We start from the raw sequence: 115,343 nt of genomic DNA, 5'->3' as shown, positions 1-115,343 counted from the left end.
CGCAGTTCCGCCGCGGCCTCCTGAATGCGGCCGCGCTGGTCGAACATGAACCAGAGCGGCAGCGAGGCGCTGAATGTGGCCCCGTAATAGTCGTTGCCGCCGCCCTCCAGGGCCTGCCGCGACCAGGCCAGCCGGAATCCGGGCAGCAGCGATGACCAGGAAAGGCTCCGTTTGCTGTGCAGGGCGCCGACGTTGATCGCCGCCAGCCGCAATTCAGGATTCTGCCGTTGTGCGGCCGCCTCGATCCCTTCGAGGGTCAGGCTTGCCGGTGTAAAGGCCAGACTGTCGCTCAGTATCCGATCGCCGCTGCGGCCCTCCTGCCCCAGGAGTAGAAGAAGTTGCGCCAGTGCGGCGCTGCGGTCATTATGGGCCGTTTCCAGGCTATTCTGCGCCTGCGTGCGCTGCACTTCGGCGGTCATCTTTTCCAGAAGACTCCCCTCCCCGGCCTCCTGCCGAACAGCCGCCTTGCGGCTGAACTCCCCGGCCAACTCGTAATTCGCTTGTGCGATCGCCAGCTGTGCTTCGCATGCTTTGACCTCCCAATAGCGGCGCTGTACCTCGGCGAGCAGGGCCAGCGCATTGCGGCGGAGCTCCATGTCGGCGGTGGCAGTTTCCGCATGCAAGATCCGGCCGCGCAGCAAGTAGACGGCCGGAAAGTCGATCTCCTGCGCCACCTCGAAGGCACGCTCGCCGAAACTGGCCAGGGATTTGTTGCGCGGCACATATTCATAGCTGAAGGAGAGTTCGGGCTGCGGCAGTGCAATGCCGCTCCAAAAGCGTCCGGCGGCCGCATGGCGCACCTGCCGCGCCTGTTGCAGCTCGGGATTGCAGCGGAGCGCCAGGTTCATCGCCTGCTCCAGGCTGATTACCTCCTGGGCGCTGGCCACGCCAATGCAAATTAAAAGAAAACAGAGTATCTTTTTCATACCGGTTCCTGATGAAGTGGACGGTTTGCTCCCTTGACGGGATGACGCAGGGAAAGGGTATGGAGGGACGTTAGATGCGCAGCGGGTGCTCGCAGAGAGGGAGGTTCATCCCGGGGGAGGGCTGGAGTAACCCTCCACAGACGATTTCAGCGGGGCATTCGGCACCAAGGCTTGTGCAGGAAGAGAGGGTCAGGGAGAGCCCGATCCACTGAATTCGGCTGAACTTCTGCAGGGAGTCAGGCCAGGCGACGCGGGCGGCTTTAACCAGCTGGCAATAGTCATGGGCCGTGTGATGATCGGTTTGTCCGCAATGCTCCAGGTGCAGCTCGCTATGGCAAAAGAGCAAACAAAAGCCGGCGAGCAACAAGAGGGTAGGTATTTGCGGCAGCCTGGACATGGTGGACATACCTTTTCAGGGATGGGCCGGAAAGGAATTAGGGATAATGATAAGGATTCTCCTGCAAAGATGCAAGTAAAAACGCGGTGCTGTATTTTACAGCGTGGTTGGCGCTGCAAAAAATGTTTGTGATTGACAGCTAATATTGATAAATTAATGCTAATTTTAAAGATGAATTGGCGGGACCTGGGTTCCCGGCCGGGCGCAGAAGTTCTATAAAAGGGCCAAACTGCGTTATCAATCAACCATGTATAAAGGAGAGATATGAAAAGATTCACCGCATTTTTCCTCCTGCTCTTCATGCTGGTACTGTACACCCTTCCGGTCCTGGCCAGTGAGGCGGATCTGGCCATCCCCGATCTGCACAAGGGTGCACCCTATACCAAGCTGGGCGGGATCACCCCCTGGAACCTGCTATTCTATGGCGCTCTGGTGATCACCGGAACTCTCGGCATCAGTCTTTACCTGCGCCACCAGATCAAAGGCCTCCAGGTGCATTCGTCCATGGCGAGAGTAGCCGAGACCATTTTTCAGACCTGCCGCACCTACCTGATCCAGCAGGGCAAATTCCTGATGATGCTCTTCACCTTCATCGCCACGGCCATGCTCTTTTATTTCCTGGTCCTCAAAGGTGAGACGCTGACTACGCTGCTGCTGGTTCTGCTCTTTGCGGTCATCGGCATCGGCGGTTCCTATGCGGTCGCCTGGTACGGCATCCGTATCAATACCTTCGCCAACTCGCGCACCGCCTTCGCCTCACTGCGCGGCAAGCCCTGGGATGTCGTCAATATCCCGCTGCGCGCCGGCATGAGCGTCGGACTTTTCCTGATCTCCCTCGAGCTGGTGATGATGGTGGTCATCCTCCTCTTTGTGCCGCGCAATATTGTCGGATACTGCTTCCTTGGTTTCGCCATCGGCGAATCCCTCGGCGCCTCGGCCCTGCGTATCGCCGGCGGCATCTTCACCAAGATCGCCGATATTGGCTCGGACCTGATGAAGATCGTCTTCAAGGTCAAGGAAGATGACCCGCGCAATCCCGGCGTCATTGCCGACTGCACTGGCGACAATGCCGGCGACAGTGTCGGCCCGACCGCCGACGGTTTCGAGACCTACGGCGTCACCGGCGTCGCCCTGATCTCCTTTATCACCCTGGCGGTGATGAGCCCCAGCATTGAGGTCAAGGAGGCCATCCAGGGTAAACTGATCGTCTGGATCTTCGCCATGCGCTTTTTGATGGATTTCTGTTCGGGACTCTCCTATTTTGTCAATCAAGCGATCTCCACAGCCAAGTACAAAGGCAAGAAAGAGTTCGATTTTGAAGAGCCGCTGATGCGCCTGATCTGGATTGCCGCCAGCCTCTGCATCACCACCTCGTTTGTCATGAGCTACCTGCTGATCGGCGATCTCCAGGTGATCAAGGACGGTATCATGACCCCCATGCCCCATGTCTGGTGGCAGCTGGCCCTGATCATCAGCTGCGGCACCCTGGCCGCCGTGCTGATCCCCGAGTTCACCAAAATCTTCACCAGCTCCAAATCCAAGCATGTCAACGAAATCGTCACCGCCTCCCGCGAAGGAGGCGCCTCGCTGACAATTCTCTCCGGCATCGTCGCTGGCAATTTCAGCGCCTTTTACAAGGGCATGCTGATCACCGGCCTGATGGCCATCGCCACCCTCACCAGCCACTATATCCCGCTGGAGGTGATCAATTATCCCTCGATCTTCGCCTTCGGCCTGGTCGCTTTCGGCTTTCTCTGTATGGGGCCGGTCAACATCGCCGTCGACAGCTACGGCCCGGTGACCGACAACGCCCAGTCGATCTTTGAGCTGGCGCAGACCGAGAGCATCCCCGGCGTTAAGGAAGAGATCAAGAAGGAGTACGGTTTCGAGCCCAATTTTGAAGAGGGCAAGCACTATCTCGAGGCCAATGACTCCGCCGGCAATACCTTCAAGGCGACCGCCAAGCCGGTGCTGATCGGTACTGCGGTGGTGGGCGCAACGACGATGATCTTTTCGATCATCCTGCTGCTGCAGAGCAAGAACATGCTGCACGTGTCGCTGACGGATGCACCGATCCTGCTCGGCTTGATCACCGGCGGCTCGGTGATCTACTGGTTCAGCGGCGCCTCGATGCAGGCGGTCACCACCGGTGCCTACCGTGCGGTGGAGTTCATCAAGCGCAACATGGATCTGAGCAAGTCCGAGGCGGACATCGAGGATTCCAAGACGGTGGTCAAGATCTGCACCCAGTATGCTCAAAAGGGCATGTGGAACATCTTCATTGCTCTGATGTCGCTGACCTTGGCCTTCGCGTTTGTGAATCCCAACTTTTTTGTCGCCTATCTGATCTCCATCGCCTGCTTCGGTCTTTTCCAGGCCATCTATATGGCCAATACCGGCGGCGCCTGGGACAATGCCAAAAAACTGGTCGAGGTCGATCTCGGCGAGAAGAACACGCCGCTGCATGCCGCGACGGTCATCGGCGATACGGTCGGGGACCCCTTCAAAGACACCTCTTCGGTCTCGCTGAATCCGATCATCAAATTCTCGACTCTCTTCGGCCTGTTGGCCACCGAGATCGCCATCGAGATGGCCGCACACGCCAACACCACCGGCGGCACCAATTACGCGCCCTACATCGCCCTGCCGATCTTTATCATCGGCCTGGTCTTCGTCTGGCGCTCGTTCTACAAGATGCGTATTCCGCTCGAAGCCGTCTGACCGTTAGTCCAGGTAGTCCCCAAAAGGGAACGCCCGCAAGGCGTTCCCTTTTTTGTATGTTTGGCCTGTTGGGTTTTACAACGATGTGCGTATAATATTCTCATTACCGCTTGTAATTCAGCCGCCGAATGAGTATACTGCTTTGAACAGGGTCAAACCGTCCAAGCAATCAAATGGACTTTTTCAGGAGATCGCGTGTATGGTAGGAAGATGGATGCTGGTCACGGCCGGATTAGGGTTGTTGTTCGGTTTGAGGTGCGGTACTTCGCCCACTGAAGCCAACAAGGCGATCCCGGACACCGCTCAGTATGTGGTTTTCGCCTGGAACGATCTGGGCATGCACTGCCTCAATCCCCAGTATGATCAGGCGGTGATTCTACCGCCCTATAACACCGTCTGGGCTCAGGTGATCAGACGCGGCAATCCGCCGCAGATCGTCACCACCGGCCTGACCGCGCAGTACCGGATCATCGATAACACGCATTCCTATAGCAAGCGCAGCTTCGGCCAGTTCTGGGACAACGCCAAAAAGCTATTCGGCCTGGATCTACAGCAGGACAAGGGCTTGAACCTCGTCGATCCCGATTTGCACAACGGACTGGCCGGGGAGATGGTGGACCGGAACGATCATTTCGAAGTGGACGGCATCCCGCTGACCCCCGTCGATGATGGCGGCGTCTGGAATCCTTTTCAGGTGGCTGAAATAACGGTCAAGAACGCGGGTGGTACGGTGGTCGCGCAAACCCGCACCACCACGCCCACGTCCGATGAGATCAACTGTGCCAAATGTCATGGTTCTAATGCCTTTGCCGATATTCTGAAGAAGCATGACAGCTTGCATGGTACAACGCTGCAAAACAGCAAGCCGGTCCTGTGTGCTCGCTGCCATACCAGTCCCGCGCTCGGTATGGTTTCGTCCTCCGGCAATTATTTGTCAAAAACCATCCACAAGTCGCATGCCACCCGCGGCGCCGCCTGCTACGACTGCCATCCCGGAGAGAAAACCTCCTGCAACCGCAGCAAGGCGCACACCATGGCGGACGGTAACTGCACCAGTTGTCATGGTGACATGAACAATGTAGCCAACACCATCGCGACCGGCCGGATTCCCTGGGTTAATGAACCCAAATGCGCCACCTGCCATGCCGGCGTGCCGCAGGTGGATACCGGCACCACCCTCTATCGCAATGCCATGGGTCATGGTAATGTCTACTGCGCGAGCTGCCATTCAAGTCCCCATGCCATGGTGCCTTCAACCCAGGCATCGGACAATTACCAGGCCATGCAATACCAGGGCAAGGCCAAGACCATCGGCAGCTGCGGTGTTTGTCATCAGGGGTCCAAGGGAGAATCTGGCGATATCGGCGAGTTCGGCGGGAAACACGGCGGCGCGAATCCGGACCAGAAAACCGCCTGCAACATCTGCCATACTGCGACGCCATCAGAGACGACCAAGTGGCCGCATAAATATCAGTGGAAGAACCGGTAAAATAAAAAAAGGGATGTCTTTTCCAGACATCCCTCTCAGGATTCAGGCAGGGATGCTGCTGCGGAATGAACTCCGAGCAGCATCCTTTTTTATGGGTGCCAGGGCACCGGCATGCGGTTAGCTTCCCGCCTAGAAAGCAAAATCCAAAGCCAGGGCCCCGAGGTTTTCCTTCACCTTGCGCAGCTCCCCCGTCTGCCGGTGCTGGAATTCCGCATGCAGGGAGACATTGACCGCCGACCAGTCGCCGAGGTAGTAGCGCGTCAGCAGGGCGATGGTATTCACCTTGTTTGCGAGGTTGTAATCGGGCGGTTCTACCCAGTTGTAGAGCGCGGAGGCCACCAGACGATTGTTGGCCAGTCCCGCCCAATCCAGCTGCACCAGGCCGCCGCTGTATTTGAAGGCCTGGGTGTGGTCGAGCGCATTGAGCTTTTTATCATCCTGGCCGAGCATGTAGAGCGCCTGGAGATTCAGGGTCTGCCAGTTCAAGCTGGCATCCACGCCGAAGCGGTAAAAAGCCGCATTATCACTCCCAGCCGTCTCGCCTGTTGGTGCGATCAGGCTGTTGGTGATTTTGGCGGGCTGCCAGCCGTAGTAGCCGAACAGTCCGATGCGCTGGCCGGCGCTCTGGCCGTCTCCCTTGCCGAAGGTCTGCGAGAGCGCGCCGTAGAGGTCTTTGGCGGTGTTGTTATCGGGATTGGCGCCCGTCCCGTTGAGCAGGCCGAGACTGTATTTGAGGCCGCTGCGGAAATGGCCGGAAGCCTCCATGCCGATCTGGTTGTCGTCAAAATTGTAGCTCTGGAAGGGCGCAGTGAAGGCGTAAACCTCGTACGGCGTGAAGAGCTGGTACTTGCGTTTCGAGCTGAAAGGGTGGTACCCCGGCTCGAATTTCCCGACGCGGAAGTTTAGGACATCCTGGATGACATTGCTGAAAACCAGGTTGACCGCCTCGAGTGCGCCCATTTGGCCGGGATTGGCGCCATTCTCCGGACCCTGCCAGCTCCCTGCCGGCTCATCGATGCGCGGGGTGTAGATGAGCAGGAAAGAGACGTCCTTGTGCAGCATCCCGGCGGCCAGCAGATCGAAGCCAAAGATATTGAAGCCGCTGGTCGTGCCATCCGGGCCGTCATAGAGGGTCACGCCGGTCATGGCCCGTAGGGCGATGGGTGGCGGGGTTTCAAAGATGTTTTTTTCGCCGCCAACCTGCCCGGGAATTTGATAGCCGTTGTCACGGTAGCGCTGGCCGAAATCGTTCAGCTTGGCGAAAGCGGTATGGCACATGTTGCAGTTAAAGCCATACTTCTTAGCAAAGGCCGGGATGGCGCTCCCTTCGCCGGGGATCAGAAAGAGGCTCGCCAGGAGAATCAGGAACCATTTTATTCGCAGCATAGGGATCTCCTTCTATTTGGGCATTTCAGCAGCAGCCGGGGGCTTGACCGCGGCCACTTCCGGATTCGTGCTGTTCATAGCCCGGGCCATGAAGGCGACCAGGGCTTTCTTTTCATGCTGCGTCAGACCGAGGGGCACCAACAGCGGATCGAGGGTGGCAGAACGGACATCGCCGCCGCGATTGTAGAACTCGACCAGACTTTCAAGGGATTTCTCCGAGCCATCGTGCAGATAGGGCGGCCGGCGGGCGGCATCACGCACGGTCGGCGTTTTAAAGGCCCCTTTGTCCTGTTTATTTTTGGTGATCTCGTAACGGCCGAGGTCCTCCTTGCCTGAGGCGGCCGGTTTAACACCGAGATTGTGAAACCGGCCATCGGTGAAATTCCCGCCCCAATGGCAGGCGGTGCAGTGTCCCTTACCATTAAAGACCGCAAGACCCTCCTTTTCCAAAGGGGTCAGGGCGCTGTCGTCGCCGCGGACATAGCGGTCGAAAGGCGAATCGGTGGTCACAACCGTCCGCTCATAAGCGGCGATGGCCTGGGCGATCTGGTCGAGAGTGATGTGGTCGGTTCCGAAGACCGTCTTGAACTCCTCGACGTAGCCGGGGATATGATCCACGGTGCGAATCATCACCTCATGGGTATTGCCCATCTCAACGGGATTGGCGATGGGACCCTTTGCCTGCTCCTCGAGGCTGGGTGCGCGGCCATCCCAGAACTGGAGGGGAAGATAGGCGGCATTGGAAACGGGGGGCGCACGGCGGCCGCCGCGCTGCCCGTTGATGCCCAGGCTGGTTGGCCCCTCATCCGACCATCCTAGAGCGGGATTGTGGCACGTGGCGCAGCTGATGGTGTTGTCCTGCGACAGCCGGGTGTCAAAATAGAGCTGTTTACCCAACTGGATCTTCAGGGCCGTCTGGGGATTATCGGGCGGCACCACCACCGGCGGCAAGGGGGCAATTTTTTGCGGGCCGAGGACGTGAATGTTGAGGGCGGTGAGAGGCGGAACGACTTGCTCCTGGGCGAGGAGCAGCACGGGAAGGATCAGGAAGATACAGATGACAAGCCACATGCTTCGTGTCATGATTTCCTCCTTTGTTTAAGTACTTAAGTATAAGGTATATTTATTAATAATCAAAATAAATATTAAAATTAATAGGGGTTTGCCGTACCAGTCCATAGACGTTATTGTACTATCTATTCGGTCCGCGACCTTGTGGAGGCGGTTATCTATCCAGGTTCATGTCCTCAAAGGCGGCCGGATCGCTGAAAGGTTCCAGGTGGGTAAAAATATAGATACCAGGAACGGCTTCCCGAATCCTTCGATCCATCTCCTCCAGCAGCTGATGCCCCTGCTGAACGGTCCATAAGGCAGGAACCAGAATATGGACGGAGACGAACTTGCGTGCGCCCGCCTCACGCGTCCAGAGCGCATGATACTGTACCTCCTTATCAGCATAACTATCGAGGATTTGCCTGACCAGCGCCTGTTCGCTCTCCGCTAGTGCGGTGTCCATCAATCCCAGCGCCGAACGGCGCAGCAGCTGGATGCCGGTCCAGATGATATTGGCGGCCACGATCAAGGCGATAATGGGATCCAGACGTACCCAGCCGGTGAGTGCTACAGCGGTGATGGCGGCCAGCACACCCGCGGAGGTCCAGACATCGGTCAAGAGATGACGGGCATCGGCCTCGAGGGTAATGGAGTGGTGTTTTTTCCCGGCGGCCAGGAGGATGCGAGCGACTGCAAAATTGACCGTGGATGCGGCCAGGGAGACCACTAGACCAAGGCCCATTTGCTCCAGCGGCTGCGGTGCGAGGAGACGGGGCACCGCCGTCCAGCCGATCATACCCGCGGCCAGCAGGATCAGGGCCCCCTCCATGCCGCTCGCAAAGTATTCCGCCTTGGAGTGGCCAAAAGCATGCAATTCGTCCGGAGGCCGGGACGCGACGGTCAGCATGGCGAGGGCCATAAAGGCCGCCGCCAGATTGACCAGGGATTCCATGGCATCCGACAACAGACCGACCGATCCTGTCAGCAGGTAGGCGGTCACCTTGAGCGAGATCGTCAGAACGGCCGCGGCAATGGAGAGCCAGGCGTACCGGGTCAAGGATGGATTGGATTTCATTCGTTCTCCAGGATTTTTAACAACGTCGGCAGCACCGCCGGCCGTTCATGAAAACCTGCTGCAGGGTATAAGTCCTGCCATATGCGGCCTGGTATTCGGGCGGCATCTGCACCCCCTTTCTTCCCCGTTATTGCACCTCCTTGAGCGTGCTGCAGAGATCATACCGGCCAGGGGATAGAGGCCGAGCAGGAGGAACAGAATCTTTTTAGCCATGGCAATGACCGTCGTGAGGTGAGAATCAGGAGAAATAGGGCTGGGGTGCAGAGGATGTGGTATTCATAGACATTCGGTTTTTGGCTTTATGACTGAAAAAATAACGATTCGGCCGGCGATATGCAAGGGAAAACTCCTGAATACAGGTGACAATGCGGTATAGGTGCTATTCCACTTGACATTTGCTGTGCAAATGGTTATTATCATGCCATTGACTGACCATTAAAAGGAATCATCTGGTATTTATTTGCAAATCGGAGATGCGAACATGCCAAGAGATAACATGGCCCGGCGGCAGTTTCTCAGAAGTGGATCCCTCGGCCTGCTGCTGGCCGGTCTAGGGGTGCCCGCCGCAAGCTCCAGGGCGGCGGACAAGAAGAAAAAAAAGATCCCCAAGCGCGTCCTGGGGCGCACCGGCCTTAAAATCCCCATCCTCAGCTTTGGGGTGATGAATTCGGACAGCCCGGATCTGATCAAAAGGGCCCTCGACAGTGGTATCACTCATCTCGATACCGCGAACGGCTACCTCCGCGGCAACAGCGAAAAATCGATCGGCGCCGTTCTCAAGGAACGCGGGGGCCGCGACAAAGTGATCATTTCCACCAAAATCTGGCTGGCGCGCGATTTCCAGAAAGGCCTCTTCACCACGGAAAACGGCAGCTGGGCCCCTGGAGCCACGCCCGAGAACTTTGCCCGGCTGCTCGAGGCCAGCCTGGACCGTCTGCAAAGCGACTATGTCGACATCCTCTATATTCACGCCTGCGACAACGCGCAGATGGTGAACTATGAGCCCCTGATGCAGGCCGCACTCGCCGCGCAAAAAGCCGGTAAGGCGCGCTTCATCGGCGTCAGCTGTCATGCCCTGGTGCCGGAGGTGGTGCACGCCGCTGTCGATGCCAAAATCTACGACGTTGCGGAGATCGCGTTTAATGTCTGGCGCGAGGATAAAGAGGAGATCCGGAAAGCCCTGGCTTACGCCAGAGAACACAGACTGGGCATCGTCGCCATGAAAACCCAAGGCGGCAATCCACGGGAGGGTGCCGCAGCCGTCAATCACGCAGCCGCACTCAAATGGGTGCTGCAGCACAAGGAGGTTACCACCGCCATCCCCGGCATGACCACCTTTGATCAGCTGGATCTCAATCTTGCCAGCGTCACTGATCTCGACTTTACCGGGGAAGAAAAAAGTTATCTGCAGCTGGGCGCACTCGAGAGGGGACACCTTTGCCAGGGCTGCCGCTCGTGCGTGTCCGGCTGCCCGCACGGCGTCGAAATCCCCAGTCTGATGCGCGCTGGCATGTACGCCGCCGGTTACGGCAACCTCAGTCAGGCGGAATGGACGCTGGCGGCCCTGCCGGAATCCATCGGCCTGAAGAGGTGCCGGAATTGTTCGGGCTGTACCGCATCCTGCACCCACGGCCTCGATATCGGTAGGCAGGTCGCCGAGTTGAAACATCAATTCCCCTTCATAGCCTGAGCCGGCTGCGCAGGGATGAAGCTACACTTTTTATTAACGGACAGGATCAAGGAACATGGGTCTTTGTAATAACCGGCTGCACTCGGCCGTGATCACGCTGGTTCTCCTCTATGCTGCCGCCGGCGCCCAGGAGAATGCGGACTCGTCTCTCATCAGCCTGCTGCCGAGGGACGGGGATCTGCCCACCTGGCGGCAGACCTCGGCACCGCGCTTCTTCGGGCGCGACAATCTCTTCGAGTACATCGACGGCGCGGCCGATCTTTATCTGCAGTATGGCTTCCGCCGGGTGCTGACCACCGACTATGCCGTCGGCCCGGACTCCAATTCGGTAACGGTCGAGATCTATGGCATGAAGAGCCCCCTGCATGCCTTTGCCATCTATGCCGCCGAACGCTCTCCCGATGAAACGCCGGTCGCCATCGGCGTCGAAGGCTACCAGAGCGCCAATGTGCTCAACTTTTACAATGGATCCTACTACGTCAAGATCACCTCGTATACCCTCGACCAGGAGCTTTGGCCCGCCCTTAAGGAGATGGCGCAGTTTCTGGCCGGCCGGATCGGGACGGGATTTTCACCACCGGCCCTGTTTGCCGTTTTCCCGGTAGAAGATGCCGTGGCGGCATCGGACCGCTATGTACCCGGCGATTTTCTTGGACAGAGTTACTTCACTGAGGGCTACCGCCGGGAATACCGCAGCGGTGAATGCGGCCCCTATCAACTTTTTCTGGTCCCTTGTAAAGAGACCGGTGCGGCCAAGACGGTATTCGATTGCTACACCCGATTCTTGCTGCAGCGGAAGGATTCGCATCGCCCGGAGGTCATCGCTGGCCATCCCGCCCTGCTGGTACAGGGGCAGGACAGGCTGGATCTGGTTTTTTATACGGACGCCTTCGTCTGCGGAGCCCTGGGCGCGCCGTGTGAGAGTGCCATCCGGACGCGGCTGGAAGAAATGGCCGGAAAACTGGGCGGACCATACCGCGAGGCAGGAAAATGACGAGCAGGATCTTGCACCGACGCTTGCAGAATGGATGTGGAATCGCTTGGCTATTTCTGGTGCTGGTGTCCCAGGCGATCAGCCAGACCTGGACCGCCGACAACGGCAACGGCACCTATTCCAATCCCCTCTTTTATGAAGAGTTCTCCGATCCCGACATGATCCGGGTCGGGGATGACTTTTATCTGACCGGCACGACCATGCACACCATGCCGGGGCTCCCCATTCTCCATTCGCGCGACCTGGTGAACTGGGAGCTGCTCGGCTATGCCGCCGAACGCCTCGATCTCGGACCGGATCTGCGCCTGGAAGAGGGGCGCGAGGCCTACGGCCAGGGCATCTGGGCGCCCTGCTTCCGCTACCATGACGGCCGCTTTTATATCTTCGCCAATGTCAATGGCCATGGCACCCAGCTCTATACGGCCACCGATCCCGCCGGTCCCTGGCGCCACCGGACCATGCGCGCGGCACTCCATGATGTCACCGTGCTCTTCGATGATGACGGCAAGGTTTATGCCGTCTGGGGCTATGACGAGCTCCGCATGGTCCAGCTTTCGCCGGACCTGCTCGATACCGTGCCCGGGACAGAGAGGGTGATCGTCGCCCGGGGCAGCGGCGCCGGCGAGGGTAGCCATATCTACAAGATCAAGGGCCAATACTTTATCACCAACACCAACTACGATCCGGTCTGCTACCAGGTCTGCCTAAGCGCTGATGCCCCCTACGGGCCCTATGAAGTCAAGGTGATGAGTGCGGAGGAGAACCTGGGGGTTGGCACTGGCTGGCGGCTGCCGGATACCCGAAATGGGCCCCCCTTCCACTTGATTGCACCCATCGAAAATTATGTCGGCTGCATCCCCATGCACCAGGGGGGCATCATCCAGGTCCAGTCGGGTGAATGGTGGGGCTGGTCCATGCTCGACTATAACTCGGTCGGCCGCGTCACCGCCCTCTCACCAGTTACCTGGAAGGAGGGCTGGCCCTATTTCGGACTGCCCGGCAATCTGACCCGCACCCCGCGTACCTGGATCAAGCCTAACACCGGATTTTCCTCTGTACCCATGGAGCCCTTCGAGCGCAACGACGAATTCAGCGGCCCCGGGCTAAAAAATATCTGGCAGTGGAACCACGTCCCGGTCGAGGGAAAATGGTCTCTCTCTGCGCGAAAGGGCTACCTCCGCCTGCACGCCCTGCCCGCCGAAAATTTCTGGCGCGCCCGCAATACCCTCACCCAGCGCGGTATCGGACCGGAATCCTACGCGGTCGCCGAACTGGATCCCTCCGGCCTCAAGACCGGCGACCTGGCCGGACTGGCGCTGCTCAACCTGCCGTGGGCCTGGATCGGAGTCTGCCGGCTCGAGCAGGGACTGGAGTTGCAATTCTACAACCAGCAGGAACTCAAGCTCTTGCGCGTGCCGCTTACAGCCCGGACTGTCTGGCTGCGGGCCCATTGTAATTTCGACACCGACATCGGCCGCCTTAGTTATAGCCTTGATGGCACCCACTTCGAGGAGATCGGCGGCCAGATCATTATGCCCTATCAGCTCAAGACCTTCCAGGGCGTGCGCTATGCCCTCTTCAGCTATTCAACTAGGCAAATAGAGGGCGGTTATGCTGATTTCAACCGGTTCACTGTAACCGAGCCCCGCTGCAAGGGACTTACCCGCCCCATCCCTTATGATCAGTTGATCATCCTCACCAGCCTGGCTGACAACACGGTTCTGGTGAACTGGCGCAACCATCTCCGCCCGGTTGAGTGGGAGAGCCCTTTCGCAGCAGGGGATGCCGCGCTGTTCCGGGTCCTCGACCGCGGGCAGGGGCGCGTCGCCCTGCAGTCGGCTGCCAATGGCGGCTATGTGACGGTAAAGGGCGAGGCCGGGCTGGCCGAGGTCCGCATCGAGAGCAGCGAGAGGGGCGAGGCTTCGCTTTTTCAGTGGGAGGATATGCTCCGGGACGACCTGATGCTGATGTCGCTCTACAACCATTGCTATCTCTTTGCCGACCCCGGCGCGCGCAGTCTCTGTTCGGCCGATGCCCGCGGCGCCCGTCCCGACCGCAAGGACGGCTCCTGCTTTGGCTGGCAGATTGTCGCGGCAGCAAAATGAGGGAGAAGCGGGCAGGTCTTGCTTCTGCGCTTGCCGCGGAAGGCGGGGAAAAAAGCGCGCCGCATGCATCGGCGGACGACATGATCGCAAGCTTCCAGTCACAAGCCCGCCGCGCACCCCGGGCGCCCGGCGTTTATGTCATGAAAGACGGCGATGGCCGCGTCATCTACGTCGGGAAATCGGTCCATATCCGCCAACGGCTGCTACAGCATGCCGACTCAATACGCTCGGGATTTTCGGACCGCAATTACCGCTGGATCTGGCATGTCCGGTCGCTCTCCTGGTACGAGACAGGCTCGGAATTGTATGCCCTGCTGCTGGAGGACCAGCTGATCAAGCAGCATTGGCCGGTGGGCAATGTGCGGCAGAAAGAGTACCTCGAATATGCCTGGCTGGCTTTTTCCAAGGAATGGATCCCCCGGCTGCAGGTGATCGATGCCCGGCAGCGCGGACAGTATCCCGCCGTTTTCGGCCCTTTCCATGACCGCTACCATGCCCGCGACATGGCCGACCTGGTGCAAGAGCGGTTCCGCCTGCGCACCTGTGCTGCGGTACGGGATGGCGGATGCCTCCAGGGGGAGATCCGCAGATGTCTTGGGCCTTGCCGCACCCCGGAGGCTGCAGCCCGCTACCGGCGCACCATGGACCGTGCGGCGGTTTCGCTCCGTGTTCTGGATCCCTTCTTCCTCCGCTTTATCCATCAGCTGATCAAAAAACACAGCCGGAATCGAGAGTTCGAAAAAGCTGCGCGGTATCATGCCATGCTGCACCGCTACCAGGCCTTGATCCAACGGCAGGGATTTCTCGCAAACTTTCAACGCCATGGCCTGGTGATCCGGGAACATGGGCGCTGGGAGAACAGGTTCTGTTTTCTGCAGGGAAAACTGGTCTGGTGCCATGGAGGAGGCCTGCCAAATCCGGCATTACTGGAGGAGGCGCCAATGGACGAGTGGCAGATCATCGACCGCGCCCACGTCATCTGGCAATGGCTCCACCGCCGCGGCGGTAACAGCGGGGCAGCGATCATCGACGCGCGGTTTTTCCGCGAGGGCATTTTTCCGGTTTGAGAACGTTAATCCATCTGGTCCCGGCGCCAGGGGATGCTCCAGCCGATGTTCATGGTGGGCGGCGCCACCGAGCGCAGCCAGCGGTCGTTCAGGGCGCTGATCAGGGGCGCCGTGCGCGGATCGGCCAGACGGAGGCGGACGATCGCGTTTGCATCCAGCGCCGCGATTTGCCGTATAAGCGCCTCCCGGATCCGGTCGGTTGAGCCGGAGCTTCCCTCCACCAGCAAATCGATCATGGGGCGGGAGTAGAGCGGCACAAACTGGTGGCGGATCTTCCCCTTGCCCTCCACCGTCACTATGAGATAGCCCTTCTCCTCCTTCCGTTCCGCAAAAGAAGTGCGCTCGATGGCGCCCGGGTAATAGACCGGCGCGTTCATCTGGCGGCCGGCGAGGTCCCGTGTCAGCACCTGATGGCGGTGAATATGGCCGCTCAGGACGGCGTGGAATCCCGCTGGGATATCGCTGCCGCGGATCACCTCGTCACCGCCGCGAAAAGTATAATTCTGGACGCCAACCTGTGCCCCCTCCACGGCTTGGTGCATGCACAGCAGACGAATCTCCACATCGCATCTTTTCCAACCGGTCCTCTCCACCTCCTGAGTGAACGCGCCTCCCGGATTATCCCGGACATTAGGAAAGCCCGCCAGAGCGACGCGGCGGCCGCGCAGAGTTAAAACATGAGTTTTCGGCCGGTCAAAGAGGATGATCCGTGGATGGCTTTCGAGGAGCGAGCGAGGGATATTGGAGCGTTCGTGGTTGCCCGGCACGATGAAGACGGGCAGGCCGAGGTCGGCGATGCGCAGCAAAGGCGCGAATGCCGACTCGACCAGGGATGGATGCACCCGGCTGCGGAAGAACATGTCACCACCATGCACCACCAGATCGACCTGGCGATCGAATGCAGGCTGGAGCGCGGTGAGATAGTTGGCATAAAAATCATCACCCCGGCGCCGCCGCTGCACCCTGGGGCGCAGCGGTGCGTCAAGGCCGAGATGGGTGTCGGCCAGGAAGAGGATCCTCACCGCATCGGCGGCCGCTTCCGCTGCGATTGCTCCTTCTACGGAAGTGGAGTCAGTCAGACTCATGAGGGATTCACCGTCCCCGATTACTCATTGGCCGCGGGGTGTGCATCACCAGATCTGTCACCTCCTCGGGAACGGGCGGCTTGCCCTCACCCGGGGGGATATCCCTGAAGCGCATGATAGGACCGTAAAATTCTGTGCCAAAGATGGATTTGTAAAAGGTAAAGGCTTACTCGGTCTGGTTGGCGAAGTTAAGGTAAATGCTGATAGCGGCCATGATAAATACTCTTGATAATCTCGGGGTCAATAGTATTGCGATTATCCTTCCTATGTTCACTTCAACACTGTTTTAGTTTGCTCTATTCAGCGGACCGCAGCAGTAAATCTGTTTTGCATTAAAATGATTAGAGGCAAATACAGGGGTAATGTCCGGCTCATCAACTCATTTCCATTGTACTCACCTGTGGCTTTATATTCTGCCCGCATTCCCATACCTCGTATTCTGAAGAAATCTTTAGTTTTCGTTTGACATGAGCAGATGGGCTGTTTAAATTATACCAACAATAACCTGGGCACTTGCAAGATATTTTTCCTCACTGACTTTCCATTTCGTTTTCACGCCTTCTGGATACCCCTCTTTTCCCACGCTGGACCGGGGCGATTTTCAACCATTCTTCTATTGCAGCCTCATCATTCTTTTGATGCTCCGGCAGCGTGCCGCAGAGCAGTGTTTGCGGCATGCTGCAAAATCAGGAGGGCTGATTAATGAACAGGCGATTTGTCGCACTAACTGCATTGGTTTGCGTCCTCTTGTTGGTTGCTTTTAGCAGGGCCGGCATGGCGCAGGAAGTGGACACTCTGCGCCTTGGCCGCATGGTGGTACCGCTGAAGCAGGAAATCCATTTCATACTGGATCCCGCCAAAGAGAGCTATCAGGGCATTGTCGACATCTCCCTTGCTGTCCACGAGCAAACTCATTATTTCCGCCTGCACGCCAGGGAACTGAAAATAAGCAAGCTTGTCCTGCAAAGCGCGAACCGGAAAATTCCTGTCCGGTGGAGTACAATGGACTTGCTGCGCATCAGCACCGGAAACCCCCTCCTGCCGGGAAACTGCACACTGCACATCGAATTTAGCGGGCGGATGGGCAGCCTCGGAACTGGTATTTTCAAGAGCATCGAAAAGGGCGATACCTACCTGGCTACCCAGTTCGAGCCTGTCTATGCGCGCACGGCCTTCCCCTGCTGGGATGAGCCCGGATTCAAATGCCCATTCCGTCTAACACTGACGATTCCGGCGGATTTGGCTGCTTTCTCCAATACGCAAATTGAAAAGAGCAATAGCACCGGCAAAGAACAAACCCTTGTTTTCAGGGAAACCCCGCCACTGCCGGTCTATCTGGTGGCATTTGCGGTCGGTCCGTTCGACACCATACCCCTCTCCGGCATGTCGGTGCCCGGCTCGGTGGTCGTGCCCAGAGGCCAAGGCCAGCTCGCGGCCGAAGCCGTTCAGATCATACCCTTGATATTTAACGAACTAGAAAGGCGGTTCGGGCCTTATCCTTTTTCCAAACTGGACCTTGTCGCTGTACCAGGCTTCATGATGGCCATGGAGAATGCTGGACTGATCACTTTTTATCCGCCTGTCCTGCTGATGGATCCAAAGGTCTGCACAGTGGAGCAAAAACTGGGGAACTGGATCACCATCGCCCATGAGATCGCCCACATGTGGTTCGGTGACCTGGTTACCATGGCCTGGTGGGACGATACCTGGCTGAATGAAGGTTTCGCAACCTGGATCGGCCTCGATGTCGCCAACACCCTTTTCCCGCAGTATAATCCTTTCAGCTGGCAGATTGGATCCGCTCAGAGAGCCATGTCTACCGATGCCCTGCCTTCGGCAAGCGCTGTGCAACGGACGATCGGAGCAGATGATGATCCCTGGCAGGCATTCGACGAACTTTCCTACCAAAAAGCCGGCGCCGTCCTCGACATGGTCTCTGCGTGGATCGGGGCGGAGGACTTTCGCGGTGGGATTTTGGATTTTCTGGGCAAGAATAAATGGCGCGCGGCAGCGGCCGGCGATCTGTGGTCATCGCTTTCTGCGGCGGCCAGTGAGCCCCTGGACAGCGTCGTCGCTTCTTGCATCGAGCAGCCGGGCGTGCCGCTGATTGAGGTGCAAATCATTCCGGGTCCTCGGTTGCAGCTGGTTCAATCGCGCTTTATGAATAGCGGATTTCGAGCTCCGTCGCAGAGATGGAAAATTCCGGTTGTCTTTAAATACACGGACGGTGTAAAGACCTAGCAGCAGAGCTGTCTCATGCGCGATGAAGGCATGATCCTTCCGCTTGAATGCATGATCATGCCGCAATGGCTGCAGATGAACGCCGGCGAGCATGGATATTACCGCTGGGATATTCCGGACAGCATGCTGTTGGAGATGGCGGAAAATTCCCAGAGGTGTATGAATACGCGCGAGCGCCTCGGCTTTCTTCATAATGCCGGTGCCTTGTTGTATGGAGGGCGCCTCCATGGCGATACCTATCTTGAGATCATGCGCACATTCTCCACCGATCCTGACCCTGAGGTGCTGCAGCGCGCCGGCAGCCCGATCGGGGCCATTCATGATTTGTTCCTGACACCGCAAAATGCAGAACACTTCACCGCATACGTTCGCACGACCTGTCATTCGATCCTCGACCGGATCGGCCGGCAGAGGCGGCCGGATGAGAACTACAGTGTCCCCGCATTGCGCTCCATGATGATTGCCCTGCTGGCTGAAGAAGGCGAGGACTCCGGCATACAGTACTTTGCTGATTCTCTGTGCACTGCCTATTTGACGGATCCCGAAGCGGTGGATCCTGAATTGGCCGATGTTGTATTACGGGCCTCAGCAAAGCACGGAGATCGCGAATTGTATAAAACCTATCTCCAGCGTTTCGAATCGGCCACAACCCGTGATGAAAGGAGCCGTTTTGCCTTATTGTTGGGTGCTTTTCCTCAGCAGGAGAACCTCGATCAGACCCTGGGCTACTTGCTGGCCCAGCCTCTGAATCAGGACGATTTTCTGTATATTCTTGCCGGTACTGTTGACCGCGAGCACAAAGCTTACGTGCTCGATTGGCTTTTTAACCATTACTCCGCTGTGACCGCAAAGGTCGATCCACGGATGGTATCCTATTTTGTTCCTGAGCTCGTCCGGATTCCAGCCGATTCGCTTTTAGCCAAAGCCCGGACATTTTTTTCTGACCCCTCACGCAAACAGCAGCTGCTCGATATCAAATTGGCTAAGACGGCGGACCAGATCGCCACCATGTTGAGAATCCGTGAGCAGGAAGGTCCGGCGGTGGACAGGTTTTTACAATCAAAGTTTTAAAGAGTTTTTAAAAATGCTCTGCTGGAAGTGTTTCATCCAGTATCTCGGGCTGACCTATCACCCCGATGGCCGCAATACATCCGAGATCTATCCCCTGAAGCTGGATCCAAAGCGTGCCTGGTTTTTGATGTCGGCGCTGCAGCGAACCTGGACTATCGCCTGGGCCGTCATGACTTTTCCCTTTCACCACGGCACTCTGCAAGACGTGCGCCTTTGTCACAGCGGGGCGTCCGTATCTCGGAACGAGATCAGTTATTCATGAGCGGATCGGGACGCACAATTTTTTCCAAATAGAATTGCTTGAAGGCCTGGTAAATCTCATCGCGAATCGTCCTGAATGCCGTCAGTTGCTGCTCTTCACTACCGGTGACCGCCGCGGGATCGGCAAACCCGAGATGAACCTGTTCCTTGACCTCCCCCAGAAAGACCGGGCAGTTTTCCCGGGCGTTATCGCAGACGGTGATCACGTAATGGAAAGGCAGGTGGGTGAAGAGGAGAACCGGTTTGGGGCGGGCTGTGGAGATGTCGATATGTTTTTCGGCCATCACCCGGACGGCCAGAGGGTGGACCGCCGCAGCCGGATCGGTGCCTGCAGAATAGACCTCCATGGCGGGATTGAAATGTTTTAAAAAAGCCTCAGCCATCTGGCTGCGACAAGAGTTGCCGGTGCAAAGAATCAGGATGCGCATGTCGGGATACTCTCCTTTAAATTATTGTGCCGAAATTCGAACGTTCTTCGCAGCCATCCGCATTCAGTGCAATGGTGTTCCATAACCTCAAGCTGTTCCCGGTTTTGCTGTACCTCACCAGTATGAAGGTCAGGCCTAATTCAAGTTATACGTCCACAAATTCCAGCTGCTCCCGGTCCTGCACTCTCATGGCCAAAGCCGCGTTTCGGGTATACCATGTCATTTCGATATTTATCGAAATATACGAAACGCAATACTAGCAGGCAACGTTTTTTTGGGGGGAAGATAGCAGTTTACTTTTTCTTCCGCGTGCCGGTATCTTCACTTCGCACAGCCAGATAGAGTGCAGCTAAAAGAAAGAGACCCAGCCCCAGCAATGTCGGCTTGAGCGCGGCTCTGATCGAGCCCTTTTTAAGAGCTTAGAGGCAGCAGGACACTATGAAAAACAGGACCACGACAAGGATGTTTTTCTTACCCAGCTTCCTGATGGCGTTTTGCAGTAAATTCATCGGAACCCCCATTTGAAGTGGTGGTTTGAGGTGGTCGCCCATTCGGGGCAGGCTGATGGCGCGTCGGCCGCCCTTCCGGCTGGGCGCCAAAGCCGGTGACCCGGCTAAAAGCATGGATGTCCCTAGCCGTCCTATTCACTTGACCAGTAAAAGCTTCCGTGTTTGCACCTGCCTGTCCGCTTCCAGACGGCAAAAATAGACACCGCCAGCCCAGCCGCTGCCATCACAGCGGACTGCATGCCGCCCCGCAGTCAGATTGCCTGAAACCAGCACGGCGACCTCGCGGCCGAGAAGATCGCAGATTTTCAGGGTGACGAAACTGGAGCGGGCCAACTCGAAAGCGATCGTCGTTTCAGGATTGAAGGGATTGGGATAATTCGGCAGCAGCAGCAGTTTCGCTGGCTGCCCTGGCGTCTGCGCCTCCACGCCCGTGTTCCGTGCCGAGAAGGTGGCGGTCATTTTAGTGGAGCTGCCGACCAGCAGCGTAACCGCCGAATCGGTGGAGGTGACTGTGCCGCTCCAGCCGTCAAACTTGAAGCCGGGATCGGGGAGGGCGGTCAGATTGACGGGGTTTTTGCGGAAATAGAGTCCACTCCAGGGCTGCGCGATCGGCGTCAGGGTGAGGGAGTTGAGTTGGATCCGGCCGCCCGGGGTGGAACTGACCGTGATCCGGCCGTCGATGCCGCAGCTGAAATAATCGCGAACGAAGCCGCGCAGATAGCCCGGCCGTTCCTGGGCAAAAGTGGTCATGCGCTTGAGATGGTCGCTGGCGGTCTTTTCGCTGAGATTCCAGCGCTTGCGGTGGCGGACGGCCTCGTTGGCGATATGGCTGGCCATCCGGTTGATGGTATCCACGACCCGGGTGCTCTCGAAATTGGTATTGAGCAGATCGGCGATGAGATTGATGAACTGCTCGCGGATCCGCGGATGCTTGAGGAGCATACGCGGCACCAGGGTCGACCAGGGTGGATTGGAACCCGGCCTGGTCTCGATGCCCGAGAGCAGGTAGGTCAGGTGATTCTCCGACTGGCCGGTGGTTTCGTAGAGATTAAAGCCGAAATCGAGGTCAAAAAGGATCCAGCGCCATCTCCCGGCCGCGCTATGCACGCGCCAGTATTTCAGGTTGTTGGCGGGCCAGTCCTGGCTGTTGTAATAGACCTCGGCGGCGTAGTAGAGCAGACATTCGTCGAGATCGATCGTGCGGTTGACATAAGCGTAGGCGCTGTCGCTGGTCATATCCTGCGTGGAAATATAGTTGACGAATTGCTGGTAGTGGGACGCGTCGCCATGGATAACCTTCATGTTGCCTTCGAGCATATCGATGTTGTCGGGATCGACGCCATGGCGGTTGGCGACATAATGCTCGCTGATCTTTTCGCGGATGTTGTAGATACCCCAGTACTCGCCGTTGATAAAGGCAGCGGCCGGACGATACTCGAGGTAGTCGATGTCCAGATCCTTCACCAGGGTCTGCATCATGGCGTCGCGGATATGGGTGTAATAAAAATCGTTGCCCGAGTTTCTCAGGATAAAGGACTTGAAGTTGGTCAGCCAAAAACCCGGGAAGAGGGGATAGTCGATTCCGGAAACCCCATAGTCATTTTTGAATTTCACCGAGATCGATTTCTGGGGAAAGGAGCGGGTATAGGCGCCGTAGATGGCGATACCGCAGTTCTCGGAAAATGCGGGCTTTTTGTCGTCCTCAAAGAACTCAACATGCGCCGGCCGCTCCCAGTCCATCCAGAAATTGGCCCCATAGTTGGGGGCGGTGGCGGTCCATCCGGGGCCGTTGGCATAAATTCCATAATTATAGTCGAAAAGATTGAAGGGATCGCTCGAGAGGGAGATGACCGGCAGGTCGGTGGTCTCGTTGATGAAATAGGTGTGAACAGCGGTGACCGAAGGCTGGTGCCCGGTTTCGATGCTTACCGCCTTGAGGACTGAGGTTTTGGCGATGGCGACTGGCCCGGTGCAGAAGGCCGACGAGGAGTCCGGATCGCTGCCATCGAGAGTATAAAAGATCTTGCCGCCACCTGAGCTCAGGATGACAGTCACCGCCGCGGCATAGAATCCCGCCGCCGGGGCGACGGTGACCGGGCCGGAAAGGGGGAGAATGATGCGGCCGGTGTTGGGCCCCCCTGGCGAGGCCGTCTGAAAGGCCCAGGCCGTCGCGCCGTCGCTGATCCGGCCCCAGGCGATGTCGGCGCTCATCGCCGGCGCATCAACCCGGTCCACCACGGCACCGGCGGGGCTGGTCAGCACGATGCTCTCCCCTGAGGCGCTGATCTTGAAGTTGGTATGCCAGTAGCTCCCCTTTTTATTCTTGTCGGAGGCAAAGACGAGGAGGAAGCGCCCAGGTGCCAGTTCGGCAGCGCCGAACTGCCATTTGCGCACCGCCGAATCATCGCTGAGGCCATAGCCCTGAAGTTGTACCGGTGATGTGCCGCCGTTATAGAGTTCGATGTAATCCGAGGCGTTGCCATCCTCGTCGTCGATGGTGTTCTGGTTGGAGGCCATGATTTCGTTGATCACCAGGCCCTGGGACAACCCGAGGGCAGGCCACGAGATCAACAGCAACATCAACGCGAATCGGTACATCATCTATTCTCCCGCACTGGGCGTCCGGATGCTGGAACGGGCCATGCTTATTGACCATGATCTGGTCTTCAAAATACATAGAGTTTTATCTTTATGCAACCATTTTGACCGATGGCAGGCCAATGGCTACCAGCACCAGATCTGTGCGGGATCATGTAAGTCCGGGTGCTGATCCGGATCTCTCCCCGTAGGCCGATGCGGGCTCTTTTCGCTTGATATTGGCCGGGTGAATGAGTATACTGTTAACAAGCGTGAGACGGCGGTGGTATCGGTTCGTTTTGGCTTGAACACCAGAAAAGGGGATAACCTTTTACAGCGGTGCAAATCAGGAGGTGCAGTATGGTAAAAATGATCTCGGTCTGCGGGCTGGATTGTTTTGGCTGCGAATGCCGTGAGGCTACACTTTCAGGGGACATGGAGAAGAAGGCGGATATCGCGGTGCGCTGGTCCAAAAATTATAACGCTACATTGACCGCTGCCGACATTCACTGCGTCGGCTGTACCGAGGCCGGCGAGCACTTTGGCTGGTGCGAGCAGTGCCCGATCCGCACCTGCGCGATTTCCAGGAGCTACAAGACCTGTGCCGAGTGTGCCGAGTTTCCCTGCGACAAGAGCCAGTTCATCCTCAGCGCGGTGCCCGACGCCAAGGCCAATATCGAATCCCTGCGCGCCATTTGAGGCGGGTAGGGACGAGTCAAGGGTAGCGGCGATGCTGTGTCAATAGAAAGTGCCGGAACCAAGATCGAGGTTTTCATAAAAGGAAAAGGTGCCGACGCCGTCGAGGTTCTCTTCCACGCGATCTTTTCATCGCCGTTGGAGGCCGAAAGCAGATCCACATCACCGTCGCTGTCAAGGCCCGTTGGATAAAGGGATTCCGGCATATCGGTTTGTCCTTGATCGATGACCTGCCTTTCACTAAACAGGATTCGGGCAAGGAGAAAAGCGGGGCCCAACAGGAATATAAATAAATGCGATGTTATCTTCGTAATAGGGGCCCTTCAATTTGTATCTTCTCCTGAATCATTCTACACCCGCACCGGCCGGCGGCGTGGCCGAACGATGGCCGTAGAAAAAGCCTTCTGTATCTATCCAAAGATAAACGCACTCTGCTTTGAGTCGGCTGATGGCTTTCACCTTAAAGCCATATGATATTCAGTAAAGAATAATAAAAAATGGAGTCCGTACAAGGGGAAATCAAGCGTTCTCAGCATACGATGTGCCACTAACAATAGGCTGCCGGGAAGATGAAAATACTATATTCATGCCTTATATAGCTTCATCCTTGACGTTAGGCTGCGAATAAGGAATGGGGCACTGACTAGCCTAAAAAGAGGCCTATGGGCAATCCAATCCGCTGCCTCTCTTTCGCGCGGGTATTCCTGAGTAACTTCTGCTTACTTGTCATCAGGAATAAATTACTATCCTTTTCCATAAACATCAAGCAGCTGCAATCGTGTTGCCTCCAGACGGCGCTCCATGATTTGGGCGAACCGCTTGAGCATCTCGTATCCCAGGGAATGATTTTTTTCGCATTCCGCACGGATATAGCGGCCGTCCAGGGCGATGACCTCGGTATCCAGCTGGGCCCGGGCATCAAAATGCCAGAAATAGGGCGGCAGCAGCCAGGACCAGCCGAGGATGTCACCCTCTTCTACGGTTTGGAGAATGATGGGGGGATCGCCCTGCAGCGGGATCTCGATGCCCACCCGCCCTTTGCAAACCAGGAAAAAATCGTTGGCTTCCTCACCGTCCCGGAAAAGGTAGCTGTTGGCCGCATATCGGCGATTGCTCGAACAGCCGGTGAGCAGTGTGATGAATTTCGGATCGAGGTCCTTGAAAAAGGTATGCGCGCTTAGGATGGCTTCCAACGTTTCCATACTATCACTCCCTTCTGATAGGTAACTGCGAACCCATCGATGATAATATAAAGAAAAAGCAGTAAACCGGACGTAGGGATGGTCAGTATGGGGCGGGGGCGCAGGGTATACTTAAATATAATCGGCAGTGAATAAAAAGCAAGCAATAACTGCTCCAACACACGGTTCCGCGAAGTAAAACCGCCTATCGAGTTGCGCATCGGCCAGGAATTCCCCAGCGAAAATCAGCCGGGATAAGCGGAGGCAATACCGTCGGTGTATAACTTGTTCTCCGCATCCTGCCAACCCTTTGGCTAGGGACACGATAATTCTGAAAAGAAGCGGCAATGGACAAGCTTGCAGGTCGTCAGAGATTCTCCGTGGTTGCCACTATCTGCAGGCGGTATCCCACCCCTGTTTCTGTGATCAGCAGCTGAGGATGTGCAGGATCCGCTTCGATCTTGTGCCGCAGCTGCGAAATATAAACCCGCAGATACTGCATTTCTTCACTGCCCGTTCTGCCCCACAGGTCCCGCAGGATATGGGTGTGTGTCAAAACCTTGCCGGCGTGCTGTACCAAAAGGCGAAGGAGATCATATTCGGTGGCCGTCAGTTTGACCGGACGGCCGGCGACGGAGACCAGCCGGCTGGCCAGGTCGACCTGCAAATCCCCGCTGCGGAAGAGCGCCTCGCCGGCCTCAGGAGCCAAATGGCGCAGGGCAACGCGGAGACGCGCAGCCAGCTCGCCGGTGCTGAACGGCTTGGTCAGATAGTCGTCTGCTCCGGCATCCAGCAAAGCGATTTTATCTTCTTCGGTATCGCGAACCGAGAGCACAATCACAGGGATCTGCGACCATTCGCGCAAAGCCCGCAACACGTCCAGCCCATCCCGGTCCGGCAAGCCCAGATCAAGGATGATGAGATCCGGCCGGATCATGGCGGCTTGCACCACGCCCTCCTCGCCGCTAGCTGCTTCACTCACACGAAATCCTTGCGCCTCGAGCCCGATCCGCAGATATCGGCGGATCTGGATCTCGTCATCAATGACTAATATCTTGATGGGGTTCATCTCTGGATTCCCTTAGCTGGAGGCATCATGGACTCCACTGGCAGGCGGAGGGTGATCTCCAGCCCGCCTTCCGGGGCATTGGCCGCCGAGATGGTGCCGTTCATACTTTCTATCAATCCTTTGCTGATGGAGAGGCCGAGTCCGGTGCCGCCTCGCGAACTTGGAACGATGCGGCGGAATTTGTCAAAGATATGCGGCAAAGCGTCGTCAGGGATTCCGGGGCCCTGATCTCGTACCTTGAGGATCAAGGTAGCCAGCTCCATGCCGGCCCTAACTTCAATACCGGTTTTTTCCGGAGTATACCTTAAAGCATTTTCGATGAGGTGAGCCAGCGCCTGCTCGACAAGTCCGGGATCGGTCAGGATCAGAGGGAGGTGCTCAGTACTTTGAAAGACGACGTGATGCTGCATCGCTGCCGGAATGAAGCGGCGGTGCAGGGCGCTAAAGATATCTCCGATATCGCACCATTCCAATTTGGGGTGGATGTGCCCCGATTCCAGGCGCGACATGTTGAGCAAATTCTCCACCAGGGCATTGAGCCGGCTGGCCGCGCTGCGAATCTCCTCTAGAAGGGCATGGCGGTCCGGCGCTGCAAGCGGCAGGGCGGTATCCGTCAAGGTTTCAATGGCTCCGGAAATGACCGATAGCGGCGTGCGGAACTCGTGCGAGACCGAATTAAGCAGGGTCTTGAAGAGTTTTTCCGAGGCGTCCGCCAACTCGACTTGATGACGGTTCTCGATAAATCGTTCGCGCTCGATGGCGGCGGCGATTTGGCTGCAGAAATTAGCCAAGAGCGATTCCTGATCCAGGCTGAAGATCTCCTCCTGATGGAAAGCGAGGCCTGCGACCCCATGGACCTCACGCGGGGTGGCCAGCGGTTCAAACCGTCCGTATGCCTGTGGCAGATTCGCCGTGGCCTTGCCGGCGGCCTTGCGGTTTTTGGCGACCCATTGGGCCACAGAAACTTCCTTGTCATCGGGTTGCCAGCTGCCGCCGTTTTGAATGGCTAGTCCGTCGCCGTCCTGCAAAAAAAGCGCGACATCCGCATCAAAGGTGCGGGCGATTTGTTCATGGGCGATGCGGATGATAGCCGGCAGCGAACCGGCTGCGGCAAGCTGCTGCGACATGGTATAGAGCGCTACCGCGCGCTGCTCCCGCTGCCGGACGATCTCTTCCTTGCGGCGTATCTCGGCGGTCAGTGTGCCGGTGACGATTGCGATGACAAAATACAGACAGAATATAAGCACATCCTCGACTCGCGCAATGCTGAAAGTAAAGCGCGGCGGAATGAAAAGCAAATTCCACAATAGGGCGCTCAGTCCCGCTGCAGCCAGCACAGGACCGCGGCCGATTTTAAGGGAAAGCAGCGTGACGACGAAGAGCAGATAGAGCGCGACCGACAAATAGTTAATTTGCATTGGCAATGCGAAAAGCAGGGCCGTGACGCAGCTGACCGCCAGCAGCCCCAGGCCATAATCGCTGGCCGTGCTGTGAGGATGCGGTCTGGGGATGGCTGGCGCAGGCACCGCCTCATCCATTTCGCCGCGGACAATATGGATATCGATTTGGCCGCTGGTGCGGATCAGTTTGTTGACCAGGGGTTCGCCTGCAAAGAACCGGCGCACCCGGCCTCCTCCGGGCTTGCCGACGACAATCTGGGTGACATTGTTTTCGCGGGCCACCGCCAGCAAGCCCTCAACAATATCCTCATTATACACGGTAACAAGTTCTGCCCCAAGTTCCTGCGCCAACCGCATGTTCTTCATCAGCAGCTCCGTTTGCGCCGGAGTCCGTTTCGCCGAGGTCTCGACATAGACGGCCATCCATGATGCGCCCAGAGCGGCGGCCATGCGTCTGGTCCAGCGGATCAATTGCGCCGAAAAGGGGCTCCAGCTCAACCCGGCCAGCAGCCGGTGGCTGGATTTCCACGGTCCGGCGATTTTTTCATTCTCCATCCAGGTGCGCAATTGCCGGTCGACATGGTCCGCTGTGACGCGCAGTGCCATTTCACGCAGTGCGGTCAGATTGCCGGAGCGGAAAAAGCCCCGGGCTGCGCGCCGGGCTCCTTCCGGGGCATAGACCTTGCCCTCTGCAAGCCGTTTGAGCAGTTCTGGCTCGGGTATGTCAATCAGCGCAATCTCATCCGCCCGCTCGAGCACCGAATCAGGAACCGTTTCACGAACAGGCACACCGGTGATCTCCTCAACCGTGGTCGCATAACTCTCGAGGTGCTGGACGTTGAGCGTGGTAAAGACATCGATTCCGTTATCAAGGAGTTCGAGCACATCCTGGTAGCGTTTGGGGTGGCGTGCCCCGGGAATGTTGCTGTGGGCCAGTTCGTCGACGAGGATGAGACCGGGCTGCCGTTGCAAGGCGGCATCGAGATGGAATTCGTGGAAGGTGATCTCCCGGTGGGAGAGCGGGAGGAGATCGAGGCGCTCGATGCCGCTCGTCAGAGCTTCTGTCTCGGCGCGGCCATGGGTCTCGATAAGGCCGATTACGACCTCGCGGCCTTCGGCTTTGAGCTGCCGGGCTTCGCGCAGCATGGCAAAGGTCTTGCCGACCCCCGCACACATGCCGAAAAAAATCTTCAGCCGGCCCTTCCTGATACCGGACTCCGCCGCCTTGATCTTGGCCAGCAGCGCGTCAGGTTCGGACCTGCTAGGAGAATCGTCGTTCATGATCGAACCCGCTTCAAGGTGTTGCCTTCTGTAAGGTAATGAATCCGTACGTCTTGTTCAATCTATAATTGAGTTCGCTGACGTTGACGATGGGCGCACCCCAAAGCGTGGCTGAATTTTGCCGGGTGGCGCTGTCTATCAACAAGTGGAGCTGCTGGGTTTCCTCCGGTCCGCCACCGCGGCACATGACGATTCGCATCACCTGCAGATGGGCCGCGGCCGGACTGATATCCGGATCCAGCCCCGATCCGGAAGAGCAGAGCATCTCGGCCGGCACCCGGGTGGTATCGGCAAGGCGGTTCTCCCGAAGGAACCGGCTGCGCCGCACTCTCAACGAATCATGCCATGCACCACTTGAAGGGGCAAGGTTGCTGGCGGTTCCGGGCATGGTGTTCCAGCCGCAGGCCGAGGGACGAAAATGAAAGTCCACGGGGTCATCATCCCGGTAGGCTAGCAGCCGAGAAGCGCTGACCTGCCCCTCCACTCTGAGCAGAGAGCCTCCAGCCTGATGCGGAAAAAAGAGGCGAGCCAGCAGGGTCACTGCGGCGGGGTAGAGGCCGCCGCAGATCAAGGTCATGACCAGAAGCATACGCAAGCTGGCAACGGCGTCGGAACGCAGTTTCATTCGTTTCCTTTCAAATGAGCCTAAGGGCGGCAAGGAGCAAATCGATGAGTTTGATGCCGATGAAGGGAATCAACAAGCCGCCCAGGCCGTAGAGGAGTAGATTGCGTTTCAGGGTTTCGGAGGCTGGTGCCGGCTTGACAGTCACGCCGCGAAGGGCCAGCGGCACCAGGGCGATGATGATCAGGGCATTGAAAATGACGGCACTGAGGATCGCACTGGCCGGTGAGTGCAAACGCATGAGGTCCAGCGCTGCAAGCGGGCCGCGGCTGGAGACACCGGCATAGAGTGTCCCAAAGAGCGCCGGCAGAATGGCGAAATACTTGGCGACATCGTTGGTGATGCTGAAGGTGGTCAGGGCGCCGCGGGTCATCAGCAACTGCTTGCCGATTTCGACGATATCGAGCAGCTTGGTCGGATTGCTGTCGAGGTCGACCATATTACCGGCCTCGCGCGCCGCTTGGGTGCCTGAATTCATGGCGACGCCGACATCGGCCTGCGCCAGGGCCGGCGCGTCGTTGGTGCCGTCACCAATCATGGCGAGGCGATGCCCTTGCGACTGCATGACCCGGATCGCCCGAAGTTTATCTTCAGGCCGGGCGTTGGCGATGAAATCGTCGACGCCTGCCTCCACCGCGATGGCGACGGCGGTGAGGACGTTGTCGCCGGTGATCATGATGGTGCTGATGCCCATCCGCCGCATCTGGGCAAAACGCTCGTTGATCCCGCCCTTAACGACATCCTTGAGAAATACCAGCCCCAAAACCTGATTGTCTTCAGCGACAGCCAGCGGCGTGCCGCCCTGTGCTGCGATCGCATTGCCGGCAATATGCACCGCTTCCGGGAAGGTCCCCTTTTGCTCAAGAATAAAGTCTTCGACCGCGGGCACTGCGCCCTTGCGGATTTTCCGGATACGGTTGGCGGAAAGCGGAATATCGATGCCGCTCATGCGTGATTGTGCCGTGAAGGGAATGAAATGGTAACTGTCATGCGGGGTTCCGCCCATACGCAGGTCGTACTCATTTTTGGCGAGGACGACAATAGAGCGTCCCTCCGGCGTCTCGTCGGCGATGGAGGCCAGGTAGGCGGCCTCCGCCAGGCGCCTTTTTTCAAGACCCGGCACGGGGATCAAATCGGCAGCCATGCGGTTGCCCAGTGTGATGGTGCCGGTTTTATCCAGGAGCAAGACATCGATATCACCGGCCGCTTCGACCGCCCGTCCGCTGGTGGCGATGACGTTATGGCGGAGCATGCGATCCATCCCACTAATACCGATGGCGGAGAGTAGCCCGCCGATCGTGGTCGGAATCAGACAGACCAGCAGCGCGATCAGGACCGGCAGACTGAGCAGCGGAGCGCCGGTCGCACCGGAACCCGTCAGGCTGTAGGCGCCGAAAAAGTAGAGCGAGACCGTGACCAGCAGGAAAATGAGCGAGAGCACCGTCAACAGGATCGAAAGGGCGATCTCGTTGGGCGTTTTTTGCCGCCGGGCGCCTTCGATCAGGCTGATCATGCGGTCGAGAAAGGTTTGACCCCGGACCGCTGTGATGCGCACCATGATCGCATCACTGAGCACCTTGGTACCGCCCGTGACCGCGCTGCGGTCGCCGCCGCTCTCCCGGATTACCGGAGCGGACTCGCCGGTCACCGCCGATTCGTCGACCGTCGCAATGCCCTCGATCACTTCCCCATCGGAGGGAATAATTTCCCCGGCGCGGCACTGGACCACGTCGCCCGCATTCAGCGCATCGGCCGCCACCCACTCCTCTTGCCCGTTTTGGATCAAACGGGCCCGGGTCTCGCTCCGGTTGCGCCGTAGGCTGGCTGCCTGGGCTTTGCCCCGACCTTCTGCCAGAGCCTCGGCGAAATTGGCAAAGAGCACCGTGAACCAGAGCCAGCAGCAGATCTGGACATTGAAGCCATTCCATCCCCCTTTTTGCAGCAGGAGAACCGTTGTCGTCAAGGCGCCGAGCAAGACTATAAAAATCACGGGATTTTTCAGTTGCCAGCGCGGATCGAACTTGCGCATGGTGTCGATCAGCGCACGAAAGAAAATGTCGCGCGTTAAAAGTTTTCCGGAAACTGAATTTCTGTGCATAGCCGCCTTAAAAAGTAGTGCCCACTTTCACCAAAGCATGCTCGAGCAGGGGGCCCAGAGATAACGCCGGGAAAAAAGTCAGGACGCCAATGATGGCAATCACACCGATGAGCAGTCCGGCGAAAAGCAGCGTGTCGGTTTTCAGAGTACCCGCGGATTCGGCCATTTTAGGTTTGGCCGCCAACTTCCCGGCCATGGCCAGGATTGGAAAGATCGCCGCAGCTCGACCCAGAAGCATTGACAGTGCCAGTGTGCCATTGTAAAAGGGCGTGTTGGCGTTCAAACCGGCAAAGGCACTGCCATTGTTGCCCGCGGCGGAACTAAAAGCATAGAGAATCTCAGATAGGCCATGGGGGCCGGCGATGCTGCGGCTCGCCAGTCCCGCCTTGGAAGCGACCGCAAGGGCGCTGCCAACCAGAATAAGGAAAATGGGCGCTAGCATGACGATCATCGCCATCTTAATTTCGAAAGCATCGATCTTTTTTCCCAAATACTCGGGGGTCCGTCCGGTCATCAATCCTGCGATAAAAACGGTGATCAGGACAAAGATCAGCATGCCCGTCAACCCCACACCAACGCCGCCAAAGATCACCTCGCCGAGCATGATATTCAGCATCCCGATGCCGCCGGTGAGCGGTGCGCTGCTGCCTAGCATGGCGTTGACCGAGCCATTGGATGCAGAGGTCGTCAATACACTCCAGAGTACGCTGTGGCCGATGCCGAATCGCATCTCGATCCCCTCCAGCGAAGCTTGCTGATCACATGCGGCGAAAGGCTTGCCGGCATCGACCAGAGCAATGGCAAGACCAGCCAGCAGCAGGAACAGCATGACCATCCATAAGGTCCATCCTTGACGTTTCGCACCGATCATTCTGCCAAACATTAGGACCTGACTCGAAGGAATTAAAAGAATGGCCAGCATTTCGAGCAGGCTGCTCAAGAGTGTAGGATTCTCGAAGGGGTGTGCGCTGTTGGTTCCAAAAAAACCGCCGCCATTGGTTCCGAGCTGCTTGATCGCCACTTGAGAAGCGACCGGTCCAAGCGGGATGAACTGCGGATCCCCGCGCGGAGGCACAGCGGTGACTCCGGCATTCCAGCTCTGCACCACACCCTGCCCGGCCAGCAGCAGGGCGAGAAGGAGGGACAGTGGGATGAACAGATAGACGATGGTGCGAACCAGATCCTGCCAGAAGTTACCAACGGTGGTCGCTCGTTCCAGGACAAAACTCCGGATCAGAACCAGCAGCACGGTTAAACCGGTCGCGGCGCTGAGAAAATTTAGCACAGTCAGCCCGAAAGACTGGGTAAGAGGACTCAGTGTGACTTCACCCGAATAGGCCTGCCAGTTGGTGTTGGTGGCAAAACTGACCGCAGTATTCAGGGCCAGCAGAAAGGAAACGGCGGCTTGGTGCGCCGGGTTGAGGGGCAGGTAGTTTTGGACGAGCTGGAGCGCCAGCACCAGGAGCAAACCGGCACCGTTCAGGAGGGCCAAACACCAGCCGTACTCGCGGACGCTCATTTCACGCTGCGGATCGATCCCGGCAGTCCGGTAAATCGCGCGCTCCATACCGCCGAGAAACCGGTCTGCAGGATGATGGTCACTCCTGAAGACCCTGCTCATAAAATGTGCCAGCGGGGGCGTCAGCAGGAAGAGCAGTGCAAAATAGAGCACGAAATAGGGAACAAATGAACCTTCCATGACCGGTCTCAGAATTTTTCTGGAAAGAGCATAGCATAAACCAGATAGCCGATCAAAAAGATCACCATCAGCAGGGCGAATATCCAGTCGATTTTCATGAGATTCTCCTTATCTTGCCTATAATGTAGCGGAAAGATAATAAAGGATCCATGGGCAAAGAGGCGGGAGAACCTAAAGAAAAGATAAAGAGGCTGACAGGTTTTCGTCTTCGGATTGCTTCACATTTCTGGGGTATCGCGGTCCTCAAGGAAGCGCGGGTCATTCTAAACAAATTAACGAATATTAGAATGATTTTGCTTGACATTTTGCCTTGAGCCGGATATATTGAAAATGGGGAACCCCCTTCCAGCGACCGGCCAGCCGGCTCCTATCTTCTCATTACCTTCCTATGCGTCACTTCCTGATATTCTGGTGAGTTCCCGCGCCCAGGCATGCCTTTGCCGTTAGTAAAACCAAACTTGGGAGGAATGCAGACAGGGCCCCTTCGCGGGGTGTTGCCATAGTGCTCCCTTTGCGAAAGAGGGGCTGCAGTGGAATAGCTCCCTGGACGGCGGGAAAAGCGGACAGATCCGGAATTTTGATGGTCTTTACAGAATTATGATGGGATTTACACAAGTGTGGAGGCTCTATGCGTCTCATGATGCGATCTCTGATGGCCATTACCTTGCTGGTGCTGGCCTTATTCTGCGTGACACTGGGGACCCATCCCCATACGGTTTTGGCTGCTTCGCCCAAATGGCTGCATGAAATTCACCAGACATTCGATAATGCGGACTATCCGCTCTGGATCGAATGTGCCAATGGCGGTGCCGGCGAGCTGTTTCACATTTTTGGCGATGTACATACCTTTATTCAAGCCAGGGTCGACAAAGACGGCGTGATGCATATCCAGAGCCACACGACCACCCAGGGCGCATCAGCCCAAGGGCTGACAACCGGAAATCTCTATCGTTTCATCGGCATTGAACTGGACAAGAATTACGACTTGCCGCCTTCCGGTGACGCTTTCTGTTTTCATGACGACTGGGTGTATACCCTGAACTTCATTGGCAAGGGAAAGATGCCCAACATTACGGTTCATCAGACGATCCGCGTCGACCTGTGTATCGGCTACGATCCGGTCCTGGACCGGTATTATGTCTTCAGTGAATCGTACCACGTTCTCAACGATTGGGCCAAGTGCCGATAAGCCCCGGCCATCCTGCCGTTGCGGTCCTGCGCCAGGATTAGCCGATCCGGTATGAGACTGCTGCTCATACAGGGGACTCGATTTTCTTCATCAGCAGAGATAAAAAAAGCCGGTCCCGGGAGATCTCCCGGGACCGGCTTTTTACTCTGAGCAGTAAAGAGCGGACCGGTTTACTTCTCCGCTGGCAGCAGCACCTTGGTTTTCGTTTTCGTGGGCAAAAAGATACCGATCACTCCTTGAACACCGACGGTCATGACAATGTTAAGGAAGATGGCGAGGAAGGCGAGCAGCAGCAGCGCCCCGCAGAGGGCGGCGAGGATCATGTAGAGGTTGAACTCGCCGTTGAAATAGAGGGTTCTGAGCAGCATGCCATGCAGACCGGCCATACCCATGAACGCCCCCATGCCGATACCGCCGATCAGGTGCGCCCAGAAGTGGAAATTGGCGAGCTTTTGGTTCTAGAGTTTGGCGCCGTTGGTCAGTATCGGCAGCAGCAGATAGATGGCCGAGTAGGGGGTCATGGGCAGTCCGACGAGTAAGGCGACGTGGACGTGCGGGCCAACCACCCACTGGGTGTTATGGAGGATGCGGTTCAGCCCGAGGTCCGCCTGCATGATCCCCGCCGGCACGGTTAGGGCGAAACCGAGCAGACCGCCGAGCAGGAATTTGAGCGGATTGATCATCTTGAGCGGCCGTGCGCTCCAGAGGGTGATCAGCGTGATGGCGAAGGCCAGTCTCTGGGTGATCAGTTCGAAGGCCGTGACCATCTCGCCGGAGAGGATCTTGAGAATGCCCGGCTGTGCCTGATCGGACATCAGGTGGTGCGACCAGACGGTCCAAGAGACCACCATTTCGACAGAGCGGCGCGGGCGATGTTCTCCATGAAGAGCTTTTTGCCGGTGATCATCGTCGCCAGCAGATACCAGGTGGCAGCGACGAAGATCAGCACCAGGCCGTCGGCGATCAGGTCCAGTCCCCACCAGTACCAGTTCTTGTAGAGCACGGCATCGATGGCCGAGTGCTTGAGATCATAGCCGAGCAGGGCGGCGACCATATAGACAAGGATCAGCACCCCCGTAAAGGTGAGCACCAGGGCATTGAACGCCGTGTCCACCGTGCCACGGGCCACCGCCGCAACCGGCAGGGGGACCAGAAGCTCTTTTTTCTTCTTAGAGAAGAGATTGCGGAGTCCGGTGAGGCCGAGGGCCGATTTCAACAGCGGCCACGCCTGCTGTTTTTCCCATCCCGCCGGCGTGTAGGTGATCGTCTTGAAGATGTTGACCACCCAGAGCAGAGTGCCGACCATCACCAGCGCAATACCGAGGATGAAAAAGGTGCCGCCGACCACGCTGAACTGGGTGAAATCGGCGGGCAGGGGCCAATAAAGGGGATAGAGCGGCGAATAGTGCGAGACAAACCCGGCGAACCAGAAGAGGGAGGTCCCGATGATGATCAGCCAAAGTCCAAAGCCCTGTCTTGATGCTCCACAATGCTTTTTTCATCAGGAGGAGGACGAGAAAAAGAAAGGCTAGAAGTCAATCGAATAGGTGGAACCGAAGATGCCCGCTAGGGGATGGGCGGTCATGATGGTATAAAACTGGGTTTGGGTGATCGCGGGGATCTACGAGACCTCAAAGATCCGGATGATCATGCCCTCGACCACCACGAAGCGGGCCTTTTGGTCTATTTTAATGACCAGCTTCCCGGAGGGGAGGACGAACCGGTGATCGACGACATGGATGACATACTCCCGGTCGGCCTTGATCTCCGCCCGGTTGAGGTCCATGGTCTTCCAGGGGATGGTCTCATGGATGAGGATGTGCAGAGAGACACCAATGACAACCAGAAGGCCGACGAAGGCATAAAAAAGTCCGGGTTCGACAGCTGTACTGCCTTGCCGGGTTACCTTCCAGGAGAACCATGCCATCAGCGCCAGGATCGCCAGAACATAACAGGTGCAGGCGATGGTCTGGCCCAGCAATACTACGCATATGTCACCCATAGTCCTTCCTTTTGCTAAAGGGTTGGGGATTGAATCGAATGGTCGAGCACGCGTGCGCTGCAATAAACACAGTTTCCACTCTGATCAGCCAGTCGATGTACCTGATAAAGCTCTCGATCCTGGCGGCGGACTCGACAATCTTGACGGACCCGGTTGGTTCCGCTGCCGGTGGATCACGTCCCGCTCCATATCATCAGATTTTTAAAAAGAGGGGCTATTGTTTATTTTGGCTTGCATTCCTCTGGCGTTATTTCTATATTAATTTTAATTATAAATGGTTAGGTTCGGGATAGGCCAAATTCCGCGGGGCGGACGGCGCCCGGCGAAAAGTATCCAGATTGTGTTCTCAGCCGCGTAAATTACCAGAACAGAGAAATCTTTGCCCCATCATTTTCCATCCTGTTTGATGCCTAAAAATCTGTCTCACACTGAGCCCGGTTCAATTCAGCCGAGCTGAATCATCGCAGGATCAGAGAGATTGCAGAAATACCTTGCTTTACCGATTAGCCGGGTAGGAGAATTCTGCCCCGTTCAGCAAGAGATCAAATCGTATTGTACTATTCTCTTTGGATAGATCACGTGAAGAAACTGACCCCTACATCAACACTACGCTGGCTGGCTGTGGTCGCCGCCTTGCTGCTGGTTTTGCTGCTCCCATTCCGTATTCCCTGCACGCTAAAAACGGTCGGCAAGGTCCAGCCTCGCCGGGAATGGCTGGTTGTGCGCGCTCAAGATGGTCAGATTTCGACCCATCTCTGGAATCATGAGACAGCAACATTGGAGAGAGTGACCGTTACCCAGATGCTGCGTGGCGATGCGGCAGAATTCCAGTTCCTGCCGGGGGTGTTTGGCTCGGCACAGGTCACTGAAGGGGATACGATCGCCCTCCTACATTCAGCGGACCTGATGCAGGCATCTGCGGCCTTGCAGGGCTCTCTGGTGGCAGCGAGGAGTTCTCTGTTGGCCCTCTCCACGGGTGAGAAACTCCCCCTGATCGAGGAAGCTCGTCATCAGATCGAACAGGCAGCGGTGATGGCGCAAGAGAAAAAACGGATTGCGGAGCGTCTGGCGGAACTCCTTGCCAAACACCTGGTCTCGTACCAGGACTATGAACTTGCGCTGACCACCCAACAAGCTTTTGAAGCAAATCTTGCCATCGCCCGATCCCGGTTAGCCAGCCTGCAGTCCGGAGCTAAAAAGGAAGAAATTGCTGCGATGGAGGCCCAGATCCTCCGTCTGGAGAAGGAACTGGCTGCCCTGCAGAAAAAAGCTGAGGGTTATGTCGTGCGATCCCCTATCACCGGGACCAGGATCCAGCATTTTGCCTCCGATACCCTGCTCGCCATCGCGGAAACGGGCTCCTACGTTCTCACATTGCCGGTGCGTGCCCGCGATCGTTCTCTTCTTTCAGGAGGCGAGGTGGTGACTATTCGTGCTGCTGACGGCCGCATCAGCGGCAGCGGTCCTGTGGTTTTTATCAACCCCATGCTCGAGCTGCTCAATGGCGAGCAGGTCTTTTGGGTCGTGGCGCGTTTGGAGCACCCGACCGGCCTGGTTTCTGGCCTCTTCGTCCCGACCGAAATAGCGTGCAAATCTGTTTCGAAATTGGCTTTTTTACAAAGATTTATGGAATAGACAGCATGTTTCGTTACGAGTTCAAGTATATGGTGCCCTTCAGCAGGATCGATGCCTTGCGGAGGCGGATCGGACCATTTGTCCAGGAGGACAAGTTTGCCGGGCGGCGGCCGGACCATCAGTACATCGTCCGCAGTATTTATTATGAGAACACCGGCTATCGAAGCTATGAGGAAAAGCTGGCCGGGATCGAACGCCGTGTTAAGGTGCGCATCCGGGGTTATAACCAGCCGGAACCGGAGAGTAGCGTTTTTCTCGAGCTCAAACGCAAACACGGTCCTTTCATCCGCAAGAACAGGGCACCGGTGCTTTGGTCGGAGCTGTCAGACTTGCTACGCGACCGCGATGTGGAACGCCATGTCTGCGTGCGGCGCTCCTTCGAGCAGGGCAAAGAAGATGCGCGACTTTTTTTCTATCAGCTCATCGCCAAGGGCATGAGTCCTGCAATTCTGATCACCTATGAAAGGGAGGCCTATTTCGCAACCTTCGACCGCCGCATTCGCTTGACTTTCGACAAGCATATCGGTTTTCGTCTGACACAAGATCCGCGACTTCTGTTCGATGAAAAATCGCTCACGCCACTCTTCCGCAACCATTTCGTTTTCGAACTGAAATTTGATGACAGTCTGCCCGAGTGGCTGATCGATGTCATTTCGGAATTCAATCTGCAGCGTCAGGCGGTCTCAAAGTATGCCTTATCGCTGGAGCGAGCCTGGTTTCTCCGTCACGGACGGCATCGCCGCGATTATGTATCCCTTCTGCCCGCCTGGGGAGGGATCGAACCAAGGCCCCATCGGAATCAGGAGACCGGCACGATTTAGGAGGATGAACAAAAAATCATGTTGCAGGAATTCAGCACAATCTTGACCACCGGCATCACCTTTGAACAGGTGACCATCAATTTGCTCTTTGCCCTGGTGTGCGGGCTCTCAATCTCATGGATATACCGCCTCACCTACCGGGGACCGGGTTTCGCTATCAGTTTTGTGCACGCGCTGATCTACCTCGCGATGATCACTGCTGTCGTTATCATGGTCATCGGCAACAACCTCGCCCGGGCCTTCGGCCTGGTCGGAGCAATGTCGATCATCCGCTTTCGCACCGCAGTCAAGGATACTGCAGATATCGTTTTTATCTTCTTCAGCCTGGCCATCGGCATGGCGGCTGGAGTCAGCATGCATAAACTGGCCCTCGGCGCCACCATGTTAATCGGCCTGGTTATGATCATTATGGCTAAAAGCACGGCAGTCCTGCCGATGGGGCGGAAATTTCTGCTCCAGTTTTCCCTGCTCGGCGACAGGCCCGACGCGGTGCCCTACGAAGCCATCCTGAAAGAGTACTGCCGCACCTACAAATTGATCAACGTCAAAACGGAAGAGGAGGAGAGCCTCTACGAGATTTCATACTACGTTGACTTGCGCAACGAACAACAACATTATGAGCTGGTGAATAATCTGAAAAAACTGACCGGCATGCTGCGAGTCAACCTCTTTTATGATGAGGAAGCGATTTGATATCTAGCTCCGTTCTCTCTATCCAAAGCATCGTCCGGGTTTTCGAGCCGAATTCCATGATGCCATGCAGCGCTATCGCCCCCGTCCTATCCATGTCCCGGGCCTTTAGGACGACCCTTTCATAGAGCGGCTGCTTGCCGTATTTGTTGTTCTCGCCCGGAAAAATCCGCAAGATGTATCCCTCCTTAGGTGTCTGCATCGTTTGGCTCCAGAGTGACTGCGCCATCCAATGACCAGCCCGGACCGCATTGTCCCACAGAAAAGAATTGAATACCATGGGAAAAATTGCTATCATACAGAGTGGCCCACTTATACCAGCAGAGGAGAAGCAAATGGCCAATCAATTTGTGGAGACCGTATTTGCAGGGGATGACCGATTCATCAGAGGCTTCCTGCAGGGCTGGCTTGCCGGCAGCGGCAAGGTGTACCGGTTTTTTCTGCATGGCGAGGCCGGCATTACCGGCGAGTCGTTGGGGGAAAAGTTGAAAGAGCTGGCGGGGATCGGCGAAGAGCATGCGAAGGTTCTCATCGAGGTGCCCTTTTGGGAATGCCTTAAAGCCGATGCTGTCGCGGTTAGCCACCTCGGATGGTCTGGAAAATTCTCCGGAGCCAGGACGGTGAAATCGGCACAATTTTACCTCAAGATCAAGGATGCCTCACGCGAAGATGCCCAGGCTCTGAAAGAGATCATCCGCAACCGCCCCGATACCCTGCAAGTCGAAGGCTGGAAGGAAGAGGAAAAAGTGAACCAGGGTGCCAGGGGTATCGAGCTTTATGCCCCGCTCCATGAGTATCTCTATTCCGCATCGGGAAGCTTCAGCGGCCCGATCGACCTCCTGATCGATCTGCGCCAAAAGCTGCTCAGCCACTCTTCCGCCATAGCGGAGGGGATCCGGATACTATATGAATAGGGCGAGCAGACCCCTCAGCGAGTTCTTTGCAAGCGAACAGGCTTCGAGCATCATTCTGATTCTCTTCACAGCCGTTTCGATCGCCATGGCCAGTATCTCATGGGGTGGCACCTATCTGCTGTTCTGTCACACTAAAATCGGCCTGAGGGTGCCCGGCCTCGTGAACAGTTGCAAGATCGGCATCCTGGCCGGCTCGATTTGCGCTGGCCTGACCGGCCTTCTCATCCTCGGAGCAACGCGGAGAACAGCTGCACGCCCGTAACCAGATCCTGAACTGCCGTTCCCAATAGGAGGAATGCCTCATGCGTCAACGTGCAGTCGTCTGGTTCTATCCCCTTCTTATCCTTGGCTTGCTGATCGGCTGCGCCCCGGTTTTGAAAACGGGGCGGGGAGGGGCGGTCTTACCGCGGCCAACGGTCATCCTCGGCATCTTCGGGGGCATGGGACCGGAGGCCACGGCGAACCTCTATCAGCTTGTTGTCGAACGCACCCCGGCAACCAGAGACCAGGAGCATATCCCCACCCTGATCTACAGCCTACCACAGGTGCCGGACCGCACCACCGCCATCCTCAGCGGTGATCCTTCGATCCTCCCCTTCCTCAAGGAAGGCGTGACCCGGCTGGAAAAAGCGGGCGCTTCCTATATCGCGATTCCCTGCAACACCGTTCACTACTATTACGATCAGATGCAGGGATCTGTCAAAATTCCCATCATCCATATGATCCGAGAGACGGCAGAGGAGGTGAAGACGCGATATCCGCAGGCGAAAAAGGTCGGGCTGCTGGCGACCTCGGGTACTATTTCGACTGGCCTCTATGAGAAAGAGTTCGCCGCGCGGGGCATCGAGGTCGTGGTGCCAACGAAAAATATCCTGGAGAACTATGTCATGAAGGCCGTCTACCTGATCAAGGCGCACGGCGACAAACAGCAGGCCGAGGAGTGGCTCTGCCTCGCCGGCAAGGAGCTGGAGCATGACGGCGCGGAGGTGGTGGTGCTGGGGTGCACCGAGATCCCGCTGGCCTTCAATCCCAAACGCTCCGGCGTGCCGGTGGTGAGCGCCACCCGGGTCCTGGCAGACCGGGCCATCGCGCGTTATCAGGAGTTCCTGAGGATGGAGATAAAGTAGCATTGGGGGGGAACACGCCATTAGCATTGAAAAAGAACGGGGCGTATGGCGGGCGTGGGATCAGCCTCGGGATCGCCTTCAGGATCCGGAAGGCTGGCGTCTGTTGTTGCATCCTGCCAAAGGAGGATCCATGCGAAAACTGTTCATTTTGCTGATTCTGCTGTTGTTCCTGGTCATGCCGGCGGCTGCGCAATCCACCCTACCCCGCTATGATCAGCGCGCCGGTTTTCTGCTGGCCGCACCCAGCGCTTTCGATGATGGCCTGTTGGGGTTCGTCAATCCTGCAACCCTCGGTACTCTCACCCTGCCAGAACTTCGGCTCGGTTTCGGGACCGATGCCGGTGACTGGAACGCAAACCGCCACTGGGGCCTCTTGACCGGCGCCCGCAATGCCGGGTTCGGCTGGATTCGTCAGGGGGAGACGGATGAGTACCGCTTCTCCCTCGCCGGTGGGGATGAGGGCTTCTCGCTGGGGGTTGGCTATGGCTGGACCAAGGGGGCTCCGGTGAATCACACCCTGGTGACGATCGGTTCGCTGATCCGGCCTTCCCGCATGGTCTCCATCGGTCTCAGCGGCCTCTTTTCGCAAAACCACCCGGAGCGCGAAGGCCTTTTCGAACTCGCTCTCCGACCGCTGGGGACCGACCGTCTCACACTCTTCGGCGATTGTGCCGCCGACGCCAGGGAGAATCTGAAGAATTCCTCCTGGAGCGCCGGCGCCGTAGTTAAACTCCTGCCCGGCCTCCATCTCACCGCCCGCCGCTTTGACACGAAAACATGGAGCGCCGGCTTGTCCTTCAGCCTGGGTTCGGCCGGCGTCGCCGCCCAGAGCATGTCCGGCCGGGACGAGGAGTCCGGGCCTACCTACTACGGGCTCCGCCTTGGCGGAAGAAGGGAGAGCATCGTCGCGCGCAAGAATTCCTGCTATTATACCCAAACGCTGCGGGGCGGGATCCGCTACCAGAAATTCCGCTGGTTCGACGACGAATCCCGCTCGCTCAGCGGCCTGCTCGACGATCTCCAGGGCGTCATCGACGATCCCGCGGTCGCCGGCGTCGCGCTGAACCTCTCCGGCCTGGCGGCCGGACCGGAGATGGTCTGGGAACTCCGCGAAAAACTGAAAGCAGTACGGCAGGCGGAAAAGCATATTATCGTATTTCTCGAACGCGGCGGCATGACCGAGTATCACCTCGCCAGCATAGCCGACTGCGTCGTCCTTGATCCCGAGGGCATGCTGCAGCTGCCGGGCTATATCATGGGCCGGACCTTTCAGAAGGAGATGCTCGAGAAGCTGGGGCTGGGATTCGACGAATGGCGCTTCTTCAAGTACAAATCGGCGAATGAATCCCTCTCCCGCGACAGCATGTCGGATGCGGACCGCGAGCAGCGCCAAGCCCTGCTTGATGATCGCTACGCCGTAGTCCGCGAGGATATCTGCAGCGCGCGCCGCATGACCCCCGCGCAGTTTGACGCTTTGATTGACAGCACCGTGGTTTTTAATGGCAGCGATGCCCTCAAACACGGGCTGGTCGACACCCTCAGCCGCTGGATCGATGCCGACAAGATCGTGGCGGCGCTGGAAAAGGGCAAGAAGCCTTTTATTTCGGGAAGGAAGCTGGCGAAGCAGACGATGCCCCGACTGGAATGGGGCGCGCGGCCGAAAATGGCCCTGGTCTACGCTGTCGGCGTCTGCGATCTCGAGAGCGGCATCAAGGCGCGGAAACTTGAAAAGATCTTTACAGACCTCACCAAAGACCGAAGCATCAAGGCGGTAATCTTGCGCGTCGACTCGCCGGGCGGCGACGGTCTGGCCTCGGACCTGGTCGCCGAGGCGATGAAAAAATGCAGCGAGAAGAAACCGGTCATCGTCACGCAGGGCAGCGTCGCCGCTTCGGGCGGCTACTGGCTCTCGATGTACGCCGACACGGTCGTTTCCGCTCCCTTCACCGTTACCGGTTCTATCGGCGTCATCGGCGGCTGGGTCTGGAACAAGGGGCTGGGTGATAAACTTGGGCTCAGGACTGATCACGTGCAGGTGGGAGATCACGCGGATCTGGGATTTGGCATCCAGCTACCTCTGGTGGGCTTGGAGGTGCCGGATCGGAACCTCACCGCGGACGAGCGTACCCGGATGGAGCAGTTGATTCGGTCAATGTACAGCGGTTTTGTCGGTAAGGTCGCTGCGGGCCGTGCCCTGAGCGCCGATTCAGTGGGCCAGATCGCCCAGGGGAGGGTCTGGAGCGGGCTTGCTGCACAAAAGCTCGGCTTGGTGGATGTCATCGGCGGGATGGAAGAGGCGATCGCGCTGGCCAAAGAGGCAGCCGGGATCCCGGCCGGACGCGAGATTGACCTTATCGAGTATCCAAGACCCGCCCTGTTCGAATTCTCCTCTTTCTTTTCCGGTGTCCGGGCAAAGACGTCACCCTCATCTGCGGAGAATCCCGAATGGGAGTACCTCAAAACCATCGCCGGTCATCCGGGGGAGCCGCTGCCGCTGCTGCCGCCGGATTATATCATCCAGTGAGGGTGCCTTTGACCCTCTTGGTCTCGCCCTGTTGGTCGACGGCGAACCTTTTTTGATTCTTGGCGCCCTATGCCACAACTCCACTGCCTGGCCGGCTATCCTGCCGCAGGTCTGGACGGCGATGGCGGAGCTCGACGTCAACACCCTCGAAATTCCAGTCTATTGGGAGCAGTTTGAGCCTCGACCCGGCCAGTATACTTATGATGTCATTGACACTTTCATCACCGAGGCGCGCGAGCACGGTCTGAGACTCGTTCTGCTCTGGTTCGCCGTCTGGGATGTGGATATCACCTTCGGCCGTTTCAACCGGCTGGCCCGCGTCATCTGCAAGTCGAGGAGGGCCGATACCGCGAGGGTGAATTCAAGGCTGACCGCATCCTCAACGGGGATCAGACCGACTGGAGACTGGTTTTCTCGAGTCCCACTGTTTTTGCGCGTTCAGCTTTATACGCGATAGTCAGAGCTGTTGAGTACACTACTCCCTCATCCGGAAGCTCTCACAGGACGCCGCGATATTGCAATCAGCCTGTTTCACCGGATTCCGCAGGATATAAAGGAGATTCCGCGATCATCAATACCCTCCAAATAATACCTTGAAATTTCGGTTAACCTTGACGAAATATCCAGGTATGGCCCGTCGCTATCTGATCCAGGGGAGCGCTTCATGTGATTTGATCGCTCAGTGTTCCTAGACAGTGGCCGGATGTATCAGCTATCTGGAATTGGGCGGCTTTTTTCTGGGGGAGATTGCCCCTTCTGATCTCAACAAACTGTGGTTGCAGGGCGGTTTTCCCCTCTCGTTTCTGGCTGCCATCCCTGAAGATTCACCCGGGATTGACATCCAGCGACCCCGTGTCGCTGACCCACTCGATGGCGTTGCGCAGCAGCCGGCGAAACCGGGGATCTTCAAAGGCCCGATGATCATGGCCCGGCTGCAGATAAACGATACGGGAGCGGCCATAGGTGTGCGCCCAACCGATAACCGGACTGCTCTCCGGATGATTGGTGCGCAGCAGCGGATGAATATCTGGCCGGGTGATGAATCCGCCATAGACCTCATCATGTAGGATGAAATCGCCGAGGCCCCGAGTGACCGGATGACGGCGATCGGCGATCTCCACTTTGACCTCGACATCCTCTCGATAGGTGGAGGCAGGCAGCATCCGGCCCGCACGTTCCACCGCCGCCGGCAGATATTTTCCCCCTACCATCCTCTCATACTCCGGCCAACCGGGATTGGCGCACAGCGCATGATGGAGGAAAACCACACCGGTCCCCCGCTGCAGCAGCTGCGTCAACTCCTCCTGCACCGCAGCACTGATGGAATCCGGCATATCATAAAAGAGCACGACCTCAAAGGGCTGCTCGCCGGCGGAAAAGACCCCCTGTTCGAGCGGATGGATTTTTTCCTTCCAGATGATGTCACCGAATTCATCGAACATCCTGAAGAAAGCTGCGTGTTCGAAATCGTGGCCGCCGGTGATGATCAGAATTTGGCGCGGTTCGAAGTGGGCGGTGGGCGTGCAGCAAAACGATAGGAGCGCAAAGTAAAGGAGGTTCTTCATGGACGTGTTCTCCGGTTGAGTAGGGTGAACGGGACCGGCGGAGGGCCGGAGCAGAAACGGCCGGCATGAGACAATCTCCCCTCATTATGCTGATTTATATCGTGCCAGTCAAGCTTGCTTTCCCCACCCACCGGTTATCTGCCGAAATAGCGCAGCGCCACGCAGGTCATGTCGTCCGACTGCTCCTGCGCCCCGGCGAAAGCCTGCACATCCCCGATCACTCCCTCCGTCAGCCGCTGCACGGCTTCTCCCCGATGGCGCTGCAGGGATTCTTCAACCCGTTGCTCGCCGAACATCGCCTCTCCGGTGTTGGTCGCCTCGGTGATGCCGTCGGTGTAGAGAAAGAGGGTATCTCCCGGCGCCAGTGAGATCACATTGGATTCATAATCGCGGTTTTTCAGGCAGCCCAGCATAATCCCGCCGCGATTGTCGAGCGGCTGGATCCGGCCCTCCCGGGTGATGAGATAGGGGAGGGTGTGGCCGCCGTTGCAGTATTCAAAAGAACCATTGCGGCTGTCAAAGATGCCGTAAAAAACCGTGACAAACATCGAGGCCAGGCTCTCATCCACGAGAATGTTGTTGACGCTCTCCAGGCAGGTGTCCGGAGGAATCCCTTTCAGGGCGGTGGCCTTGAGCAGGGTCTTGCTGACGGCCATGAACATCGCTGCCGGGATGCCCTTGCCGGAGACGTCGCCGATGATGAGGCCAACCCGGGATTTGTCGATGAGGAAAAAATCGTAGAGGTCGCCGCCTACCTGCCGCGCCGGGATCATGCGGGCGTAGAGATCGAACTCCTTGCGGTCCGGAAAGGGGGGGAAGGTCTTGGGTAGGATCGAGGTTTGGATCTCGGTGGCGATTTCGAGTTCGTGCTGGATGAACAGCAGCTGATCGCGCGACTGCATCGCCTCCTTGAACAGCCTCAGGTCGTTGAGCGACTTGTTGATCGTGATCTCAAGGTCGTTGAAATCGATAGGTTTGATGATGAAATCGAAGGCGCCGCGGTTCATCGCGATGCGGATGTTGTCGATGTCCCCGTAGGCCGAGACGATGACCGAGCGCAGGGTGGGCTTTTCCTGCTCCTTGATGCGGGTCAGCAAGGTCAGACCATCCATCCCGGGCATGTTAATGTCGGTCAGAACCAGATCGATAGTCTCATCCTCCGCCAGCAGGCCCAGGGCTTCCTCCCCGTTGCCTGCGAAGCGGAAGGTAAAGATGCCCTCGCGAATCTGCTTCCTGAATCTTTGTAGGATGAGCTGCTCAAGATCAGGCTCGTCATCCACAACCAGGATGGTTGCAGTCATTTCACACTCCCGAGTATGGAATTATCTGGGCAGGCGGATGATGAATTCCGCAAACCGGCCTTCCTCGCTTTCGAAGAAGAGCTGTCCGCCGTGCTGATGCACGATTAGATCGTAGCTGATCGACAGTCCAAGGCCTGTGCCCTTACCAGGCGGCTTGGTGGTAAAAAAGGGGGTGAAGAGCTTCTCCCGGACCGCGGCGGGTATCCCGTCGCCATTGTCGCGGATGCGGATCTCGATCCAGTCGCCTCGGCTGCGGCTTTTCACGGTGAGGGTGGGCCTGAAATCCCCGTTCTGTTTTAGCTTCTTGCGATGCACCTCGTAACAGCCGTTGGTGATGATGTTGAGAAAGACGCGGCTGACATCCTGGGGCACGATGTTGATTTTGCCGACCTCAGGATCGAAATCGGTCTCGATAGTGAGGTTGAAGGTATTGTCCTGAGCGCGCATGCCATGATAGGCCAGATTGATGTCCTCGGCCAGCATGGCGTTGATATCGGTGAGCTGGCGTTCGTCCGACCGGCCGCGGGAGTGTTGCAGCATGCTCTTGACGATGCTATCGGCCCGCTTGCCGTGCTCCTCGATCCTAGCGGCGTTCTGCTCCAGCATGGTGAGGATTTCAGCGATGGCCGACGGGTCTTGCGGCTCGCGGCTCAACTCATCGCGCAACTCCTGCACCAGATTGCGGGAGAGCTGGGCGAAATTGTTGACGAAATTGAGGGGATTCTTGATCTCGTGCGCAATGCCGGCGGTGAGGGCGCCGAGGGCAGCGAGCTTGGATTGGGTGACGAGCTTTTCCTGTGTGGCCTTGAGCTCCTCGAGCAGGGCCGCAAGCCGGTGATAGGCCTCGGCATTGTCGAGGGCGATGGCGCTGTAGACGGCCAGGTTGCGCAGCATATTGACGTGATAGTCGGTATAGGCATGGCCGACGCGGCTTTGCGCTGAAATCACGCCAATGGCCTTGCCCTTGTTCCAGAGGGGAAGGTAGAGGAGCGAGAGGGGGGGATCTCCGTGCAGGGTGGAGGTAAGGACGCCCCGATCTTCGCCGCATTCGGCGCTGCAGTCGTTGATGACGATTTCCCGATGCCGGTTGAAACAGCGCACCGCCAGATGCGTTTCGTCCGACAGCGCCACAGAGAAGGGCTCCAACGTCCGGTTGTCTTCAATGGTGGCGGGGAATTCGAGCACACCCTTGGCGGGATGGTGCAGCCCGATGGTGAAAACGGAGGCATCCATCAGGGTATGGACATTCTCGTAAAGGGTATGGATGATGTTTTCGATCGACAACGAAGAGGTGATGTCCCGGCCGATCCGGCTGAGCTGCTCCACATCCTCCTTTTGCGAATGGACCTGATCGAGCGCGGTTTTCAGTTCACTGTTCTGCTTCTCGATCACCCGGCTTTGTCGAACCCGGATGAGGTAACCGCGCCACAGAATGATGGAAAGGCAGAGGCCGAGCGCGGCTGCGGTGATGCCATTGATCTGGTTGGAGATCAGGATTGCGGGATTTTTCTGGGTCAGGGAGATGGCAAAATAAAAGACCGTGAAGGAGATGAGATAATAGAGCAGCGCAAAGCGCGGCGGCGTCAAAAGGACGAGGCCGGTTATGAGACAGGTGATCAAGTAAGCAGTGATGTTGTCGGTGACCAGTTGGTCGGCCGCCGCCAGGGCCACACCCTCCAGCAGAAGGATCACCGCGGTGAAGTGGATGCAAACCAGCGCCAGCCGGCTGTTTTTTCCGGGCTTGTAGGCGAAGAAGTAGATGACGAGGTTGATGATGACAAAGCTGACCAGCAGGATGGCTTGACAGATCCAGATCGCATGCCGCCACTGATAGGTCACGCCGGTCTCGCCGGCCGACTTGACGAAAAAGAAAATTAAATAGCTGGCGCTGGTAGGGATGGCCAGGAGGGAAAGGTAAAAGACGCGGCGGATGTTCTCCAGGTCGATGACCGTCCGGGTGAGCTCCTTGTCCTCAGGTGAGAGCCGGAAAGCGGCTGCTGCTTTGCTCAATCCTCTCCGTGCGAGAGAAGGCCTTGATCCGGATGCCATGATCGGTCCCCCTTCCTGCGACTTGTCTGAAAGGCTATGTCGCCCATCCGCCAGCTTCTCCGCGATGTCACCTCCCGCAGGAAGATGATTCTCTCTCCTGCCTCATCCTGTTATTTATAAAATAACAAATGACGCGACCGAAATCAAGCCATAATCCAATAATTTTATGCCGGGCATTCCTCTTGGGGCTGCGGCTAACGTGGGTGCGCCAGACGCCATTTTCGGAAACCAGCGATTATCCCTTTTGCTGATGATAAGATAATACTATAATTCGTCTCTTTTTGCCAATTGACTTGACAGTTGCCGGTCCTTGGTGTATATTGAAATAAAAGAGGAGGTCCGTATGGAAAAAACCAAGGGGTTATGCATTAGGATGATCGTTTTGGCCACGATGCTGGCGGCTCCGTTGATCGCACGGGAGGACGGGGATGCAATCGATTTCACCACTGGCAAAGCGGCGGCCGGAAGGAGGCCTGTTGCTCTAGCGCGCCAGTCGGTCACGGCCGGAAATGTTCTTTGGGACCTGACGCATGGAGTCTATCTGGACTATCAGCCGGAACGCCGATACAGCATGATCTGCGATTCTTTGCACGGTCGGGGCTATTCGGTAGTCACCACCACCAACATTGCATCCGCCGACCTTAACGCCTACAAAATCCTAGTCATCTCCTTGGGTTCAGCCTGGGAAGGCTCCTACACCGAAGCGGAGCGGGACAAGGTTGTTGCCTTTGTGCGAAACGGCGGCGGGCTGCTGCTCATGGGCGATAATCCCCTGCATTGTCCCAATGGCAATCTGAGGAGGATCGCTGAAGCATTTGGAGTGACCCTGGGTGTTTCATGGCAGGACGAGTATTCGATTACCGGTTTTTCGGACCACTACCTGTGCGGTGGGCTGACCAGACTTCACTGGCAGGCCTGGGGAGATCTCGGTGTGACCGACCCCGCCCGTGCCGTCATTTTCGGCCGCTACAACCATCTTGCAGTCGCGGTAGCCGAAGCCGGCGCCGGCCGGGTGGTAGTGGCCGGAGATGTCAATTTTTGTGATAACGACTATCATCTGAATTATGACAACAAGCTTCTCACCTATAATATCTTTGACTGGCTCGCCCAATCCACCCGCGAATGGACCGGTGGCCCATTCGATTTCAACGATGGCACGACGCAGGGATGGAGCCACAGCAAGGTTTTTCTCTATAATGGCAGCGCTGTTAAGTCCAATTTTGCCTTCGGACTGAGCGATGAAGTCAATTACCCCAACGCGCCCGGAAAGGATCCTTTGGGAGATAATAAAATGTCCCTGGGTTTCAGTACGCCGGGAGGTCTTGGCATAGACAATTCAGAATGGAAGCTATGGGCGATTGCGGAATATTCACCCGAGCTGGCCTACTCCAGCGCGTGGCAGAATGCGGCGGGTGTCAGCGTCAAGATCGCAGAGAGCATGGCGGGTTCCGGGGTTGTCCTGACCGCGATGATTCATCTGGTTGGCTACGATCAGGATGCGCTGCACTACTTCCAAATGCCAATGGAACGCGCCGATACCCTGATCCACGATGATCCTTCAGATGATCTCGCCGAGTGGAATGATCTGACTTTTATTTGGGCCGGCAAAGCGGGGCTGCCCACCAACTATATTATTCATAAGTTTATGATCGTTCTATTGGGAACAACTAGTGGAGAGTATCTGCCGGGCGGTCTTTATATCGATGAGGTGGAGCCGATCGCGCCTGGTGGGGCACCCGACATCGCCTGCAATGCCGCTGCCCTCAGCTTTGGCATCGTCAGCGTTGGGCAGTGGCCGGAGAAAACCATCATACTCTCCAACACCGGCACAGCGCGACTGACCGTCAAGGCTCCCCGTCTCACCGGCCCTGATGCTGGGGAATTTCACCTCGCCGGAGATGTACCCGGCTTCGCCCTGCGCCCGGGTGATTCCCGCCCGGTCACCATCCGGTTCGCCCCGCTGAGCGCGGGCTCGAAAAAAGCCGAGCTGAGTTTCACCAGCAACGATCCCGATGAAAGTCCTCTGATCATCACCCTGACAGGGACAGGTGGCGGGGAGACCGGTCGTCTGATCACCTTCAGCGTGACGACGCCGGTCAGCACGCCCGCCGGTGATGCGATCTACCTTGCCGGGAATTTCAATGCGTGGGACCCGGGTCCGGCACAGGCGGGCACCGACGGCCAGCAGCATGACCTGCTGATGACCCAGACCAGCGACTACCATTGGCAAATCGTTCTGCCCTTTGCTAAAAACCAGACTCTGGAGTATAAATACACCCGCGGCGGCTGGGACAAGGTCGAAAAGGGTCCGGGAGGTGAAGAGATCAGCAACCGCATCCAAGACGCGGGTGATGCCGATCTGAAAATCACCGATGTTGTCGGTGCCTGGGCGGATGTCGGCTCGGCGGTTGAAGATCGCACCAGCGGGGAGGTGAGCGCTTTCCGGCTTGAGCAGAACTATCCCAATCCCTTCAACCCGGCCACGCTGATCCGTTATACCCTGCCGGCGGAGACCGAGGTGACACTGGAGATTTTCGATGCCCTGGGGCAGCGGGTGCGAAGTCTGGTGAATCAAAGGCAGCAGGCCGGCAACCACACCGTATGGTTCAATGCTTCAGGTCTGGCCAGCGGCCTTTACGTTTGCCGGCTGCAGGCGGGCACCTGGCAGGCGAACACCAAAATGCTGCTGATCCGGTGACCGGCTGCAAATAGACTCCGGTTCGTTCCAGCTCCGCCGGATGCTGCAAGAAGTTTGACCAACGTGAGAAGAGGATGAGCTGTTCGTTCTGCACCGCAATAGCCGGCAGCTTCGCTGAAGTGCCGTTCGCAGGGCGGGAAATGCTCTATGATACCGGCCATGAGGACGTGTTCATCGACCGCTGCGAGACCTGCGGGGCTCCCTATCTGGGGTTGGGCCTGGATATTTACGATGAGTACTGCGTCTGGTGGGCCAGGATATCTGAAGAGGAGGTCAACGATCTGAAGAACATCGACATCAATCCCTGGTCGATTGAATTTCTGATCATCAAGCGGATCAGAAGAAACCCTGTGCATATCCGCTGGGTGGGCACGCGGGGGATCGAGATCGTTCAGGGCCATGCCGATATCGTGTATGGTCTGCCACACTGGTAACAGGATCGCGGCCATGGTGTATGAAAGATCAGACCCGGGGCGGGTTAACGGAAGAGAGCCCCTCCCCTTCTCCATGCAGCGCTGGCAGCGTCTCTTCTGGGCCGCCCTCTATGCGATCGCCATGGGGGTGCTGGAGGCCGTCTGTGTGGTCTATCTGCGGCGGCTGATCGATCCGGCGGGCAGCGATCTCAGCAACGCCGCCGCGGTAATCGGCCGCACCGTCATCGAACCTGTCCGCGAGCTTTGCACCCTGGTCATGCTTCTGGCCGTCGCCTGGCTGGCCGGGACCCGTTGGCGCTCCCGCCTGGCCTACTTTTTCCTGATGTTTGGAATCTGGGATATCCTCTACTACCTCGGCCTCTACGGCTTTGCGGGCTGGCCCGCCTCGCTGCTAGAATGGGACTGCCTCTTTCTTATCCCCAAACCCTGGTTCGGCCCGGTGCTCGCCCCGGTGCTCATCAGCGCCTATTTCATCTTCGCCTGTACCCTGGTACTCGCGCGGGAGTACTCGGGTCTGCCCCTGCGCCTCACCTGGCCGGTCCTGCTTTTGCACGGCCTCGGCTTTGCCCTCTGGTACGCCTCCTTCGTCCGGGATTCCACGCATATCCTGGCGCAAGGCTATTCCGGCGTGCATTACTCCTGGTTGCTGCTGGCTGCCGGGATGCTCCTTTGCCTGGTGGGCGTCGGTCTCGCCCTCCTCTCCGGCCGACGGGCCGGCAGGAAGAGAACCTCCTGATACCAGCGCCATCCGGCATCGCCATCAGACACCGCTCCCCCTCTGCCACTGGTCACCAGACGCAGCTCAGCCGGATGTTGTAGCCTCTTCCGCCGGCACCGAGCTGAAGGTGGACGCCCTTGGCGGGCCGGGTGAAAAGATAACTGCTGCCGGCGCCCAGGGCGGCACCGGCGAGGACGTCATGGGTGTAATGTCTGCGCGATTCGACGCGGCTCCAAGCGGTGAAGAGGGCTGCGGCATAAGCCGGCAGACCGGGGCGCCAACCATAACGCTTGCGGATAAATTCGGCAGCGCAAAAGGTGACCGAGGCGTGCCCGGAAGGGAAGCCGTATTTGCCGCCGTCGGGCCTTTTTTCGTTGATGAGGTACTTGAGGGCGGTGGTGACACCGAGTGTCAGGGAGGAGACCCGGGCCAACTGCATCACGCCCTCGCAATCGTGATGGTACCAGGTCATGCCGGCAGCTGTGGCCGGCAGGGCGACGAGCAGGACATCACCGGCCGTCTGTACAGCCTCTTTGGCCTCTACAGCCGCGGGACTGACCAGAAGAAAAGAGATCAGTAGAAGCCAGAGGGTGGCATGTCGCGTCACGGTCAGCCTCCTTTCGCTTGCAGTCGTTACGACGGGACAAAAAAAAGCCCTCACGCCATGTGAGGGCTTTGCTTGCGGGGCCGACGGGGCTCGAACCCGCGACCTCTGGCTTGACAGGCCAGTGTGCTAACCAGCTGCACCACGACCCCAATCTTTAAAGCTGCTGTGGGCAGTACTGGATTCGAACCAGTGACCTCCTGCTTGTAAGGCAGGCGCTCTAAACCGGCTGAGCTAACCGCCCAGGAATGGGCTCCACGGCCGAATCTTCTTGCCCTCGCTATGAATTTTTCCGCGGCTTCGGCTTCCAGAAAAGGGCCCAAGGGACCAGAACACAGTACCCGATGATCAGCAGAACCGGCGCCAACGTCAGGGTCATGAAACCATTCACCGGCGGCTGCGCCATGGCAAAATAGCCCAGAATGATCACCACCAGCCCGGCAAAAAAAAGCAGGTAATTGGTGCGGCTGAATCCGAAAAGTTCCTGCGCCGGTTTCTGGGTTTTGCCTTGTAATTTGGTCTTCGCAGTTTTCATAGCCCAAAAATATACAGAAATTAATAGTTTTAGTCAAGGGAATTTTTAGCCTTGACATCCTGAAAAAGCGGAGTCCACATAGGATGCAGCTGGTAAAGCATGCGGCGCAAGGCGGCGGGTGGGCAGCAGGAAAGACCGCGGCGCAAGGCGGCGGATAGGTGCCAGAAACCCGCTGAGCGAAGCATCCTGGGAATTTTTGGCTTGTTGCATTTGCCGTAATAAATGCGTAAACTGTAAAACAAGATCTTGTACCCATAGGGCAGCGAATCTGTTCCCAGGGAGGTTCCCATGAGCAGCGAGTTGACGCGCCGAGATTTCGTCCGCCTCGGCGCGCTCGGGGCCGCGACGGCCCTGAGCCATTCCGCCTCCGCCGCGCCAGGACCGCAGGATAAGCCCGCCTCTGCAGCGGTTGTCCACCGGCCGGTAATCCTCTGCAGCCGCGGAGAGAGCTGGGGGCGTAAGGTCCTCACGCAGGCCTGGCAGACCTGGCTGGAAAAACGGAATATGCTGGATGCCGTCGAGAGAGGTGCCAACATCGTCGAGCTCGATCCCGAAGATCAGTCGGTCGGCTACGGCGGCTTGCCCAATGAGGCGGGCGTGGTTGAGCTCGACGCCTGTGTCATGGCCGGTCCCTTCCACCAGTGCGGTGCCGTGGCGGGGCTGCAGAACATCAAGACCCCCAGCTCGGTGGCGCGCCTGGTGATGGAGCGCACCGATCATATCCTTCTCGTCGGTGAGGGGGCCAAACAATTCGCCCTGCGCTTCGGTTTCCGCGAGGAGAACCTGCTGACCGAGGCCTCCCGCCTGGCCTGGCTCAAATGGAAAGCCAGTCTTTCGCAGACGGATGACTGGCTGGAGCCGGGCGAAAAAAAGATTTACCGGCCGACCGGTACCATCAATGTGCTTGGCCTCGATGATCGCGGCGATCTCTTCGGCATCACCACCACCAGCGGGTTGGCCTTCAAAATCCCCGGCCGGGTCGGGGATTCGCCGATCATCGGCGCAGGACTGTACCTCGACAATGAAACCGGCGCGGCAGGCGCCACCGGCCGCGGTGAGGAGGTGATCCGTACCTGCGGCAGTTTCTATACGGTCGCCCAAATGGCCCGGGGACTCTCGCCGCAGGCGGCCTGCGAGGCGGCCTGCCGTCGCATCATCGAGGTCAACGGCGGCAAGGCTGATTTCAATGTCAAATTCATCGCCGTCAACAAGCGGGGCGAGACCGGCTGCGCCCAACTCAAGGGCGGCGTAGGGACGCATCTCTCCTGCATCAGCGACACCGGTTTTCAGGCGCTGCAGGGCGCCATCCAGCTGGCGCCTTGAGGCGCCGGAACCCGCCTGAACACGGTCCGCAGGAGCGCGGAACGAGCCGGGCATTTTCCCAATGAACCACAATGGAGCAACAGTACGTGAACGACATGCCCCGCAAACGACTGACCGAGACAGTCAAGTGCGCCGGGTGAGCCTCCAAGCTCGCGCCAAGTGAATTGGCCGCAGCTTTGGAAAAGCTGCCTAAACTCAACGATCCCCGGGTTCTCGTCGGCTTCAATACCGCCGACGACGCGGGAGTAATCCGCCTCAGCGATGAGCTGGCCCTGGTGCAGACCGTCGATTTTATCACCCCGATCGTCGACGATCCCTATACCTACGGCCAGATCGCGGCGGCCAACGCCCTCAGCGATGTCTATGCCATGGGCGGCAAGCCCTTCTGCGCCCTTAATATCGTCGGCTTCCCCAAAGAGCTCTTTCCCCTGGAGGTGCTGGCGGCCATTCTGCAGGGGGGACAGGAGAAGGCCGCTGAGGCCCATACCCCGATCCTCGGCGGCCACACCGTCAGCGATCAGGAATTAAAATACGGGCTGGCGGTGACTGGACTGATCCATCCCGGGCAACTACTGACCAACGCCGGCGCGCGCCCCGGCGGCGTGCTGGTGCTGACCAAGCCGATCGGCACGGGGACGATCACCACCGCCCTCAAGGCTGGCCAGGGGACACCGGAGATGGAGGCGGAGGTGTGCCGTTCGATGGCCACCCTCAACCGAGCGGCTGCCGAGGTCTGTCAGCGCATCGGCGTGGACGCGGTGACCGACATCACCGGTTTCGGCCTGCTCGGACATGCCCTGGAGATGGCCGAGGCCAGCGGCGCCGGGCTGGTGCTGCGTAATGAGGCGGTGCCCGTTTTCGCCGCGGCGGTGGCCACTACCGCCGCAGGGTTCGTGCCCGGGGGAACCCGCGCCAACCTGCTCCATATTCAGCCGCAGGTCGATTTCCACGATCGGATCTCGCCGGAGCAACGGCTGCTGCTATGCGACCCGCAGACCTCCGGGGGACTGCTGATCGCTGTCGTTGAGGAAAAGGCGTTCGAGCTGGTGCGCGCGGGGCGTGAGGAGGGGCTCCGGATGGCCGTGATCGGCGAGGTGATCAGCGACCATCCCGGCCGGATCGAGGTTGTATAGCAAATCAAGGTCCTTTATCCCTTGTCCGTGGCAGCCGCTTCAGGGGATAGGTCAAGGCCTTCATCCCCGGCCTGATCTCAACAGCCACCTTGCTAACCCGCCTCCTTTCCGCCAGCATTTTTTGTTGTATTTCTGGGCAAAAATGTGTATAATTTTTTTTATTATATCTATTAACAACCGGAAAACAGCCTATGTGGCAGGATCTTGCCGTGGTCAGCGTATGGGGCGGCGTTGTCGCTTTGGATACCACCGCGGCCCTGCAGATACTCATATCCCGCCCCCTGGTTGCTTGCTCGGTCGCCGGATTCCTGCTCGGGGGATTCCCCGCCGGCTTTCTGATTGGTCTGATCTTCGAGCTGCTCTACCTGGATGAATTGCCGGTGGGTGGAGCGTTTTTTAACGAAGGCAATGTGGGTGCGACCATTGCCGCCGGACTGGCGGTGCTGCTGGACCGGACCACCGGCCGTCCTGAGCTGGCGCTTTTTCTGGCCGCCCTCACCGGGCTAGCCATGAGCAAGGCCGGCGGGCAGATCGTAGAGCTGATGCGTCGCGTCAATACCCGGATTTATGCCCGGCTGATGGCGCTCAAGCAGATCACCCCCGGGGCGGTCACACGGCATCATCTCTTTGCGATCCTGTGCATGTTCATTGCGGGGGGGCTGTTGACCTTTGCGGCTTTGGCCGGTTTCGGGTACCTGTTTCAGCGGGCCGCCCCTCTGATCCCGGTCAGCCTCGACCGGCACATGCAAAGCATCCTATATGTTTTCCTGGGCACGGGCTGCGCCGTTCTGCTGCACCATTTTTACAGCCGCCGGAACTGGTGGCATCTGGCGGCGGGAGCGGGGCTGGGGCTGATGCTCTGGGTGCTTCTAGCTGCGCAGGGGGGAGGCGGCCGATGAAATCAAGGATGCGCGCGTTAGATCTCTGGAACATGTTCTGGCGTTGCTTCATCGTCCAGGGATCGTGGAATCATATGTCGATGCTGGGGCTGGGATTCGGATTTTCAGCAATCCCCTTCATCAAGCGCATCTATAAGACCCGCAAGCAGCGGGAAGAGTGCCTGCGGCGTCATCTTGATTTTTTCAACAGTCATCCTTATTTCGCCAGCTGGTGCCTGGGTGCGGTGGCCAAGCTGGAGGAGGAGGCGCACCGCAAGAAATGGGGGGAATCCCGACCCATAGAGATTTTCAAGGAGCGGCTGGTCGGGCCGCTCGGTGCAATCGGCGACCGGCTGTTCTGGAACGGCCTCAAGCCGGCGGCCGCGGGGCTGGGTGTTTTTCTCGCCTTGACGGCCGGCTGGATCGCCATCCCGGTCTTTCTGGTTGTTTACAATATCCCCCATCTCCTGGTGCGCATTTACGGTCTGCGGGAGGGCTATCGCAAGGGGTTCGATATCGTCTCCGAACTCTCGGTGCGCCGCTACCAGAAATGGTTCGATGGGGTTGGACTGGTGGGTTCAGCGGTGGCGGGGGCGTGTCTGGTTGCCGCGGTGCGCTGGAGCGCGCTGGGGGGGCATGTGCCGGCGGCTTCCGGCTATGAGGCGGGGATGCTTCCGGCGACAATTTTTATTGCGGCGCTGCTGCTGACCCTGGTTGCGCTACGATTTAACAAATCCCGGCATTTAACCCTTTTGGGAGCCGCGCTTCTGGGCCTGCTCATCTCGCTGGCCTGGAGCGCTTCCTGAGATTCGCTATGGGACCACGCGACATGAAGAGAGATTGAGCAAGAAACCGATGATTGAAAAGCGTTTTACGATCAAGAACAAACTGGGTATTCATGCCCGGCCTGCGGGTCAGCTGGTCAAGGTGGCTTCTCATTTCAAGTCGGCCATCTATATTTCGCGTAACAAGACGGAAATCAACGCCAAGAGTATCATGGGCGTGCTGATGCTCGAGGCCGGCCATGGCAGCGAGATCATGATCCGGATCGACGGTGAGGATGAATTCTCCGCCCTGGCAGCGATCGAGGAGTTGATTGACAAACGGCATTTCGATGAAGAGTAGGTTCTTTTAACGGGCTTTGCGTATGAATGCTGATCAGGCAGCAGCAGGGGAGACTCGTATCCAGGGTGTAGCGGTTTCGCAAGGGATCGCCATCGGTCCCGCCTTCGTCTTCGGCAGCGGCCTCCAGGATGTCCGGCCGCGTGAAATCGCGGAATCGGAGATCGAGAACGAAATCCAGAAACTCAACGACGCGATCAGCAAGGCCAAGGTCGAACTGACCCTGCTTGGCGAACAGACGCAGCAGATGCTCGGCGAGCGCAGCGCCGAGATCTTCGAGGTCCACAAGCTGATGCTGGATGATCCGGAAATCAACGGCGAATCGCTGCGCCGCATCCGCACCGAGCGTCTCAATGCGGACTGGGTCTTTCTGCAGGTGCTCGAGAAATACGAGCAGACCTTTGCTCATTTCAAGGATGAGTACATGCGGGCGCGGATCACGGATGTGCAGGACGTCAAACGGCGGGTAATTCGGCATCTCCAGGGTTCGGCTAAAAGCCCGGGCGACGGGCTGCCGGGGCCGGCGGTCGTATTTTCCGCTGATCTCCTGCCCTCCGAGACGATTCATTTGCGCCGTGAGTATGTCCTCGGATTCGCGACCGAACTGGGCAGCCGCACCTCGCACGCCGCCATCCTGGCGCGCTCGCTCAAGGTGCCCTCCGTGGTCGGCCTCGGGCCGGTTTGTCATCGGCTGACCACCGGTGATCCGGTCATCCTGGATGGCAATTCGGGGCAGCTGATCATCCATCCTAATCCGGAGACGCGCGAAAAGTATGAAAGGTCGCTGGCCCTCTATCAGGCGCTGTCGAAGAAGCTGGAGCGCAGCAGCGGCCTGCCTGCCCGCACCAAGGACGGCAAAGACATCGAACTGGCGGCCAACATCGAGTTTTTTGAAGAGGTCAAGCCGGCGCTTGCGGATGGCGCCATGGGGATCGGGCTCTACCGTACCGAGTATCTGTTCATGATGCGCGACGAGCTGCCGAGCGAGGAGGACCAGTACAACGAGTACGTCAGGATCCTCGATGCCCTCCACCGGCAGCCGATCATCTTCCGCACCTTCGATCTGGGCGGTGACAAGGCGCAAAGACATTTTCATGTCCATCATGAGGCCAATCCCTTTCTCGGCTTCCGAGGTGTCCGCCTCTACCGGGCGAACGAGGAGGTCTTCCGCCGGCAGCTGCGGGCGATCCTGCGTGCCAGTGTGCGCGGCAAGGTCCGCATCCTCATCCCGATGATCTCCTGTGTCTCGGAGATGCGCTTTTGCCGGCGGGTCTTCGAGTCGGTCAAGGATGAACTGCGCGCTGCCGCCATCCCCTTCGACGAAGAGATCCCCTTTGGTGCGATGATCGAGGTGCCCTCAGCGGCGGTTTCGGCTGATCTGATCGCGCGGGAGTGCGATTTTCTCAGTATCGGCACCAACGATCTGGTCCAGTACACCCTCGCGGTCGACCGTAGCAACCGCTATGTGGATAGTATGTACCGGGCCTTCAGTCCGTCGGTGCTGCGTCTGATCCGCGACACCATTCGTCACGGCCATGAAGAGGGGGTTTGGGTCGGCATGTGCGGGGAGATGGCGAGCGATCCCCTGGCCACGATGGCCCTCCTCGGTCTGGGACTGGATGAATTCAGTGTCAGTCCGGTCTCGCTGCTGGTGGTTAAGGAGATTATCCGCCGGGTCCATTTTGATGAGTGCGAGAACCTGGCGGACCGGATGTTGAGCTATGACACTGCGGATGAGGTGGAACAGTACCTGCGCAGCGTTTTCCGGCGCAAGTTCCGCGACCTGATCATCGCCGGCCCCAGCCACGCCCTGATCCGGAGCGAACGCGGCTAACTGGTTTTCTCTCCGCACTGTATTCATTTTGACGGTATGTTAGCATACACTTTGTGCAGATTGGCATTTCTTATTGAATAACCTTACACCTAAAGGAGATTGCGTTCATGTCGGAAGTTCTCTTCACATCAGAGTCAGTAACCGAGGGCCATCCAGACAAGGTGGCCGATCAGATATCCGATGCGGTTCTGGATGCGGTATTCAAGGATGATCCCAAGGGGCGTGTGGCTTGCGAGACCTATGTGACCACCGGTCTCTGCCTGGTCGGCGGCGAAATCACTACGGACACCTATGTCGATATTCCCTCCGTCGCGCGGGAGACAATCCGGGAGATCGGCTATACCAACGCTGAATTCGGTTTCGATTACAAGACCTGTGCCGTCATCACCACCATTGACCAGCAGTCGGCCGACATTGCCATGGGTGTCGATCGCGAAGGCGCCGGCGATCAGGGCATGATGTTCGGCTTTGCCATCGACGAGACGCCGGAGCTGATGCCCCTGCCCATCGTTCTGGCGCACAAGCTCACCCGCCGTCTGGCGCAGGTGCGCAAACAGGGGGTGCTGCCTTATCTGCGGCCAGATGGCAAGAGCCAGGTTACGGTCAATTATATCGATGGCAAGCCGGCCTATGTCGAGACGGTGGTCATCTCCAGTCAACACGACCCGGATGTGAGTCAGCAGCAGATCCGACAGGAGGTCATCGAGAAGGTGATCGAGCCTATCCTGCCCAAGGAGATGATCCCCGGGCACGGCGTTATTTTCCATGTCAATCCCACCGGGAGGTTTGTCATCGGCGGGCCGCAGGGCGATACCGGGCTCACCGGCCGCAAGATTATCGTTGACACCTACGGCGGCTATGCCCGTCACGGCGGCGGCGCCTTTTCGGGCAAGGATCCCACCAAGGTGGACCGTTCCGCCTCCTATGCCGCGCGTTACATTGCCAAGAATGTGGTCGCCGCCGGGCTGGCGAAAAAGTGCGAGATCCAGCTCGCCTATGCCATTGGCGTGGCGGAGCCGGTATCGGTGATGGCGGACACCTTCGGCACCGGCAGCATCCCGGACGAGGAGATTGTCAAACTGATCCGCAAGAATTTCAACCTGACGCCGCGGGGCATTATCGAGATGCTCGATCTGCGCCGTCCGATCTACAAAGCGACCGCCTCCTACGGCCATTTCGGCCGCGACGACCAGGATTTCCCATGGGAGCGCACCGACAAGGCTGAGGTTCTGGCGCGCGGTTGATGCCGCGCCGGCGGGCCTGAAAATCCTGAATCAGCAGCCCATCGGCACCGCTGTGGGGCCGATGGGCTTTTCGTCTCATAGACCAGCAAACCGGAGGCAGTGTGAAATACGATATCAAGGACAAGACGCTCGCCGCAGGCGGGAAGAAGCGCATCGAGTGGGCGGATCACGACATGCCGGTACTCCGGCAGGTGCGGGAACGGTTTGAGAAGGAAAAGCCGCTCGCGGGCAAGAAGCTTTCGGCCTGTCTGCACGTCACCGCCGAAACCGCCAATCTGATGCGCACGCTCAAGGCCGGCGGCGCGGATCTGGTGCTCTGCGCCTCCAATCCCCTCTCGACCCAGGACGATGTCGCCGCCGCTCTGGTGCACGAGTACGGGATTGCCGTCTATGCGATCAAGGGCGAGGATGAAAAAGTCTATTATGCGCACATCCGCGCGGCCATCGAGCACCACCCGGTCATCACCATGGACGACGGCGCCGACTTGGTTTCCAACATCCATTTTGACTATCCTGAGGTAGTCCAGTCGGTGATCGGCTCTATGGAAGAGACCACCACCGGGGTCATCCGGCTGCGCGCCATGGCCAAGGATGGGGCCCTCAAGTTCCCGGTCATCGCGGTCAACGACGCCACCACCAAGAACCTCTTTGACAACCGCTACGGCACCGGCCAGTCGACCGTCGACGGCATCATTCGCGCCACGGATATCCTGCTGGCGGGCAAGAATGTCGTGGTCTCGGGCTACGGCTGGTGCGGCAAGGGCTTTGCGATGCGCTGCAAGGGGATGGGCGCCAACGTCATCATCACCGAGGTGGATCCGATTCGGGCGCTGGAGGCGGCGATGGACGGGTACCGGGTGATGCCGATGGCCGAGGCCGCGCGCATCGGCGATCTCTTTTGCACCCTGACCGGCGACATCCACGTTCTGCGCGCCGAGCATTTTGCGGTGATGAAGGACGGCGCAATCATGGCCAACTCCGGCCACTTCAACGTCGAGATCGACATCCCGGCCCTCAAGGAGATGGCGGTCGCGAGCCGTCCCGGCGTGCGCAACTTTGTCGACGAGTACACCCTGCCCTCGGGAAACCGGGTGCGGCTGCTCGCCGACGGCCGGCTGATCAATCTCGCTGCCGCGGAAGGTCATCCCGCCTCGGTGATGGACATGAGTTTTGCGACTCAGGCCCTGGCCACCGAATGGGTGGTTAAAAACGCCGGCACTCTCAAGGTGCAGGTCTATGAGGTGCCCGATGAAATCGAAGACTGGGTAGCCCGTCTCAAGTTGAAGAGCATGAACATCGAAATGGATGAACTCACAGACGAACAAAAAAAGTATCTGGCATCCTGGGAAATGGGCACATGAATTTTAAAACACCAAGCAGGCCGGGATGGAAACACCCCGGCTTTGTTTTTTGCCTCGCCATCCTGATCGCAATGGGCGGCTGCAGGAATGAAAAAGCGGAGCAGGCGATCAAACAGGTCGAAAAGCAGAGCGTTGCGGAGAGCGAAGCCCAGTTGGCTCGGCTGGCCGGCGATCTGCTCAGCCTGCAAGAGCAGATCCGCGAGGCGCCGGCGGCCGTCGAGCTGCGCGAGCGGCTCCTAGCTTTGGCGCTGGACGCTGAAAAAGGGACGCTGCGCGCCGTCGGTTTCGGCCGGATTCCCGAGAACCCGGAGAACCGGCCGGCGGTCCAGCAAAATGCGGAGCGCGCTGCTTTTTTGGATGGCTGCCGCTGGCTGGCCTACCTGCGGGCCTGGCACCGGGATAGTCACCAGCCGGACTTTGGCCGTATCCAGGGCGAACTGCCTGCGGCGCGGACGATCTATCAGCACAAGGCGGTGGACCAGGTGGTGACGATGGTGGAGACGGATGTGAAATGAAGCGATGCAGCGGCTGGCGGGTGGTGTGGTTCTGGATGGGTGCGGCCGCCGCTTTCGGCCAGGGGCGCAGTGCGGGTCTGCATGGAGCCTATGCCACACTCGCCACCGGAGCCGAAGCGCCCTTCCACAATCCGGCGAATCTGGCCTTCAGCACGGGCGGCCGGACGAGTCTGGCCCTGCTGGGCGTGAGCGTCTGGGCCGATGACAATGCCTTCGGCCTGGAAAGCTACCACCGCTATAATGGTGCGTATCTGGATGACGTGGCCAAACGGGAGCTCCTTGCTGCGGTCGCCGGCCGGGGCGTGATCGGCCGCGCCGGCGTGACAGCCCGGCCGATCAGCATCGCCGTCGGCCCGGCGGCGCTGTCACTGCAGAGCCGCGGCCTTGGCCGCTTTCATCTCGCCGAAGAGCTTTTCGATTTGCTGCTCCGCGGCAACGAACTGGACCGCGCCTACGATTTCATCCCCGCAGCCGGGCGGGCCATGCTGCTCAGCGATCTCACCCTCTCTTACGGCTATTCCCCCCCTATCACCCTGCGCGGCACTCAGAGCCTCTCTTTCGGTCTCAATGCCCATTATTTTCTCGGCTCCTGGTATGGCGAGGTGGAGTCCATGCGCGCACGGGCGCGGACTGGCGCGACCAGCGCTGCGGCCGACGGCCAGGCGCGGCTACGCACGGCCCGCGGCGGTCAGGGATGGGGCCTCGATCTCGGCATGACCGCGGTGATTACGCCCCGTCTCCGTTTCGCACTTTATGCGGAAAACCTCCTCACTGAACTGCGCTGGAACAGGACGTGTGAACGGCTGCTGGCCGGCTTTTCCCTGTACGATACCAACATCGACCGCATCCTCGAGGAGGGTCTCGATCTGGAGGATGTGGCGGTGCACAGCGATACCACCCTTGCCATTCCGGCCTTTTCGACGCGCCTGCCGCGGCGCTGGCATCTCACGGCAAGCTATTTGCGCAAGCGCTGGCTCGTCAGCGCGGAATGGCGTGGCGGGCAGGAGGAGGCGGCCGTGTTGGGCGGTTCCGAGCTGGCCCTGGGCGGTGAGTATGCGCCCTGGCGGTTCCTGCGTCTGCGCACCGGCGCCGGTCATGCGGCGGCGAGCGGCTGGAGCAGCGCCTTCGGGCTCGGCCTGCTGGTCGGCAGCTTGCGCTGGGATCTGGCCTGGCAGGGGGTGGGCAGTCTCAATCCTGCCGCCGTGCGCGGCGGCGGCTTCGCCACCAGCCTCACTATCGGCCTCTAGCGCTCCTGGAAAACAAAAAAGCCGCTTCGATTGAAGCGGCTTTTTTATGGCTATGCGGCAGGGGTTATTAGATGAGGTAGGCGAAGCGCTCGATGAACTGCTTCGGCGTCATGCGCGCGGCCGCAGCGAGCTTGGCAAGGAACTCCTTGTCCTCGAGGTCGCGTTTTTCGAGGCGGACCATGTAGCTCCGGGCGACGCGGTAGGAATCGCTATGGATATCGACGTAGCGGACTGCCGTCTTTTGGGTCGCCTTGTCGATGATCTCGTCAAAGGGGATGGGATGGAGCTTGCCGTTGTCGACCGAGATCATCGCATTGCCCTTGTAGCTGTTGCCGTCGTTGAGCAGATAGCGCACCGCCTGGAAGCCCAAATCGCGGGTGTACTCCTGGTCGAAGGGGATGGGATCGGCGCAGCGCAGGACATACCCGATATTGATCTCGACCATGGACATCTTGTCGCCGCGGGCGGCGAAGCGGCTTTCGACCTTGAGCTTGATGATTTTGCCCAGCTCGATCTCGGAGTGGAGGATGTTGCCGAAGGCGTCGTATTCGACGATGACGCCGGGGATCTGTTTCAGCTCTTCGGGGCTGAGGCGTTCGGCAACGCCCTCGGCGATGACGATGACGCCGTGACGGCTGCCCATGGCGCGGCGCTTGATCACGGCGGTCTCGACGATATCGCAGATGTGGTCGAGGGGGACAAAGCCTGGCGTCTCGAACTCTTCGGCGATGATGGCGATGGTGGCGCCGGCCGATTTGGCGATGCCGAGGGCGAGATGGCCGGCGTGGCGGCCCATGGCGACGGTGATGTACCAGCGGTCCATGGTGCGGGCGTCTTCCATCAGATTCTTGACCAGAGTGGCGCCGAGGTCGCGGGCGGTCTGGTAGCCGAAGGTCGGCAAGTTGTTGGGCAGGGGCAGATCGTTGTCGATGGTCTTGGGGACGTGGGCGAACTTGATCTGGCCGCCGGCGGCGCGGGCGATTTCCATGGCGCCGTATGCGGTGTCATCGCCGCCGATGGTTACCATATAGGTGATGCCGAGTTTTTTAAGCAGCTTGACCGAGTTCTCGATGCCGTTGGGGCTCTTGGCGGGATTGGTGCGCGAGGTGCGCAGAATCGAGCCGCCGTCGTAGTGAATGCGCGAGACGTCGCTGATGCGCAGCTCTTTTACGTGCTCCCTGAATTCGGTTTCGTCGCCCTTGACCAGCCATTTATAGCCGTCCATAATGCCATAGACATTGAGATTGTGGCGCCGGGCTTCGATAGTGACCGCGGCAATGACGCCGTTGAGCCCGGGAGCGGGGCCGCCGCCGACGAGAATGCCGATATTGCCCTGGATTTCCGTTTTTGCTGCAGACATAGTCGTACTCCTGTTCTTGGTATGGTTGGTCGCGAATGGACGGGTTCAGCATGCCGTCGCTGCGGTTTCCCCGCGCCGGGCGGCCGGATCGAGACCATCGCCTTCGGCGTAGGAACCCAGAATCTTTAAAAAACTAGTCATCTCCTCAAGATGGCGCAGAGCGTTGCGGCAGGACTGCTCTTCCAGCGTGCCGCGGAAGTCAAGATAAAAGATATATTCGAACGGCCGGCCGCGCCAGGGGCGCGATTCGATCTTGAGAAGGTCGATGTCGCGCAGCGCAAACGCACTGAGGCTTTTATACAGCGCCCCGGGCAGGTTTTTCATGGCGAAAACGATCGAGGTCTTGTTGGCGCCGGGCTGCGGTTCCGGATCGCGGCTGATGATGAGGAAACGGGTGATGTTCTCCGCGATATCCTGGATGTTCTCGCTCAGGATCTGCATGCCGGTGACGCGGGCCGCGCGGCGGCTGGCGATGGCCGCGCAGTCGTGCAGCTTGTCTTCGAGGATCATCCGGACGCTGCCGGCGGTATCGAAGGCGGGCAGGGCGCGCACCCCCGCGAGGGAGGCGATGAAATGGCGGCACTGCTCGAGGGCCTGGGGATGCGAATAGATCGTCCGGATTTCCTGCAGTTTGACGCCGGGATGGGCGATCAGCTGGTGGTCGATGGGGTAATAGACCTCACCGGTGATTGCGACCTGATGCTGAAGAAGCAAGTCGTAATTGACGTGGATGCTGCCTGTGGAGGAATTTTCGACCGGAAGGATCCCGAAACGGGTGGTGCCGGAGATCACTGCGGCGAAAACCTGCTCAAAATCGGCGCAGGGGATGCAGCAGGCGTCGTCGCCAAAGAACTTGAGGGCGGCCAGTTCACTGTAGGCATCGTGTTCGCCCTGAAAGGCGATGGAGGGGGGTTTTGCTAAAGGATTTGATGCCATGACAGGCTGTCCATAATAAATATTAACTAAAAATTTATTAAAAAAAGGCCAAATAATCAAGCTAATTGTCGTATGTAGTCAGGAGCGGACCGCGGAGTCCGGGGGCCGAAGGGCGTCCCGGAGGTGGAGGGTGGTGGTGAGCAGAGGGGCGGCGAAGAAAAATCCACCGATCCCGGCAAGGGCGTAGCCGCCAAGGGCGCAGAGGAGCAGGGCGCCCCTGGGTAGGCGCGGGCGGGAAGCATCGAGACGGGAAGCGAGGAGGAGATGGCTGGCGAGCCAGGCCACGGCGAAGACGATGACCGCTCCGCCGGCCTGGAGAAGCAGCTGCCGCACCCCCGCGGCGAAAAAGAGACTCAGCCCCGCAGCGAGCAGGGGGCCCCAGAAGGGCGTCGGGCTGGCAAAACTCATCAGCAGCGCTGCGGCGACGGGATGGGAGTAGCCGAGCAGCCAGGTGCCGCAGCCCCAGATCACTCCCAGCAGCAGGGCGTGCAGGGTTTCGCAGCGGACCCAGGCGCCGAAACGCCGCGGCAGTTCCCGCAGCTGCCAGGCGCGCCGGTTCAGCGTGCTGTTGCCCGCACGGCGCAGCAGCAGAGTTGCCAGCTTCGGCCAAAGGGCTGCCAGGAGACCGGCGAGCAGGAGTCCGAGCAGCACGGTCCCGGGCGCGGGCCAAAGGAGCTGACCGGCCCCGTGGAGAAATTCCAGCAGCTCGATCCGGCCCACGTCGAGCTGGCGCTGGAGCAGCCCGGCGTCGCCGTGCAGGGAGGAGGCCGACGCGGCCGGCCGTGATGTTCCGATGGATCCGGCAATCCCGAGATCGAGCACCACATAAAGGGCGGCGAGGGTCAAGAGCGGCACCACACCCCGCGCACGGTGCAGCAGGCGGGGCCGGGGCAAGGCCGGGATGGCACACATCAGAAAGAGAGTCAGGAGGATCAAACGCAAAAGAGCGGGGGAGAGGCGATGGGCAAGCCAAAGCACCAGGAGGAGGGCAGCCGCAAGGACCGCGGTGGTCCCGTATTGACGAAGCTTATCAGAAGTGAGGTGTATCGCAAAGGACATGGCTGCTCCCGGCAGATCGCTCCGGATTAAACGATGATGTTGGCGCGGGTAAGATGGTCGGTCAGGTTGCCGTAATTCCTTTGGGCCTTACGCCAGTCCTCCAATGTCTCCTCGAGCGCTCCCTGCAGCAAAGCGCAGGCAAGGGCCGGCTGAACCGCCAGCAGCTGTTCGAAGCCAAATTGGGGCAATACCACCACGCGGCTGGCCTCGAGGGCGCGGCAGCTCTCGCCATAAAAGGCTTCACCCACGAGGGCGGCGGTGCCACACGCTTCGCCGCGCAAGACGATCTTGATCCGCTCGGCATGGCCGGCTTTCTCCTCGATCTCCAGGGCGAGAGAGCCGGTGAGGAGAAAGAAGAGGATCAGGGCCGGCTCGCCCTGCTCGTAGAGGGATTCCCCGGGTTCATAGGTGCGCACATGAAGCCAGGGCTGGATACGCTTGAGTGCGGCCGGCAGCAGCCGGGCAAAGGCGCGGAGGGGGCGCAGTTCCTCGAGGGTGCAGGATTGGCCGGTGCTGGAGGGTGGGGATGGGCGGGTGGTTTTCATAAGGATAAATATAGCATTCGGGCGGGTATAAATCAAGGCCTTTGCAGTCGTCCCTGCCCTGCGGACGACGGCAGACCCCAGCCTCCAGCCTTGCGCCCTGGTACCCATCCGCCCCGTTTTCACCCTCCCCGTTCTGGCTTCCCGTGCTTTTCTGTTGCATTTGTCTGCGTAGAGTATTATTTTCTAACAAGTATAGAGATCTGCTGAAGGGATGGGATGAGACGAGCGTGCACAGCCCTCGCCGTTATCCTCCTGCCGGCCCTGCTGGCCCCAGCTGCAGCCGCCGAGATCCCCAAGGAGGCGGCGCGGCAAAAGATGGAGCTGCAGAACATCCGGGAGGAGATCAAGCGGCAGGAATCAGCACTCAGCCAGCGCAAGCGCGACGAGAAGGCTGCCACGGACTATCTGGCCAAGCTGGACCGGGAGATCGACATCTCGCACGCCTACCTGAAAGAGCTCAACGGTGATGTCGAGCGGCTGGCGCAGCAGGTAGAGGTGCGCAGCCAGCGCGTCCGCCTCCTGGCTGCTGAAAAGGATACACTCGCCTCCTTCGTGAAAAAACGGCTGGTCTCCTTTTACAAGCATGGCCGGGCCCAGGAGATCGATCTACTGCTCAGCATCCGTTCGCTGCAGCAGGCCCAAGTGTGGATGCGTTACCAGAAGATGATTGCCGATGCTGACCGCCGCAACCTGCAGTCTCTGGCACTCCGGCAACAGCAGCTGGAAAAGGAAGCGATCTATCTGCGTCAGGAGAGGGCGGATAAGGCGAAGGTGCTGAACGAGCGGACGGCGGAGGAGCAGGCCTTGCGCCGCAGCCGTGAGAAGCGATCGGCCTATCTGCTTACGGTGCGCAAGGATAAAAAGATTTTGGAGCAGCGTCTCCGCGACAGCCGAGCTTCCGAGAAGCAGATTCTTGCGCTCATTACTAAAGCCGAGCAGGCGCGCCTGAGCGCCAGTGCACGCAAGCCGCAGCAGCCGTCAGCGACCGTGACCGCTCCGGTCGTGTACAGCGGCCGTTTCGCCGGGATGAAGGGCCGGTTAACCTGGCCCGTGCGCGGCGCAGTGGTCAGCCGGTTCGGCCGGCAGCGCCATCCCGAGCTCAACACCATCACCGAGAATCTCGGCATCGACATCAAGGCCCGGGAGGGCGGCACGGTGGTGGCGGTCGGCGATGGCCGGATCCAGACGATCACCTGGCAGCGCGGCAGTGGCAACATCGTCATCATCAGTCACGGCGACGGTTTTTATACCGTCTATACGCATTTGGAGGAGATCCGCGTCAGCCAGGATGATCCGGTTCGTCAGGGCCAGGCGATTGGCACCGTCGGCGAATCGGGTTCGTTTAACGGTTCGGTCCTTCATTTTCAAATCTGGAAAAACACCCGCAATCTGGACCCCGAGGAATGGCTGGGATGAGATGCGGCTGTGTTCCCCTCTTGAGGCCTGAAAGAGATTCATGAGTTTCGCACAGATCATCGGCCAGAACCGGCCGAAGGAGATCCTGGCGCGGGCGCTGCAAACCGGCCGGATCCCGCATGCCTATCTTTTTGCCGGTCCCGCCGGCGTAGGCAAGGAGGCCCTGGCCATCGAGATGGCCAAAGCGCTGCTATGCAGCGGCGGTGGCGAGAAGCCCTGTGATCTCTGCAGTGCCTGCCGGCGCGCCAGCCGTTTCGGGCACCCCGATTTTCTCTACCTCTTTCCCATGCCCAAGACGGCGAGCGTCGAGGAGGAGCGCCGGGTGCTCGACAGCCTCATCCGCGATCCCTACCAGCGCGAGCTGCCCTGGGCGGCTCCGACCATCGGCATCGAGCGCATCCGCGAGCTGCGGCGCGTCACCAGTCTCAAGCCCCTCGAGGGGCGCCGCGTCGTGATCATCGCCGAGGCCGATCGGATGACGCCGGAGGCCAGCAACGCCCTCCTCAAGCTCCTCGAGGAGCCCCCGGCCGAGATGCAAATGATCCTGACCACCTCACGCGATGCCGGGCTGCTGCCGACTATCCTGTCGCGCTGTCAGCGGATCGACTTTACCCTGCTGACCAATGCCGAGGTCGCTGCTGCCCTGGTGGCGCGCAAGGGGACGACGGAGCAGCAGGCGCAGTTGGCGGCGCGCATCGCCCAGGGCAACTTCCGCTATGCCCAGGAGCTCCTCGAGGAGAATCTCCAGGAGCGCCGCAATCTGGTCATCGAAGCCCTGCGCATTTGCCTCAAGGACGACGGGACCCGCATGGAATGGGCCGAGGAGGTGCTCGACGAACTCGACAAGCGCGAACAGCGTGAGTTTTACAGTCTGATGCTGGTCTGGTTCCGCGACGCCCTGGTGCTTTCCGCCAATCCCGAGGCGGCGGCGCAGGACCAACTGGTCAATATCGACCAGCTGGAGGTGATGGCCAATTTTGTCAAGGCTTTCAGCGAGATCCGGTTCGACATAATCTTTGCGGAGCTGGAAAAGTCCATTGAAATGGTCGACCGCAATGTGCATCCCACCCTTATCCTGATGGTGCTGCTGACGCGGCTGAATCAAAATTTAATTCTCAAAGGCCGAACAGTATGATGGTTGAAATTGTTTTCAAGGGGGAGCGCAAGGATATCTACGCCAATCCCCAGGAATTCCCCTTCCGACCGGGTGATTATGCGATTGTCGAAGCGGAGAAGGGTGAGGATCTGGGCGTGGTGAACCAGCTCGGTTCGGTGCTCGAGCGTAAAAAAGGGGATGCTGTGCTGCGCAATATCCTGCGCAAGCCCACCCCGCGCGATCTCGATATTTACCACCAGAACCGCAGCCGGGAGTTTGAAGCCTATCAGATCTGCCGCAAGCGGATCGCCGAGACCGGCCTCGAAATGAAGCTGGTGGACGTCGAATACCAGTTTGACGGCAATAAGGTGACCTTTTATTTTACGGCAGAAAAACGGGTCGATTTTCGCGAACTGGTGAAGTATCTCGCCAATGTCTTCAAGGTGCGTATCGAGCTGCGCCAGATCGGAGTACGCGACGAGGCCAAGCGAGTCGGAGGGTATGGCACCTGCGGCCGCAAGTTGTGCTGCACGACTTTCCTCAAGGAGTTCGAACCGATCACCACCCAGTGCGCCAAGGAGCAGAACCTGCCCCTGAATCCGCAAAAGCTTTCCGGACTTTGCGGCCGGCTGCTCTGCTGCCTGATGTACGAACGCGATTTTTACCGCCGCCAGATGTCGAAACTACCACGGATCGATTCCCGGTTCCAGACCCCTCTCGGAGAGGGGCGCGTCGTTCACGTCGATGTTTTTAATGAGCGCATCACCCTATCCTTTTCGCCGGAAAAACAAGAGACCTTCGAGCTGGCGGAGATGGAACAGTTCACCCTGATCTCCGCCCCGGAGGCGGAATAGCACGGAAAAGAGAAGACTACCCATGAGTACGCCTGAATCCTTCAAGCGCCTTCTGGTCACCAGCGCCCTGCCCTACGCCAACGGGCCGATCCATCTCGGCCATCTCGCTGGGGCTTATCTCCCCGCGGATGTCTATGTGCGCTACCAGCGCCTCAAGAAACGCGATGTGGTCTTTATCTGCGGGACCGATGAGCACGGCGTGCCCATTGCCATCGCCGCCGAAAAGGCGGGGGTGACGCCGCAGGCGATCGTCGATAAATACTGGGCCGATCATTTCGACACCTTTACCCGATTCGGCATGAGCTTTGATCACTTTTCGCGCACTTCCGCGCCGATGCAGCACAAGACCGCGTCCGAATTCTTCCAGGTCATTTATGATAAGGGCTATCTCGTCGAGCGGGCGATCGAGCAGTTCTATTGCGAAAAGTGCGCCCGCTTTCTCGCCGACCGTTTCGTCGAAGGTGAGTGTCCGCGCTGCCATCGTCCCGGGGCGCGCGGGGATCAATGCGAGGCGTGCGGCAGCTCGCTCGAGCAGACCGAGCTGATCAACCCCTACTGCAAGGTATGCGGCAGCACCCCGGTACTACGCCAGACCCGACATCTCTTCCTAAAACTCAATGAATTCCAGCCCCTGCTTGAGGAGTGGTTAGCGGGGAAAAAGGAGTGGAAGGAGAACGTACTCAATTATGTTCGCGGCTGGTTTAATGAAGGGCTGGGCGAACGCGCGGTGACCCGCGACCTGAGCTGGGGCATCAAGGTGCCGGTCGCCGGCTACGAGGACAAGGTGATCTATGTCTGGTTCGAAGCCCCCATCGGTTACATTTCGGCCACCAAGGAGTGGGCGGAGAAAAACGGCCGGCCCGAGGCGTGGAAGGAGTACTGGTTCCAGCCCGACACCAAGCTGGTCCATTTCATCGGTAAGGACAACATTGTCTTCCATGCCGTGATCTGGCCGGCGATGCTGATGGGGCACGGCGGTCTGGTCCTGCCGGCGGATATCCCGGCCAACGAGTTTCTCAATCTGCAGGGCGAAAAGCTCAGCACCAGCCGCAATTATGCGGTCTGGCTTGGCGAGTATCTCGACAAGTTTCCGGCCGATCCACTAAGGTATTATCTTGCGGTCAACGCCCCAGAGACCAAGGATTCCGATTTCATTTGGGAGGATTTTCGGGGGCGCAACAACAGCGAGCTGGCCGATATTCTTGGCAATTTTATCAACCGCACGCTCACCTTTGCGCGCAAGCAGTTTGCCGGTGCAGTCCCGGAGTGCGGCCCGCTCGACGGGCTGGATGAACAGATGGTGCGGACTCTGGCGGAGGCGCCGGAAAAAATTGGCGACCTGCTGGAGCGCTACGAGCTGCGCAAGGCGGCCGCAACCCTGATCGACGTCGCCCGCTCGGCCAACAAGTATTTCAACGACCAGGAGCCCTGGCGTACGGCGCGTGAGAACCGGGAAAAATGCGCCACGACGATTCACCTCGCCATCCAAGCTTGCCAGACTCTGGCGGTGCTGATGGAGCCCATCCTCCCCTTCTCGGCTGAGAAGGTCTGGGCCATGGTCGGCGGCGCCGGCAGCGTCCATGACCAGGCTTGGGACGGCTGCGGCGGCCGCCATCTAGTGGCGGGACACCTCCTCGGCCAGGAGCAAATCCTCTTCACCAAGATCGAGGAGAGCCAGATCCGCCCGGAGGTGGAGCGGCTGCGCGCGATCTCGGCGGCCCTGAAGGCTGCAGCAGACGGCACCGCGGCCCCCGCGGAGGCCGCGGCCGAAGAACCGCGCATCACCTATGATGAGTTCGCCAAGGTGGATCTCCGTGTGGCCCGGGTGGTCAAAGCGGAGAAGGTAGAAAAGGCGGACAAGCTGCTCCGCCTCGAGTTGGAGGTGGGCGGCGAAACGCGCCAGATCGTCGCTGGAGTGGCCAAACATTACACCCCGGAAGAGATGGTTGGCCGTACCATCATCATCGTCGCAAACCTGCAGCCTGCAGTGATCCGCGGCATCGAGTCCAACGGCATGCTTCTCGCCGCCGAGGACGCCCAGGGACGGATGGCGATCCTGTCGCCGCAGGGGGAGATCGATTCAGGTGCGAAGGTGAAATGATCCCCTATCTGGTCGACACCCATGCCCACCTCGATTTTGATCAGTTCGATGCCGACCGCGAGGAGGTGCTCGAGCGCGCCGAAATGAATGGCGTGCGGCAAATTATCACCATCGGCATCGATCTGGCCACCAGCCGCAAGTGCGTGGCCTTGGCGGAAAAATACTCCATGGTCTATGCTGCTGTGGGCATCCATCCTCATGATGTCGCCAAGGCCGGCAGCGAGGATCTTGCGGAGATCGAAAGCCTGCTGCAGCATCCCAAAACAGTCGCCCTCGGCGAAGTCGGGCTCGATTTCTATTACTATTACTCCCCCGAAGAAATGCAGCGCAAGTATTTGCGCCTTTTTCTCGATTGGTCGCTGGAGATGGGGAAGCCCCTGATCATCCATACCCGTGATGCGGATGAGGCGATCCTGACGATCCTGCGCGAACGCAGCCGGGCCGGATGGCGCGGGGTTTTCCACTGCTTCTCCGGCGACGCCCACATGACCGAGAAGGTGCTGGAGATGGGATTTTATATCTCTTTCACCGGCAATCTCACCTTCAAGAATTCCACATCGGCTATGGTGATGCACGCGGTGCCGCTGGAGCGGCTGATGGTCGAGACCGACTGTCCTTTTATGGCGCCGGTGCCGCACCGCGGCAAGCGCAACGAGCCCGCCTATGTCCAGCTCGTAGCCCAAAAGGTCGCCGAGGTCAAAGCGTGCTCGGTCGCGGTTGTGGCGGAGCGGACGACAGCCAATGCCGCAGCCCTATTCGGTCTGCCTCTATTATGAGCGGCGAGTTGATCCTCCTCATTGCCGCGGCTGTTCTGGTCGCCAGCGTCCTGCTGAGCAAGGTCTCGGAGCGCTTCGGCGTGCCGACTCTGCTGCTTTTCCTCGGCATCGGTATGCTGGCTGGCTCTGACGGTCCCGGCGGAATCTATTTCGATAATGCGCGCATGGCGCAAGCCCTCGGCACGGTGGCCCTCGCTTATATTCTTTTCGCCGGCGGCCTCGAGACCGATGTCGACGCCATGCGACGGGTGGTCCGGCCGGCGGTGTCCCTGGCCACCCTTGGGGTTCTGGCGACAGCCCTGACAACCGGCCTCGGCATCCATTATCTGCTCGGTCACTCGTGGATGGAGAGCCTGTTGATCGGAGCGATCGTCTCCTCGACCGATGCGGCCGCGGTTTTTGCGGTGCTGCGCTCGAAGAATGTCGGCCTCAAGGAGCCGCTCCGCCCCCTGCTCGAGCTCGAGTCGGGGAGCAACGATCCGATGGCGGTCTTTTTGACAGTCGGACTGATCGAGCTCATCCGCAATCCCGCCCGGCCGGTGCTGAGCCTGATCCCACTTTTTCTGGAGCAGATGATTATCGGACTGGTCCTGGGCTATCTCACGGCCCGGATATTCATCCACATCATCAACCGGGTCAAGCTGGACTATGAGGGCCTGTATCCGGTTCTCGCGCTGGGCTGGGTGCTGTTGACCTATGCCCTTACCGCCTGGCTCAAAGGCAGCGGCTTTCTCGCCGTCTATATCACCGGCCTGGTGCTGGGCAAGAAGAGCTTTTCGCACAAGAAGAGCCTGATCCGCTTTCAGGATGGCATAGCCTGGCTGATGCAGATCCTGATGTTCCTCACCCTGGGGCTGCTGGTTTTCCCCTCGCAGCTCATTCCGGTAGCCGGTCAGGGTTTGCTGGTCGCCCTGTTCCTCATATTGGTAGCGCGGCCGGCCGCCGTCTTTTGCAGTCTGATCCCCTTCCGTTTCAGTTTCCGTGAAAAACATCTTATATCGTGGGTGGGACTGCGCGGCTCGGTGCCGATCGTCCTGGCCACCTTTCCCATGCTGGCGGGGCTGGACCATAACCATTATATCTTCAATCTGGTTTTCTTCATTGTCATCTCCTCGGTTCTGCTCCAGGGCACCACCATCCCCCTGATGGCGCGGCTTGCTAAAGTCGATGCCCCGCTGGTGCGCCAGCGCCGCTATCCCATCGATTTTGATAACTCAGAGGCCATGAACCTAGAGCTGGTGGATCTTTTTGTGCCCTATGGATCTCAGGCGGCGGGGCGGCAGATCCTTGAGCTGGGTTTTCCCAGGGATTGCCTGATCACGATGATCTCGCGCAATGAGAAATTCATCATGCCGGGGGGATCAACCGTCCTTGAAGAGGGGGATGTGCTGCTCATCCTTTCCAGCCCGGAGAATCTGTCGGTAGCGCGCGAAATTCTGGAGAAACGCCGGGAAGAGAGCACGACGGGGGAGTGACGGGTCAGGGACGGAGCGGCATCGCTCCGCGGGGAGGAGCAACGGGATGGCATGGCAACGGTATCGAATAACTGGAGAATCAATGCTATGGACTATCTGACCGGCAGGGCCGGCCGTGACGAAAAGAGCGACCTCGTGGTCGAGATCGAGATGCGCCCGGAGGGCGGACTAGAGATCCAGGTCAACAGCTCGGTTAAGGCTCTTTTCGGCAAGGCGATCGCGGCCGCCGCTGCAGCGGCGCTGCAGGAACTGGGTATCGGGCATGCCCGGCTGATGATAAACGACAAGGGAGCGCTGGATTGGGTGATCCGGGCGCGGATCGAGGCGGCCGCCCGCGCCGCAGGTCACAAGGCGGCCCTCAAGCCGCCTGCCGCGGCGCCGCGCCCGCCGGCCGAGCGGAACCGGCTGCGGCGGACGCGCCTTTATCTGCCCGGCAGCACCCCCGATCTCATGCTCAACGCCCATCTCTTCGGAGCGGACTGTCTGATCCTCGACCTCGAGGATTCGGTGGCCCCCCCGGAAAAGTTCGCAACGCGCATCCTGGTTAAGCACGCCCTCAGGGCGCTGGAATTCGGGAACAGCGAGCGTATCGTGCGCATCAATCCCCTGCAGACCCCCTACGGCGCCGACGATCTCGCCGAAATCGTCGCCGCGGCCCCGGATACCCTGCTCATCCCCAAGTGCGAGAGCGCTGCCGATGTGCGCGCCGTCGAGGAGCAGGTGGCGGCTTTGGAGGCGAATGCGGGGCTCTCCCAGCCTCTGCTCTTCATGCCCCTAATCGAAACCGCCCGGGGCGTGCTCCATGCCTACGAGATCGCCACGGCGAGCAGCCGGAACATCGCCCTCTGTTTCGGCGCCGAGGATTTCACTGCCGATCTCGGGGTTGAGCGCACTGTTGAGGGCAAGGAACACTTCGTGGCGCGCAGCCTGATTGTGCTGGCGGCCAAAGCGGCCGGGATTCAGGCGATCGACACGGTCTACGCCGATGTGCAAGATGAAGAGGGGCTGAGCGCGAGCGCCCGCGAAGCGATGGCCCAGGGCTTTGACGGAAAGGGGGTGATCCACCCGAGCCAAATCAAGCCGGTGCATGCGGCCTTTTGCCCCTCAATGGAACAGATCGAGAAGGCGCAGAAAATAGTGGCCGCCCTGGAGGAGGCCAAGGCCAAGGGGTCGGGGGTGGTCTCCCTCGGCACCAAGATGATCGATGCCCCGGTTGTGGCGCGTGCGCAAAAGGTCCTCGAGCGCGCCCGCGCCCATGGCGTTCTCGGAGAGGAAGAAAAGCTATGAGTATGGTGAAGAACAGTCTCGGGCGCTTGGTGCCCACAGAAGTCAATGGCCGCAGCGTGCGGCCTTTCATGGGGGCCCATGTAGATGCCGGTGGAGGTATGCGCTACGGCGGCAGGATTCCCGCTGCTTCCCGCTACGGCAACAAGCTGCTGGCCGATCTCGATGCAGCGATCGACGCCTGCGAAATCCGCGATGGTATGGTCCTCTCCTTTCATCATCATCTGCGCAACGGCGATTTTCTTGTCAATCTGGTCATAGACAAGCTGGCAGCGCGCGGCCTCAGGGATCTGGTCCTCGCCCCTTCAGCCCTCTTCCCGACCCATGGTAAGCTGGCCGAGTATATCGAAAGCGGTGTCATCTCGCACATCGAAGGCTCGATGAACGGTCCCATCGGCCGCGCCTGCTCCCTAGGCAAGATGAAAAAGACTGCGATCTTGCGTTCGCACGGCGGCCGTTACCGCGCCATCCAGGACGGCGATCTCCATATCGATGTCGCCTTTATCGCCGCCCCCTGCGCCGATTCCCATGGCAACGCCAACGGGGTCAATGGCCCCTCGGCCTGCGGCCCGCTCGGCTTCGCCCTGGCCGACTCCCTTTTTGCCGACAAGGTGGTGGTGGTGACCGACCATCTCGTCGATTTTCCATGCCATCCCTGGAGTATTGAGGGAGGGAACGTCGATTATGTGGTGCAGATCGATTCCATCGGCGACCCGAGTCAGATCGTCTCCGGCACGACCCAGATCACCCGCTCACCTACCCGCTTGCTCATCGCCGAATATGCCGCCCGCCTCGTCAAGGAGTCGGGCATCATGACCGAACCCCATTTCAGCTTTCAGGCCGGAGCCGGCGGGGTCTCACTCGCCTTTGTCAAATACATGAGCGATCTCATGCGCGAGGCGGGGGTGGTGGCCGATTTTGTCCGCGGCGGTTCGACAAAATATATGGTCGAGATGCTCGAGAACGGCCTCGCCCGTTACATCCTCGACGGCCAGAGCTTTGACCTCGACGGAGTGCGTTCCCTGCGCGACAATCCCTGCCACATCGAGACCAACCCCTTCGTCTCGTACGATTACCATACCAAGGGCTGCTTCGCCCAGATCCTCAAGGTCTCGGTGCTGGGGGCGACCGAGATCGACCTCGATTACAACGTCAATGTCAACACCCATTCCGATGGCTGGCTGCTACACGGCATCGGCGGTTTCACTGACGCGGCCGATGCCGGGGTGACCATGATCACAGCTCCCCTGGTGCGCAGCCGGCTGCCGATCGTCCTCGACCGCGTCACCACCGTGACCGCGCCGGGCGAGATGATCGACGTAGTGGTGACCGAGCACGGCGTCGCCGTCAATCCCCTGAGGCAGGATCTGATCGACCGGCTCAAGAGGAGCACCCTGCCTTTAAAGACGATCGAGGAACTGCGCGACATCGCCGCCCGCCTGTCGGGTGTGCCTGAAAAACCGCAGTTCACCGACCGTGTGGTAGCGGTGATCGAGTTCCGCGATGGCACCCTCATCGACGCGGTCCGCGAGCTGGTGCCGACGGAGTGATCCCGCAGCGGGGCCTAATTCTTTTTGTTTGCATATTTTATCAAAATAAAGTATATTTCTCGGTTATATCCGCAAACCCATTCCATTTCTGGAGGTTTTTCATTCATGCAACGAGCGCTCATTTTCAAGGTTATCTTCGTATTGGCTTTAATCGTCGTGGCCGTAGTTTCGATGCTGCCGACCTTTCAGCTGAACGACGCGCAGGATCAAGAATCCGCGCTGATCGCCAAACTGGCCAAGCTGTCCGGCCTGAGCCGATCGGATATCGAGGTCGGTGTGACCAGCGGTGAGTTGGAAGGGCAGGTGCGCCGGTCGGTTTCCCAGGGCAATCAGGACGAAGCCTTGCTAGTTGCGGACCAGTTGATCAAACTCAATACCCGGATCACCAAGCTCCAGGGACGGGCGATCCGCCGCGGTCTCGATCTGCAGGGCGGCACCTACCTGGTCTATGAGATCGACCTAAAGCAGTATCTTAGCGAAAATGCCAAGAACAAGGACTCAAGGTTGGATGATATCCTCGCGGCCACCCAGCGCGACTATGAAAACCGCGGGATCGACTTTTTCAAGGCCTTGCAGGATAATTTTGCCAGCCGAGATGTCAAGCTGAGCCGCTATTTCGGTCGTCGCGGCCAGACGGAGGATGAGATCGTCAAGGATCTGCAAAAGCTCAGCAAGGATGCGGTCGACCGCACCCTGCAGGTGCTGCGCAACCGCGTCGACCAGTTCGGCGTCTCCGAGCCGAGCATCACGCCGCAGGGCCACAGCCGCATTCTGATCGAGCTGCCGGGTATCCAGAATATCGAGCGCGCCAAAAAAGTCATCGGCACCACCGCCCTCCTCGAGTTCAAGTTGGTCAAGGATCCTGAAATTGTCTGGTCGGTGCTGAATGACATCGACAAGGTTCTGCGTGCCAAACGCAAGGGGCTGGATCCCGTCGCCGCCAAGGCGGACACCACGGTGAAAACAGGCGACAAGGCCTCTGAGAAGCAGCTCAGCCTCAACGAGCTTTTCGGTGAAAAATCCGGGAGCGAGAGCACTCCGGAGGACACCTCGGTGGTGGTGGATCAAGCGACCTTTGAAGAGAAGCCTTTCACCTCGCTTCTGCGTGGTCTTCCGGGCCGTTACTCCGATGTGGTGTCGGTCCCGTCGCAGAACGTCCGCGCTGTGCAGCGCGCCTTGCAGCTCCCTGAGGTCCAGGCGGTCATCCCCAGCGATGTGCAGGTACTTTGGGGAACGCGTCAAGTCGCTATGAACGACCAGTCCTTCCAGCGTCTTTATGTGGTCAAGAAGGAGCCCGAGTTGCTCGGATCGATGCTGAGCAATGCGGATGTGAATATCGATGGCAGCTCGTCGAGTCTGCGCGCCGGTCAGGCCGAGGTGCATATGGAGCTCAATCCCGAGGGAACCAAGACCTTCGCTAAGGTGACCGGCATGAATGTCGGCAAGCAGCTGGCGATCGTCCTGGACGGCCGCGTGGAATCGGCTCCGAACATCAAGGAAAAGATCCCCTCCGGCAGTGCCCGTATCGATGGCATGGGCAGCATGGAGGAAGCGCAGGACCTCGCCCTGGTTTTGCGCGCTGGCGCTCTCCCCGCTCCGGTCAAGGTTCTTCAGGAAGACACGGTCGGCCCGTCGCTGGGCCAAGATTCCATTAACAAGGGCCAGACCTCTGCTCTGATCGGTCTGGCGCTGGTGATGATCTTTGTGATCGTCTATTATAATCTGGTCGGCCTGGTCGCCGATTTTGCCCTGATACTCAACGGACTCTTCGTCATGGCGATCATGGCCGGATTCGGATTCACCCTGACGATGCCTGGCATCGCCGGTTTTATCCTTTCCGTGGCCATGGCCATCGATTCGAATGTGCTTATCAATGAGCGTATCCGTGAGGAACTGCGCGGCGGCAAGACAACACGCGCGGCCATCGAACAGGGCTACAGCCGCGCCCTGATCACCATCCTCGACTCTAATATCACCACGCTGATCACCGGCGCGGTGCTTTACACCTTCGGCACGGGCTCGGTCAAGGGATTCGCGGTCACCCTCTGTATTGGTATTCTCGTGAGTTTGTTCACCGCTATCTATATCACGAGACTGATCCTCGATATCGCCACAGTCCGTTTCGGCGTGAAAAAACTAAGCATCTGAACCGGCTGGAACGGCCTTTTCCTCAAGGAGAGAGAAAGCGTATGGAATTTTTCAAGAAGACCAATATTAATTTTATCGGCATGCGTAGAATTACCTATGCCTTTTCGATCATCAGCTTTGTGCTCGCCATTATCTTTCTCTTCATCAACGGCGGGCCGAATTACGGCATCGACTTCACCGGCGGCACCTCGATTCAACTGAAATTTACCACACCCACCGACCCGGGGCAGATCCGCTCGGCCATCAGCGGCGCCGGCTTTGGCGATGCCGAGATCAAGAACCTCGGCGAGAAGAGCGCCAATACCTTCATTATCCGCATCGCTCAGATGGGGGATGAGGCCAAGACCGGTGGACTAATTTTGCAGGAACTCAACGCCAAGCTGGCAGACCATCCTTATGATGTGCTAAGCGTCACGGAGATCGGTCCCAAGATCGGGGGCGAGCTGCGCAGGGGCGCTCTTTACTCGGTCCTTGTCGCTCTGATCGCCATGCTGATTTACATCAGTTGGCGCTTTGAATTCAAGTTCGCGGTCGGCGCGGTCATCGCCCTCTTTCACGACGTTGTTTTCGTCCTTGGCATTTATACCGCGCTGGGCCTCGAGATGTCGCTGACGTCACTGGCCGCCTTTCTCACCATCGTCGGTTATTCGATCAACGACACCATCGTCGTCTACGACCGCATCCGCGAGAATCTCAAACTGATGCGGCGCGAATCCCTGGGACATATCATGAATGTCAGCGTCAACCAGACCCTGAGCAGAACTCTGCTCACCGGCGTCTCCACCCTGGTGGTCCTGCTGGTGCTCATCTTGGCCGGCGGCGAGGTAATTCACGGTTTCGCCCTGGCGCTCTTTATCGGCACAATCATCGGAACCTATTCCTCCGTATTTGTCGCGAGTGTGCTGGTGCTCGATTGGCAGAACTATCTCGACCGGAAGAAACAAGCGAAAACAGCGGCGCGCGTGGCCCGGTAATGCACGGCGGCGGTCATCCTGGAGGCCCAAATGCATATCAAAGAGGAGAAGCGGGATTCGGTCACGGTGTTGACCTTAGATGCTCTCTATGTCGGCGCTTCCGAGGCGGGTGTGATCATGGATACCCTGCATGAGCTGCGTGAGCGCGGCGACAAATGGGTGGTTGTCGATCTCGCGCGGGTTCAGACCATGAACAGCTCCGGCCTAGGGGCGCTCATCAGCGGTTTGAACATCATGCGTCAGGCCGGCGGCGATCTCAAACTGGCGGGTGTGAACGAAAAAGTGGAAAAACTGCTCACCATCACCAAATTACGCACCGTTTTTGATTGCCACGCCACCGTCAACGAGGCCGTGCAGAGCTTTACGCCATTCTAATTCCTGCCGGTTGGAACGAATCAGAAACTCCGGGCGTGTCTCACCCCGGAGTTTTTTACGTGTAGAGGCTTTCTATGTCGGTCACGATTATTCTCGGCGCCCAATGGGGTGACGAAGGGAAGGGCAAAATTGTCGATCTGCTGAGCGCCAAAGCCGATGTGGTTGCGCGCTACCAGGGTGGACCCAACGCAGGCCACACCGTGGTGATTGACGAGGAGGAGATTGTGCTGCATCAGATCCCCTCCGGCATGCTTCATCCCCATACCCGCTGTATTATTGGCAACGGCGTGGTGATCGATCCGGTGATCCTTATGGAAGAGGTCGATTTCCTCAAGAGCAAGGGCTTTCGGGTCGACGGCCGTCTCTTCATCAGCCACCGCGCCCATTTGATCATGCCATACCACAAGCTGCTGGATACCACGCGGGAGGCGGCCGAGGGCGCCGCGAAGATCGGCACCACCGGTCGCGGCATCGGCCCGGCCTACGTTGATAAATACGACCGCTGCGGCATCCGGATCGTCGATCTCCTAGACCGTACCACCCTGGCCGACAAGCTCCTGAAAAACCTTGAGAGCAAGAACAAGGTGTTGCAGCGGATCTACGACCGTGACACCATGGACACTGAAAAAATTATCCAGGATTATCTCGAGTTCGACCGCCGCATCGATGCCTACGTCAAGGATACGACCGTGCTGATCAACCGCGCCATCGATACGGGCGAAGAGGTGCTGATCGAGGGGGCGCAGGGCACGATGCTCGACATCGATTTTGGCACCTATCCCTACGTCACCTCCTCCAACCCGATCGCCGGCGGAGCGTGCACGGGGCTTGGGATCGGCCCGACGCGGATCAATACAGTGCTCGGGGTAGTCAAGGCCTATACCACCCGCGTCGGGATGGGCCCGCTGCCCACCGAGTTTGGCCAGGAATTTGGTGACCGGATCCGCGAACTCGGCGGCGAATACGGTGCCACAACCGGCCGGCCACGCCGCTGCGGTTGGTTCGACGCCGTAGTAGTGCGCCTGGCCGCCATGGTCAACGGCCTGACCCACCTGGCGATCACCAAACTCGACGTCCTCGACACCCTCGAAGAGATCAAGATCTGCACCGGCTACCGCTACCAGGGACGCCTTCTCGACCACTATCCGGCCGAGTTGTGGGTCCAGGAGCAACTCGAGCCGGTCTATGAAAGCCATCCCGGCTGGCAAACCAGCACGCAATCCGCCCGCACCTTCGCCGAGCTGCCGCAACAGGCGCAAGATTATGTGCGCCGCCTCAGCGAGCTGACCCATACTCCGGTTTCGATCGTCTCGGTCGGCTCGAAACGCAGCCAGACAATCTTTATGGAATAGGCAGAACCCTTCCACTTGCCGCACGCGCCGGCTGGCGCGCCGCCAGCTGGCGGCGTGTCCCGCCTCCCCAAAGCGCTACTCCTACAAATAAGTCTTGTGAATCATATTCAATTTTGCTAATTTTGCGAAAATGAATATTGTTCATTATGGAACCCACGATGACCCGCGATTACGATTTTATCATCATCGGCTCCGGATTCGGCGGCAGCGTCGCCGCTCTCCGCCTTGCCGAGAAGGGCTACCGCGTCGCCGTGCTTGAGCGCGGCCGGCGCTTCCGCGACGGCGACTATCCCGAGACCAACTGGGCGCTTTGGAACTGGCTTTGGCGGCCGCACCTCGGCTGCACCGGCATCCAGGAGCTCACCCTGCTCAAGAATACGCTGGTCCTGAGCGGATCGGGCGTGGGCGGCGGCAGCCTGGTCTACTGCGCAGTCCTGCTCGAACCCCCCGAGGCCTTTTTCCGCGATCCGCAGTGGGCGGATCTCGAACCGGACTGGCGCGAGACTCTGCGGCCGCATTACCAGACCGCGCGGCACATGCTCGGGGTCACGCCCAATCCCCGGCTCTGGAAGAGTGACGAACTGCTACGCGATTATGCCCGTGAAATCGGCCGCGAGGCCTATTTCAAGCCGACGGAGGTCGGCATCTTTTTCGGGGACCCCGATAAAGAGACCCCTGATCCCTTCTTCGGCGGCCGGGGGCCGGCGCGGCGCGGGTGTGACCAGGCCGGGCGCTGTATGGTGGGCTGCAACACCGGCGGCAAGAACTCCCTCGACCGCAATTATCTCTGGCTGGCCGAATCCCTTGGCGCAGAGATTTATCCCCTCACCCTGGTGACCCTTATCGAGCCCTCGCCAGGTGGCGGCTATGTGGTCACCAGCCGCCCTTCGCAGCGCCGGACGGGCGGAAAACAGCTATGGCATGCCCGCGGCGTCGTGGTGGCCGCCGGGGCTCTCGGCACCAACCGCCTGCTGCTGCAATGCAAGCGGAGCGGCGCCCTGCCCCGGCTCTCCGATCAGCTCGGCCAGACCGCGCGCACCAATTCCGAGATCCTCCTCGGGGTCACCGCCTACAATCCGCAGGACCGCTATTGCGACGGCATCGCCATCACCTCCAGCCTCTTTGTCGATGAAACCACCCATGTCGAACCGGTGCGCTATCCCGAGGGCTCGAACGTGATGTTTCTCCTCGGCACCCTGCTCACCGATGGTGGCGGACCTCTGCCGCGTCCGCTGCGGTATTTGTTTAATATCCTGCGCCATCCGCTGCAGTTTCTGCGCACTCTCGATCCCCGCGGCTGGGCGCGGCGTTCGGTGATCCTGCTGGTGATGCAGACCGAGGATAACAAGATGGCCTTCCGCCTCAAACGGCGCTGGTGGATGCCCTGGAGGCGGAAGCTGAGCTCCACGGTCGATGGCCGCGCGATCCCGAGCTACCTGCCAGCGGCCAATGCCGCTGGCAAGGCGCTCGCGGCCAAAATGCCCGGTCAGGCTAAGAACGCCATCACCGAGGTGTTGCTCAACACGCCGCTGACCGCCCACATCATGGGTGGCTGCGTCATCGGCGCCGACCGCGATCATGGGGTGATCGATAAAAGGTGCCAGGTATTTGGTTATGAAAATATGTATATTGTCGATGGCGCGGCCCTGCCCGCCAACCTCGGCGTCAATCCGAGTCTGACCATCACCGCCCTGGCCGAATATGCCATGAGCCACATCCCCGAAAAAAGGAGCTGAACATGGGTTTGCCTGATGCTGCCAGCGGATGGCCCCTCATCATCGAAGATATCATCACGATCAATCCCGCGACGGGCGAGGAACTGGACCGAGTGCCCGCTCTGGACCTGGAGGGCATCGACGCCGCCCTTAAACGCTGCCGTGAAGCGCAGCGCGAGTGGGCGCTGCAGCCCCTTGGCGAAAGGGTGCAGCGGCTTAGGCAGTTGATGGAGGCGCTCCTTGAAGAGCGGATGGCGGTTGCAGAGCTGATCGCACGGGAACAGGGCAAGCCGGTCGCCGAGGCAATGGCAGCGGAAGTCGTTGCGACTTTGGGGATGCTCAAGGAACTGGTGCGCACCGGGACCCGGGTGCTCGCGCCAGAGCGCCGTCCCAACCGGATGCTCCTTTTTGCGCACAAGAGGAACTGGCTGGTGCGGGTGCCGTATGGGGTTATCGCGGTGATTTCGCCCTGGAATTTTCCCTTTTCCGTCCCCTTGCCGGAGATTGCTGCCGCCCTTCTGGCTGGTAATGGTGTGGTCTTCAAGCCCGCGCCGCACGCGATCCTCATCGGCCGCAAGATTGCGGAGCTCTGCGCCCGGGCGGGCTTCCCGGCCGGCCTCCTGCAGACGCTTTTTCTGCACGACCGCGAGGCCGATTACCTCACGGCGCATCCCGAGCTGGACAAGATCGTCTTCACGGGGAGCACTGCGGTGGGACGCCGCGTGATGCGCAATGCGGCGGAACATATCGTGCCGGTGGTCCTCGAGCTGGGCGGCAAGGATCCGGCGATCGTCGCGCGGGATGCCGATATCGAGCGTGCAGCAAAGGGGATTGTTTGGGGATCGCTCTTCAACGCCGGGCAGGTTTGCGCATCGATTGAGCGCGTTTACGTTGAGGGGCGGGTGGCGGAGTCCTTCCTTGCCGCATGCCGGCGTGAGATGGAGCAGGTGCGGGTGGGGGATCCTCTTGATCCGGAGACCGACATGGGGCCGCTCAGCTCCGAGGCGCATCTGCAGAAGGTGCTCGTGCACATCCAGGAGGCCGTGGAGAAGGGCGCCAAAGTGCTCTATGGCGGCCGGCGGATTGACCGTCCCGGGTTCTTCATCGAGCCGACGCTGCTGGTCGGGGTCGATCATACCATGCAGGTGATGCGCGAGGAGACCTTCGGCCCGGTGCTGCCGGTGATGATCGTCGATTCCCTGGACGCGGCGGTGCGGCTGGCCAACGATTCTTCTTACGGTCTCTCCGCTTATGCCTATACCTCCAGCAAGGCGACGGCTGATCGTCTGCTGCGTGAGCTCGAGGCCGGGACGGTGGTGATCAACGACAGCACCATGACCTGGGGCGAGCCCACGGCCCCTTGGGTCGGGCATAAGCAAAGCGGAATGGGCCTGACCCACGCCGACCTCGGGCTGCTCGAGCTGACCCGGGCCCGATACATCAGCTACGACAAGGGCCAGCGCGCGCCCAATCTCTGGTGGTATCCATACGGTCCGAAATCGCTGCGCCTTTTCGATGCCGCCGCCGATCTCCTCTTCAACCGGCGTTTGCGGCGCAAGCTGGCGGCTCTGCTGCCGGTGCTCGGGCAGCGGCGCTTTCTGCGCGCAACGCACTGGGGGGCGCTGCTGCGGAATCTGCACAAGCTTTTCTGACCCCGGTGGCGCCCGCCTTCTGGGATTCTGCTGTCCGATCCGGCTTTACCCGCTCTTGAATAGGTAACCCGCACCACGCACGCTGACGATAAAGACCGGGTGGGCGGGATCCGGTTCGAAATATTTACGCAGCCGCATGATGAAATTATCGATGGTCCGCGTTTCCATCTCTCCGCTCATTTGCCACACCTTCTCCAGCAGTTCTTTCCGCATCACAACCTTGTCCCGGTGAGCTATCAGGTAGCGCAGCACCATCGCTTCATGCGGGGTGATCCGGATTGTCTTCTTTCCGCATTGGCAGACAAGGGAATCGAAATTGACCTCGTTATCGCCGAAAGTGTAAATCCGGGTCACCTCAGGGCTCTCCCCATACCAAGCCTTCCTGCGCAGCATCCCCTTGATCCGAAGGAGCAGTTCTTCGATGTGAAAGGGTTTGGTCAAATAGTCATCTGCCCCGGTCTGCAGTCCTTCGATGCGGTCTTTAGGAGTTTTTCGCGCGGTGAGCATGAGGATGGGCAGCTGGGGCGCGATCTGGCGCATGCGGCGCGCGATCTCAAAACCGTCTATGAAAGGCAGCATGATATCGAGGATGACCAGATCAAAGGATTGTCTTGCGAACTCGGCAAGGGCCTGTTTGCCGTCCGCGGCGCGGATCGTTATATAGCCCTCTTCCGTCAGGTTATACTCCAATCCGATGGCCAGGGACTCTTCGTCCTCGATGAGGAGGATTCGGCTGCCGCGGTACGTCTCACTTCTCACCGTCGCTGCCCTTCCTTCTGCTTTTCGCAAGCAGCTTTTCGATCTGGCGCCGTTTGGAGAGACGGTAAATGGGCAACTCGAGACGGAACACCGATCCCCCGTAGCGTCCCGGACTCGAAACCGTGATCTCCCCGCCGTGAAAACGCATGATCTCCCTGACCCAATAGAGGCCAAGTCCGGTGCCCCGGACGCTCGGGAGCGCATCCGAATGGCTCCGGTAGAATTTGTCAAAGATTTTTTTCTGTTCGCCTTCTTCGATGCCGATGCCCTGATCAGCAAAAAGGATCTGGATGGTTTTCTCCGTACAGCGGAGGGAGATGGAGATCCGCAGCGGGCCGTGGCGGTACTTGATGCTGTTATCGATCAGGTTGAAGAGGGCAATGCGCAAGGCATTTCTGTCCGCCACACATTGGCAGGGGAGGGTACCCTGAACGGTGAGGACCTCCTCCTCGATCTGGAACTGCTCCCGCGCTTCTTCGAAGAGACCATAGAACAGCGGATTGGCGGCATGGACAGCAAACTTGTGAGCGATGCGTTTCTGTTCGAGGGCCGGCATCTCCAGAATGGCGTTGATCAGGCTATTGAGACGTTGGGTGTCCTTGAGCATCAAGGCGAGAAACTCCTCCTGCTTGGGGCGGGGGAGTTCGCGCCGCGCCATGGTCTCCAGGTAGAGCTGGATGGAGGCCAGGGGGGTCTTGAGTTCGTGGGTCACATTGGCGATAAAGTTATCGTAGAGCAGGGTCATATGGTACTGGATGCTGAGACGGCGGAAAAGCAGCCACATCCCCGCTGAGATGGCCACCATCAGTACCAGGCCGCTCACCAGCGCGAAGATGTTGCGTCCCTCCGGCATCATCTGCGGGGCTAGCTTTTGGCCCACCTGGCTGAAGATGATGTAATTGGAGACATACCAGTAGATCCAGAGCGCGATCAAGGCCAGCCACGCCAGCTGGGCGAAAATGAAAATGAGGATATGCAGAAAATAGGAACGCCAGCGTTTCATGGCCGTCCAGCGGTTTTTACTGTTCTTTTACAAACAGTGAAGGATTATTTATCTATATTAGTTTAGCGGATTTTTTCGAGAATCCAAAATGAATTCTATTCATTATGGTCGCGGCCGGCAGAGTGCCGCAGCCAGTATTCCGGCGCGCCCGAATCTGTATTGCAAGAGGAGACGACCATGTACTTCGAGAATATTCCTTCACTGCGTATTGGGGAGAAAATTGCTACCGTGCCGATCGTCCAGGGCGGTATGGGGGTGGGCATTTCACGGGCGGGTCTGGCTGCAGCCGTGGCCCGCTGCGGCGGCATCGGCGTGATCGCCGCTGTGGGCCTCGACCTGCTCGACGGACGCGAACGGGGACGGCAAAAGGAAAAAAGCAGCCAGCTCTTGCAGAACGAGATCGCCAGAGCCAAGAGTCAGACCTCCGGCCTCATCGGCGTAAACATCATGGTGGCGCTTTCCGATTATGCCAGACTGGTGACAGCAGCCATCGAGGCGGAGGCCGATATGCTCTTCCTTGGCGCCGGTCTACCCCTCCATTTGTCGGATGAAATCACGCCCCGGCATCTGGATAACAAGGGCACCCGGATCGTGCCCATCATCTCCTCCGCGCGTGCCGCCGAGCTGATCTTTTCCTACTGGCATAAAAAATACGATCACATCCCTGACGCCGTGGTCGTGGAGGGACCACTGGCGGGCGGCCATCTCGGCTTCAAAGGTGAGGAGATCGATGATCCCGCCCATGCGCTCGAACGCCTGGTGCCCGCGGTGGATGCCGTCCTGCGTCCCTTCCGGAAGGCGTATGGGAAAGAGCTGCCCGTGATCGCCGCTGGCGGCGTCTATGACGGAGGGGATATTTTCCGAATGCTCCGGCTTGGCGCCAGCGGTGTTCAGATGGCCACCCGCTTCATCGCCACCCATGAATGCGATGCCGCTCCCGCCTTCAAACAGGCCTTGATCAACGCCCGCAAAGAAGATATCACCATCATACAGAGTCCGGTGGGTTTGCCTGGCCGGGCGATCCGCAACGGTTTCATCCGGGATGTCGAAGCCGGCGAACGCAAGCCCTTCATCTGCCCCTTCAAGTGCCTCAAGGGTTGTGATTATAAAACCGCCCCCTACTGCATCGCCCTCGCGCTCGGCAACGCTCAAAGGGGGAGACTGGAGCATGGATTTGCTTTCACCGGTGCGAACGGTTATCGCGTCGACCGGTTGCTCTCCGTGGCTGAACTGATCGCAGAGCTTGTTGAGGGCTACCGGGCCGCAGCCGGCAAAAATATGCGTCAGTTTGCGGTGGCGTGATCTCTGTGTGCGGGCGCCGGTAAGCCGGCGCCCGCTGACCCGCTCACTTCACCGCAGCAGCAGCATCTTCCTGGATTCAGAATAGCCGCCGGCGGTCATCCGGATGACATAGATCCCGGATGGAACCTGCCGTCCGGCCATCTCGCAGCCCCGTCAAACCAGCCGATGCCTCTCCCCGTCGAGCAGACCGTCTTGCAGCACCACCACTCGTTCTCCCAGCAGATGATAAACACCGATCTCCGCATGCGCCGGCCAGTGCCCTAGAGACTCCGTCGCACTGCAAGCTCCCTGGTTTCGCCCGACTCAATCTGAATGATATCCTAAAACGCTCTCTCTTCGGTGGGGGCAAAGACCGCCTTGAATGAGCGGAGAGCATACTGGGTATCCAGCAGAAAGGGAAAGGTGGGAGGATCCAGCAGCTGAAATGAAGCGTTGGCATGGGTCATCGCGGTGACGGTCACGGGCCGGGCGGTAGTATCGTAAATTTCCGCCTCCGAGGTGTCGCTTTCACCGAGAGCCTGGAATCCGAAGTGCAAGGCCGGCGTCACCGCGCCGACAAGATTATCTTCCAGCCGGCCCGTGCCCACAGATATAGAAGGAGTACTTTTCTACCCGGCTGGGTGAATCCGGATGCAGCCGTTGGGCCCATCCCGTGAGCAGCAGGATCAGCGAATAGGTGTGTAAAATTCTCATTTTCACCCTCCCTGAAAATGGCAGGGGCGGCTTGAGGAGTCAGGAATGCCGCCGTACTTCCGAAATAGTGAATGACCGGATCGATGTCGAGCAGAATGGGGGAATCTTGCACCGCGTCAGCAGCCGGGAGCGCAACCCCATGCAGAGGGTACAGACGCCGATGGCGATTTTTTCCCCTCATTCCGCCGGCTTTTACTTGACTTTCACTCCTTTTGTGCGTATACTTTTCAGGGGAGCTATTGTTCACGGGATGATGATGATGCGCCGCTGGAACCAGATCAAAGAACACTTCGCCGCCTGGTTTGCTGGAATGAATCGATCACTACAGCACAATCCACGGCCTCCCATCTCACGGATACGATTTCATCTGCAGCACAATCTGCTCCTCGGCCAGCTGGTGATCCGATCCTTTCTCAAGGACAAGCTCTTCGACACCGCCGGCGCGCTGGTCTACACCACCCTGCTGGCCCTGGTCCCCTTCATCGCGGTTTTTTTCTCCCTGATGAAGGGGATCGGCATGCACGAAACCATCGAGCGGACCCTCACCTATGCCTTTCATCCCCTCGGGGAGAATGCGATCCGCCTGCTGGTCCCGCAGATCATGTCCTTTGTCAACAATACCAACATCAGCACCCTGGGCTATATCGGTTTTTTCCTTCTCCTCGCCTCGCTGCTGCTGATCGTCTCGACCATCGAGTACTCCTTCAATACCATCTGGCGGGTCAAAAAACAGCGCAAGCTGCACCGCCGATTTATCGAGTATACAATTTTCATCATCGTCGGGCCGATCATCGGGCTGCTGATCCTGAGCTGGATCGCCAACCGGTATCAGCTGTGGATCGGGTCGCCCCCCACGGCTTCCTTCGCCAGTTCTCTGCTGCGCAACGTCGGTCCTTGGCTGATCACGATATTCATTTTCTGGTATCTGCTCAATTTCATCCCCAACACCCGGGTCCGCCTCAAGTCGGCGACGATCGCTTCACTGGTGGGCACCGGTCTGTGGATGATCGCCAACTGGTTTTTCGCCAGGTTTCTCGATACCCTCTATTTTGAAGGCGCCCAGGCAGCCATGTACGCCCGCTTTGCGGTCTTACCCCTGCTGCTGCTCTGGCTCTTTGTAGGTTGGTCGATCCTGCTCTTTAGCGCGCAGCTGGCCTATGCCGACCAGAACATGGACAAGCTGGTTTGGGACCGGACGCATCCCTACCTTTCGCCCATGTTTTACGAGTCGCTGGCGCTGAAGGTGCTGCTGCGCATCACCCATCAATATTTCAGCCACGGCCGGAGCTCCACCGAGGAGGAACTCTCCGATTATTTCAGCATTCCGGAGAGCGTTATTAACACCGTGGCCGGGGAGCTGGTCAATCTCCAGCTGCTGCACTGCCAGAATGGCGGCGAGATGCGTTATACTCCGGCCAAGCACCCGGCACAGATCCACGTCGCCGACGCCCTGATCGAGCTGCGCAACTTCGACACCGCCTCGCGCCGTCATCGCGGCGTCGATCATCTCGTCCGCCAGGTGATGGGTCATGCCGACGACTCGATGAAGTCGAGTTGGAAGGAGATGACCATCCAGGATTTGCTCGACATGCTGCCCCAGGAATAATCCGCCAAAGACCTCACACTGCTGCCTGTTTCGCTCCGCACCGGAAAACCTGCACCATCTGACATGCAAACGTGTTCATATTCATCCATGCCGGAGGCTCTATGCGCAAGACGGCCAAAGGAATCGCCCTGGCGCTGCTCTGGGCGGGCGTGCCATCGGCGGGCGCTCAGATTGTCCTCTCTGAGATCATGTTCAATCCCGCCGGCAACGAGCGCTACGACGAGTTCATCGAATTGTACAATCTCTCCACCACGGATTCCATTGACCTGCATGGCTGGCTGATTTCGGACAGCAGCGGCTGGAACCGCATCATGGCGGGACCCTCCGGTCGCAGCCGGCTGGCGCCGCAGCGTTACGCCCTCCTCCTCGTACCAGGCTATTTCACCAACTCTACATTCTACGCCGGCCTGATTCCGGAAGAAACCCTGGTTCTGACCATCGACAAATCCCAGTTTGGCAGTTACGGCCTCAACAATTCCCGTTCCGAGCGGGTCTCGGTGCACTGTCCCGACTCGACAATGGTGGATGCGCATGCTTATACGGTGCCTCACGATGAGGGTTTTTCAGAGGAAAAGCTGCGTCTGGACCTGGGCGAGGCCACCGGCAACTGGGGAGAGAGCCTGGTGCTGCACGGCACGCCGGGCTTTGCCAACAGCGCCGCACCGGTGCCCACCGACACCAGCCGCGCGGAGATGGTGATCAACGAGATCATGGCCAATCCGGCCGCCGGCGAGCCGGAATGGATCGAGTGCTACAATGCGGGGCGAGATACCGCGCGCCTTACCGGTTGGCGGCTGAGCGATGCCGATACGCTCGAGAAACGGCTGCTGGCGAAAGCGCCGGTTGCGATCGCGCCGCATAGCTATCTGGTGCTGACCGGGGAGGAGGGTCTGTTGGCGCAGCTGCCGGCAGCCGGCTGTACCGCGGTAGTCATGGCCAGTTGGCCGGGGCTGAACAGCAGCAGTGAGGGGATCGTGCTCTACGATGGTCTGGGCCGCCGCGTGGACGAGGTATGGTACGCGGCCGAGTGGGGCGGGGCGCGCGGCATCTCGCTGGAGCGGCTGAGTCCCCTGGTGGCCGCCGCGGTACGCAGCAACTGGGGCTCCTGCGCCGATCCTTTAGGCCACACCGCGGGGCGGGCCAACAGCCTACTGGTCGGCCGCCTGCCGGCGGAGGCGGCGATCGCCGTCAGCCCGAATCCCTTCTCCCCGGACGGCGACGGTTTCGAGGACCATCAGGCGATCAGCCTGACGCTGCCGGCGCGCACCGCGCGCATCAATCTGCGCATTTTTGACGGCGCCGGCCGGCAGGTGCGCTTCCTCTGTAATTATGAGCCCAGCGGTAGCCGCAAGACCGTCTTCTGGGACGGCCTCGATGATGAGGGGAGGCGTTGCCGGATCGGGATCTACATCCTCTACCTCGAGGCCTTTGAGGAATCGACGGAAGCTTTCATGCGGGTGAAAAAGGCCTGCGTCCTAGCCGGCCGACTGTAACGGGATCTGGCCTGCGCCCCCAAAACTCTCATGCCTACCCTGATCCGCACTCCCAAAAATCTCGCGTGCACCCGGATCCGCGCGAAACCAATTACTCCCGCGTTCCCCGCAAAGCCCGGCCGTAGGTCTCGAGGGCACGGATGCGCGCCGCCGCGTGCGGCACCATGGGTTTGGGATAGGTCTGCGTATCCACCTCCGGCACCCAGCGGCGGATATAGGTCCGCTGCGGATCGAATTTGGCGGCCTGGATCTCGGGATTGAAAACGCGGAAGTAGGGAGCGGCATCACAGCCGCAGCCGGCGGCCCACTGCCAGTTGCCGTTGTTGGCGGCAAGGTCGTAATCAAGCAGCTTTTCCGCGAAGTAGCGTTCGCCCCAGAGCCAGGGTAGGAGGAGATGCTTACAGAGAAAACTGGCGGTGATCATGCGCACGCGGTTGTGCATGAAGCCGGTGGCGTTGAGTTCGCGCATGCCGGCATCGACGATGGGATACCCGGTCTCGCCGGCGCACCAGCGGGCGAAATCGCCGCGATCCTCGCGCCAGGGGATGGCGGCATATTGCGGCTTGAAGGGCTGATCCACAACATGCGAAAAATGGGCGAGGATCGACATGAAGAACTCACGCCAAATCAGCTCCTGCAGCCAGGTCGGGCTGAGAGCGCGGCCGAGGGCGGCCAGCCGGCGGATCGAGATGGTGCCGAAGCGGAGATGAACCGAGAGCCGGGTGGTGCCGGCCACCGCGGGCAGGTCACGGGTGCGGTCGTAGGAGCGGATGATGGCCTCATCGATGACCGGATCGGTGTCGACGGCCACCGGTGCGAAGCCGATCTCCTGGAGGGACGGCACACCGCTTGCCGGAGCGGGCGCTAAATGGTCGAGCAGAGTCTCGCTGGCCGCGGGGTGGAGGTCCCGCAGCGTCAGCTGGGCCAGCCAGCGGTTCTTGAAGGGCGTGTAAACCGTATAGGGCGATCCCCCCTCCTTGACCACCTCGTCCCCGTCGAAAATCACTTGATCCTTATACATCTGGAAGGGGATCCCATGTCCGGCCAGCAGGTCGGCCACCTTGCGGTCCCGCGCCACCGCATAGGGCTCGTAGTCGCGGTTGGTGTATACGGCCTGAACTGGGAACTCCTCCAGCAGCTGCCGCCAGACCTCAAGGGGCCGTCCGTGCCGCACCAGCAAACCGCCGCCATGCTCCGCCAGGCGCGCATGAAGACGCTGCAAGACCTGATAAATGAAGGCGACACGGCGATCGCGTTTATCGGCCAGATCGTCGAGGATCTCGCGGTCGAAGATGAAGAGCGGCAGCACCGGGAGGCCGCTGCTCAAGGCCTGGTAAAGCCCGCGGTTGTCTTCAAGACGGAGGTCGCGGCGGAACCAGAAAACGGTGACAGGCGGACGGGCCATAGTTGCCTTTCAGAGATGGGGTGGGGTGCGCGACAATTTAGCACCGGCCACTTTCATAAACAACCCCAAATTCGGCAAGGCACAGAAATGGGTTGAATTTCATGCTGCAATCGTGTATTTTGAGATAAATACAGGTAGCAGACAGGCCTTTGACCCGATCCGGTATACTCGATGGCAAAACTCTGTCCCAAGCTGATCCTCGAAGGCACACGGCTGACCTTCAAGACCGACATCGCTTTCGCCCTCAACGAGCACCCGCGTATCGTCGGGCCACGCAAATACCGCTACCACTCCCCTCTGATCTCAGCGGAATGGTGCGCTTTCACCAACTTTCCATGGGGCCGGGGCCTGATCAACTTCGAACCTCACGAAGAAGAAATGGCGTTGGAGACCTACCGGACGTGGATGCATCTTTTCGAGCTCCAGCGTTACTACTCCTGGATCATTGACCGGTTCCATCTTTCCACCCAGATGTACCAATTGCGCCGCTATGGGACCTACTATGACTTTAAGTGGCTCGAAGAGCGTCTCAAGGCCCTTGGATTCCATTTAATCTTTTGCACGCGTACGCCCGATTCTTTTACAGCCGCCCGCGCGAAGCGGCTCAAGGTTTCGGGAAATCCCGAACAGTATGACGATCTGCAGCTTTTTATCGATGAACAGGATCTGTTGCGCGCGCTGGTTGCAAAATCGCTGTTGCCAACGCTGGTGCTGGATATCTCGGACGACGATGTCGCCGGCGCGGTGGAAAGAATTGCCGACTGGCTTGAGCAAACCGGCGGGCTGTATATGTCGTCCTGACCTCACCCTATCGCATAAAGGAGATCCAGCATTGCCACCCCTGACTAGAAGAGAATTCATCGTCCGTGTGCCCTTGGCGGCCGTTGGTGCTCTGGCGCTGGCTGGAACCGCAGAGCATCACCGCGCTGATGTCGGAGTGAACCGACCGGTTTCCGGGGAACTGAAGTGAGACCCGCTGCGCAGGTGCCGCGCTGAGCGCGCAACAGGAACAGGCGCTGGTTTAAGGTTGGAACATAGAGCGTGGAGACCGCATGTATTCAAAAACGGCCCAGTGATACGATGTCCTCTATCACTTCAAGGATTATCAGGCCGAAGCAGAGCAGATCAACGCGCGCATACGCGCTGAACACCCCGATGCTAAGACCTTGCTTGATGTCGGCTGCGGCACGGCAGAACACGACCGTTTCCTCGCGCATTTACTGCTATTGGCCGCGCTGCAAATCTGCGATAATTGGCCGGATCTTTTCCAAGATGAGCAGGAGGAGTTTGGCCTGCTGCTGAGCAGGATCACCAGGGACGGACAACTGCAGAGTGAATATTACTATGACAATGACGATCATCTCGTCTCGTTCAAGGAATATTACGACAATACTCTAACCCGGAGCGAATCTTACCTCTATGATACTCAGGGCCGCCTGTGCCAGCGCCGCTACGACGGGTTCGTCGAAACCTATTCTTATGACGAAAAAGGCGGGCTCTGCAAATTTGACAAGTACTACGGCGGGACAAACAAGAGATGGGTGGAGGAGTACAGCCGCGATGGTGAAGGACGGATAGCGAGCGGCGTGCTTTATTACAATGGGGAAAAAATCGGGGAGATCTCCTATCACTACGACGCGGCCGGCAATACGACATCACGGTGTGAATACAATACCCGCGAGAATTTTCTTTCGGCGGAATACCGTTTGAACTTCGACCGTAGCAAGAGTCCTTTACCCTTGAATTTTCCCGCCGACATGGTCCGGAGGAACAATATTTAGTCCTATTATTTCTATATCATTGTCTTGTCGGCACCGCCACCGCAGTATGAATCGAGCTTTGAATACAACGCTGCCGATCTTGCCGAAAAGGAGACTCGCTGTTATCCTCACAATGCCACACCGGCCATCTATGAGAATTTTTATAAGGAGAAGGGGGAAAATCAGGCCCGGAGGCCGATGAGACGCCCATAGCGCCGTACGGGTGGTGGACATCGATTGTATAACCGCTTCAGGAGAACACGAATTGGGATCAGAACGCGAATCTCAAATAGCGCCTAGCGGTCTCGAACGCCGACTCGGCGTCTGGGCCGCCATCGGGGTGGTCATCGGCGTCACCATCGGCTCGGGTATATTCCGCAATCCTGCGGTCATTGCCGCGCGAGTGCCGGATCCAGCCCTGATGCTCCTGGTCTGGGTGCTCGGCGGGGCGATCACCCTTTGCGGGGCCCTTTCGATCGCCGAACTGGCAGGCGCACTGCCGCAGACCGGAGGGCTCTATACCTATCTGCGTGAAGGCTGGGGGCGGCCCGTCGCCTTTCTCTTTGGCTGGGCGCAGCTGTTGTTGATCCGCGCCTCCGCCCTCGGGGCGATCGCGACCGTCTTCGGCGCTTACTGCCTGCGCTCCTTCGGCTATGATCCGGCCCTGTATCCGCAGCTCTCCAATTATCTTTCGGCCGGATGCATCGTTTTCGCCGCCGTCGTCAATGTCGTGGGGATCCGTCTGGGGGCGGCCATCGTCGGGCTCTCGACCCTCGCCAAATACGGGGCTCTTGCTCTCCTGGTCCTCATCGCCTTCGCCATCGGACATGCCCACGGCGGCTCTTTTGCCCATTTCGCTCCCGGCTGCGGCGGCCGCGTCGAGGGCGGACTCTTCGGCCTCGCCCTGATCTCGGTGCTTTGGGCCTACGATGGCTTTGCCGACCTCTCCTTTGCGAGCGGCGAGATTAAGAATCCGCAGCGCAATCTGCCGCGCGCCCTCATCGGCGGCACCCTGGCGATCATCACCATTTATCTGCTCGCGAATGCCGCCTATCTCTACATCATCCCAATTGATCGGATGCAAGGCTCACCGCTGATCGCCGCCGACACTATGCTGGCGCTGATTGGACAGGCCGGGGTTACGATCGTCTCGGTGGTGGTGATGATCTCCACCTTCGGATCGGTCAATGGCAGTCTGGTGACCAATCCGCGTATCTTTTTTGCCATGGCGGACGACCGCATGCTCTTCAAGCCGATCGCCTGGGTCCATCCGCGCTTCAAGACCCCCTATATGGCCATCCTGCTCGCCGCGGCCCTCGGGGTGCTCTTTGTGCTCACCCGCACCTTCGAGCAGCTCACCGACACCTTTGTGCTGGCGATGTGGCCCTTTTACGGCCTCGGTGTGGCCTCGATCTACCGCCTGCGCCGCAAGCGGCCCGATCTGCCGCGTCCCTATAAAGTGTTGGGTTATCCGGTAGTGCCAGCGGTTTTTCTGGTGGGCGTCATCTACCTTCTGGGCAACGCCCTGATCACCGATCCCTTCTGGACTTCCATCGTCTTCGCCGTGATCCTCGCCGGTCTGCCGGTCTACTGGATTTTCTTCCGGAGTAAAAATGGGCCCGCGTAAAGTTCTTTTCTTCTGGGTGATTGGATGTATCGCCGCCCAGGCTCTCTTTGCACGCGATCTTGGTGCGCAGCCTGCCACAAGCAGAGAAAAAATCAAGGCTGCCGCGGCGGTGGTCGACCGGCTCTTACGCGATTTCGCCGCCACCCGCCATATGCCGGGTCTGGCCTATGGAGTGATCCTCGATGGCGAACTGGTCCTATCGGGCGGCTGCGGCTATGCCAACCTCGACGCGGGAATTGCAGCGGGACCGCAAACCCTTTTCCGCGCGGCCTCGATCAGCAAGAGCATCACCGCGCTGGCGATCCTGCAGCTGCGCGACGCCGGCCGCCTGAGCCTTGACGATCCGGCCTCTCGATACCTTCCTGAACTGCGCGCGTTGCGGTATCCGACGGCGGACGCACCCGAAATCACCCTCCGCCACCTCCTGACCCATGGCGCCGGTCTACCCGAAGACAATCCCTGGGGCGACCGCCAGCTCGCTCGCAGTGATGCGGAACTGCTGGCGCTGATTCCCGGCATCTCCCTGGCGTATGCGCCGGGCGTCGCCTACCAGTACAGCAATCTCGGCTTCGCCCTGCTCGGCCAGATCGTGCAGCGGGTCTCCGGCATGGCGTATAAAACCTACACCGCCGACAAGATCTTCAAACCTCTGGGGATGGATGCGACGGTATGGGAGTACACGGAGGCGTCACCCAATCGGCTCGCTCGTGGCTATGACGCCGGTGACGCAGGCTTTATTGAGGTGCCCCTGGCGCATCACGGCGCCTACGGGGCGATGGGCGGGCTGATCACTTCGGTCGAGGATTTCGCCCGCTATGTCGCGCTGCACCTTGCCGCCTGGCCGCCCCGTGATGAGCCCGAGACCGGCCCGCTGTGCCGCGCTTCGCTGCGCGAGATGCAGCATCCCTGGCGGTTTTACAACCTCGCGCTCGATAACCACCGCCCGGATGGTACCGCCTGTCCCGCCGTCCAGGCCTATGGCTACGGGCTGCGCTGGCAGTCGGATTGCGACGGCCGGGTGACGGTCGGCCACAGCGGCGGTCTGCCCGGTTTTGGCTGCAACTGGACCATGATGCCCGACTATGGTCTCGCCGTGATCTCCTTCGACAACCTCACCTACGCCACGACCAGCGGCGTGAACCGGGCGGTGCTCGACACCCTCATCATCCTGGCAGGGCTGAAGCCCTTTCCACCGGCGGATTCACCGATCCTGGCGCAGCGGCAGAAAGAACTGGTCAAGCTCTTGCCGGGGTGGCTAGGAGCGGGCGATGCCGGAATCTTCGCGGAGAATTTTTTCCTGGACCGTTCGCTGCCGGAATGGATCCGGCTGACCCGGAAGCTGTACGATGAAACAGGAGAAATCATCGAAATAGGCGCTCTACAGCCCCAGGACCGGCTGCGTGGCTCTTTTTTGCTTCGGGGAGTCCGGAAGAATATCCGGGTCTTTTTTACGCTCACGCCGGAGCGGGAGCCCAAGATCCAGGAAGTGAGGATGACGGTGGAGGAGAACAGGGGCGAATAAAGGCGGCTGAGCCGGTCGGAGCAAGACTATCCGGCCGGGGATTGCTCCGCCCGCCGGTTGAGGCGCTGCCATTCCCGGTCGATAAAAGCCTGAATGTAGGCAATGTCGCCCTCTTCGAGCTGGCGGAAGCGGCCCTGCATCCGCAAGTAGTCGCGCACCGGCAAGCCGCCGTCGCGGCTGTTGAGAATCCAGCGCTCGCCGGCTTCCACTTCATAGAGCGGAAAGGCGCGGGCGTGGACTGCCATGCGCGCCACCTTGATGGTATCGCTCGGGGCATAGCCCCATCCGGTTGGGCACGAGGAGAAGAGATGGATGAAGCGCAGGCCGCTGCGGATCGATCGGGCCTTGAGCAATTTCCGGGCAAAATCTTCGGGGAAGGCGATGCTGGCGGTCGCGACGTAGGGAATGCGATGGGCTGCCAGGATCTCGACCATATTCTTTTTAGGGGTGCGTTTCCATTCCTTGCCCGGCGTGGTCATGGTGCTGGCGCCCCAGGGGGTCGAGGAACTGCGCTGCACGCCGGTGTTCATGTAGGCTTCGTTGTCGTAGCAGATATAAATGAAATCCTCGGCGCGCTCTGCGGCGGCGCTGAGGGCCTGAAAGCCGATATCGAAGGTGCCGCCGTCACCGGCCCAGCCGAGGATGGTGGTTTCACGGTCGCCACGGAGGTCGAGGGCGGCGCGGAGGCCGCTGCACGCCGCGCCGGTCGTGGCAAAGGCAGTGTTGAGAACCGGCACCTTGAGGGCCGACTGGGGGTAATTGCTGGCGATGATCGCCCAGCATGAGGCGGGAATGACGACCATGGTCTTATCGCCCAGGGCGCGCAGGGCCAGCTTCATGGCGATGGTCGCGCCGCAGCCAGGGCATCCTACATGTCCCGGATTGAGATATTCTTCCTTCTGGTCCAGACTCATTTCTGCAAAAGCTCCTCTTTCAACTCCAGCCAGATGCTCCCGGCTTTGGGCCGTTCCGCGTCGCGCGTTTGCGTATACAACCTGATCAGGGTTTCCACGGTGACGTCGCGGCCGCCGAGTCCGGTGATGTAGCTCCAGACCGGAACCGTTGTGGCACCGTACAGAGCGCTCCGGAGCTCGGAGGCGAAGATGCCGCCCGCGCCGAAGGAGCAGTTGCGGTCGAGCACCGCCACCTTGCGGGCGCCGGCGAGCTGCGCGCGTACCTCCCGGACCGGGAACGGCCGGAACATCCGGATTCGCAGCAGACCTGCTTTTTCGCCCGCTTCGCGCAGCTGGTCGACGGCCACCCGGGCGGTACCGGCGGCGGTGCCGCTGGTCACCAGGATGATCTCCGCATCCTCGCAACGGTAGGGCACCACTGTGCCCCATCGGCGGCCGAACTGTCCGGCATACTCCTCCTCGATTCCGGCGAGCACGCGCGGCACCGATTCCATGGCCAGCTGCATGCTGCGCCGCATCTCCATATAGACACCGATCGGCGCGACACCGTGCAGGCTCATCGGCGCTGCTGTGTCCATGCGGAATTTGGGCGTGAAGGGGGGAAGAAAACGATCCACCGCCTCCTGGGAGGGGAGGTCGACGGGTTCGTAGGTATGCGAGAGGAAAAAGGCATCGAGGGCGACCATCACTGGCAGGTTGACCGCCTCGGCGAGGCGGTAAGCTTGCAGGGTGGTATCGAGGACCTCCTGGCCGTCGGCGCAGTAGAACTGTATCCAGCCGGTGTCGCGCTGCGCCAGGCTGTCAGTTTGGTCCATCCAGAGGTTCCAGCCCGGGCCGAGGGCGCGATTGACCTCGGCCATGACGATGGGGAGGCGCGCTCCGGCCGCCCAATGGAGCATTTCGTGCATCAGGGCAAGTCCATGCGAGGAACTGGCGGTGAAGGTGCGCACCCCGCCGGCGGCGGCTCCGATCACCGAAGCCATGGCAGAGTGCTCGCTCTCGACGCAGATGAAGCGGCCGTCGAGGGAACCCTCTGCGCAGAATTTGGCGAGCTCTTCGACGATATGGGTTTGCGGGGTGATCGGGTAGGCCGAGACCACCTGGACCCGTGCCAGCCGGACTGCCTCCGCAGCCGCTTGGCTTCCTTCAAGAACCACTCTCATGATTGCGCCTCCTCCATGACCATCGCGCAGCGCGGGCATTCGGTAAGGCAGATGCCGCAACCCTTGCAGTATTCGGATTGGATCCGGCGGGCGGATGCGCAATCGATCGCCACTTCCGGGCAGAAGGTACGGCAGATATCGCAGTCGTTGCACAAGCCGCAGCTGAAGCAGCGCTCCGCCTGCTGCAGCGCTCGTTCTTCCTCGAGAGCGGCCTCGACCTCTTCGAAGGAGGCGGTGGCGGCTGCCGGAGCCAGAGTGCGGCCATGTTCGGCCGGCGCCGGCGAGAAATAGTCCGGGACCAGATCCGGGTAGCGGACGACCCGGCGCGAGTGGTTCGCACGGCCGCCGCCTTGATGGATTTCCATGGAGAGGGCCTCTCCCTCGCCGACGCGGCAGCGCGCGATCCCCGGAGCGACGGTCTCGATCCCCTTCCTGAGGAGCAAGTCGAGGGCAATCGCCGCTTCCTTGCCGGAGGCGATGGCGTCGGCGACGCTCTGCTCGCGGTTGACCAGATCCCCGCCCAGGATCACCGGCAACCCCGCGGCCGATGCCGGCAGGAGCCGGCTGTGGCTGAAGTGGAGGGCTGTTTCATCCTGGATCAGCGCGACCCAGGGCGGCGCTGCCGTAGCGCCGATGGCGGTGTAGACCGCAGCGACGGCGAGGGTTGCGGTCTCGCCAGGCACCGCGACGACGCGCATACGCCCGTCCGCGCCCGGTTCGCCGGGACGCATGCGCTGCACGGTCAATTCGAAATGATCCGCGGCGGGGCGCAGCGCGAGCGGGGCGCTGAGCTCGATCAGTTGCACGCCCTCCTGCAGGGCGCGGACGACCTCCTGGCTGAAGGCGGGCATGTCCTTACGGCGGCGGCGGTAGATGATGGCCGCAGGCCGGCCGAGCCGCAGCAGGGTGCGGGCGATGTCGATGGCGCTGTTGCCGCCGCCGATGATCGCTGCGGGCAGGGCAGTATGCGCAGCAGCAGCGCGCTCCGCTGCGACAGCCTGGGTGCGGCAATCGCGGAGAAAGGCTAGACCGTCATGGGCGAGCTCGCCGCCGGGGATATCGAGGGTTAGGGAGTGGCCGTTGCCGCAGCCGACGAAAAGGGCGTCGAAGTGAGACCGGGACGCCTCCACGAAGGCTCTATCGACCGGGGCAGAGCAATGAATGTGCACACCGAGTGATTCAATGCGCCCGATTTCGCGGGCCAGGACCGCCGCGGGCAGACGGTAGGCGGGGATGCCGTAGCGCAGCAGTCCGCCGGGTTCGGGAGCTGCTTCAAAGACTTCGCAGGAGTGACCGAGGAGGGCGAGGAACCAGGCCGCGGCGAGCCCGGCGGGACCGGCGCCTGCGATGGCGATGCGCCGGCCGGTTGGCGCGCCGGGGGTCAAGTCGATAGCGGCACCCGTCGCTTTGGCCTGATCGTCGAGGAAGCGCTCGAGGGCATTGATGGCGATCGGGGTATCGAACTCGCCGCGGTTACAGGAGTCCTCGCAGGGGTGGAAGCAGACGCGGCCGCAGCTGCCGGGGAAGGGATTTTCCAGCAGAATCGTGCGCCAGGCCCGGGCATATTCTCCGCGCGCAGTCAGCATCTCGATGCGCGGGATCTCCTCACCGCAGGGGCAACGCGAGGTGCACGGAGCGGTCTTGTTCTGGTAATGCGGCTGGTGGGTGCTCCATGATCCGGTGCGGTTGGCAGCGGTCGAGGCCTCGGCGATCGGCAGGAAGAACGGGACGGGGAGCGTCGTTTCAGGTTGTGGCGTCATGAAACCGCCTTCCGGAAACGGGGACCCGCCATGGGCAAGAAGCCGGTCCCATGCACCTGTCCATGCAGCGTCGCCGCGTCGAAGGCGGCGCGGGCGGCGGCGATATTTTCTTCAATCTTGACGGGCACCTCCCTTTCGATGGCTTGCAGCACGGTATCAAGGGGCGGATTGGAGAATAAACGCGAGAAGGCTCCCATCATGGCGGTATTGGTGATGGGTTGGGTTTTCGAGCCGAGGCCGTGGGCTCGGGCGATGGCGGAGGCGTCGATACAGGCAAGGCAAAAGCCCTCGAAAGGCCGCAGATCCGCCGGAAGCGCCGGGGTGTTGAGCAGGATCCAGCCGCCGGGCTTGAGGCCCCTGGTCACATCCAGGAAAGTCAGCAAGCCGGCATCCTGAACGACTACATGATCCGGCGCATAGATGTTGCTGCGCAGGTAGATCTGGGCGGTATCGAGGCGCAGATAAGCCTCGACCGGGGCGCCGCGGCGCTCGGAGCCGAAGACCGGAAAGGTCTGCACCCAATAGCCCGCCTGAAAAAAGGCTTTGGCGAGTGCGATCGAGGCGAGCACGGTACCCTGCCCGCCGCGACCATGAAAGCGTAACTCCTTCATAAGGTAGGGGCTCTTTTCTGCAAATCACTGAATATGGAGCCGGGTTGTCAGGCGAAACCGGTTATTGATACGCCTCCAGCGGCGGACAGACGCAGAAGAGGTTGCGGTCGCCATAGGTGTCGTCGATGCGGCCCACAGCTGGCCAGAACTTGTCCGTGCGCAGCCAGTCGACCGGCCAGGCCGCCTGCTCCCGGGTATAGGGATGGCTCCAGTGGTCGGCGCTGACTTCGGCGGCCGTATGCGGTGCGTTTTTAAGCACGTTATCGGCCGGATCCGCTGTTCCGTCCACCACCGCCTGGATCTCGCGGCGGATGGCGCTGAGGGCATCGCAGAAGCGGTCGAGCTCGGCCTTGTCCTCACTCTCGGTCGGCTCGACCATGATTGAGTTATGGACTGGGAAGGCGACGGTCGGGGCGTGGAAATTATAATCCATCAGCCGTTTGGCGATGTCGCTCGCTTCGATGCCGCTGGCCTTGAATTCGGAGAGGTCGAAGATCATCTCGTGGGCGACCCGGCCGCGCTCGCCGGTGTAGAGCACCTTGTATTCTTTGCCGAGTCGGGCGGCGATATAGTTGGCGTTGAGGATGGCGTATCGGGTCGCCTCCGTCAGGCCGGCGCTGCCCATCAGCTTGATGTAGGCCCAGGAGATCAGCAGGATGCTGGCGCTGCCGTAGGGCGTGGCGCTGACCGCCGGGATGGCCTTGCTGCCCCCGGTTTTGACCAAGGGGTGCCCCGGCAGGTAGGGGACAAGATGCCCGGCGACGCAGATCGGCCCCATGCCCGGTCCGCCACCGCCGTGCGGGATGGCGAAGGTCTTGTGGAGGTTGAGGTGACACACATCGGCGCCGATCGCCGCCGGATTGGTCAATCCCACCTGGGCATTCATGTTGGCCCCGTCCATATAAACCTGGCCGCCATGCGCATGGATGATCTTGCAGATCTCGACGATCTGTTCTTCGAATACCCCGTGGGTGGAGGGATAGGTGACCATGAGGGCCGAGAGGTTCTCCTGGTGCAGTTCCGCCTTGGCCTTGAGGTCGGCGAGGTCGATGTTGCCGCGCTCATCGCAGGCGACGACCACCACTTTGGTGCCCGCCATCACCGCGCTGGCGGGATTGGTGCCGTGCGCCGAAGAGGGGATGAGGGTGACATTGCGGTGGGCCTCGCCGCGGTCGTGATGCCAGGCGCGGATGACCATCAGGCCGGTGAATTCACCCTGGGCTCCGGAATTGGGCTCGAAGGAGGCGGCGGCGAATCCGGTGATCTTGCAGAGGTCGTGCTCGAGTTCCTTGATGATCTCCTGATATCCTTCCGTCTGGTCTGCCGGTGCGAAAGGATGGAGCTTGCTGAAGCCGGGCCAGGTCAGCGGCAGCATTTCGGCGGTGCCATTGAGCTTCATGGTGCAGGAACCGAGGGGGATCATTGAGGTGGTCAGGGAGAGATCTTTTTTCTCGAGACGCTTGAGGAAACGCACCATTTTGTGCTCGGAATGATAGCCGTTGAAGACCGGATGGCTGAGGAAAGCCGAGGTGCGCGTCAGAGAGGGGGGGAGGACCGCGGCGCGGGTGGCCGCCTCGCCGGGCCAGTCGATCGCAGGGGCCTGCAGGCCGCGGGCGGCGGCGAAGAGGGCGGTGATCTCCTCGATATCGGCCTGCTGGAGGGTCTCGTCGAGGGCGATGCCGATCCGGCCGCCAGCCGGGCGGAAATTGATGCCCTTATCGCGAGCCAGGGCATGAATCTGCTCCGCTGCGCCGCCGGCATCCACCAGCAGGGTGTCGAAAAAAACCTCATGAACGATCTTGTAGCCCAACGCCTTGAGATGGGCCGCCAGGACACGGGTGAGGAGATGGACCCGCCCGGCGATGGCCTTGAGCCCATCGGGGCCGTGCCAGACACCATACATCCCGGCCATGATAGCGAGCAGGGCCTGGGCAGTACAGATGTTGGAAGTCGCCTTTTCGCGGCGGATGTGCTGCTCGCGGGTTTGCAGGGTCATGCGGTAGGCGCGGTGGCCGTGCCGATCGACGGAGACGCCGATGATGCGGCCCGGCATCTGGCGGGCATACTCATTGCGAGTGGCGAAAAAGGCGGCATGCGGGCCGCCGAATCCCATGGGCACGCCGAATCGCTGCGCCGAGCCGAGGACAATGTCGGCTCCCATCTCGCCCGGGGGGGTGAGCATAACCAACGCCAGCAAATCCGCGGCCACGGCGACGAGGGTGCCGGCAGCGTGTACTTTTTCAATATATTCGGTCCACGCTTCAGCGCAGCCGTTGACATCGGGGTACTGGATCAGGATGCCGAAGACGCGCTCGTCGATCACCGCGCTGTGGAGGTCGGCGATGCGCAGCTCGATGCCCTGGGGTGCCGAGCGGCTGCGCAGCACGTCGATGGTCTGTGGCAGGCATTGGTCCGAGACCAGAAAGACGTTGTTTTGTGGGTCGCGGGTCTTTTTACTGTTGACGCGAAAGAGCATGGTCATCGCCTCGGCGGCGGCGGTGGGCTCATCGAGCAGCGAGGCGTTGGCGATCTCCATGGCGGTGAGATCGCTGATCATGTTCTGGAAGATGAGCAGGGCCTCGAGGCGCCCTTGTGAGATCTCGGCCTGGTAGGGCGTATATTGCGTATACCAGCCGGGATTCTCGAAAATGTTGCGCTGAATGACCGGCGGGGTGATGGTGTCGTAAAACCCGAGGCCGATGCAGGAGCGGAAGACGCGGTTCTTTGCGGCGATTTTGCCAAGCGACTGGAGGAGCTGGTACTCGCTGAGCGGCTCTTGGGTGTCAAAGGGCTTTTTCAGGCGGATGTTGGCGGGGATGGTCTGATCGATCAGGGCGTCGAGCGAAGGGACGCCAATGACCTCGAGCATTTCGTCACGTTCGGCGGGATGGGGGCCGATATGACGGTTTGAAAAGGCGTCAGTCAGGGGCAGGGCGTTCTTCATGCAGTCCTCTCGAAAGGTTAGAAAAAGATGCGCACGCCGAGGCCGCCATCGATATCGAATCCCGTATCGGGGGTGAGCAGGACGGCAGGGACAAGTTCGGCGAAAAATTCCAGGGGGATGGAGGTAAGACCATAATCGAGGCCGATGGGGATGCGCAGCCGGGTTTCGGTGTCGTCCTTGAAGTTCATGGCGAAGCCGAGCCCATAGTGCCAGTCCAGCCAGACCGGATCAAGATGAATGGCGTTGGGGCGCTGGATGAGCATGTCGGCGTGGAGATAAAGGGAGTGTTCATCCCCGGAGGTCGTCCAGGCTGCGGCGGCATCGAAGGCCTGATGTGGGCCGAGCCAGTTTTTGATGCTCAGACCGGTGGGGGCGCCGATGATAAAACCGACGCCAAATCCGCTGTTGCCGGAGGGGCGCGCCAAAGCCATGCCCGTGCACAGCAAAACCGCCGCGGCAAGGGAAGAGAAGGTGCGTTTCATGATGTTACTATTGGTTAGTCAGACATTTTTTTCAGGACAAGTTAGTTAAAATTTCTCAAAAAACCATGTTTTTTTCATCTCGATGTGGCTGAGAAGAATTGTTTGATTTTATTCTATCTTTTACATAATTTTAAACTATATTATCCGGTGCCCCTGCGCGGGCATCGCTGCACTTTTGATCACCTGACGGACCCAGCCGAAAGCGCTCCACATGGCCAATGAACAGCAGTCTTTTCTATTTGATGAGCCGGACACGCCCCTGCTCCACCTGCCGCTGAGCCGGCCCCTGGTCTTTTTTGACCTTGAGACCACCGGTCTGGATGTCCAGCAGGACCGGATCGTTCAGTTTGCCTTCATCCGCGTTGATCCCGACAAGACGCTGACGGAATGGAAAGAACTGGTCCATCCCGGGATCCCGATTCCGCCCGAGGCGAGCCGGGTTCACGGGATCACCGATTCCGTCGTGGCGGACAAGCCGCCCTTCAAATATTTTGCGCCGCGCATCGGTGGCCTTCTTCACGAGAGTGATCTCGCCGGCTTCAATGCTGCGCGGTTCGATCTCCCCTTTCTCCAGGCGGAGATGGAGCGGGCCGGCTTCCCTCTCGATATGGCCGGGCGATGTGTCGTCGATGCCCAGGTGATTTTTCACAAGCGCGAGCCGCGCGATCTCAGCGCGGCTTACCGGTTCTACTGCCGCCGCGAGCTCAAGGGGGCCCATGACGCGCTGGCCGATGTGCGCGCCACCCTCGAGGTGCTCGAGGGGCAGCTGGAGCGCTATCCCGACCTGCCCCGCGACGTCGCCAAACTCGGGGCCTACAGTACAGCTTCCGACGACACCCGCTGGGTCACTTCGGACCGCAAGTTTTACTGGAAGAACAATGAGGCGGTGATCGGTTTCGGCAAGCACCGCGGCAATTCGCTGCGCTGGATTCATGAAAATTATCCCGATTATCTGCAGTGGATGCTGGAGAAACTCGAACTGGCGGAGGAGACCCGGACCATGCTGCTGGCGGTCCTTGAGGGTGACTATCCGCGCCGTGAAAAATAGCATTTCGCTCCCGCTGGAGCGGACAGCGGGAGCACCGTTTGGTGGGAGGTTCCACCTCTCGTGCCCGCCCGATTTCAGGGTGGTAACGAGAATTCGAGGTGGAAGTGAGCGTTCGAGGTGGGGGCGAGAGGAGTGGAGAATTGCATGAACAAGAAATGGCTGCTGACGGGCCTGGCTCTGCTTTGGTTCTGTACCGCCTGTGAAATCGATCACGGCCTCGGCCTGATCGAGTCCGGGATCTCGGGACGGGTGATCTTTCTCCACCCCGAGAAAAAGCCCGCACGCGTCGACGCCGTCCGCGTGGTGGCGGTCGTCAACTTTCCACCGCAGAGCCTCGGCGATCTGGTTTTCACCAACACCTCGATCAACCTGAGCCAGCTGACGCCTTCCTACAGGCTTCCCGCGCCGCTGGCCCGCTATGTCCTGGTCGGGGCCATCTACCGCGAGAAGGGCAAGGAGTGGGATTACGCGAAAATCCTCGGCTTTTACGGCTCCAATCCCGACAGCAACCTCTATGACATCCGGCCGGTAACGCTGAGCAAGGCGCATCCCGTCGCCGCTGGTATCGATATCTACTGCGACTGGGCATCGGTCCCGGGAGGCGGGCGATGAAAAAATTTCTGACCCTTTTCCTCCTTGGTGCTGCGATCTTGTACGCCGCCGAAGAGGGAGGCCTCAGCGGCCGGATCCTCGACGCCTCGACCGGCCAGCCTCTTCCCGGGGCCAATATCCAGATCACCGGCTCGGTGTTGGGCGCCGTTTCGGACAACCGCGGCCAGTTCCGCATCCTCAAGGTGCCGGCGGGCCCGCACTCACTGCGTGCCACCTACATCGGTTACGAGCCGGCCGCCGTGGAGGTCATCCTCTCCGGGGCGGAGAGCCGGGAGATCGTGCTGCGCCTCAAGCCGACGGTTATCCCGATGCACCAGGTGGTGGTCACCGGATCGCGCCAGCCTGAAACCCTGGCCTCAGCTGCGGCGAGCATCAGCGTCATGGACCGCATGGCGATGCGGCGGCGCAATCTGATGGGGGCCGCCGAGGCCTTGCAGCTGGTCCCCGGCGTCACCATGGTCGGCGATTACATCACCATCCGCGGCGGTTCGGGCTATAACCGACTCGGCGGCAGCCGACTGCTGGTGCTGCTCGATGAGGTACCGATCCTGACCAGCGATCTTGGCGAAGCCAACTGGAATATCGTCCCGGTAACGGAGATTGAGCGCATGGAAGTGCTCAAGGGGGCTGCATCATCCCTCTATGGCTCGGGCGCCATCAGCGGTGTGGTCAACATGATCACCAAGCAGCCCACCCGAGAAATATCCCTCTCGGTCCGCCAGGCCTCGGGCCTCTTCGATGAACCCTCAGTGCCGGAGTGGAAGTGGACCGACCAATCGCTTTACTATCACCGCAGCGATCTCAGCGTCTCGAAAAGTTATGGTCCCGTCGGGGTGCGCTTGGCCCTCTCCCGTCACGCCTCCACCGGCGACCGCGAGAACGGTCATTTCGAGCGCTGGTATCTGACCGGAAAGGCGGTCTGGCAGCTCCCCAGCAATGCTTCGCTCACCCTCTTTTCCACCTACAGTCACGAGCAGCGGGATATCTTTTTGCAGTGGCTCGAGCAGAACCGCGCCCTCAACGTCCCCGCGACCGACCGCGGCGACCGCTACAGCATGAGCGGCTATGTCGGCTATCTGGTTTACAGCCAGGTCTTTTCGCCGCAGCTCTCCGGCAAGTTCCGTCTCTCTTTCAATCAGCAGTTGGTGGGCGTCCCTTTCAATATCACCAGTGCCTTTACGCCGGCGATCGGGGCCAGTGGCGAGGGACAGTTGACCTGGCAGCCTTCCCCCGACCACAGCCTCTCGATGGGACTGGACTACAAGTTCGACACCGTCGAGTCCGCCTATTACGGCAAGCGCAATGCCAATGCCATTTCGCCCTACATCCAGGAGATCTGGAAGGTCTCGAATCTGCTCCATCTCAACGCCGGGCTGCGTTGGGACACCTATCAGCTCGTCGGCGATTCGCTCGAATATCAGATAAGCCCCAGGATCGGCTTCAGCTGGCAGCCCGCCCTCGGCACCATCCTGCACGGCTCCTTTGGCCGCGGCTTTCGCGCCGCCACGGTTGTCGAACGCTTCATCACCGCCGGCTCGAAGGATTTCAAAGCCATCCCCAATCCCGATCTCCAGCCCGAGCGTTCGATCCTCTTCGATGCCGGCGTGCGTCAGACACTCGATGAGCGCGTCTATCTGGAAGCGACCTACTTTTTCAACCGCTACGTCAATCTGATCGAGCCGACCCTGCTCGCTTCGCAGCTGGCGGCGCAATTCGTCAATTATCCGGTCGCCTACATCCAGGGCATCGAGACCGAGATGCGCACCCGTTTCTGGCGGGACCGGATCAGCCTGCAGGCCTCCGCCACCTGGATGGATCCGCGCGACAAGCAATCCGGCGGACCGTTGCTCTACCGGCCGCGTTTTATCGCCGCCTTTTCGCCCTCGCTGCAGCTGGGCCGCTTCAGCGCCGGGGCCGATTACCGCTACATCGGCCGGATCGAAAAAGTGGCGGTTTATCCTCTTGATGAGCGGGTGCCGGCTAAGATCTGGGACCTGCGCACCGGCTGCCGCGTGCGCAACTGGGATTTTCAGTTCGTCGTACGCAATGCTCTCAACTACAATTATACCGTCTCCGAGCGGGTTCTCGGGGAGATCCGCAATTACATGATTGCGGTCACTGGAGAGATCTGATGAGAAGACTGTGTGTTATCCTGGTGTTGCTGGTGCAGGCCGCCTTGCTTGCGGCACAGACTCGTACCCTGCAGCGCCGTTATGTGCCGATCATCATCAAGGGAGCGGTGTTGCCCCTGGCCAGTTTCAACTCGACGGAGTGGCGCGCTTTCAAATATGCCCAAGGCCGCTGGCAGGCGGTGCCCTTTCAGACCGACCAGGTGATCAACGGCAAATATCATCATCCCTGGAGCGGCGGCCTCATTGACACGGATGACGAACTGGTTTTTATGCCCCAGGACCTCGGCGATCAGGCGGTAGCGAAATGGTACGACGATCCCACCGGGCGTTCCGCCACGCGTCTCGAGTTCGAGTTTTACGACCAGCTCGATCCGGCGCGGAAGGGCTGGATCTATCTCTACAAAAGCAGCCAGCCGGCGCCTGCGGGCTACCACAACCACATCGACGCCCCCACCGGGACCGCCGCCGACACGATCGTCACACCGTTCTACAAACTCGGCCATAATCGCGATGGCTGGATCGATTATGTCGCGCTGGCCGCCAATCCCAAACTCGACCTGATCGACCGGCTCAAGCTGCGCTTTGCCGGCAAGGCCACCCTCATCCCCGGTTTAGGCAATTACGCGGCCACCGAGGACACCCTGAACAAGGGGGAGTGCAGCCCCTGGCCGGCGCCGATCCGATTGATGCGCGATCAGCGTTCCAAGCTCGCCATTCCACAGCTTGGTTTCGAGAATATCGGTATCGATTACCAACTCACCTATTACCCAGCATCGATGACCCTGGGCGTCACGGATGCCCAGCTTCAAAGTGAAAGCATTACGGTTCTAGCTGGAGTCAAGACCCTGCGCCAGTCTCTTGATCTGGCACCGGCGGCGGCCGGGATGAAGTTTTACTCCGAGATCAACCGCAGCGGAGTGGCCATCGATGGCGCCGCCGATGCCATCGATGCCACCCTGAAGACCCAGACCGGGTTGCATTGGGCCATGGCCAGCGGCCAGCAGGGAACTCTCTTGCTGATTCTCGAGATGCCGGCAATCAAGGGCGGCTCGACCAAACTTTATTACCGCGACAGCCAGGCCGGGGGGACCAACGACGACACCCCGGAGAGCGGCGACATGAAATCCTATGGCGATATGGGCTTGTGGGCTCAGGCTACAGGGACCTCATCGATTGCGACCAGCAAGATCACCATGGGATTCAGCATGTATATGCTCCCCGAGCGCAGCCGCGACGCCCTCTTTGCCGACTCGCTCTTTATCTGGGTCAAACAGCCACCCGGGGTGAGTATCATCGAGCAGATTGCACCGCCGCTGGGTGTGGTTGTCGAGGGACAGCAGCCGCAGGGATTTGCGCTTAGTCCCGCCTGGCCCAATCCGGTCACGTGGACGGCGGGGGGTGTGCAATGGCGAATGACGGCGCCGCAGAGGGTGGGTCAGGTCGAGGTGCGGATCTATAACGCCCTCGGCCAGCTTGTACGCCGCTGGTCCACGACGGCGGGAGACCGCAGCACCGTGGTGACCTGGGATCTTCGCGATGAGAGCGGCTTTGTCGCGGCGCCGGGCTGCTATTATCTGCAAGTGCGGGCGAACGGGAGATCGGCGACGCGGACCCTTCAGGTGCTGCGCTGAGCCGCGCCCGGCACAGGCAAAGGTGTCCGGGAACAGTCGGCAGGATGAAGCACATTCATTTCGTTTGTCTTTTTCGCCCGCTATGGCTATATTGCAGTGAACAGTGTATTTTTCATTAATCAGGAAGATGATCTATGGCCTCAGATTCTGTGCCCATGACCCTTGAAGCCCTCCTCAAGCACTCGGCTGAAACCTGGCCGCAGCGCCCTTCCCTGGGCATGGTGGATGGCCCGGTCCTCACCTATGCCATGCTGCAGGAGAAAGTCCAACTGCTGTCGGCTCAGTTGCACGAACAGGGTATCCTGGCGGGCGACCGGGTGGCCATCCTCAGCGAAAACAAGCCGCAGTGGGGCATCGCCTATCTGGCCGTTACGACCATGGGGGCGGTGGTTGTGCCGATCCTACCCGATTTCACCACTGCCGAGGTGCAGCATATCATCCGCCATTCGGGCTCCAAGGCCATCTTCGTCTCGGAAAAACTCTACAGCAAGGTCGAGGATGAGTTCGACTCCTCCCTGCGCACCATCTTTCTCATCGATGATTTTACAATTGTACCCCTGGCCACCGAGAAGGACCGTCTTAAGGATTTCATCACCCAGGGCAGTATCGGTCTGGATCGTCTCAAGGAGGCCGCCTTGCGCCTGGCCGGCCGCGCCCATCAGGTCGGCGAGCAGGATCTTGCCTCGATCATCTATACCTCCGGCACAACCGGCAACTCCAAGGGAGTCATGCTCACCCATAAAAACCTTGTCAGCGACGCCATGGCCACCAAGCAGATCATCCGCCTGGATGAAACCGACCGCCTCGTCTCGATCCTGCCGCTCTCGCATGCCTACGAGTGTACGCTCGGTTTCATCCTGGTGCTCTATGCCGGGGCTTCGGTCTACTATCTGGACAAGCCGCCCACCGCGCGCGCCCTGATGCCCGCCCTCGAAAAGATCAAGCCGACCATCATGTGCTCGGTGCCCCTGGTGATCGAAAAGATCTACAAGACCAAGGTTTTGCCTCAGCTCACGCAAAAAAAACTGACGCGCCGGCTCTATAAAACGCCCTTCATTCGTCGTACCATCAACCGGGCGGCGGGCAAAAAGCTGCTGCGCTTTTTCGGCGGCGAACTGCACGATTTCTGCATCGGGGGGGCCCTGCTGGCAGCGGATGTCGAACTGTTCCTGCGCGAGGCCAAATTCCCCTATGCCATCGGCTACGGCCTGACCGAGACCTCCCCCCTGATTGCCGGCACCGATTCGCGCAGCACGGTCCTGCGCTCGACCGGCAAACCGCTTCCGGGAGTCGAAATCCGGATCGATAATCCCCATCCGGAGAGCGGCGAGGGCGAGATTCTCGTGCGCGGCCCTATGGTGATGAAGGGGTATTACCGCGATCCGGAGCGCACCAGTTCGGTCCTCTCCGAAGAGGGCTGGTTCCGGACCGGCGATCTCGGGGTCTTTGACGAAAACGGCTACCTTTACATCAAGGGCCGGGTCAAGAACATGATCCTTGGGCCGAGCGGTGAAAACATCTACCCCGAGGAGATTGAAGAGGCGATCAACGAGCACGCCGATGTGCTCGAGAGCCTGGTCTTCGATCAGGGCGGCCAGATCTGCGCGCGTGTCTATCTTAACTA

Annotated in this window: 97 protein-coding genes and 2 tRNA genes (1 of these 99 running past the window's edge); 58 read left to right on the top strand and 41 right to left on the bottom strand. The window is 59.4% G+C overall.

Going from position 1 to position 115,343, the window contains the following annotated elements:
* On the bottom strand, positions 1-926 hold the 5' portion of the coding sequence (locus tag PLH32_00495) for a TolC family protein (protein HQJ63065.1). 325 nt of this gene lie to the left of the window's left edge; the window shows 926 of its 1,251 coding nt (coding positions 1-926); its start codon is at positions 924-926; its stop codon lies off the left edge, out of view.
* Positions 927-996: 70 nt separating this feature from the next.
* Positions 997-1,332, bottom strand: a complete 336-nt coding sequence (locus tag PLH32_00490; protein HQJ63064.1) for a hypothetical protein — start codon at positions 1,330-1,332, stop codon at positions 997-999.
* 255 nt (positions 1,333-1,587) lie between these two features.
* On the opposite strand from PLH32_00490, the gene PLH32_00485 reads away from it, so the two are divergent.
* Positions 1,588-4,044 (top strand): sodium-translocating pyrophosphatase, encoded by a 2,457-nt coding sequence (locus PLH32_00485; GenBank protein HQJ63063.1) that lies wholly within the window; start codon positions 1,588-1,590, stop codon positions 4,042-4,044.
* Between the two features lie 199 nt (positions 4,045-4,243).
* Positions 4,244-5,533 (top strand): cytochrome c3 family protein, encoded by a 1,290-nt coding sequence (locus PLH32_00480; GenBank protein ID HQJ63062.1) that lies wholly within the window; start codon positions 4,244-4,246, stop codon positions 5,531-5,533.
* 129 nt (positions 5,534-5,662) lie between these two features.
* On the opposite strand, the gene PLH32_00475 is transcribed toward PLH32_00480, so the two are convergent.
* The 3 genes from PLH32_00475 to PLH32_00465 form a co-directional block, all read right to left on the bottom strand.
* Positions 5,663-6,919, bottom strand: a complete 1,257-nt coding sequence (locus tag PLH32_00475) for a hypothetical protein (protein HQJ63061.1) — start codon at positions 6,917-6,919, stop codon at positions 5,663-5,665.
* Positions 6,920-6,931: 12 nt separating this feature from the next.
* Complete coding sequence (locus PLH32_00470) at positions 6,932-8,002, bottom strand: cytochrome c peroxidase (protein ID HQJ63060.1); 1,071 nt, start codon at positions 8,000-8,002, stop codon at positions 6,932-6,934.
* 142 nt (positions 8,003-8,144) lie between these two features.
* The gene (locus tag PLH32_00465) at positions 8,145-9,047 is read right to left on the bottom strand and encodes a cation diffusion facilitator family transporter (protein HQJ63059.1); all 903 of its coding nucleotides are present in this window, start codon (positions 9,045-9,047) and stop codon (positions 8,145-8,147) included.
* Positions 9,048-9,528: 481 nt separating this feature from the next.
* Between PLH32_00465 and PLH32_00460 the strand changes: the two genes are divergently transcribed.
* The 4 genes from PLH32_00460 (at position 9,529) to PLH32_00445 (ending at position 14,903) form a co-directional block, all read left to right on the top strand.
* Positions 9,529-10,737, top strand: a complete 1,209-nt coding sequence (locus PLH32_00460; protein ID HQJ63058.1) for an aldo/keto reductase — start codon at positions 9,529-9,531, stop codon at positions 10,735-10,737.
* 55 nt (positions 10,738-10,792) lie between these two features.
* Positions 10,793-11,731: a hypothetical protein gene (locus tag PLH32_00455; GenBank protein HQJ63057.1), complete on the top strand. Its 939-nt coding sequence runs from the start codon at positions 10,793-10,795 to the stop codon at positions 11,729-11,731.
* On the top strand, positions 11,728-13,836 hold the full coding sequence (locus PLH32_00450; GenBank protein ID HQJ63056.1) for a glycoside hydrolase 43 family protein: 2,109 nt from the start codon (positions 11,728-11,730) through the stop codon (positions 13,834-13,836). The genes PLH32_00455 and PLH32_00450 overlap by 4 nt, the downstream gene beginning before the upstream one ends.
* A gap of 80 nt (positions 13,837-13,916) precedes the next feature.
* The gene (locus tag PLH32_00445; GenBank protein ID HQJ63055.1) at positions 13,917-14,903 is read left to right on the top strand and encodes a GIY-YIG nuclease family protein; all 987 of its coding nucleotides are present in this window, start codon (positions 13,917-13,919) and stop codon (positions 14,901-14,903) included.
* Between the two features lie 5 nt (positions 14,904-14,908).
* On the opposite strand, the gene PLH32_00440 is transcribed toward PLH32_00445, so the two are convergent.
* Positions 14,909-15,988, bottom strand: coding sequence for a metallophosphoesterase (locus PLH32_00440; GenBank protein ID HQJ63054.1), 1,080 nt, complete (start codon positions 15,986-15,988; stop codon positions 14,909-14,911).
* Between the two features lie 702 nt (positions 15,989-16,690).
* Here PLH32_00440 and PLH32_00435 point away from each other — a divergent pair.
* The 3 genes from PLH32_00435 to PLH32_00425 are packed head-to-tail and all read left to right on the top strand — an operon-like array spanning position 16,691 to position 19,562.
* Positions 16,691-18,229, top strand: a complete 1,539-nt coding sequence (locus tag PLH32_00435) for a M1 family metallopeptidase (GenBank protein HQJ63053.1) — start codon at positions 16,691-16,693, stop codon at positions 18,227-18,229.
* A 15-nt stretch (positions 18,230-18,244) separates the two neighbouring features.
* Positions 18,245-19,300 (top strand): ERAP1-like C-terminal domain-containing protein, encoded by a 1,056-nt coding sequence (locus PLH32_00430; GenBank protein HQJ63052.1) that lies wholly within the window; start codon positions 18,245-18,247, stop codon positions 19,298-19,300.
* A gap of 13 nt (positions 19,301-19,313) precedes the next feature.
* On the top strand, positions 19,314-19,562 hold the full coding sequence (locus tag PLH32_00425) for a hypothetical protein (protein ID HQJ63051.1): 249 nt from the start codon (positions 19,314-19,316) through the stop codon (positions 19,560-19,562).
* On the opposite strand, the gene PLH32_00420 is transcribed toward PLH32_00425, so the two are convergent.
* Both PLH32_00420 and PLH32_00415 read right to left on the bottom strand, forming a co-directional pair.
* Positions 19,549-19,989, bottom strand: coding sequence for an arsenate reductase ArsC (locus tag PLH32_00420; protein ID HQJ63050.1), 441 nt, complete (start codon positions 19,987-19,989; stop codon positions 19,549-19,551). The two genes, PLH32_00425 and PLH32_00420, sit on opposite strands and share 14 nt — an antisense overlap.
* A 644-nt stretch (positions 19,990-20,633) precedes the next feature.
* Positions 20,634-23,099 (bottom strand): CotH kinase family protein, encoded by a 2,466-nt coding sequence (locus PLH32_00415; GenBank protein ID HQJ63049.1) that lies wholly within the window; start codon positions 23,097-23,099, stop codon positions 20,634-20,636.
* 336 nt (positions 23,100-23,435) lie between these two features.
* Between PLH32_00415 and PLH32_00410 the strand changes: the two genes are divergently transcribed.
* Positions 23,436-23,774, top strand: coding sequence for a DUF3795 domain-containing protein (locus PLH32_00410; protein ID HQJ63048.1), 339 nt, complete (start codon positions 23,436-23,438; stop codon positions 23,772-23,774).
* 740 nt (positions 23,775-24,514) lie between these two features.
* Here PLH32_00410 and PLH32_00405 read toward each other — a convergent pair.
* From PLH32_00405 to kdpF, 7 genes are all read right to left on the bottom strand, one after another.
* Positions 24,515-24,973 carry a cyclic nucleotide-binding domain-containing protein gene (locus PLH32_00405; protein ID HQJ63047.1) on the bottom strand — a complete coding sequence of 153 codons (459 nt, stop codon included), beginning with the start codon at positions 24,971-24,973 and terminating at the stop codon, positions 24,515-24,517.
* Between the two features lie 346 nt (positions 24,974-25,319).
* Positions 25,320-26,021: a response regulator gene (locus tag PLH32_00400; GenBank protein HQJ63046.1), complete on the bottom strand. Its 702-nt coding sequence runs from the start codon at positions 26,019-26,021 to the stop codon at positions 25,320-25,322.
* Complete coding sequence (locus PLH32_00395; GenBank protein HQJ63045.1) at positions 26,018-28,702, bottom strand: sensor histidine kinase KdpD; 2,685 nt, start codon at positions 28,700-28,702, stop codon at positions 26,018-26,020. The genes PLH32_00400 and PLH32_00395 overlap by 4 nt, the downstream gene beginning before the upstream one ends.
* Positions 28,703-28,715: 13 nt before the next feature.
* Positions 28,716-29,327, bottom strand: coding sequence for a potassium-transporting ATPase subunit C (locus tag PLH32_00390; GenBank protein HQJ63044.1), 612 nt, complete (start codon positions 29,325-29,327; stop codon positions 28,716-28,718).
* A 10-nt stretch (positions 29,328-29,337) separates the two neighbouring features.
* Positions 29,338-31,422 (bottom strand): potassium-transporting ATPase subunit KdpB, encoded by a 2,085-nt coding sequence (kdpB, locus tag PLH32_00385; protein HQJ63043.1) that lies wholly within the window; start codon positions 31,420-31,422, stop codon positions 29,338-29,340.
* 7 nt (positions 31,423-31,429) lie between these two features.
* Complete coding sequence (kdpA, locus tag PLH32_00380; protein ID HQJ63042.1) at positions 31,430-33,121, bottom strand: potassium-transporting ATPase subunit KdpA; 1,692 nt, start codon at positions 33,119-33,121, stop codon at positions 31,430-31,432.
* A gap of 8 nt (positions 33,122-33,129) precedes the next feature.
* Entirely contained in the window at positions 33,130-33,219 is a 90-nt protein-coding gene (gene kdpF / locus PLH32_00375; protein ID HQJ63041.1) for a K(+)-transporting ATPase subunit F, read from the bottom strand.
* 530 nt (positions 33,220-33,749) lie between these two features.
* Between kdpF and PLH32_00370 the strand changes: the two genes are divergently transcribed.
* Positions 33,750-34,310: a hypothetical protein gene (locus PLH32_00370; GenBank protein ID HQJ63040.1), complete on the top strand. Its 561-nt coding sequence runs from the start codon at positions 33,750-33,752 to the stop codon at positions 34,308-34,310.
* Between the two features lie 170 nt (positions 34,311-34,480).
* Here PLH32_00370 and PLH32_00365 read toward each other — a convergent pair whose 3' ends face one another.
* The 4 genes from PLH32_00365 to PLH32_00350 all read right to left on the bottom strand — a co-directional run bounded on the left by PLH32_00365 (position 34,481) and on the right by PLH32_00350 (position 36,312).
* A complete protein-coding gene (locus PLH32_00365; GenBank protein HQJ63039.1) occupies positions 34,481-34,696 on the bottom strand; it encodes a hypothetical protein in 216 nt (71 codons plus the stop codon).
* A 72-nt stretch (positions 34,697-34,768) separates the two neighbouring features.
* On the bottom strand, positions 34,769-35,125 hold the full coding sequence (locus PLH32_00360; GenBank protein HQJ63038.1) for a cbb3-type cytochrome c oxidase subunit I: 357 nt from the start codon (positions 35,123-35,125) through the stop codon (positions 34,769-34,771).
* Positions 35,125-35,658: a hypothetical protein gene (locus tag PLH32_00355; GenBank protein ID HQJ63037.1), complete on the bottom strand. Its 534-nt coding sequence runs from the start codon at positions 35,656-35,658 to the stop codon at positions 35,125-35,127. Before PLH32_00355 ends, PLH32_00360 begins: the two co-directional genes overlap by 1 nt.
* A 273-nt stretch (positions 35,659-35,931) precedes the next feature.
* Positions 35,932-36,312 carry a hypothetical protein gene (locus PLH32_00350; protein HQJ63036.1) on the bottom strand — a complete coding sequence of 127 codons (381 nt, stop codon included), beginning with the start codon at positions 36,310-36,312 and terminating at the stop codon, positions 35,932-35,934.
* A gap of 579 nt (positions 36,313-36,891) precedes the next feature.
* On the opposite strand from PLH32_00350, the gene PLH32_00345 reads away from it, so the two are divergent.
* The 8 genes from PLH32_00345 to PLH32_00310 all read left to right on the top strand — a co-directional run bounded on the left by PLH32_00345 (position 36,892) and on the right by PLH32_00310 (position 44,480).
* Positions 36,892-37,947 carry a hypothetical protein gene (locus PLH32_00345; GenBank protein HQJ63035.1) on the top strand — a complete coding sequence of 352 codons (1,056 nt, stop codon included), beginning with the start codon at positions 36,892-36,894 and terminating at the stop codon, positions 37,945-37,947.
* Between the two features lie 5 nt (positions 37,948-37,952).
* On the top strand, positions 37,953-38,768 hold the full coding sequence (locus PLH32_00340; protein ID HQJ63034.1) for a polyphosphate polymerase domain-containing protein: 816 nt from the start codon (positions 37,953-37,955) through the stop codon (positions 38,766-38,768).
* Between the two features lie 18 nt (positions 38,769-38,786).
* Positions 38,787-39,461, top strand: coding sequence for a DUF4956 domain-containing protein (locus PLH32_00335; GenBank protein HQJ63033.1), 675 nt, complete (start codon positions 38,787-38,789; stop codon positions 39,459-39,461).
* Between the two features lie 332 nt (positions 39,462-39,793).
* On the top strand, positions 39,794-40,372 hold the full coding sequence (locus PLH32_00330) for a hypothetical protein (protein ID HQJ63032.1): 579 nt from the start codon (positions 39,794-39,796) through the stop codon (positions 40,370-40,372).
* On the top strand, positions 40,365-40,634 hold the full coding sequence (locus PLH32_00325; GenBank protein HQJ63031.1) for a hypothetical protein: 270 nt from the start codon (positions 40,365-40,367) through the stop codon (positions 40,632-40,634). The genes PLH32_00330 and PLH32_00325 overlap by 8 nt, the downstream gene beginning before the upstream one ends.
* Positions 40,635-40,674: 40 nt before the next feature.
* Positions 40,675-41,499 (top strand): amino acid racemase, encoded by an 825-nt coding sequence (locus PLH32_00320; protein ID HQJ63030.1) that lies wholly within the window; start codon positions 40,675-40,677, stop codon positions 41,497-41,499.
* Between the two features lie 130 nt (positions 41,500-41,629).
* The gene (locus PLH32_00315) at positions 41,630-44,023 is read left to right on the top strand and encodes a S49 family peptidase (protein ID HQJ63029.1); all 2,394 of its coding nucleotides are present in this window, start codon (positions 41,630-41,632) and stop codon (positions 44,021-44,023) included.
* Positions 44,024-44,054: 31 nt separating this feature from the next.
* Positions 44,055-44,480: a beta-galactosidase gene (locus PLH32_00310; protein ID HQJ63028.1), complete on the top strand. Its 426-nt coding sequence runs from the start codon at positions 44,055-44,057 to the stop codon at positions 44,478-44,480.
* A gap of 367 nt (positions 44,481-44,847) precedes the next feature.
* Here the strand turns inward: PLH32_00310 and PLH32_00305 are convergent, their stop codons facing one another.
* The 3 genes from PLH32_00305 to PLH32_00295 all read right to left on the bottom strand — a co-directional run bounded on the left by PLH32_00305 (position 44,848) and on the right by PLH32_00295 (position 48,899).
* Positions 44,848-45,588, bottom strand: coding sequence for a ThuA domain-containing protein (locus tag PLH32_00305; protein ID HQJ63027.1), 741 nt, complete (start codon positions 45,586-45,588; stop codon positions 44,848-44,850).
* 134 nt (positions 45,589-45,722) lie between these two features.
* Positions 45,723-46,889 (bottom strand): SpoIIE family protein phosphatase, encoded by a 1,167-nt coding sequence (locus PLH32_00300; GenBank protein ID HQJ63026.1) that lies wholly within the window; start codon positions 46,887-46,889, stop codon positions 45,723-45,725.
* A gap of 21 nt (positions 46,890-46,910) precedes the next feature.
* Entirely contained in the window at positions 46,911-48,899 is a 1,989-nt protein-coding gene (locus PLH32_00295; protein ID HQJ63025.1) for an ATP-binding protein, read from the bottom strand.
* A gap of 382 nt (positions 48,900-49,281) precedes the next feature.
* Between PLH32_00295 and PLH32_00290 the strand changes: the two genes are divergently transcribed.
* The 3 genes from PLH32_00290 (at position 49,282) to PLH32_00280 (ending at position 52,806) form a co-directional block, all read left to right on the top strand.
* Positions 49,282-51,636, top strand: coding sequence for a choice-of-anchor D domain-containing protein (locus PLH32_00290; GenBank protein HQJ63024.1), 2,355 nt, complete (start codon positions 49,282-49,284; stop codon positions 51,634-51,636).
* 74 nt (positions 51,637-51,710) lie between these two features.
* A complete protein-coding gene (locus PLH32_00285; GenBank protein ID HQJ63023.1) occupies positions 51,711-52,070 on the top strand; it encodes a hypothetical protein in 360 nt (119 codons plus the stop codon).
* A 13-nt stretch (positions 52,071-52,083) separates the two neighbouring features.
* On the top strand, positions 52,084-52,806 hold the full coding sequence (locus PLH32_00280) for a hypothetical protein (protein ID HQJ63022.1): 723 nt from the start codon (positions 52,084-52,086) through the stop codon (positions 52,804-52,806).
* A 52-nt stretch (positions 52,807-52,858) separates the two neighbouring features.
* Here PLH32_00280 and PLH32_00275 read toward each other — a convergent pair whose 3' ends face one another.
* From PLH32_00275 to PLH32_00260, 4 genes are all read right to left on the bottom strand, one after another.
* Positions 52,859-53,395, bottom strand: a complete 537-nt coding sequence (locus PLH32_00275; protein HQJ63021.1) for a phosphatase PAP2 family protein — start codon at positions 53,393-53,395, stop codon at positions 52,859-52,861.
* Between the two features lie 75 nt (positions 53,396-53,470).
* Positions 53,471-53,544, bottom strand: a tRNA-Asp gene (locus tag PLH32_00270).
* Positions 53,545-53,561: 17 nt separating this feature from the next.
* Positions 53,562-53,636 (bottom strand) — tRNA-Val (locus PLH32_00265).
* 36 nt (positions 53,637-53,672) lie between these two features.
* Positions 53,673-53,927: a hypothetical protein gene (locus PLH32_00260; protein ID HQJ63020.1), complete on the bottom strand. Its 255-nt coding sequence runs from the start codon at positions 53,925-53,927 to the stop codon at positions 53,673-53,675.
* Positions 53,928-54,215: 288 nt separating this feature from the next.
* Here PLH32_00260 and PLH32_00255 point away from each other — a divergent pair, with 288 nt between their 5' ends.
* The 10 genes from PLH32_00255 (at position 54,216) to PLH32_00210 (ending at position 64,584) form a co-directional block, all read left to right on the top strand.
* The gene (locus PLH32_00255; protein ID HQJ63019.1) at positions 54,216-55,250 is read left to right on the top strand and encodes a N(4)-(beta-N-acetylglucosaminyl)-L-asparaginase; all 1,035 of its coding nucleotides are present in this window, start codon (positions 54,216-54,218) and stop codon (positions 55,248-55,250) included.
* A 95-nt stretch (positions 55,251-55,345) separates the two neighbouring features.
* Positions 55,346-56,383 carry a selenide, water dikinase SelD gene (selD, locus tag PLH32_00250; GenBank protein HQJ63018.1) on the top strand — a complete coding sequence of 346 codons (1,038 nt, stop codon included), beginning with the start codon at positions 55,346-55,348 and terminating at the stop codon, positions 56,381-56,383.
* 191 nt (positions 56,384-56,574) lie between these two features.
* Complete coding sequence (locus tag PLH32_00245; protein HQJ63017.1) at positions 56,575-57,282, top strand: PTS sugar transporter subunit IIC; 708 nt, start codon at positions 56,575-56,577, stop codon at positions 57,280-57,282.
* The gene (locus PLH32_00240) at positions 57,279-58,067 is read left to right on the top strand and encodes a PTS system mannose/fructose/sorbose family transporter subunit IID (GenBank protein HQJ63016.1); all 789 of its coding nucleotides are present in this window, start codon (positions 57,279-57,281) and stop codon (positions 58,065-58,067) included. The genes PLH32_00245 and PLH32_00240 overlap by 4 nt, the downstream gene beginning before the upstream one ends.
* Positions 58,068-58,116: 49 nt before the next feature.
* Positions 58,117-58,386, top strand: coding sequence for an HPr family phosphocarrier protein (locus PLH32_00235; GenBank protein HQJ63015.1), 270 nt, complete (start codon positions 58,117-58,119; stop codon positions 58,384-58,386).
* 22 nt (positions 58,387-58,408) lie between these two features.
* The gene (ptsP, locus tag PLH32_00230; GenBank protein ID HQJ63014.1) at positions 58,409-60,217 is read left to right on the top strand and encodes a phosphoenolpyruvate--protein phosphotransferase; all 1,809 of its coding nucleotides are present in this window, start codon (positions 58,409-58,411) and stop codon (positions 60,215-60,217) included.
* A 107-nt stretch (positions 60,218-60,324) separates the two neighbouring features.
* A complete protein-coding gene (metK, locus tag PLH32_00225) occupies positions 60,325-61,461 on the top strand; it encodes a methionine adenosyltransferase (protein ID HQJ63013.1) in 1,137 nt (378 codons plus the stop codon).
* Positions 61,462-61,562: 101 nt separating this feature from the next.
* The gene (gene ahcY, locus PLH32_00220) at positions 61,563-62,822 is read left to right on the top strand and encodes an adenosylhomocysteinase (protein ID HQJ63012.1); all 1,260 of its coding nucleotides are present in this window, start codon (positions 61,563-61,565) and stop codon (positions 62,820-62,822) included.
* On the top strand, positions 62,819-63,337 hold the full coding sequence (locus tag PLH32_00215; protein ID HQJ63011.1) for a hypothetical protein: 519 nt from the start codon (positions 62,819-62,821) through the stop codon (positions 63,335-63,337). The genes ahcY and PLH32_00215 overlap by 4 nt, the downstream gene beginning before the upstream one ends.
* On the top strand, positions 63,334-64,584 hold the full coding sequence (locus PLH32_00210; protein ID HQJ63010.1) for a hypothetical protein: 1,251 nt from the start codon (positions 63,334-63,336) through the stop codon (positions 64,582-64,584). The genes PLH32_00215 and PLH32_00210 overlap by 4 nt, the downstream gene beginning before the upstream one ends.
* A 67-nt stretch (positions 64,585-64,651) precedes the next feature.
* Here PLH32_00210 and pfp read toward each other — a convergent pair whose 3' ends face one another.
* The 4 genes from pfp to PLH32_00190 form a co-directional block, all read right to left on the bottom strand.
* Positions 64,652-65,923 carry a diphosphate--fructose-6-phosphate 1-phosphotransferase gene (gene pfp / locus PLH32_00205; GenBank protein HQJ63009.1) on the bottom strand — a complete coding sequence of 424 codons (1,272 nt, stop codon included), beginning with the start codon at positions 65,921-65,923 and terminating at the stop codon, positions 64,652-64,654.
* A gap of 66 nt (positions 65,924-65,989) precedes the next feature.
* On the bottom strand, positions 65,990-66,880 hold the full coding sequence (gene pheA, locus PLH32_00200) for a prephenate dehydratase (GenBank protein ID HQJ63008.1): 891 nt from the start codon (positions 66,878-66,880) through the stop codon (positions 65,990-65,992).
* A gap of 78 nt (positions 66,881-66,958) precedes the next feature.
* Complete coding sequence (locus PLH32_00195; protein HQJ63007.1) at positions 66,959-67,939, bottom strand: AI-2E family transporter; 981 nt, start codon at positions 67,937-67,939, stop codon at positions 66,959-66,961.
* 26 nt (positions 67,940-67,965) lie between these two features.
* Positions 67,966-68,484: a cyclic nucleotide-binding domain-containing protein gene (locus tag PLH32_00190; GenBank protein ID HQJ63006.1), complete on the bottom strand. Its 519-nt coding sequence runs from the start codon at positions 68,482-68,484 to the stop codon at positions 67,966-67,968.
* Between the two features lie 216 nt (positions 68,485-68,700).
* Between PLH32_00190 and PLH32_00185 the strand changes: the two genes are divergently transcribed.
* The 14 genes from PLH32_00185 to PLH32_00120 all read left to right on the top strand — a co-directional run bounded on the left by PLH32_00185 (position 68,701) and on the right by PLH32_00120 (position 87,252).
* Complete coding sequence (locus PLH32_00185; GenBank protein ID HQJ63005.1) at positions 68,701-69,900, top strand: peptidoglycan DD-metalloendopeptidase family protein; 1,200 nt, start codon at positions 68,701-68,703, stop codon at positions 69,898-69,900.
* 40 nt (positions 69,901-69,940) lie between these two features.
* A complete protein-coding gene (holB, locus tag PLH32_00180; protein HQJ63004.1) occupies positions 69,941-71,035 on the top strand; it encodes a DNA polymerase III subunit delta' in 1,095 nt (364 codons plus the stop codon).
* Positions 71,032-71,850, top strand: a complete 819-nt coding sequence (locus PLH32_00175; GenBank protein HQJ63003.1) for a stage 0 sporulation family protein — start codon at positions 71,032-71,034, stop codon at positions 71,848-71,850. Before holB ends, PLH32_00175 begins: the two co-directional genes overlap by 4 nt.
* Before the next feature lie 22 nt (positions 71,851-71,872).
* A complete protein-coding gene (gene metG / locus PLH32_00170; protein ID HQJ63002.1) occupies positions 71,873-73,951 on the top strand; it encodes a methionine--tRNA ligase in 2,079 nt (692 codons plus the stop codon).
* A complete protein-coding gene (locus PLH32_00165; protein ID HQJ63001.1) occupies positions 73,948-74,727 on the top strand; it encodes a TatD family hydrolase in 780 nt (259 codons plus the stop codon). The genes metG and PLH32_00165 overlap by 4 nt, the downstream gene beginning before the upstream one ends.
* On the top strand, positions 74,724-76,202 hold the full coding sequence (locus tag PLH32_00160; GenBank protein HQJ63000.1) for a potassium/proton antiporter: 1,479 nt from the start codon (positions 74,724-74,726) through the stop codon (positions 76,200-76,202). Before PLH32_00165 ends, PLH32_00160 begins: the two co-directional genes overlap by 4 nt.
* Positions 76,203-76,253: 51 nt before the next feature.
* Positions 76,254-77,489, top strand: coding sequence for a citrate lyase acyl carrier protein (gene citD / locus PLH32_00155; protein ID HQJ62999.1), 1,236 nt, complete (start codon positions 76,254-76,256; stop codon positions 77,487-77,489).
* A 2-nt stretch (positions 77,490-77,491) separates the two neighbouring features.
* Positions 77,492-79,036: a citrate lyase subunit alpha gene (citF, locus tag PLH32_00150; protein ID HQJ62998.1), complete on the top strand. Its 1,545-nt coding sequence runs from the start codon at positions 77,492-77,494 to the stop codon at positions 79,034-79,036.
* 105 nt (positions 79,037-79,141) lie between these two features.
* Positions 79,142-81,184 (top strand): protein translocase subunit SecD, encoded by a 2,043-nt coding sequence (gene secD, locus PLH32_00145; protein ID HQJ62997.1) that lies wholly within the window; start codon positions 79,142-79,144, stop codon positions 81,182-81,184.
* 41 nt (positions 81,185-81,225) lie between these two features.
* Positions 81,226-82,158, top strand: coding sequence for a protein translocase subunit SecF (gene secF, locus PLH32_00140; protein ID HQJ62996.1), 933 nt, complete (start codon positions 81,226-81,228; stop codon positions 82,156-82,158).
* A gap of 30 nt (positions 82,159-82,188) precedes the next feature.
* The gene (locus PLH32_00135) at positions 82,189-82,533 is read left to right on the top strand and encodes an STAS domain-containing protein (GenBank protein HQJ62995.1); all 345 of its coding nucleotides are present in this window, start codon (positions 82,189-82,191) and stop codon (positions 82,531-82,533) included.
* Between the two features lie 74 nt (positions 82,534-82,607).
* A complete protein-coding gene (locus PLH32_00130; protein HQJ62994.1) occupies positions 82,608-83,885 on the top strand; it encodes an adenylosuccinate synthase in 1,278 nt (425 codons plus the stop codon).
* Positions 83,886-84,031: 146 nt separating this feature from the next.
* Complete coding sequence (locus PLH32_00125; protein ID HQJ62993.1) at positions 84,032-85,621, top strand: GMC family oxidoreductase; 1,590 nt, start codon at positions 84,032-84,034, stop codon at positions 85,619-85,621.
* A gap of 2 nt (positions 85,622-85,623) precedes the next feature.
* Entirely contained in the window at positions 85,624-87,252 is a 1,629-nt protein-coding gene (locus tag PLH32_00120; protein ID HQJ62992.1) for an aldehyde dehydrogenase family protein, read from the top strand.
* A 45-nt stretch (positions 87,253-87,297) separates the two neighbouring features.
* Here PLH32_00120 and PLH32_00115 read toward each other — a convergent pair whose 3' ends face one another.
* Complete coding sequence (locus tag PLH32_00115; GenBank protein HQJ62991.1) at positions 87,298-88,011, bottom strand: response regulator transcription factor; 714 nt, start codon at positions 88,009-88,011, stop codon at positions 87,298-87,300.
* On the bottom strand, positions 88,001-89,014 hold the full coding sequence (locus PLH32_00110) for a HAMP domain-containing sensor histidine kinase (GenBank protein ID HQJ62990.1): 1,014 nt from the start codon (positions 89,012-89,014) through the stop codon (positions 88,001-88,003). The genes PLH32_00115 and PLH32_00110 overlap by 11 nt, the downstream gene beginning before the upstream one ends.
* 177 nt (positions 89,015-89,191) lie before the next feature.
* Between PLH32_00110 and PLH32_00105 the strand changes: the two genes are divergently transcribed.
* On the top strand, positions 89,192-90,316 hold the full coding sequence (locus PLH32_00105; protein ID HQJ62989.1) for a nitronate monooxygenase family protein: 1,125 nt from the start codon (positions 89,192-89,194) through the stop codon (positions 90,314-90,316).
* Between the two features lie 320 nt (positions 90,317-90,636).
* Here PLH32_00105 and PLH32_00100 read toward each other — a convergent pair whose 3' ends face one another.
* The gene (locus tag PLH32_00100; GenBank protein HQJ62988.1) at positions 90,637-90,852 is read right to left on the bottom strand and encodes a hypothetical protein; all 216 of its coding nucleotides are present in this window, start codon (positions 90,850-90,852) and stop codon (positions 90,637-90,639) included.
* A gap of 25 nt (positions 90,853-90,877) precedes the next feature.
* Complete coding sequence (locus PLH32_00095) at positions 90,878-91,009, bottom strand: hypothetical protein (protein ID HQJ62987.1); 132 nt, start codon at positions 91,007-91,009, stop codon at positions 90,878-90,880.
* Positions 91,010-91,268: 259 nt separating this feature from the next.
* Between PLH32_00095 and PLH32_00090 the strand changes: the two genes are divergently transcribed.
* The gene (locus tag PLH32_00090; protein ID HQJ62986.1) at positions 91,269-92,615 is read left to right on the top strand and encodes a YhjD/YihY/BrkB family envelope integrity protein; all 1,347 of its coding nucleotides are present in this window, start codon (positions 91,269-91,271) and stop codon (positions 92,613-92,615) included.
* 101 nt (positions 92,616-92,716) lie between these two features.
* Positions 92,717-94,108 (top strand): lamin tail domain-containing protein, encoded by a 1,392-nt coding sequence (locus PLH32_00085; protein ID HQJ62985.1) that lies wholly within the window; start codon positions 92,717-92,719, stop codon positions 94,106-94,108.
* Positions 94,109-94,199: 91 nt separating this feature from the next.
* Here PLH32_00085 and PLH32_00080 read toward each other — a convergent pair whose 3' ends face one another.
* Positions 94,200-95,513 carry a deoxyribodipyrimidine photo-lyase gene (locus PLH32_00080; protein ID HQJ62984.1) on the bottom strand — a complete coding sequence of 438 codons (1,314 nt, stop codon included), beginning with the start codon at positions 95,511-95,513 and terminating at the stop codon, positions 94,200-94,202.
* Between the two features lie 171 nt (positions 95,514-95,684).
* On the opposite strand from PLH32_00080, the gene PLH32_00075 reads away from it, so the two are divergent.
* The 4 genes from PLH32_00075 (at position 95,685) to PLH32_00060 (ending at position 100,422) form a co-directional block, all read left to right on the top strand.
* Positions 95,685-96,314 (top strand): hypothetical protein, encoded by a 630-nt coding sequence (locus PLH32_00075; protein HQJ62983.1) that lies wholly within the window; start codon positions 95,685-95,687, stop codon positions 96,312-96,314.
* A 365-nt stretch (positions 96,315-96,679) separates the two neighbouring features.
* Positions 96,680-97,294: a hypothetical protein gene (locus tag PLH32_00070; protein ID HQJ62982.1), complete on the top strand. Its 615-nt coding sequence runs from the start codon at positions 96,680-96,682 to the stop codon at positions 97,292-97,294.
* Positions 97,295-97,538: 244 nt separating this feature from the next.
* On the top strand, positions 97,539-98,900 hold the full coding sequence (locus tag PLH32_00065) for an amino acid permease (protein ID HQJ62981.1): 1,362 nt from the start codon (positions 97,539-97,541) through the stop codon (positions 98,898-98,900).
* On the top strand, positions 98,887-100,422 hold the full coding sequence (locus PLH32_00060) for a serine hydrolase domain-containing protein (protein HQJ62980.1): 1,536 nt from the start codon (positions 98,887-98,889) through the stop codon (positions 100,420-100,422). Before PLH32_00065 ends, PLH32_00060 begins: the two co-directional genes overlap by 14 nt.
* Positions 100,423-100,448: 26 nt before the next feature.
* On the opposite strand, the gene PLH32_00055 is transcribed toward PLH32_00060, so the two are convergent.
* The 6 genes from PLH32_00055 to PLH32_00030 form a co-directional block, all read right to left on the bottom strand.
* On the bottom strand, positions 100,449-101,336 hold the full coding sequence (locus PLH32_00055) for a thiamine pyrophosphate-dependent enzyme (GenBank protein HQJ62979.1): 888 nt from the start codon (positions 101,334-101,336) through the stop codon (positions 100,449-100,451).
* Positions 101,333-102,499 carry a pyruvate ferredoxin oxidoreductase gene (gene porA, locus PLH32_00050; protein ID HQJ62978.1) on the bottom strand — a complete coding sequence of 389 codons (1,167 nt, stop codon included), beginning with the start codon at positions 102,497-102,499 and terminating at the stop codon, positions 101,333-101,335. The genes PLH32_00055 and porA overlap by 4 nt, the downstream gene beginning before the upstream one ends.
* Entirely contained in the window at positions 102,496-104,259 is a 1,764-nt protein-coding gene (locus PLH32_00045) for an FAD-dependent oxidoreductase (protein HQJ62977.1), read from the bottom strand. The genes porA and PLH32_00045 overlap by 4 nt, the downstream gene beginning before the upstream one ends.
* Positions 104,256-104,870: a 2-oxoacid:acceptor oxidoreductase family protein gene (locus tag PLH32_00040; GenBank protein HQJ62976.1), complete on the bottom strand. Its 615-nt coding sequence runs from the start codon at positions 104,868-104,870 to the stop codon at positions 104,256-104,258. The genes PLH32_00045 and PLH32_00040 overlap by 4 nt, the downstream gene beginning before the upstream one ends.
* A 61-nt stretch (positions 104,871-104,931) precedes the next feature.
* Positions 104,932-107,814 (bottom strand): aminomethyl-transferring glycine dehydrogenase, encoded by a 2,883-nt coding sequence (gcvP, locus tag PLH32_00035; protein HQJ62975.1) that lies wholly within the window; start codon positions 107,812-107,814, stop codon positions 104,932-104,934.
* A gap of 17 nt (positions 107,815-107,831) precedes the next feature.
* Positions 107,832-108,296, bottom strand: coding sequence for a hypothetical protein (locus tag PLH32_00030; GenBank protein HQJ62974.1), 465 nt, complete (start codon positions 108,294-108,296; stop codon positions 107,832-107,834).
* Between the two features lie 211 nt (positions 108,297-108,507).
* Between PLH32_00030 and PLH32_00025 the strand changes: the two genes are divergently transcribed.
* From PLH32_00025 to PLH32_00005, 5 genes are all read left to right on the top strand, one after another.
* Positions 108,508-109,344, top strand: a complete 837-nt coding sequence (locus PLH32_00025) for a 3'-5' exonuclease (GenBank protein ID HQJ62973.1) — start codon at positions 108,508-108,510, stop codon at positions 109,342-109,344.
* Between the two features lie 144 nt (positions 109,345-109,488).
* Positions 109,489-109,956: a hypothetical protein gene (locus PLH32_00020; GenBank protein HQJ62972.1), complete on the top strand. Its 468-nt coding sequence runs from the start codon at positions 109,489-109,491 to the stop codon at positions 109,954-109,956.
* Complete coding sequence (locus PLH32_00015; GenBank protein ID HQJ62971.1) at positions 109,953-112,088, top strand: TonB-dependent receptor; 2,136 nt, start codon at positions 109,953-109,955, stop codon at positions 112,086-112,088. Before PLH32_00020 ends, PLH32_00015 begins: the two co-directional genes overlap by 4 nt.
* Positions 112,088-113,719, top strand: a complete 1,632-nt coding sequence (locus tag PLH32_00010; protein HQJ62970.1) for a FlgD immunoglobulin-like domain containing protein — start codon at positions 112,088-112,090, stop codon at positions 113,717-113,719. The genes PLH32_00015 and PLH32_00010 overlap by 1 nt, the downstream gene beginning before the upstream one ends.
* A 134-nt stretch (positions 113,720-113,853) precedes the next feature.
* Positions 113,854-115,343: AMP-binding protein (locus tag PLH32_00005; protein ID HQJ62969.1), on the top strand; the 1,490-nt coding region annotated here is incomplete at its 3' end.

The sequence above is a fragment of the bacterium genome (assembly GCA_035419245.1).
GTDB lineage: Bacteria > Zhuqueibacterota > Zhuqueibacteria > Residuimicrobiales > Residuimicrobiaceae > JAKPUX01.
This window is presented reverse-complemented; position numbering and strand designations above follow the sequence as displayed.

Coding starts and splice junctions, on each gene's coding strand:
- kdpA (HQJ63042.1), bottom strand. CDS start 33,121: ATGGAAGGTTCATTTGTTCCCTATTTCGTGCTCTATTTTGCACTGCTC.
- PLH32_00195 (HQJ63007.1), bottom strand. CDS start 67,939: ATGTCCTTTGCGATACACCTCACTTCTGATAAGCTTCGTCAATACGGG.
- PLH32_00455 (HQJ63057.1), top strand. CDS start 10,793: ATGGGTCTTTGTAATAACCGGCTGCACTCGGCCGTGATCACGCTGGTT.
- PLH32_00165 (HQJ63001.1), top strand. CDS start 73,948: ATGATCCCCTATCTGGTCGACACCCATGCCCACCTCGATTTTGATCAG.
- PLH32_00485 (HQJ63063.1), top strand. CDS start 1,588: ATGAAAAGATTCACCGCATTTTTCCTCCTGCTCTTCATGCTGGTACTG.
- PLH32_00040 (HQJ62976.1), bottom strand. CDS start 104,870: ATGAAGGAGTTACGCTTTCATGGTCGCGGCGGGCAGGGTACCGTGCTC.
- pheA (HQJ63008.1), bottom strand. CDS start 66,880: ATGGCATCAAATCCTTTAGCAAAACCCCCCTCCATCGCCTTTCAGGGC.
- PLH32_00490 (HQJ63064.1), bottom strand. CDS start 1,332: ATGTCCACCATGTCCAGGCTGCCGCAAATACCTACCCTCTTGTTGCTC.
- PLH32_00190 (HQJ63006.1), bottom strand. CDS start 68,484: ATGAAAACCACCCGCCCATCCCCACCCTCCAGCACCGGCCAATCCTGC.
- PLH32_00210 (HQJ63010.1), top strand. CDS start 63,334: ATGAAGCGATGCAGCGGCTGGCGGGTGGTGTGGTTCTGGATGGGTGCG.
- PLH32_00330 (HQJ63032.1), top strand. CDS start 39,794: ATGGCCAATCAATTTGTGGAGACCGTATTTGCAGGGGATGACCGATTC.
- PLH32_00430 (HQJ63052.1), top strand. CDS start 18,245: ATGCGCGATGAAGGCATGATCCTTCCGCTTGAATGCATGATCATGCCG.
- PLH32_00465 (HQJ63059.1), bottom strand. CDS start 9,047: ATGAAATCCAATCCATCCTTGACCCGGTACGCCTGGCTCTCCATTGCC.
- PLH32_00315 (HQJ63029.1), top strand. CDS start 41,630: ATGCGAAAACTGTTCATTTTGCTGATTCTGCTGTTGTTCCTGGTCATG.
- PLH32_00405 (HQJ63047.1), bottom strand. CDS start 24,973: ATGGAAACGTTGGAAGCCATCCTAAGCGCGCATACCTTTTTCAAGGAC.
- kdpB (HQJ63043.1), bottom strand. CDS start 31,422: ATGCACAGAAATTCAGTTTCCGGAAAACTTTTAACGCGCGACATTTTC.
- PLH32_00300 (HQJ63026.1), bottom strand. CDS start 46,889: ATGACTGCAACCATCCTGGTTGTGGATGACGAGCCTGATCTTGAGCAG.
- PLH32_00085 (HQJ62985.1), top strand. CDS start 92,717: ATGCGCAAGACGGCCAAAGGAATCGCCCTGGCGCTGCTCTGGGCGGGC.
- PLH32_00025 (HQJ62973.1), top strand. CDS start 108,508: ATGGCCAATGAACAGCAGTCTTTTCTATTTGATGAGCCGGACACGCCC.
- PLH32_00480 (HQJ63062.1), top strand. CDS start 4,244: ATGGTAGGAAGATGGATGCTGGTCACGGCCGGATTAGGGTTGTTGTTC.
- PLH32_00060 (HQJ62980.1), top strand. CDS start 98,887: ATGGGCCCGCGTAAAGTTCTTTTCTTCTGGGTGATTGGATGTATCGCC.
- PLH32_00260 (HQJ63020.1), bottom strand. CDS start 53,927: ATGAAAACTGCGAAGACCAAATTACAAGGCAAAACCCAGAAACCGGCG.
- PLH32_00135 (HQJ62995.1), top strand. CDS start 82,189: ATGCATATCAAAGAGGAGAAGCGGGATTCGGTCACGGTGTTGACCTTA.
- PLH32_00015 (HQJ62971.1), top strand. CDS start 109,953: ATGAAAAAATTTCTGACCCTTTTCCTCCTTGGTGCTGCGATCTTGTAC.
- PLH32_00235 (HQJ63015.1), top strand. CDS start 58,117: ATGATTGAAAAGCGTTTTACGATCAAGAACAAACTGGGTATTCATGCC.
- PLH32_00020 (HQJ62972.1), top strand. CDS start 109,489: ATGAACAAGAAATGGCTGCTGACGGGCCTGGCTCTGCTTTGGTTCTGT.
- PLH32_00285 (HQJ63023.1), top strand. CDS start 51,711: ATGAGCTGTTCGTTCTGCACCGCAATAGCCGGCAGCTTCGCTGAAGTG.
- PLH32_00420 (HQJ63050.1), bottom strand. CDS start 19,989: ATGCGCATCCTGATTCTTTGCACCGGCAACTCTTGTCGCAGCCAGATG.
- PLH32_00440 (HQJ63054.1), bottom strand. CDS start 15,988: ATGAGTCTGACTGACTCCACTTCCGTAGAAGGAGCAATCGCAGCGGAA.
- PLH32_00090 (HQJ62986.1), top strand. CDS start 91,269: ATGCGCCGCTGGAACCAGATCAAAGAACACTTCGCCGCCTGGTTTGCT.
- citD (HQJ62999.1), top strand. CDS start 76,254: ATGGCAACGGTATCGAATAACTGGAGAATCAATGCTATGGACTATCTG.
- PLH32_00255 (HQJ63019.1), top strand. CDS start 54,216: ATGAGCAGCGAGTTGACGCGCCGAGATTTCGTCCGCCTCGGCGCGCTC.
- PLH32_00045 (HQJ62977.1), bottom strand. CDS start 104,259: ATGACGCCACAACCTGAAACGACGCTCCCCGTCCCGTTCTTCCTGCCG.
- PLH32_00075 (HQJ62983.1), top strand. CDS start 95,685: ATGGCAAAACTCTGTCCCAAGCTGATCCTCGAAGGCACACGGCTGACC.
- PLH32_00475 (HQJ63061.1), bottom strand. CDS start 6,919: ATGCTGCGAATAAAATGGTTCCTGATTCTCCTGGCGAGCCTCTTTCTG.
- PLH32_00435 (HQJ63053.1), top strand. CDS start 16,691: ATGAACAGGCGATTTGTCGCACTAACTGCATTGGTTTGCGTCCTCTTG.
- PLH32_00095 (HQJ62987.1), bottom strand. CDS start 91,009: ATGAGAATTTTACACACCTATTCGCTGATCCTGCTGCTCACGGGATGG.
- PLH32_00395 (HQJ63045.1), bottom strand. CDS start 28,702: ATGAACGACGATTCTCCTAGCAGGTCCGAACCTGACGCGCTGCTGGCC.
- PLH32_00425 (HQJ63051.1), top strand. CDS start 19,314: ATGCTCTGCTGGAAGTGTTTCATCCAGTATCTCGGGCTGACCTATCAC.
- PLH32_00010 (HQJ62970.1), top strand. CDS start 112,088: ATGAGAAGACTGTGTGTTATCCTGGTGTTGCTGGTGCAGGCCGCCTTG.
- PLH32_00470 (HQJ63060.1), bottom strand. CDS start 8,002: ATGACACGAAGCATGTGGCTTGTCATCTGTATCTTCCTGATCCTTCCC.
- PLH32_00110 (HQJ62990.1), bottom strand. CDS start 89,014: ATGAAACGCTGGCGTTCCTATTTTCTGCATATCCTCATTTTCATTTTC.
- PLH32_00215 (HQJ63011.1), top strand. CDS start 62,819: ATGAATTTTAAAACACCAAGCAGGCCGGGATGGAAACACCCCGGCTTT.
- PLH32_00105 (HQJ62989.1), top strand. CDS start 89,192: ATGTACTTCGAGAATATTCCTTCACTGCGTATTGGGGAGAAAATTGCT.
- PLH32_00370 (HQJ63040.1), top strand. CDS start 33,750: ATGCGTCTCATGATGCGATCTCTGATGGCCATTACCTTGCTGGTGCTG.
- PLH32_00450 (HQJ63056.1), top strand. CDS start 11,728: ATGACGAGCAGGATCTTGCACCGACGCTTGCAGAATGGATGTGGAATC.
- PLH32_00130 (HQJ62994.1), top strand. CDS start 82,608: ATGTCGGTCACGATTATTCTCGGCGCCCAATGGGGTGACGAAGGGAAG.
- PLH32_00185 (HQJ63005.1), top strand. CDS start 68,701: ATGAGACGAGCGTGCACAGCCCTCGCCGTTATCCTCCTGCCGGCCCTG.
- holB (HQJ63004.1), top strand. CDS start 69,941: ATGAGTTTCGCACAGATCATCGGCCAGAACCGGCCGAAGGAGATCCTG.
- PLH32_00460 (HQJ63058.1), top strand. CDS start 9,529: ATGCCAAGAGATAACATGGCCCGGCGGCAGTTTCTCAGAAGTGGATCC.
- PLH32_00305 (HQJ63027.1), bottom strand. CDS start 45,588: ATGAAGAACCTCCTTTACTTTGCGCTCCTATCGTTTTGCTGCACGCCC.
- porA (HQJ62978.1), bottom strand. CDS start 102,499: ATGAGAGTGGTTCTTGAAGGAAGCCAAGCGGCTGCGGAGGCAGTCCGG.
- secF (HQJ62996.1), top strand. CDS start 81,226: ATGGAATTTTTCAAGAAGACCAATATTAATTTTATCGGCATGCGTAGA.
- PLH32_00410 (HQJ63048.1), top strand. CDS start 23,436: ATGGTAAAAATGATCTCGGTCTGCGGGCTGGATTGTTTTGGCTGCGAA.
- PLH32_00120 (HQJ62992.1), top strand. CDS start 85,624: ATGGGTTTGCCTGATGCTGCCAGCGGATGGCCCCTCATCATCGAAGAT.
- PLH32_00400 (HQJ63046.1), bottom strand. CDS start 26,021: ATGAACCCCATCAAGATATTAGTCATTGATGACGAGATCCAGATCCGC.
- PLH32_00240 (HQJ63016.1), top strand. CDS start 57,279: ATGAAATCAAGGATGCGCGCGTTAGATCTCTGGAACATGTTCTGGCGT.
- PLH32_00055 (HQJ62979.1), bottom strand. CDS start 101,336: ATGAGTCTGGACCAGAAGGAAGAATATCTCAATCCGGGACATGTAGGA.
- PLH32_00335 (HQJ63033.1), top strand. CDS start 38,787: ATGTTGCAGGAATTCAGCACAATCTTGACCACCGGCATCACCTTTGAA.
- PLH32_00125 (HQJ62993.1), top strand. CDS start 84,032: ATGGAACCCACGATGACCCGCGATTACGATTTTATCATCATCGGCTCC.
- PLH32_00365 (HQJ63039.1), bottom strand. CDS start 34,696: ATGGCCGGTCTGCATGGCATGCTGCTCAGAACCCTCTATTTCAACGGC.
- citF (HQJ62998.1), top strand. CDS start 77,492: ATGGTGAAGAACAGTCTCGGGCGCTTGGTGCCCACAGAAGTCAATGGC.
- secD (HQJ62997.1), top strand. CDS start 79,142: ATGCAACGAGCGCTCATTTTCAAGGTTATCTTCGTATTGGCTTTAATC.
- PLH32_00160 (HQJ63000.1), top strand. CDS start 74,724: ATGAGCGGCGAGTTGATCCTCCTCATTGCCGCGGCTGTTCTGGTCGCC.
- PLH32_00080 (HQJ62984.1), bottom strand. CDS start 95,513: ATGGCCCGTCCGCCTGTCACCGTTTTCTGGTTCCGCCGCGACCTCCGT.
- PLH32_00280 (HQJ63022.1), top strand. CDS start 52,084: ATGGTGTATGAAAGATCAGACCCGGGGCGGGTTAACGGAAGAGAGCCC.
- PLH32_00350 (HQJ63036.1), bottom strand. CDS start 36,312: ATGGGTGACATATGCGTAGTATTGCTGGGCCAGACCATCGCCTGCACC.
- gcvP (HQJ62975.1), bottom strand. CDS start 107,814: ATGAAGAACGCCCTGCCCCTGACTGACGCCTTTTCAAACCGTCATATC.
- metK (HQJ63013.1), top strand. CDS start 60,325: ATGTCGGAAGTTCTCTTCACATCAGAGTCAGTAACCGAGGGCCATCCA.
- PLH32_00415 (HQJ63049.1), bottom strand. CDS start 23,099: ATGATGTACCGATTCGCGTTGATGTTGCTGTTGATCTCGTGGCCTGCC.
- PLH32_00290 (HQJ63024.1), top strand. CDS start 49,282: ATGGAAAAAACCAAGGGGTTATGCATTAGGATGATCGTTTTGGCCACG.
- ptsP (HQJ63014.1), top strand. CDS start 58,409: ATGAATGCTGATCAGGCAGCAGCAGGGGAGACTCGTATCCAGGGTGTA.
- metG (HQJ63002.1), top strand. CDS start 71,873: ATGAGTACGCCTGAATCCTTCAAGCGCCTTCTGGTCACCAGCGCCCTG.
- PLH32_00360 (HQJ63038.1), bottom strand. CDS start 35,125: ATGTCCGATCAGGCACAGCCGGGCATTCTCAAGATCCTCTCCGGCGAG.
- PLH32_00445 (HQJ63055.1), top strand. CDS start 13,917: ATGATCGCAAGCTTCCAGTCACAAGCCCGCCGCGCACCCCGGGCGCCC.
- PLH32_00325 (HQJ63031.1), top strand. CDS start 40,365: ATGAATAGGGCGAGCAGACCCCTCAGCGAGTTCTTTGCAAGCGAACAG.
- kdpF (HQJ63041.1), bottom strand. CDS start 33,219: ATGAAAATCGACTGGATATTCGCCCTGCTGATGGTGATCTTTTTGATC.
- PLH32_00245 (HQJ63017.1), top strand. CDS start 56,575: ATGTGGCAGGATCTTGCCGTGGTCAGCGTATGGGGCGGCGTTGTCGCT.
- PLH32_00175 (HQJ63003.1), top strand. CDS start 71,032: ATGATGGTTGAAATTGTTTTCAAGGGGGAGCGCAAGGATATCTACGCC.
- PLH32_00390 (HQJ63044.1), bottom strand. CDS start 29,327: ATGAAACTGCGTTCCGACGCCGTTGCCAGCTTGCGTATGCTTCTGGTC.
- PLH32_00030 (HQJ62974.1), bottom strand. CDS start 108,296: ATGAAACGCACCTTCTCTTCCCTTGCCGCGGCGGTTTTGCTGTGCACG.
- PLH32_00340 (HQJ63034.1), top strand. CDS start 37,953: ATGTTTCGTTACGAGTTCAAGTATATGGTGCCCTTCAGCAGGATCGAT.
- PLH32_00320 (HQJ63030.1), top strand. CDS start 40,675: ATGCGTCAACGTGCAGTCGTCTGGTTCTATCCCCTTCTTATCCTTGGC.